At 63.2% G+C, this 114,982-nt stretch carries 95 protein-coding genes, 2 tRNA genes, 3 rRNA genes and 4 pseudogenes (2 of these 104 only partly in view); 53 read left to right on the forward strand and 51 right to left on the reverse strand.

The genetic code is table 11. From position 1 onward, the window contains the following. Both ABNX08_RS35410 and ABNX08_RS35415 read right to left on the reverse strand, forming a co-directional pair. A protein-coding gene (locus ABNX08_RS35410) for a tripartite tricarboxylate transporter substrate binding protein (protein WP_349608247.1) crosses the window boundary here: on the reverse strand, positions 1–71 show its 5' end (the start). Its footprint begins 940 nt before the window's first position; 71 of the gene's 1,011 nt are visible here — the first part of the coding sequence; it begins with the start codon at positions 69–71; its stop codon lies beyond the left edge, outside the window. A 22-nt stretch (positions 72–93) separates the two neighbouring features. Further along, positions 94–1,275 carry a M20 aminoacylase family protein gene (locus tag ABNX08_RS35415; protein WP_349608245.1) on the reverse strand — a complete coding sequence of 394 codons (1,182 nt, stop codon included), beginning with the start codon at positions 1,273–1,275 and terminating at the stop codon, positions 94–96. Between the two features lie 155 nt (positions 1,276–1,430). On the opposite strand from ABNX08_RS35415, the gene ABNX08_RS35420 reads away from it, so the two are divergent. After that, entirely contained in the window at positions 1,431–2,339 is a 909-nt protein-coding gene (locus ABNX08_RS35420; RefSeq protein ID WP_022540054.1) for a LysR family transcriptional regulator, read from the forward strand. Between the two features lie 422 nt (positions 2,340–2,761). On the opposite strand, the gene ABNX08_RS35425 is transcribed toward ABNX08_RS35420, so the two are convergent. Continuing rightward, positions 2,762–3,595: an AraC family transcriptional regulator gene (locus ABNX08_RS35425; RefSeq protein ID WP_349608243.1), complete on the reverse strand. Its 834-nt coding sequence runs from the start codon at positions 3,593–3,595 to the stop codon at positions 2,762–2,764. A 92-nt stretch (positions 3,596–3,687) separates the two neighbouring features. Here ABNX08_RS35425 and ABNX08_RS35430 point away from each other — a divergent pair, with 92 nt between their 5' ends. From ABNX08_RS35430 to ABNX08_RS35440, 3 genes are all read left to right on the forward strand, one after another. After that, entirely contained in the window at positions 3,688–4,059 is a 372-nt protein-coding gene (locus tag ABNX08_RS35430) for a DUF3703 domain-containing protein (RefSeq protein ID WP_349608241.1), read from the forward strand. Between the two features lie 113 nt (positions 4,060–4,172). After that, positions 4,173–4,616 (forward strand): FixH family protein, encoded by a 444-nt coding sequence (locus tag ABNX08_RS35435; protein WP_349608239.1) that lies wholly within the window; start codon positions 4,173–4,175, stop codon positions 4,614–4,616. A gap of 26 nt (positions 4,617–4,642) precedes the next feature. Continuing rightward, complete coding sequence (locus ABNX08_RS35440; RefSeq protein ID WP_349608237.1) at positions 4,643–5,962, forward strand: cytochrome c peroxidase; 1,320 nt, start codon at positions 4,643–4,645, stop codon at positions 5,960–5,962. 121 nt (positions 5,963–6,083) lie between these two features. Here ABNX08_RS35440 and ABNX08_RS35445 read toward each other — a convergent pair whose 3' ends face one another. Then, positions 6,084–7,175, reverse strand: a complete 1,092-nt coding sequence (locus ABNX08_RS35445) for a hypothetical protein (protein WP_349608235.1) — start codon at positions 7,173–7,175, stop codon at positions 6,084–6,086. Positions 7,176–8,284: 1,109 nt separating this feature from the next. On the opposite strand from ABNX08_RS35445, the gene ABNX08_RS35450 reads away from it, so the two are divergent. Next, the gene (locus ABNX08_RS35450; protein ID WP_374063784.1) at positions 8,285–8,470 is read left to right on the forward strand and encodes a nucleotidyl transferase AbiEii/AbiGii toxin family protein; all 186 of its coding nucleotides are present in this window, start codon (positions 8,285–8,287) and stop codon (positions 8,468–8,470) included. 54 nt (positions 8,471–8,524) lie between these two features. On the opposite strand, the gene ABNX08_RS35455 is transcribed toward ABNX08_RS35450, so the two are convergent. Then, positions 8,525–9,748: a GGDEF domain-containing protein gene (locus ABNX08_RS35455; protein WP_349608233.1), complete on the reverse strand. Its 1,224-nt coding sequence runs from the start codon at positions 9,746–9,748 to the stop codon at positions 8,525–8,527. Positions 9,749–10,247: 499 nt separating this feature from the next. On the opposite strand from ABNX08_RS35455, the gene ABNX08_RS35460 reads away from it, so the two are divergent. From ABNX08_RS35460 to ABNX08_RS35475, 4 genes are all read left to right on the forward strand, one after another. Beyond that, positions 10,248–12,572, forward strand: a complete 2,325-nt coding sequence (locus tag ABNX08_RS35460) for a molybdopterin cofactor-binding domain-containing protein (RefSeq protein WP_349608231.1) — start codon at positions 10,248–10,250, stop codon at positions 12,570–12,572. After that, positions 12,541–13,005 (forward strand): (2Fe-2S)-binding protein, encoded by a 465-nt coding sequence (locus ABNX08_RS35465; RefSeq protein WP_349608229.1) that lies wholly within the window; start codon positions 12,541–12,543, stop codon positions 13,003–13,005. Before ABNX08_RS35460 ends, ABNX08_RS35465 begins: the two co-directional genes overlap by 32 nt. A gap of 222 nt (positions 13,006–13,227) precedes the next feature. After that, on the forward strand, positions 13,228–15,075 hold the full coding sequence (locus tag ABNX08_RS35470) for a preprotein translocase subunit YajC (protein WP_349608227.1): 1,848 nt from the start codon (positions 13,228–13,230) through the stop codon (positions 15,073–15,075). An 8-nt stretch (positions 15,076–15,083) separates the two neighbouring features. After that, the gene (locus ABNX08_RS35475) at positions 15,084–16,688 is read left to right on the forward strand and encodes a GMC family oxidoreductase (protein WP_349608225.1); all 1,605 of its coding nucleotides are present in this window, start codon (positions 15,084–15,086) and stop codon (positions 16,686–16,688) included. A 468-nt stretch (positions 16,689–17,156) separates the two neighbouring features. On the opposite strand, the gene ABNX08_RS35480 is transcribed toward ABNX08_RS35475, so the two are convergent. From ABNX08_RS35480 to ABNX08_RS35490, 3 genes are all read right to left on the reverse strand, one after another. After that, on the reverse strand, positions 17,157–19,037 hold the full coding sequence (locus ABNX08_RS35480) for an FAD-binding protein (RefSeq protein ID WP_349608223.1): 1,881 nt from the start codon (positions 19,035–19,037) through the stop codon (positions 17,157–17,159). A gap of 137 nt (positions 19,038–19,174) precedes the next feature. Beyond that, positions 19,175–19,501: a hypothetical protein gene (locus ABNX08_RS35485; RefSeq protein WP_022540070.1), complete on the reverse strand. Its 327-nt coding sequence runs from the start codon at positions 19,499–19,501 to the stop codon at positions 19,175–19,177. Positions 19,502–20,416: 915 nt separating this feature from the next. After that, a complete protein-coding gene (locus ABNX08_RS35490; RefSeq protein WP_374063785.1) occupies positions 20,417–21,301 on the reverse strand; it encodes a LysR substrate-binding domain-containing protein in 885 nt (294 codons plus the stop codon). Positions 21,302–21,407: 106 nt separating this feature from the next. On the opposite strand from ABNX08_RS35490, the gene ABNX08_RS35495 reads away from it, so the two are divergent. Then, entirely contained in the window at positions 21,408–22,205 is a 798-nt protein-coding gene (locus ABNX08_RS35495) for a hypothetical protein (protein WP_349605806.1), read from the forward strand. 102 nt (positions 22,206–22,307) lie between these two features. Here ABNX08_RS35495 and ABNX08_RS35500 read toward each other — a convergent pair whose 3' ends face one another. The 18 genes from ABNX08_RS35500 to ABNX08_RS35585 all read right to left on the reverse strand — a co-directional run bounded on the left by ABNX08_RS35500 (position 22,308) and on the right by ABNX08_RS35585 (position 45,454). Then, a complete protein-coding gene (locus tag ABNX08_RS35500; RefSeq protein ID WP_349605808.1) occupies positions 22,308–22,631 on the reverse strand; it encodes a hypothetical protein in 324 nt (107 codons plus the stop codon). A gap of 73 nt (positions 22,632–22,704) precedes the next feature. After that, entirely contained in the window at positions 22,705–23,823 is a 1,119-nt protein-coding gene (locus tag ABNX08_RS35505) for an IS630 family transposase (protein WP_374063786.1), read from the reverse strand. Between the two features lie 47 nt (positions 23,824–23,870). Beyond that, positions 23,871–25,100 carry a CoA transferase gene (locus ABNX08_RS35510; RefSeq protein WP_349605841.1) on the reverse strand — a complete coding sequence of 410 codons (1,230 nt, stop codon included), beginning with the start codon at positions 25,098–25,100 and terminating at the stop codon, positions 23,871–23,873. A gap of 41 nt (positions 25,101–25,141) precedes the next feature. Next, the gene (locus tag ABNX08_RS35515; RefSeq protein ID WP_349605842.1) at positions 25,142–26,311 is read right to left on the reverse strand and encodes an acyl-CoA dehydrogenase family protein; all 1,170 of its coding nucleotides are present in this window, start codon (positions 26,309–26,311) and stop codon (positions 25,142–25,144) included. 74 nt (positions 26,312–26,385) lie between these two features. Continuing rightward, positions 26,386–27,378, reverse strand: a complete 993-nt coding sequence (locus ABNX08_RS35520; protein ID WP_349605844.1) for a tripartite tricarboxylate transporter substrate binding protein — start codon at positions 27,376–27,378, stop codon at positions 26,386–26,388. Positions 27,379–27,434: 56 nt separating this feature from the next. After that, complete coding sequence (locus tag ABNX08_RS35525) at positions 27,435–29,585, reverse strand: acetate--CoA ligase family protein (RefSeq protein WP_349605846.1); 2,151 nt, start codon at positions 29,583–29,585, stop codon at positions 27,435–27,437. A 111-nt stretch (positions 29,586–29,696) separates the two neighbouring features. Continuing rightward, positions 29,697–30,272 carry a DUF2889 domain-containing protein gene (locus ABNX08_RS35530; RefSeq protein ID WP_349605847.1) on the reverse strand — a complete coding sequence of 192 codons (576 nt, stop codon included), beginning with the start codon at positions 30,270–30,272 and terminating at the stop codon, positions 29,697–29,699. 103 nt (positions 30,273–30,375) lie between these two features. Further along, the gene (locus ABNX08_RS35535) at positions 30,376–30,831 is read right to left on the reverse strand and encodes a MaoC family dehydratase (RefSeq protein WP_349605848.1); all 456 of its coding nucleotides are present in this window, start codon (positions 30,829–30,831) and stop codon (positions 30,376–30,378) included. Next, the gene (locus ABNX08_RS35540; RefSeq protein WP_349605850.1) at positions 30,828–31,991 is read right to left on the reverse strand and encodes an acyl-CoA dehydrogenase family protein; all 1,164 of its coding nucleotides are present in this window, start codon (positions 31,989–31,991) and stop codon (positions 30,828–30,830) included. The genes ABNX08_RS35535 and ABNX08_RS35540 overlap by 4 nt, the downstream gene beginning before the upstream one ends. Positions 31,992–32,004: 13 nt before the next feature. Next, positions 32,005–33,204, reverse strand: a complete 1,200-nt coding sequence (locus ABNX08_RS35545; protein WP_349605851.1) for an acyl-CoA dehydrogenase — start codon at positions 33,202–33,204, stop codon at positions 32,005–32,007. 89 nt (positions 33,205–33,293) lie between these two features. Continuing rightward, positions 33,294–34,472 carry a thiolase family protein gene (locus tag ABNX08_RS35550; protein ID WP_349605853.1) on the reverse strand — a complete coding sequence of 393 codons (1,179 nt, stop codon included), beginning with the start codon at positions 34,470–34,472 and terminating at the stop codon, positions 33,294–33,296. 30 nt (positions 34,473–34,502) lie between these two features. Further along, positions 34,503–35,651 (reverse strand): porin, encoded by a 1,149-nt coding sequence (locus ABNX08_RS35555; RefSeq protein WP_349605855.1) that lies wholly within the window; start codon positions 35,649–35,651, stop codon positions 34,503–34,505. A 127-nt stretch (positions 35,652–35,778) separates the two neighbouring features. Next, complete coding sequence (locus tag ABNX08_RS35560; RefSeq protein WP_349605856.1) at positions 35,779–36,690, reverse strand: SDR family NAD(P)-dependent oxidoreductase; 912 nt, start codon at positions 36,688–36,690, stop codon at positions 35,779–35,781. A gap of 52 nt (positions 36,691–36,742) precedes the next feature. Next, a complete protein-coding gene (locus tag ABNX08_RS35565; protein ID WP_349605858.1) occupies positions 36,743–37,945 on the reverse strand; it encodes an acetyl-CoA acetyltransferase in 1,203 nt (400 codons plus the stop codon). A gap of 14 nt (positions 37,946–37,959) precedes the next feature. Next, positions 37,960–39,420 carry a 3-oxoacyl-[acyl-carrier-protein] synthase III C-terminal domain-containing protein gene (locus ABNX08_RS35570; RefSeq protein ID WP_349605859.1) on the reverse strand — a complete coding sequence of 487 codons (1,461 nt, stop codon included), beginning with the start codon at positions 39,418–39,420 and terminating at the stop codon, positions 37,960–37,962. 49 nt (positions 39,421–39,469) lie between these two features. Further along, positions 39,470–40,273, reverse strand: a complete 804-nt coding sequence (locus tag ABNX08_RS35575) for an AMP-binding protein (RefSeq protein ID WP_349605861.1) — start codon at positions 40,271–40,273, stop codon at positions 39,470–39,472. Between the two features lie 34 nt (positions 40,274–40,307). Further along, positions 40,308–41,285: a tripartite tricarboxylate transporter substrate binding protein gene (locus ABNX08_RS35580; protein ID WP_349605862.1), complete on the reverse strand. Its 978-nt coding sequence runs from the start codon at positions 41,283–41,285 to the stop codon at positions 40,308–40,310. Between the two features lie 347 nt (positions 41,286–41,632). Next, positions 41,633–45,454: an IS630 family transposase gene (locus ABNX08_RS35585; RefSeq protein ID WP_349605864.1), complete on the reverse strand. Its 3,822-nt coding sequence runs from the start codon at positions 45,452–45,454 to the stop codon at positions 41,633–41,635. Between the two features lie 248 nt (positions 45,455–45,702). Here ABNX08_RS35585 and ABNX08_RS35590 point away from each other — a divergent pair, with 248 nt between their 5' ends. Both ABNX08_RS35590 and ABNX08_RS35595 read left to right on the forward strand, forming a co-directional pair. Beyond that, the gene (locus ABNX08_RS35590; RefSeq protein ID WP_349605865.1) at positions 45,703–46,473 is read left to right on the forward strand and encodes an enoyl-CoA hydratase-related protein; all 771 of its coding nucleotides are present in this window, start codon (positions 45,703–45,705) and stop codon (positions 46,471–46,473) included. Between the two features lie 32 nt (positions 46,474–46,505). Continuing rightward, positions 46,506–47,648 carry an acyl-CoA dehydrogenase family protein gene (locus tag ABNX08_RS35595; RefSeq protein ID WP_349605867.1) on the forward strand — a complete coding sequence of 381 codons (1,143 nt, stop codon included), beginning with the start codon at positions 46,506–46,508 and terminating at the stop codon, positions 47,646–47,648. Positions 47,649–47,732: 84 nt separating this feature from the next. Here the strand turns inward: ABNX08_RS35595 and ABNX08_RS35600 are convergent, their stop codons facing one another. Next, on the reverse strand, positions 47,733–48,260 hold the full coding sequence (locus ABNX08_RS35600; protein WP_349605897.1) for a LysR substrate-binding domain-containing protein: 528 nt from the start codon (positions 48,258–48,260) through the stop codon (positions 47,733–47,735). 19 nt (positions 48,261–48,279) lie between these two features. Here ABNX08_RS35600 and ABNX08_RS35605 point away from each other — a divergent pair, with 19 nt between their 5' ends. Both ABNX08_RS35605 and ABNX08_RS35610 read left to right on the forward strand, forming a co-directional pair. Continuing rightward, on the forward strand, positions 48,280–49,197 hold the full coding sequence (locus ABNX08_RS35605) for a tripartite tricarboxylate transporter substrate binding protein (protein WP_349605869.1): 918 nt from the start codon (positions 48,280–48,282) through the stop codon (positions 49,195–49,197). Continuing rightward, positions 49,155–49,946: a class II aldolase/adducin family protein gene (locus ABNX08_RS35610; protein WP_349605898.1), complete on the forward strand. Its 792-nt coding sequence runs from the start codon at positions 49,155–49,157 to the stop codon at positions 49,944–49,946. The genes ABNX08_RS35605 and ABNX08_RS35610 overlap by 43 nt, the downstream gene beginning before the upstream one ends. Before the next feature lie 76 nt (positions 49,947–50,022). Here the strand turns inward: ABNX08_RS35610 and ABNX08_RS35615 are convergent, their stop codons facing one another. The 9 genes from ABNX08_RS35615 to ABNX08_RS35655 form a co-directional block, all read right to left on the reverse strand. Continuing rightward, the gene (locus tag ABNX08_RS35615) at positions 50,023–51,591 is read right to left on the reverse strand and encodes an AMP-binding protein (RefSeq protein ID WP_349605870.1); all 1,569 of its coding nucleotides are present in this window, start codon (positions 51,589–51,591) and stop codon (positions 50,023–50,025) included. A gap of 109 nt (positions 51,592–51,700) precedes the next feature. Then, entirely contained in the window at positions 51,701–52,813 is a 1,113-nt protein-coding gene (locus tag ABNX08_RS35620; protein ID WP_349605872.1) for a CaiB/BaiF CoA-transferase family protein, read from the reverse strand. A gap of 54 nt (positions 52,814–52,867) precedes the next feature. Further along, positions 52,868–53,221 (reverse strand): hypothetical protein, encoded by a 354-nt coding sequence (locus ABNX08_RS35625; protein WP_349605873.1) that lies wholly within the window; start codon positions 53,219–53,221, stop codon positions 52,868–52,870. Positions 53,222–53,302: 81 nt separating this feature from the next. After that, positions 53,303–54,073 (reverse strand): citryl-CoA lyase, encoded by a 771-nt coding sequence (locus tag ABNX08_RS35630; RefSeq protein WP_349605874.1) that lies wholly within the window; start codon positions 54,071–54,073, stop codon positions 53,303–53,305. Next, positions 54,067–56,220: an acetate--CoA ligase family protein gene (locus ABNX08_RS35635; RefSeq protein WP_349605875.1), complete on the reverse strand. Its 2,154-nt coding sequence runs from the start codon at positions 56,218–56,220 to the stop codon at positions 54,067–54,069. The genes ABNX08_RS35630 and ABNX08_RS35635 overlap by 7 nt, the downstream gene beginning before the upstream one ends. After that, a complete protein-coding gene (locus ABNX08_RS35640) occupies positions 56,217–56,717 on the reverse strand; it encodes a MaoC/PaaZ C-terminal domain-containing protein (RefSeq protein ID WP_349605876.1) in 501 nt (166 codons plus the stop codon). Before ABNX08_RS35640 ends, ABNX08_RS35635 begins: the two co-directional genes overlap by 4 nt. 23 nt (positions 56,718–56,740) lie before the next feature. Beyond that, a complete protein-coding gene (locus ABNX08_RS35645; protein ID WP_349605877.1) occupies positions 56,741–57,904 on the reverse strand; it encodes an acyl-CoA dehydrogenase family protein in 1,164 nt (387 codons plus the stop codon). Further along, positions 57,897–58,646, reverse strand: coding sequence for an SDR family NAD(P)-dependent oxidoreductase (locus ABNX08_RS35650; RefSeq protein WP_349605878.1), 750 nt, complete (start codon positions 58,644–58,646; stop codon positions 57,897–57,899). Before ABNX08_RS35650 ends, ABNX08_RS35645 begins: the two co-directional genes overlap by 8 nt. A 31-nt stretch (positions 58,647–58,677) precedes the next feature. Continuing rightward, the gene (locus tag ABNX08_RS35655; RefSeq protein WP_349605879.1) at positions 58,678–59,418 is read right to left on the reverse strand and encodes an IclR family transcriptional regulator; all 741 of its coding nucleotides are present in this window, start codon (positions 59,416–59,418) and stop codon (positions 58,678–58,680) included. Between the two features lie 229 nt (positions 59,419–59,647). Between ABNX08_RS35655 and ABNX08_RS35660 the strand changes: the two genes are divergently transcribed. Together ABNX08_RS35660 and ABNX08_RS35665 are read left to right on the forward strand one after the other, a co-directional pair. After that, entirely contained in the window at positions 59,648–60,661 is a 1,014-nt protein-coding gene (locus tag ABNX08_RS35660; protein WP_349605880.1) for a tripartite tricarboxylate transporter substrate binding protein, read from the forward strand. Positions 60,662–61,189: 528 nt separating this feature from the next. Then, positions 61,190–62,254, forward strand: coding sequence for a VWA domain-containing protein (locus tag ABNX08_RS35665; protein WP_022540073.1), 1,065 nt, complete (start codon positions 61,190–61,192; stop codon positions 62,252–62,254). Between the two features lie 229 nt (positions 62,255–62,483). Here ABNX08_RS35665 and ABNX08_RS35670 read toward each other — a convergent pair whose 3' ends face one another. Beyond that, positions 62,484–63,179, reverse strand: a complete 696-nt coding sequence (locus ABNX08_RS35670) for a GntR family transcriptional regulator (protein WP_349605881.1) — start codon at positions 63,177–63,179, stop codon at positions 62,484–62,486. A 197-nt stretch (positions 63,180–63,376) separates the two neighbouring features. On the opposite strand from ABNX08_RS35670, the gene ABNX08_RS35675 reads away from it, so the two are divergent. From ABNX08_RS35675 to ABNX08_RS35710, 8 genes and pseudogenes are all read left to right on the forward strand, one after another. After that, positions 63,377–64,342, forward strand: coding sequence for a tripartite tricarboxylate transporter substrate binding protein (locus ABNX08_RS35675; RefSeq protein ID WP_022540075.1), 966 nt, complete (start codon positions 63,377–63,379; stop codon positions 64,340–64,342). A gap of 189 nt (positions 64,343–64,531) precedes the next feature. Beyond that, complete coding sequence (locus tag ABNX08_RS35680; protein ID WP_022540076.1) at positions 64,532–65,716, forward strand: aromatic ring-hydroxylating dioxygenase subunit alpha; 1,185 nt, start codon at positions 64,532–64,534, stop codon at positions 65,714–65,716. Between the two features lie 35 nt (positions 65,717–65,751). Then, on the forward strand, positions 65,752–66,777 hold the full coding sequence (locus ABNX08_RS35685) for an NAD(P)-dependent oxidoreductase (protein WP_349605882.1): 1,026 nt from the start codon (positions 65,752–65,754) through the stop codon (positions 66,775–66,777). Between the two features lie 14 nt (positions 66,778–66,791). After that, positions 66,792–67,757, forward strand: coding sequence for a PDR/VanB family oxidoreductase (locus tag ABNX08_RS35690; RefSeq protein WP_349605883.1), 966 nt, complete (start codon positions 66,792–66,794; stop codon positions 67,755–67,757). 20 nt (positions 67,758–67,777) lie between these two features. Next, positions 67,778–68,935 (forward strand): RidA family protein, encoded by a 1,158-nt coding sequence (locus tag ABNX08_RS35695; RefSeq protein WP_349605884.1) that lies wholly within the window; start codon positions 67,778–67,780, stop codon positions 68,933–68,935. Further along, positions 68,932–70,044 (forward strand): M20 family metallopeptidase, encoded by a 1,113-nt coding sequence (locus tag ABNX08_RS35700; protein ID WP_349605885.1) that lies wholly within the window; start codon positions 68,932–68,934, stop codon positions 70,042–70,044. Before ABNX08_RS35695 ends, ABNX08_RS35700 begins: the two co-directional genes overlap by 4 nt. A gap of 434 nt (positions 70,045–70,478) precedes the next feature. After that, a pseudogene (locus ABNX08_RS35705) lies at positions 70,479–71,079 on the forward strand (MFS transporter); the annotation flags it as partial. A gap of 119 nt (positions 71,080–71,198) precedes the next feature. Beyond that, complete coding sequence (locus tag ABNX08_RS35710) at positions 71,199–71,285, forward strand: hypothetical protein (protein ID WP_374063827.1); 87 nt, start codon at positions 71,199–71,201, stop codon at positions 71,283–71,285. Positions 71,286–71,396: 111 nt separating this feature from the next. Here ABNX08_RS35710 and ABNX08_RS35715 read toward each other — a convergent pair whose 3' ends face one another. Continuing rightward, positions 71,397–72,698 (reverse strand): hypothetical protein, encoded by a 1,302-nt coding sequence (locus tag ABNX08_RS35715; protein ID WP_349605887.1) that lies wholly within the window; start codon positions 72,696–72,698, stop codon positions 71,397–71,399. 334 nt (positions 72,699–73,032) lie between these two features. Between ABNX08_RS35715 and ABNX08_RS35720 the strand changes: the two genes are divergently transcribed. The 8 genes from ABNX08_RS35720 to ABNX08_RS35755 all read left to right on the forward strand — a co-directional run bounded on the left by ABNX08_RS35720 (position 73,033) and on the right by ABNX08_RS35755 (position 78,483). Then, complete coding sequence (locus ABNX08_RS35720) at positions 73,033–73,737, forward strand: RNA polymerase sigma factor (protein WP_349605889.1); 705 nt, start codon at positions 73,033–73,035, stop codon at positions 73,735–73,737. A 62-nt stretch (positions 73,738–73,799) separates the two neighbouring features. Further along, positions 73,800–74,327: a DUF4142 domain-containing protein gene (locus ABNX08_RS35725; protein ID WP_349605890.1), complete on the forward strand. Its 528-nt coding sequence runs from the start codon at positions 73,800–73,802 to the stop codon at positions 74,325–74,327. Between the two features lie 15 nt (positions 74,328–74,342). Continuing rightward, positions 74,343–74,672 (forward strand): cupredoxin family copper-binding protein, encoded by a 330-nt coding sequence (locus ABNX08_RS35730; protein WP_041682286.1) that lies wholly within the window; start codon positions 74,343–74,345, stop codon positions 74,670–74,672. Between the two features lie 459 nt (positions 74,673–75,131). Continuing rightward, positions 75,132–75,596, forward strand: coding sequence for a fumarate hydratase (locus ABNX08_RS35735; RefSeq protein WP_349605892.1), 465 nt, complete (start codon positions 75,132–75,134; stop codon positions 75,594–75,596). Positions 75,597–75,739: 143 nt separating this feature from the next. Next, positions 75,740–75,815, forward strand: a tRNA-OTHER gene (locus tag ABNX08_RS35740). A gap of 407 nt (positions 75,816–76,222) precedes the next feature. Then, positions 76,223–76,537 (forward strand): H-NS family nucleoid-associated regulatory protein, encoded by a 315-nt coding sequence (locus ABNX08_RS35745; protein WP_022540086.1) that lies wholly within the window; start codon positions 76,223–76,225, stop codon positions 76,535–76,537. Between the two features lie 441 nt (positions 76,538–76,978). Then, on the forward strand, positions 76,979–77,953 hold the full coding sequence (locus ABNX08_RS35750) for an AMP-binding protein (RefSeq protein ID WP_349605893.1): 975 nt from the start codon (positions 76,979–76,981) through the stop codon (positions 77,951–77,953). 119 nt (positions 77,954–78,072) lie between these two features. Continuing rightward, positions 78,073–78,483, forward strand: a complete 411-nt coding sequence (locus tag ABNX08_RS35755) for a nitronate monooxygenase (RefSeq protein WP_349605895.1) — start codon at positions 78,073–78,075, stop codon at positions 78,481–78,483. Between the two features lie 132 nt (positions 78,484–78,615). Here ABNX08_RS35755 and ABNX08_RS35760 read toward each other — a convergent pair whose 3' ends face one another. The 3 genes from ABNX08_RS35760 to ABNX08_RS35770 all read right to left on the reverse strand — a co-directional run bounded on the left by ABNX08_RS35760 (position 78,616) and on the right by ABNX08_RS35770 (position 81,195). Beyond that, the gene (locus tag ABNX08_RS35760) at positions 78,616–79,743 is read right to left on the reverse strand and encodes an AI-2E family transporter (protein WP_022540089.1); all 1,128 of its coding nucleotides are present in this window, start codon (positions 79,741–79,743) and stop codon (positions 78,616–78,618) included. An 863-nt stretch (positions 79,744–80,606) separates the two neighbouring features. Then, positions 80,607–80,876, reverse strand: coding sequence for a hypothetical protein (locus tag ABNX08_RS35765; RefSeq protein WP_022540090.1), 270 nt, complete (start codon positions 80,874–80,876; stop codon positions 80,607–80,609). A gap of 127 nt (positions 80,877–81,003) precedes the next feature. After that, entirely contained in the window at positions 81,004–81,195 is a 192-nt protein-coding gene (locus ABNX08_RS35770) for a hypothetical protein (protein WP_349605899.1), read from the reverse strand. Here ABNX08_RS35770 and ABNX08_RS35775 point away from each other — a divergent pair. From ABNX08_RS35775 to rrf, 4 genes are all read left to right on the forward strand, one after another. Continuing rightward, positions 81,182–81,334, forward strand: a complete 153-nt coding sequence (locus ABNX08_RS35775; RefSeq protein WP_349605900.1) for a hypothetical protein — start codon at positions 81,182–81,184, stop codon at positions 81,332–81,334. The genes ABNX08_RS35770 and ABNX08_RS35775 overlap by 14 nt on opposite strands. A gap of 459 nt (positions 81,335–81,793) precedes the next feature. Continuing rightward, positions 81,794–83,325, forward strand: a 16S ribosomal RNA gene (locus tag ABNX08_RS35780). A 331-nt stretch (positions 83,326–83,656) separates the two neighbouring features. Further along, positions 83,657–86,537: ribosomal RNA gene (locus tag ABNX08_RS35785) — 23S ribosomal RNA — on the forward strand. A 128-nt stretch (positions 86,538–86,665) separates the two neighbouring features. Further along, positions 86,666–86,779, forward strand: a 5S ribosomal RNA gene (rrf, locus tag ABNX08_RS35790). Together the 16S, 23S and 5S rRNA genes form the textbook arrangement of a ribosomal RNA operon. A gap of 183 nt (positions 86,780–86,962) precedes the next feature. Here rrf and ABNX08_RS35795 read toward each other — a convergent pair. The 3 genes from ABNX08_RS35795 to ABNX08_RS35805 all read right to left on the reverse strand — a co-directional run bounded on the left by ABNX08_RS35795 (position 86,963) and on the right by ABNX08_RS35805 (position 89,772). Continuing rightward, positions 86,963–88,204, reverse strand: coding sequence for an IS4 family transposase (locus ABNX08_RS35795; protein ID WP_374063787.1), 1,242 nt, complete (start codon positions 88,202–88,204; stop codon positions 86,963–86,965). A gap of 419 nt (positions 88,205–88,623) precedes the next feature. Continuing rightward, positions 88,624–88,932: an EthD family reductase gene (locus ABNX08_RS35800; protein WP_022540092.1), complete on the reverse strand. Its 309-nt coding sequence runs from the start codon at positions 88,930–88,932 to the stop codon at positions 88,624–88,626. A 639-nt stretch (positions 88,933–89,571) separates the two neighbouring features. Beyond that, positions 89,572–89,772 (reverse strand): hypothetical protein, encoded by a 201-nt coding sequence (locus tag ABNX08_RS35805; RefSeq protein WP_022540093.1) that lies wholly within the window; start codon positions 89,770–89,772, stop codon positions 89,572–89,574. Positions 89,773–90,863: 1,091 nt separating this feature from the next. On the opposite strand from ABNX08_RS35805, the gene ABNX08_RS35810 reads away from it, so the two are divergent. Beyond that, the gene (locus ABNX08_RS35810; protein WP_022540094.1) at positions 90,864–91,172 is read left to right on the forward strand and encodes an H-NS family nucleoid-associated regulatory protein; all 309 of its coding nucleotides are present in this window, start codon (positions 90,864–90,866) and stop codon (positions 91,170–91,172) included. Positions 91,173–91,371: 199 nt separating this feature from the next. Here the strand turns inward: ABNX08_RS35810 and ABNX08_RS35815 are convergent, their stop codons facing one another. Continuing rightward, on the reverse strand, positions 91,372–91,605 hold the full coding sequence (locus ABNX08_RS35815; protein ID WP_349604928.1) for a hypothetical protein: 234 nt from the start codon (positions 91,603–91,605) through the stop codon (positions 91,372–91,374). A gap of 155 nt (positions 91,606–91,760) precedes the next feature. On the opposite strand from ABNX08_RS35815, the gene ABNX08_RS35820 reads away from it, so the two are divergent. After that, positions 91,761–92,012, forward strand: coding sequence for a hypothetical protein (locus ABNX08_RS35820; RefSeq protein WP_022540095.1), 252 nt, complete (start codon positions 91,761–91,763; stop codon positions 92,010–92,012). A 223-nt stretch (positions 92,013–92,235) separates the two neighbouring features. On the opposite strand, the gene ABNX08_RS35825 is transcribed toward ABNX08_RS35820, so the two are convergent. Further along, entirely contained in the window at positions 92,236–92,757 is a 522-nt protein-coding gene (locus ABNX08_RS35825) for a DUF1643 domain-containing protein (RefSeq protein ID WP_022540096.1), read from the reverse strand. A gap of 32 nt (positions 92,758–92,789) precedes the next feature. Between ABNX08_RS35825 and ABNX08_RS35830 the strand changes: the two genes are divergently transcribed. Beyond that, the gene (locus ABNX08_RS35830; protein ID WP_022540097.1) at positions 92,790–92,993 is read left to right on the forward strand and encodes a hypothetical protein; all 204 of its coding nucleotides are present in this window, start codon (positions 92,790–92,792) and stop codon (positions 92,991–92,993) included. A gap of 273 nt (positions 92,994–93,266) precedes the next feature. Here the strand turns inward: ABNX08_RS35830 and ABNX08_RS35835 are convergent, their stop codons facing one another. Further along, positions 93,267–93,998: a GntR family transcriptional regulator gene (locus ABNX08_RS35835; RefSeq protein WP_022540098.1), complete on the reverse strand. Its 732-nt coding sequence runs from the start codon at positions 93,996–93,998 to the stop codon at positions 93,267–93,269. Positions 93,999–94,168: 170 nt separating this feature from the next. On the opposite strand from ABNX08_RS35835, the gene ABNX08_RS35840 reads away from it, so the two are divergent. From ABNX08_RS35840 to ABNX08_RS35890, 11 genes and pseudogenes are all read left to right on the forward strand, one after another. After that, positions 94,169–95,389 (forward strand): alanine--glyoxylate aminotransferase family protein, encoded by a 1,221-nt coding sequence (locus ABNX08_RS35840; RefSeq protein ID WP_022540099.1) that lies wholly within the window; start codon positions 94,169–94,171, stop codon positions 95,387–95,389. 86 nt (positions 95,390–95,475) lie between these two features. Beyond that, positions 95,476–95,682, forward strand: a complete 207-nt coding sequence (locus tag ABNX08_RS35845) for a hypothetical protein (protein ID WP_374063788.1) — start codon at positions 95,476–95,478, stop codon at positions 95,680–95,682. An 8-nt stretch (positions 95,683–95,690) separates the two neighbouring features. Beyond that, positions 95,691–95,825 carry a hypothetical protein gene (locus ABNX08_RS35850; RefSeq protein ID WP_022540100.1) on the forward strand — a complete coding sequence of 45 codons (135 nt, stop codon included), beginning with the start codon at positions 95,691–95,693 and terminating at the stop codon, positions 95,823–95,825. A 49-nt stretch (positions 95,826–95,874) separates the two neighbouring features. Then, positions 95,875–98,907, forward strand: coding sequence for an FAD-binding and (Fe-S)-binding domain-containing protein (locus tag ABNX08_RS35855; RefSeq protein WP_022540101.1), 3,033 nt, complete (start codon positions 95,875–95,877; stop codon positions 98,905–98,907). 4 nt (positions 98,908–98,911) lie between these two features. After that, on the forward strand, positions 98,912–100,054 hold the full coding sequence (locus ABNX08_RS35860) for a DSD1 family PLP-dependent enzyme (protein WP_041682368.1): 1,143 nt from the start codon (positions 98,912–98,914) through the stop codon (positions 100,052–100,054). 103 nt (positions 100,055–100,157) lie between these two features. Then, on the forward strand, positions 100,158–101,159 hold the full coding sequence (locus ABNX08_RS35865; protein WP_022540103.1) for a tripartite tricarboxylate transporter substrate binding protein: 1,002 nt from the start codon (positions 100,158–100,160) through the stop codon (positions 101,157–101,159). A 61-nt stretch (positions 101,160–101,220) separates the two neighbouring features. Then, positions 101,221–101,727, forward strand: coding sequence for a tripartite tricarboxylate transporter TctB family protein (locus ABNX08_RS35870; protein WP_022540104.1), 507 nt, complete (start codon positions 101,221–101,223; stop codon positions 101,725–101,727). A 10-nt stretch (positions 101,728–101,737) separates the two neighbouring features. Beyond that, positions 101,738–103,240: a tripartite tricarboxylate transporter permease gene (locus ABNX08_RS35875; RefSeq protein ID WP_022540105.1), complete on the forward strand. Its 1,503-nt coding sequence runs from the start codon at positions 101,738–101,740 to the stop codon at positions 103,238–103,240. 769 nt (positions 103,241–104,009) lie between these two features. After that, positions 104,010–107,711: a DEAD/DEAH box helicase gene (locus ABNX08_RS35880; RefSeq protein ID WP_349604922.1), complete on the forward strand. Its 3,702-nt coding sequence runs from the start codon at positions 104,010–104,012 to the stop codon at positions 107,709–107,711. A 36-nt stretch (positions 107,712–107,747) separates the two neighbouring features. Next, positions 107,748–108,040: pseudogene (locus ABNX08_RS35885) on the forward strand (universal stress protein); the annotation flags it as partial. Positions 108,041–108,338: 298 nt separating this feature from the next. Further along, the gene (locus tag ABNX08_RS35890; RefSeq protein ID WP_349604921.1) at positions 108,339–109,022 is read left to right on the forward strand and encodes a hypothetical protein; all 684 of its coding nucleotides are present in this window, start codon (positions 108,339–108,341) and stop codon (positions 109,020–109,022) included. Positions 109,023–109,117: 95 nt separating this feature from the next. Here ABNX08_RS35890 and ABNX08_RS35895 read toward each other — a convergent pair. Next, positions 109,118–109,597: pseudogene (locus ABNX08_RS35895) on the reverse strand (insecticidal toxin protein); the annotation flags it as partial. Between ABNX08_RS35895 and ABNX08_RS35900 the strand changes: the two are divergent. Beyond that, the gene (locus tag ABNX08_RS35900; protein WP_349604919.1) at positions 109,567–109,914 is read left to right on the forward strand and encodes a hypothetical protein; all 348 of its coding nucleotides are present in this window, start codon (positions 109,567–109,569) and stop codon (positions 109,912–109,914) included. The pseudogene ABNX08_RS35895 and the gene ABNX08_RS35900 overlap by 31 nt on opposite strands. Positions 109,915–109,997: 83 nt before the next feature. Here the strand turns inward: ABNX08_RS35900 and ABNX08_RS35905 are convergent, their stop codons facing one another. Beyond that, on the reverse strand, positions 109,998–110,168 hold the full coding sequence (locus tag ABNX08_RS35905) for a hypothetical protein (protein ID WP_349604917.1): 171 nt from the start codon (positions 110,166–110,168) through the stop codon (positions 109,998–110,000). A 194-nt stretch (positions 110,169–110,362) separates the two neighbouring features. Between ABNX08_RS35905 and ABNX08_RS35910 the strand changes: the two genes are divergently transcribed. Together ABNX08_RS35910 and ABNX08_RS35915 are read left to right on the forward strand one after the other, a co-directional pair. Continuing rightward, a tRNA-OTHER gene (locus ABNX08_RS35910) sits at positions 110,363–110,435 on the forward strand. Between the two features lie 499 nt (positions 110,436–110,934). Continuing rightward, positions 110,935–111,954, forward strand: a pseudogene (locus ABNX08_RS35915) (IS630 family transposase); the annotation flags it as partial. A 907-nt stretch (positions 111,955–112,861) separates the two neighbouring features. On the opposite strand, the gene ABNX08_RS35920 reads toward ABNX08_RS35915, so the two are convergent. Then, positions 112,862–113,659, reverse strand: a complete 798-nt coding sequence (locus ABNX08_RS35920) for an SDR family oxidoreductase (RefSeq protein WP_349605394.1) — start codon at positions 113,657–113,659, stop codon at positions 112,862–112,864. A gap of 853 nt (positions 113,660–114,512) precedes the next feature. Next, positions 114,513–114,982, reverse strand: the 3' portion of a protein-coding gene (locus ABNX08_RS35925) for a hemerythrin domain-containing protein (RefSeq protein ID WP_349605393.1). Its footprint extends 115 nt past the window's final position; the window shows 470 of its 585 coding nt (coding positions 116–585); the start codon falls outside the window, past its right edge — the gene reads right to left on this strand; the stop codon is at positions 114,513–114,515.

The raw sequence follows: 114,982 nt of genomic DNA on the forward strand, positions 1-114,982 counted from the left end.
CTGGCGAGCGCGGAGCTGCCGGCGGCAAGGCCGGCGTATTGCAGGAAGCGGCGGCGGTTCAGTGAAGGCATGGATGTCCCCTCTAATCGTTGTTCAAACCAGGTAGCTTTGCGCCAGGTGGGCCCAGAAGGCGGCGCCCACAGGCAGTGCCTTGTCGTTAAAGTCGTACAAGGGGTTGTGCACCATGCAGCCGCCATCCTCGCCCAGGCCGTTGCCGAGCCGGATGTAGGCGCCGGGCCGGTGCTCCAGCATGTAAGCGAAATCCTCGCTGCCCATCACCGGTGGGCGCTCCACGACGTTTTCGACGCCGAGTAGACGGATGGCGGCTTGGCGCGCGTACTCGGTCTGCTCGGCATGGTTGACCAGCACCGGGTACTTGCGTTCGTAGACGACCTCGGCCTCCAGCCGGAAGCTCTGCGCCTGCGCGGCCACGAACTCCCCGATGCGCTCTTCGACCAGCGTGCGCACCTTTGGGTCGAGCGTGCGCACGCCGATCTTGATCAGCGCGCTTTCGGGCACGACGTTGTAGGTGGCGCCGGCCTGGATCGAGCCTACCGTAATGACAGCCGACCTGAGCGCGTCGATCTCGCGGCTGACGATGGATTGCAGGCCCATCACGATGCTGGCCGCGCATTGCATGGGATCGATGCCGTGATGCGGCATCGCGCCATGGGCGCCGCGGCCGCGCAGCGTGACCGTGGCGCGGTCGAACGAGGCCATGGCCGGCCCGGAGATGACCCCAATCTGGCCAACGGGCAGGCCGGGGGAATTGTGCAGCGCGTAGACCTCGTCGCAGGGGAATCGCTCGAACAAGCCGTCCTCCAGCATGCGCAGCGCGCCGCCTTCGTTCTCCTCGGCCGGCTGGAAAATCAAATTCAGCGTGCCGTTGAAATCCACCGACTCGGCCAGATACCTGGCTGCGCACAGCAGGATGGCCGTGTGGCCGTCATGGCCGCACGCGTGCATCTTTCCCGCGATGGTGCTGGCATAGTGCAGACCGGTCTTCTCATGGATGGGCAGCGCGTCCATGTCGGCTCGGATGCCTAGTGCCTTGCTCCCTTGCCCCTTCCGGAGCGAGCCCACCACGCCGGTCGTGCCCAGGCCGCGATGCACCCGGTAGCCCCATGCCGCCAACTGCTCGGCGACCAGGTCGCTGGTTTGACGTTCCTCGAACGCCAGCTCTGGATGCGCATGGATTCTCCTGCGGATTTCGACGAACTCTGGCGAGATGGCGTGGACGGAATGCCGGAGGTCGGCGAGTAGGGACTGGGTCATGGTTATCTCGGGGCGTATTCCTTCCCTCATTTTCCACGCGGGCGCTTGCTGCATCCATGACAATGATTGGCGTGAAACGTTGTATAAATGACAACATTACGGAAACTGCGCGGCGCTTCACTCATGGACGCCGGTGCAAGAAATAGGAGGAAGACATGGACGATGTGCTGGACCGGCGACGGGCGCTTTGCCTGTTGCAGATCATTGAAACCGGTACGGTGCGCGGTGCGGCTGAGGTGCTGGAATTGGACCCTTCGGTGGTGAGCCGCGCCGTGGCCAAGCTGGAGCAGGATACCGGCCTGACCTTGCTGGAGCGGCGGGGCCGGGGCGTGGTGGCTACCGATGCGGGGCGTCTGTTGGCCCTGTTTGCCCGGCGCCAGCAGGACCTGAACGAAACCTTCCTGGCCGAGGTCAATAACCTGAAGAACGCGCAGCGTGGCCATGTGGAACTGGTCTTTGGCGAGGGCTTTGTCGACCTGGTGCTCGAGCCTGTGCTGCAAGGCTTCTTGCATAAGCACCCCGACGTGACCTACAGCATCCAGGTGGCAGGCACCGACGAGACGGTCCGGCAGATCCTGGAAGATCAGGCGCATATCGGTTTCGTCTTCCAGCCGCCCAATGACGTGCGCCTGCGTTCGCACTACTCTCGGCTGTCGCCCATCCGCGTGCATGTACGCAAGGACCATCCGCTGGCGCGCCGGCGACGCGCGCTGACGCTGGCCGACCTGGCGCCGCATCAGGGTGCGGCCCTGGCGGAATCTTTCGGCGTGCGCAAGCATATCCAGGCGGCGGAGCTGGAAGAGCACATCACGCTGAAGCAGATGCTCGTCACCAACTCGTTCAAGGTGCTATGGGAATTTGCGGCGATGGGGCTGGGCTACATCATGACGCCGCGCTCGGTGCCGCTGAAGGGGCCCCAGTTCAAACAGCTGGTTTCGCTGCCGCTGGCCAATCCCATTCTCAACAACAGCCGCAGTCACGTCATCACCCGCGCCGGGCGGCCCCTGTCACCGGTGGCGGACAGCATGCTGCGTCATGTGATCAAGGCCTTTCCGCTGGTGTGAGGTCAGCAACAGCCGGCAATGTCGAATGTTGCTCGAGATGCAACATTCCGGCCTCTAGCCGTCATGGTTGCGCAGGAGCGGCTTCAAGCTTGCGTGGCGCCCCTCGGGGGGCAGCATCGCACTGCGCCACAGGTCTGGAGAAAATGCAATTAATCGCCAGGAGGCAAGATCGTCGAGCTGTTCTGGACCTTCGGGGGCGGGACGGTCCTGACTACTCCGGCACCGCCATCGCTTTTCACAGGATATCGACCGTTTTGTACCGGATTCGCAATACCTGGGGTTTGTGACGCCGGGTTTGAGCGAGGCCGCGCAGAGGATCACGGGCGACTATGTCGAGCAAGGGAGTTATGTGAAGCTGTCGCTAGCACACCAATAGACTCGGCCATCGTCGGCGCAACTTGAAGCGTCGGCATTCCATCACCTTATCCTGGCGGTTGAGGGCGCAGCGCTGTCGGTTCAATGCCGAACATGCGCTTATGCGTCCGAGTAAGATGAGCCGAATCCGCAAATCCTGCCTCATGCGCGGCGTCCGTCCAGGATGCGCCGGACATGGCCGCCTCGATTGCCAGATTGATGCGCAGCCATAGAAGGTACGCTCTGAAGGAGCTACCTGTCTCGGCCACGAACATATGCCGAAAACGACTTTCCGACAGGGCGACCGCTGAGGCTACGTCACTCAGTGTGAGGGGTTTCCGTATGTTTGCGCGGATATATTCCAGGGCCCGGCTAAGACGCGGGTCCAAGTCTTTGCCCTTGTCAGGTCTAGTCGCGGTCCCACACAACTCTGCGATGGCCAACGATGCAGCCTCGACCATGTCCTCGGCCAGCCGTCTCGACTGTAAGGCTTCGACCAGCAATTTGGCAGCCGCGCGGGCACTTTCGGCCGGAAGTTCAAGGACGGCATTGGAACCGAAGCGTGCTGTGAGCGCGCGCCCGGCCCTGCTTTCGGGTTCCACGAACAGGTGTGCCATGGTGGCGGCGCCATCAACTTCGAACTGGTGCGTGCATTCACTGGGGACGATGGCACCTTCGTAGTCAGTCCAGGCACCGTCGGCTTCGGTGCGGAAGCGGAACCTACCTTTCAACGCTACGACCAGTTGATGGGCATGGTGCTCATGCCACTGCGTTCTGCCCTGACCTTCACCTATCCAGAGGCTGCCGCCTTGCCAGAAGTAGACGCGGCCCGTGGACGTGACGGCCGAGAAACGACCGCGCCCGATAGACGGTTGTACCGAATCCCCATGTATTGCAGCCACGACGCTACCTCCTCAACTCAGCCGTTTCGTTCAAGTTCCTTCCGTCCGCGGCCCCGACAATCGCTCTCATACTAGCAATCTTGAGACGCACGATGAACCGCTCTGCCTTCGCCATTCGAATTCGCCCCTATGTCCAGGCAGAACTCGACGCCGCCGCGGCGCACGAAGCGCGGGACGAGCCAGGCGCGGCGTTCACTCACCTCGAGCGCGCCCACATCCTTGGGCAGGAATCCACTGGGGAACACGTCCGCACACACTGGGCGATGTTCCGCTGGGCGCTTCGCCAGAACATTGCGGGCGAAGCCTTCGGCCAAGCCTGGCGAACCCTCGCCGCTGTGCTGACTACCTGGCTGGGTTGGCTGCCCATCGGAAATACCGGCGGCGCCAACGTCAGCGGCTTCAAGGCCATGCCGGTTCCGGCAGACCTGCAGCGCCTCATCGACGCCGCCCGCGCAGTGCCCTAGCGACACACGGCTCAGCCGTCAAAGACGCCACCCAACTCACAACAGCCTCGTCAGGTGCCTCATCGCGGCACCCGGGCTTTACCTGCACCATCGTTGCTACAAAGGATTCAACCATGTTCAGACTGTCCGCCCCCACTGCGCTCGTCACAATCGCGTTCACCTTTCTCACCGCCGCCTGCGGCACCCCACCAGCGAACCTTGACCTTTCGCTGCAGCATCCTAGCTCGGGAGGCAAGTTCATGGTGCGCATGGTCCCCCCGGTTTCGGGCCCCGCTGTAAATCAGATGCACGCTTGGCAGGTGCACTTGGGGACACTCGATGGGAGACCCGTGTCGCGAGCCACCATTGGCTTCGACGGGGGCATGCCGCAGCACGGCCACGGCTTTCCTACCAAGCCCCGCATCACTCGCGAGGTAGCGCCTGGCGTCTACGCGCTCGAGGGCATGAAGTTCAGCATGACCGGCTGGTGGGATATGCGTCTGGCAATTCAGGCCGATGATGTGACCGACGGAGCCGCGTTTAACGTCATCGTCGACGACTCCGGAATTCAGCGCTAAGTGTCTTGGTTCAAGGCGACAGTTTCATGAGCCAGCTTCACAAATCCAGGCTACCTGGGTCCTGGCGGGCGAGCGAGTGCAGAAGGCTGGCGGGCGCGCTGGCTGCTGTGTTCGTGGCCTTGGCGGTGCTTCCCTTGCTCATCGGCTTCGGACGAGCTGCCGGCGCCCCGGACCTTGACTCGTGGTCGAAGGAGGAACGGGCGGTCTTAGCCTCGATGAGCCTGAAGAAGCTTCCGGCTCCGCCGCCCGACCCGTCGAACGCCGTGGCAGATAAGCCAGAAGCGATCGCGCTCGGCAAGCGGTTGTTCGCGGATGCACGCCTGTCTCGCAACGGCGCGGTGTCGTGCGCCAGCTGCCATGCGCCTGACCGCCAGTTCCAGGACGACCTGCCCGTTGGAAAGGGCATCGGAGTCGGAAAGCGCCGCACCATGCCAGTCGCGGCGACGGCGTACAGCCCGTTCCTGTTCTGGGACGGCCGCAAGGACAGCCAGTGGTCTCAAGCGTTGGGCCCGTTGGAGGATGGCGTCGAGCACGGCGGCAACCGCGTCCAGTTCGCCCGGGTCGTGCTAACGCACTACCAGCGGGAGTATGAGTCGCTGTTCGGCGCCCTCCCGAACCTGCAGGACCTGCCTGCCGACGCGAGTCCGCTTGGCAGCGCAACCGAGAAGCAGGCCTGGTTTCGGCTGACAAGCGAGCAACGCGATGCTGTCAACCGCGTCTTCGCCAACCTCGGGAAGGCCATCGCGGCATACGAGCGGACAGTGACCTACGGCGAGTCCCGCTTCGACCGATATGTTGAAGCGGTTCTCATAGGTGACCGCACGGGCCAGCAAACGTTATCGAGCCAGGAGGTCAACGGCCTTCGTCTGTTTATCGGCAAGGCTCAATGCGCGACGTGCCACAACGGCCCGCTCCTGACCGACCAGGCCTTCCACAACACGGGCGTCCCGACCAGAGAGCCAGCACGCCCAGACCGCGGCCGCGCTCCTGCCACAGCCAAGGTTCTGGCGGACGAGTTCAATTGCCTGAGCCGCTACAGCGACGCGCTGCCGCAAGTCTGCCAGGAGCTGAGCTTCATGGCGACCGACGAACCGGACTTGGAAGGCGCCTTCAAGACTCCTGGCTTGCGCAACGTAGCGCTACGGGCTCCGTACATGCACGCGGGCCAACTCGCGACCCTGGACGAGGTAGTGACGCACTACGTACGTTCGCCAGCAGCGGCTGTTGGCCACTCCGAGTTGGCCAAGGGCGGCAAGAGGGTCCGCTTGACGGAGCAGGAGATGCGAGACGTTGTCGCGTTCCTGCGAACCCTATCGGGTCCCATCATGGAGCGTCCTTCTCGATAAGAAGCGAGAGCTCAGTCATTTCAACCGCGTTGCACTGGAGAACATCGACTGCTCGCGGTTCGGTGTTGCCGGAGCAATCGAGGGGGCGCTGCGGCCGTTGTTGGGTCAAGTTTGGAAAATATCAGAACCCATAGGGAACCGTCGCCCACTCCTTCAGCACCTGGTAGTCCCACTCTGGCATCACAATTCGACCGTCCTCCGCGGCCTTTAGGATTGGATCGCCGATCCAGGCGCTAAGTCGGTTCCCTTGGAGCATGAAAAAAAACCACGCGAACGGATGGCCAGCCTTCACGTCGAAGCGAAGCAGCTCATCCCAGAGACCAAACACAGTTCTGCTGCCTTTGTGCTCAATCCTGGGCAGCCGCTTGGTCGTCGTCCAGGCCGGAATCACGCTTAGATTCCGCTCACCGGTTTCCGGGTTCATGTAGTCGGAGATCTCGAACACCCAGTGGCTGGATAATTCGGCACCGCTACGTCCGGCACTTGATCGGTCCCAGTCGGCGAAGAACCGGGCCAGCCGTGACTTGTTGCGCCGCAACTCCGGAAACTTTTCAAACATGCCGGAAAGGCGAACTTCACCGGATTCCATATCCTTGATGCGCAGCACCTTCTGCTCCACCGCGCGCTTCCTTGCATCATGGAGTCTTGCCTCTAGCCTCAGCACGTCTGCCAAGTTTGCCACGCTGTCCAACGCATATAGCGGGTCACCGTACGGGGCAGGATCGCTGAAGGGATAGCCCGCGCAGCGATCGAGCCGGCGCAGATCACCTTCGCTGGCAGGCACATTCCAATTGGAATCAGAAAATAATGGCCGTTCGACCTTCATCCGGATTTGTCTGATCACCAATTGCAGGAATGCGGCGGATCCCTCACCGTAGGGCGCTATGAGGCGGATCATGACGATGTCGGCGCCCGTCAGACGCAGAGTCGACCCTTTGTGCTTGTTCCAGACGGCGCGCCAATCGCCGTTGGCTGTAGTCAGTTCTCCATCGATCCAGTCGCTGTACCGGCCGAGTGACCTACCATCGGGCGCGAGCACCAGGGTGTGCTCGGCCATGCGGGAAGATCCATTTCGTTCGTTTCCTAGCCGAACCGTATCCAGGCCAGCGGACCTACGCAGCGCTGTAATCAGGTGTTTGTGGCCATGAGATACCTCAGCCACGGCCACAACGGTCTCCAGGAGATCTCTGGAAAGGTCGGGTACGGTCTTCATGGTTCACCTCGTATGCAGTCGCGTCGCACTGAACATTGGCGCTTGCTAGTGCTATCTCCCGCGCCCCAGTTGCGGCGCCGCAGGCAGGAGAGAGGCTTGACACAGACCTGATATGTGTTGTTGGCCGCCGCACCGTCCCCGAGCGTCAGCTGATGACACGACAATCCCCTTCGTCTGGAAGTGAGCTAAAGCGGAAAGGGTACCAAGGCATCATTCAGGTGGCTGTCCCGTATCAAATAACAAAAAAGGAACCCTCGGCGCCAGGGGGTTCCCAAGGGTAGTAAATGCGAGGCGAAAACACCTGCCCCGCGCATTCAATGCTGGCCGACAATGATTGAATCGGCATCCGCCGGAGTGTCTACACCGCTGTCCCAATAAGTGTGTTTCAACGGCGAAACGGCAACTCCCGGGCCGACAGAGATGGTGTCGCCTTGGTTGTGAATGTGGCACTGACCCGGCCGCTGGAGTTCGTCCAGCGTTGGCGTACGCGACAGGGTGGGCGGTTGCCTCCGCGACGGCGCGCTCCCGATCCAGCCGATTAATCAAGCGTTGCCGTTTGGACCTCGTCGCCGCGCAGGGGCCGGTACCCATCGAAGCCGCTGCGCGGTACCTTGGTAAAGCGCGCGTTGAAGTCGGCGATAAAGGTCGGTGGGTGAGACGCCCGCCTCTCCGGCGAGTGGGAGAGAGAAGGGCCGACTGTAGGACACTCAGCCTGGCCTCACTCGGTTGGAGCGCGAAAATCCGCCCATTTGAGTAAACGCGTGCCGCAGATCCTGTGCATTTGCGATTTCTCCTGGTGCTGGAAAGGAGATGCGGTGCCCACTGCCGTCGCTTCCGCATCAAGAGAAATGGCAAAAAGCTTGTCTGAAAATCGTCCCGTCCGGGTTCGCCTAGGTGGGCAGCCGGCTTCGACCGAGTCGTGTGTCGAATATGTCACTGGAAAACAGCCGGAACATGGGTGGCGGCGAAGCGGCAACGGAATCCGGCCGACATCAGGAAGCAGCGGCGCCTCATCCCTTCGGGGGAGGGACGGTCCTCGAGCGCGCCCTGGCCACTGGCGAGGTGCCGTCGGAGTATCGCCCGCAAATTGCACAAGTTCTGGTGCCAACGTGAGCTACACGGGAGAACTCACAGCAGGGGAACTCCTGATGCTCCGGTACCGCCATCGCTTTTCACGTGATATCGACCTCTTTGTACCGGATCCGCAATACTTGGGGTTCGTGACGCCGCGTTTGAGCGAGGCCGCGGAAAGCATCACGAGCGACTATGTCGAGCAAGGGCCGGTATGGCGCTGAGCAAGTTCGGCTTCTGACTGCTATCTGGTCGTGTGCCGATTACCAGGGGGGGCGCTAAGCGACGACAAGAGGCTCCGCTACCTCATGCGAAACATCGTGCAATACGACGCGACCACGCCCCGCCTGCTTGGCCGCATAGAGTGCCCCGTCGGCAAAGCGATACGCAGTTTCGAAATCCCGTGCCGGCGGCAATCCGCAAAGGCCGATACTCACGGACACACCACTGCCGTCAGGCATGCGGATCGATTCAGCCTGAATGCGGATTCGCTCGGCCAGTTCAATGGCGTCGCTGCCGTCCACATTGCGCAGCACGATCGCAAACTCATCTCCGCCAAGGCGCCCGACCAGATCGCTCCCGCGTGTGTTGTGCCGCAGGACCTGGCCGATGCTTGCCAGCACGTTGTCGCCCTGGAGGTGACCGAACGTGTCGTTGATAGCCTTGAAGTCGTCCACGTCCAATAGCAGGAAAGTCATTGCCCTGTTCGCGCTGGCGGCCTCTGCGACGGCTTTCGGGGCCTGAATCTCGAAATACGATCGGGACATGACGCCCGTTTGCAGGTCGAAATTCGCCCGCCGTTCAATATCCTGATTGGCCGCGCGCAGGCGCTGCTCGTTGCGACTCTGGATTAAATAGAGCACGCCGCAGGTACGTAGGAAGGCGGCGAACACCGCGGTGAACGTTTGTAGGGGTAGCCACGTGTCCTGCTGCCAGGAGATCACCGTATCCATATGGCGCAGCACATAGGCCATGCGGCCGAAGAGCGCGGCGCCGACCAGGAAGATTGCGAAAAGCAGCAGTCCCTGAACCATGCGAAGTCCGGGACCTCGCAGGCTCAGCACATATGCCAGGAAGAGTGTGATCTGTATAAGAAATGCAGCGGAAAACCCGATGACGCGCTGGGCGTAGGTCCATCCGTCAGTCCAGGTGACGATCCAGGCCAGGAAGATCAGCCCGGAGATGACCCAACGCAAGGCCAGCCCGGGCCAGATCGATTCGCGTCGAAACACCCGCAAGCCGGTTTCTATCGTGGGGACATTGCAGAAAATCAGCAAATTGGATCCCGCCAGGATGAGCCACGGTGGCAGCGTGCCCCATGAGAGCAGCAGCAGCGATGCGATTGAAAGCTGCAAACCATCGAAGATCCACCAGCCAAGCCCCTTGTCGGCTCGACCGGCCCGCCAGCAGCTTGCCAGGATGCCCGCCAGCAGCCCATGGGAAGCGAAGGCAAAGAAATAGCTGGTGCTGATATCCAGGGAGATCATTAAATCGGCATTCATGCGGGTGCCTGTGTCGCACTTGGGTGTGCTGCAGTCGAATCGGTATGCCTTCGCAAGCGACTCATGCCCCTTGCCGCAAGCCAGCGGCAGCGATTCTACGTCTGAACGCGTTCTATTTGTAACGGAGGAACCGGGACTTCCTAAGTCGCAGAGCAGTTCAGCAGTTCGAGGCAGATTGCCTGCAATGGTCAAACGGGGCTCGCCAGGATTCGCGAAAGAATCCGGCGCAGCTCCGCTAAGCGGCTGATTTGACTAGAAAAATCGATCGATGGATCGAGTGGCGTGCCAACTCAAGGATTTGCCGGAACGCGGGCACCCGTCACGGACCAGCTCGGCCTGCGCCTGCAGGGCGGCATCAGGACAGCATGGCCATATCGGCTGTTGCAAGATAGCGCCAACCACGTGTTCGCATTCGCGCTGCGGCACTTCCCGACCTAATATAGGCCATGCCATCGGCGGCACGGGGGCTTCCTATGATGATCGATCCGCCAGTCTTGCCATGTTGACGCGCAGAGCTTTCCTGCTCGGCGGTGCGGGCGCCGCCGGTGTGCTGGTGATTGGATGGGCTTGGCTGCCGCCGCGCCAGCGCCTGGTGGGCGGCGAGCCGCTGGCAGTGCGCGACGGGCAATTCGCGCTGAACGGCTGGGTCAAGGTGGCGTCCGACAACACCGTCACGGTGGTGATGAACAAGGCCGAGATGGGGCAGGGCGTGCATACCGGCGCGGCGATGCTGCTGGCCGAGGAGATGGAGGCCGACTGGTCGCAGATCCGCGTCGAGCCGTCTCCCGTCGACAACCTGTACAACAACATCGAGGGCGTGGTCGCCAACTTGCCGTTCCGGCCGGACGATAAAGGGTGGCCCAGACACGCCGCGGAATGGTTTACGCGCAAGGGTGTGCGCGAGGTTGGTATGATGTTCACCGGCGGCTCTACAAGCATCAGGGACCTGTGGAATCCGATGCGCGAGGCCGGCGCCGCAGCCCGCATGATGCTGTGCGCGGCAGCGGCGAAGCAGTGGGACGTCAAGGCCGAGGAATGCCGCGCGCAGGGCGGCAAGGTGGTGCACCCGTCGGGACGCAGTGCCACCTTCGGCGAACTGGCCGCGGCAGCCGCGCGCGAGGGTTTGCCACGCAAGGTCGAACTGAAGGACCCGGCCAGCTTCAGGCTCATCGGCACCCGCACGGCGCGCCTTGATTCCCCTGCCAAGCTCCACGGCACGGCCAGCTTCGGTATCGACGTGGTAGCGGACGCGATGGTTTACGCCAGCGTGCAGATGTGTCCGGCGCTGGGCGGCAAGCTGCAGGGATTCCCCCCCGACGACGTGAAGAAGTTGCCCGGCGTGCTCGACCTCGTCGCGCTGCCTCCGTTCCCGGGCGGCAGCGGCGGGGTGGCGGTGATCGCCAGCGATGCGTGGATTGCCATGCAGGCGGTGGAAAAGGTCCAGTGCAAGTGGGACGCCGGGGAGGCGCAGAACCTGTCGAGTGCCGGTATCCGCGACACGCTGGTGAAGGCGCTCGACGCCTCCAACCCGCGCGTCTGGTACGAGCATGGTGACGGGCGAGCCATGAAGCAGGGCAAGCCCGCCATCCAGGTCTTGTACTCGGCGCCATATCTCGCTCACGCCGCGCTGGAGCCGGTCAACTGCACGGTACTGGTCCAGGAGGACCGCGCCATCGTGTGGGCCGCCACGCAGATGCCCGGGCTGGCTCGTCGCTGTGTAGCGAAGACGCTCAACCTGGACGCCGGTAAGGTCGAACTACGCCAGCAATCCATCGGCGGTGCATTCGGGCGCCGGCTCGAAGTCGACTTCATTTGCCAGGCGGCCGCCATCGCCGCGAAGCGCAAGGGCGCGCCGGTGCAGACAATCTGGTCGCGCCCCGAGGACATGCGGCATGACTTCTACCGTCCGGCCAGCGTGTCGCGCTTTGAGGCGTGGCTTGACGGGAACCGCAAGGTCATTGCCGTGCGCAATATCTCGGCCAGCCAGTCAGTGCTGGAGAGCACCGCGAAACGCAATTTCGGCCTGCCCGACATCTTTGTGTCGCGGCTGGACAAGTCCACGGTGGAAGGCGCCTTCGACCAGGCTTATGACTGGCCAGACATGTGGGTTGGCCACCAGACCGTGGACCTCGCCATCCCCGTGGGCTACTGGCGCTCGGTGGGGCACTCGCACCACGCCTTCTTCATGGAGAGCTTCGTCGACGAGCTGGCGGTGACGGTCGGGGTGGACCCGCTCGACTACCGCATGAGCCTGCTCAAGGATGATCGCCAGCGCGCGGTGCTGGAGCAGGTAAGAAGTATGTCGGCCTGGGGCCAGCCTTTGCGCAAGAAGCCTGGCATGGTGAAGGTGGGGCGCGGCGTGGCCCTGCACGAGTCGTTCGGCAGTGTGGTGGCGCAGGTGGCCGAGGTGTCGGTGGACAACGCGGGGCAGGTCCGCGTGGATCGCGTCTTCTGCGCCATCGATTGCGGCATGCCGGTCAACCCGACCCTGATCGAGCAGCAGGTAGAGGGCGGTATCGTGTTCGGGCTGTCGGCGGCGCTGTGGCAGAAGATCACGCTGGAGCGAGGCAAGGTGCAGGAGGACTACTACACCGCCTTTCCGGCCATCCGCCTGCGAGACTGCCCGGACATCCAGGTGCAGGTGATGCCTTCGATGCGCCCGCCACAGGGCGTGGGCGAGTCCACCACGCCGCCCATCGCGCCGGCGGTGGCGAACGCCTTGTTCAATGCCACCGGCGAGCGCTTGCGCGACCTGCCGCTGCTGAAAACCCTGCCGCCTTCCGGAGCCTGCGATGTCAAACAATCAGATCAGTGTCAACGGTAAGAGCATCGAAATCCGCTCTGACGGCTGCACGCCGCTGTTGTGGGTGCTGCGCTGCGAGCTGAAGCTGACGGGCACCAAGTTCGGGTGCGGCGTGGGGGTGTGTGGTGCCTGCGCGGTGCATGTCAACGGCAAGATGCTGCTGTCGTGCCAGCACCAGGCGAGCGAGATGGATGGAAAGAAGATCGTCACCATCGAAGGACTCGACGGCCCCGAGGCAAGCGCCCTGCGGACGGCCTGGCTGAAGCACGAGGTCGTGCAGTGTGGCTACTGCCAGAGCGCGCAACTGATGGCGGCGAGCGCGCTGCTCAAGCGCACACGGAATCCGAAGGAGACGGAGATCGTCGACCAGATGAGCTGCGTGATCTGCCGGTGCGGCACGTATACGCGGATCAGGCGGGCGATTGCGGAAGCGGTGGGGATGTTGAGGGGGTGAGGGGCATTGGAAATGGCCGGCATCGCGCCGACATGCGCACGTGCCCCAGTCATATGTTGACGAGCTGGAAGTCTTAGGGGGAAGGCGATGAAGCATTCCGGGTCTGCGCCAGAATCGCCATATCCAGGCGGGTCGCAACCCGCGGCCCATGCTGCCGGCTCCGCGACGATCCCTGCCGCGTCTGCTGCAATCGGGCGCGTGGAGCTCTACACCCAAAGATCCATGGTGAACTGGCTGAGCCCGCTACAGCTTCCGTTCACCGCCATGCGCGTTGCCGTGGCGATGGCAGTCGGCGCCTTTGCAGACCAGCGCATGGTGCAAGCTGCACTCACCACACTGAATCCAAATCCACCGCTCCCGGTACCGGCTGACGAGCACGGCGGTGTCTGGGTCGACTATCTGGCCGACACAGGCGACGGTTGGGACTCGACATACTCCATGGCGTTGTGCGTCAGTCACGAGGTGACGCTACGCGAGCAAGGCGTGACGTTGCCGCGGTCAAAAGTGCTGTTGCTGGGCGGCGACCAGGTGTATCCGACGCCTGCCCATGATGGCTATCGGACTCGCTTCGTCGATCCTTTTCGTGCGGCGCTCCCTGCGCCAGTCGAGGCCGCGCGCCCCGAATACAGCGGCCAACCGATCAAGTTGCCGGATGCGCCGTGGATGGTCGCCACGCCCGGAAATCACGACTGGTACGATGGCTTGCGCGGCTTCGCCCGGCTGTTCTGCAGTGGCAAGCCCGTGGGCGGCTGGGAGACGCACCAGCGCACGGGCTACTATGCCTTGCAGTTGCCCGGCGGCTGGTGGATCTGGGGCCTGGATTTGCAACTGGAGTCGGAAATTGACCGGCCGCAGCGCGAGTACTTCCAGAAGATGTGCACGGCGTTGCAGCGCGGTGACCGCGTGGTATTGTGCGCGCCCGAGGCGAGTTGGGTTGACGAGATGGAGCGCGTGCGCCGTGGGGAACGGCGGACCGCGCCTTCGATCGAGACCAAGACGCCGCGCTTTCGAAGCCTGAGCGAGATCGAGGGGATGCTGGGCGATCGGCTCGCACTTGTGCTGGCCGGCAACTCGCACCATTACGCGCACTACGTGCCACGAGCGGGTACGGCGGGGCCGCATCGCATCACCTGCGGAGGTGGCGGCGCATTTCTTCACGGCACGCATCTGCTGCCAGATCCACCGAGGCCTATCGTCGTGGGCCCGGCTAAACAGTCCTACGAGTTGAAGTCCGCGTATCCGGAAAAGGCGATCTCCCGGAAATTGCGCAATCGCGCGTGGCAACTGCCTGCGCGCAACCTCTCGTTCTGTGCGCTGCTGGCGATCCTGTACTTGCTGTTCGTTTGGATCATTCAAAGCGCGAGCCTGGTATCCGTGCCAGGGCGCGATTACCGCAGCTTCGTGCAAAAACTGGCCGGCCTCGAAGTGACATTCGGGAATATCGGCGAGGTTTATCACGAACTGTTCCGGGTCATGGCGCACAGTCCGGCGTCAGTGGTGTTCGCAGCGACCATTGTCTTTTGTAGTGCTGCGCTGTCGACCAGAGATGTCAGGCGCGGCGTCCGGCTGGCGTGCGTTGTCGGCGCATTGCACGGGCTGCTGCACCTGGCACTGGCTGTCGCGCTGCTATGGCTCATCACGCGCCTCAACATCCAAGGCTTTGGCGCGGAAAATCCGCCAAACATCCTGGTGTTCCTCGTTGAGGCCATGCTGCTGGGTGGGGCCCTCGGCGGCCTGCTGTTTGGCGTGTGGATGGTATTGGGCAACGCCTTGTGGCGTCTGCACCCCGAGGAGGTGTTCTCCTCCCAGCGCATCGCCGATCACAAGTGCTTCCTGCGGATGCGGTTCGACGGAGCGCAATTGACGATCTACCCGCTCAAGCTGGAGAAGGTTTGCCGACATTGGAAGCTAGGTGAGGGCGTCAGGCGACTGGCGAAGATCAACAACACCTGGCGCGTACGGGCCCTGCCCGGCGCAGCCGGCCCGCGGTTCGTCCCGGCAGACGGTCAGGTATCGCCGCCGGAGGCGGTGCAGATGATTGAGGAGCAGGCAATCATCATCCAACGATAGGGAGCGTCATGATGAGTGATGCGCTTGCCTACGATGTCGTCGTCATTGGCAGCGGCTTCGGTGGTGCGGTCTCGGCCTGCAGGCTCGCGAAGGCCGGCCGCAAAGTGCTGGTGCTGGAGCGCGGCCGGCGCTGGAGCCCGGCGACCTATCCGCGCGACGAGAGTGACGCGTGGTTGTGGAACCAGGAGCGCGCACATCGCTTCAATGGGTGGGCCGATATCCGGACATTCTCTGATGTATGGGTCATCGCCGGGGCCGGTGTCGGTGGCGGCTCGCTGATCTACGCCAACGTTTCCGTGGAAGCCAAGCCGGAAGCCTTCGAGCACGGCTGGCCGAAAGAGGTTACCTATGCCGACCTGCAGCCCCACTACGAGCAGGTCGGGCGCATGCTCGCAGTGAGCGAAGTTCCGGATAACCAGTTGAGCGAGCGGGCCCGGCTATTGCGCGAGGGGGCGGAAGCATGCGGATGGGGCGGGCGCTTCCGCAAACTGCCGCTTGCAGTGTCATTTTCCGAGCATTGGGACCCCACACGGCAAGACGCCCGCGATGACCGTCATTCCGAGAAATTCCTGAATCAGCATGGCAGGTGGCAGGGCACTTGTGTCCATTGCGGCAACTGCGACGTTGGGTGCCAGGTATCGGCCAGGAATACGCTGGACCTGAATTACCTGGCGGTGGCTGAAGACAATGGCGCCGAGATTCGTCCATTGCACCTGGTGGACAGGCTCGAGCCGCTGCAGCAGGGCTGGCGGGTATGCTTCAGGAAAATCGACCCGGAAGACCGAACGACGAGCCCCGGCGAAGTCACGGCCGCCAGGGTGATCCTGGCCGCCGGCTCTATCGGCAGCACCGAGCTTCTGCTGCGCTGTCGGGATGAGCATCGCACTCTGCCCCGGCTTTCACCTCGGTTGGGATTTGGCTGGGCCCACAATGGCGACTTCGTGACGCCAGCCTTCTATGACGACAGGACGGTCTCCCCTTCTCATGGCGTGACCATCTCCGCCGCGATCGACCTGCTAGACCACAGCGGCCCGAACGGACAGGCGCTCTTCGTGGAGGACGGTGGAATCCCGAACCTCGCAGGCAACTTCATTCGACGCCACTTGAAGAAAGCGCGTTCCCGCAAGCTGCGCGCTGTTTGGAAGGAGGTCGGAGGACTGTTTGACGACGGCGATCCGATTGAGCGAATGATGCCCTGGTTCGGGCAAGGCGTGGACCCGGGCGATGGCCAGTTGAGGCTGGGCCGCACGTGGTACGCACCGTGGCGTCGTGTGCTGCGGCTCGACTGGTCCTATCAGGCATCGGTGGCCGTCATCGAGGCCATGATTGCAGCGCATACGCAGCTCTCGGAAGCAACTGGCGGGGATCCGTGGGTGCCGCTCACCTGGCGACGATGGCACAACCTGATCACACCGCACCCGCTGGGAGGCTGCAACATGGGCACCTCCGCCGCGGACGGAGTCGTCGATGCATGGGGCAGGGCATTTGGCTACAAAGGACTGTATGTCATGGACGGTGCGATCGTCCCGCGTCCGCTCGGCCTGAACCCTTCGCGTACCATCGCCGCGCTCGCGGAGCGTAACGTGGCCATGCTCTTGCGCGAGCAAGATTAACTCTCGGCCCCGTCACCGCCCGGCCGCTCTATGCTTGAGTGGGAGTGAAGGCCAACCATGCACCATCGACACCTTCAGCCCGGCACGCTGTGGCCGGCTATCTTGCAACGGACGGCGCACGCCCTGCAGAGCGGGAGACCGCGCCTGGCATGCAAGGGGCACCATTGGCTGGTCTTTCGCTCGCTATTTGGGGTCATGGTATTTTTGTTGCGAAATCTGGCGGTAGCCGACTGGCGAGCCGTTTGCAGCAAAGGCTACGTGGTCACCGCCATTGTCTGCGTCGAGCATCTTGCAAGTCATTGATCGGCATGGATTGTTAGAGCCAAACCGCCAGTTTTCGCATCAAGCCGGACTGATGCGCGACCACCGGCAAGCGGTCCGCACGAGCCTTGGGTTTGGCTGGCTTCGGGCCCTGGTGCCGCACAGGCTGGCCCGAAGCCATCTCCCCTTTCTGGCAGGAGCGGGAGGTCAGCGTGATAGCGTCGTGCCTCCCAGCAGCGCCGCCACGAAGCTGTTGTGGAAAATACCCGCCGGATCGCAGCTTCGGCGGTAGGCGTCAAAGGCCTTGGTTCGCGCGCTGCGGCGCTGGGCGAGATCCTTCAGGAAGGCCGGGTTGAATGGTGGGGAGAACGTTCCGGCAGCTTGGCCCGGGTCGTAGAAGCCGAACATCTTGCCGGTGTGGGGCATTCCTCCCAGGGCAACCCAGGCACGCTCGATGTCGGCGAAAAAATGGAGCAAGCGGTCGGGGTACTCGGACGCCGCGACGGCCGGCACGTACCCGATCAGGTCCAGATTGACGAAGGTCGCATCGGGGGCTTCGGTGTAGGTTCCAGCCAATGCGGTGTCGCCGCCGCGGACGAAGCGGAATTCCATCGGTGCGACCACCAGGAAGTCGGTGGATCGCTGGAGACGATCCATCACCGCATTCAGGCCCTGCCAGGCCTTGCCCAGTCCCGCGTCGTCGAGCGCCGGCAGTTCGACAAAATAGGACATGAAGATGACGCGGGACGCCTTAGTCAGCCATAGGTCGGAGTAGACCGCCGCTGCCTGATCGAAGAGCGTTTCCACCGTCAGGTATCCCGTATCGATGATCGTGCTTGCAGCAGTGGTGATGCCGGCATACTGCGCCGCGATCAGGGGAGGCTCGATGATGGGCTCCATCGGTATCAGATAGGGAGCGCCGAAGATATCCTCTCCCGCCAGGGTGCACGCATCTGGCACGCTTGGGGTCAGGTTCGGCGTCTTGGTCGGTGGGGACGCGTCCACGTCCCACCACAGGACGAGGAAGTTGTTGCTGTACGGGTTGAAGAAGGATTCTACGCGGTCATGGCTCGTGAGCAGTGGCTTGAACTGGGCGATGAAGGTCGTCTCGTCGGCACAGGTAATCTGGTTGTTCTTGCCCGAACGCAGCGTCGTGGCCCATGGGCGTGGCATCACATCCACGGTGACCGAGGTGACGACGCCCAGCGCACCGAGCGAGACGCGGGCGAACTGCAAGGGCGACCAACCATCCACTGCCGGAGTCCGTGCGTCGATGGTCTTCAGCTCGCCATCCGGACCCATGATGTCGAACGCCGAGACCGTTTCCGCGAAGATCGGCGCGTTGATTGTCGCGCCGTGCACGTCGACCGCCGTCATGCCGCCAAGGCTGAAGAAACCGCCGGCGGTAACCGTCTTGAGCATCATATTGTTGGCGGTGAGGGACGCATCCAGTTCGTCCTCGCGGACGCCGGCATTCACCGTGACCGTACCGGCCGATGGCTGCAGCACGATGGACTGACTGCCGCCGGCACCCAGGTCCTTGTAGCAGGAAAGGTCGATCAGCCACTGCTGGGGCGTGGGGGCGAGGCGATTGTCATCGGCGACCAGCGGCGGCTGTGCGTGCCGCTGGCCGGAAACGCGCACCGTCGCGCCGGCCTGCATGGCCTCGCGTACGATGTCTTGCAGTTCAGCTCGGCTCGTCGGGGAGAAGTAGTATTCGCCATCGATCGTCATCGCATGGACGATGTTCTGCGCCCAGTTCTTCCACGGCAGGGGCTGAACACTGAAGTCCAAGGTCGTGCCCGTGACTTCGTAAGTGGCTAGCCTATCGTTATTCGCCGCTTGCACCAAGGGGGTTCCCCGGATACTTTTTCCCAGAACCGCGGAAACGTAAGGCGCCACCCCTATCGCATCCGCCGGGACGCCGATCGACGCAAGCGGAGGACTGACCTTGTACAGGCCGTTGTCGAAGTTCCCACTATTCCAGTCGGAAGTATGCCAACTCCCTTTCGAATCAAACCATTGAATCGAAAAGTTCATCTTAAAAATGCCATTGTTAAGGCAACCGATTCTATTGACTTGTCTCATGGCAGTTTCTCCGGCGATTCAGGTACGCTGTGGTTTGGGAACTTGACCATCGGGCCAGGGGAGGCCCGGCGCCGACCTCCTGCTGGCGATGGATCGTAGGACGGTTGACGCCGGGCCTCGCGGGGCGGGTCTGCCGCCTACTCAATCAAATTGATGGCAAATCCGATGAAAGTCGTCCCGACCGCGTCATAGGTTGCGATCTGATCGTTCGCCGCGAACGCAAGGAACGGCGTGCCCTGACCGGACGTCCCGGCCACCGCATGCCCGTAGGGAGTCACCGCCAGCGCATCGGCCGGGACGCCGATGGTATCAAGCGGGGGCGTTGTCCTGGATTGCGCCACAGGGTAATTGCCGCTGTTCCACTCGGTGGTATTCCACTTGCCGTCGCTACTAAGCCATTGGACTGAGAAATTGAATACGTACGCGCCCTTGTTGTTGACGGTAATCTTCTGGACCGGTCTCATGGTGCCTCCCGCTACGAAAAATGTATTAAACAAAAAACGCTATATGCCACTGCCTGGTGGTGCGGGTATCTATGTCTTTTCTTGCATGATTCTCTCCTTTGGATTTCCGGCGCTGAAACGTTGTTGAGCAAGATCAAGGATGGAGGGGCATTTTTTCCGGGATCTGCCCTGGGGCGCCGGCGAGCGGTCAGTGCATCCGTGACACTGCCGCCAATCACGATCACGCCGCGGGCGCGGTGCGTGACGTCCGGTGCGGGCAAAGCGCGCATGTTGCCTCCGACAGAAGCCTGGGAGAGAGTCTGGAAAGCGCCTTTCGGCAGATGAAGCGACGGCTATCGTACGTGCAAGTCGGCGCGATCGTTGCACTCGATGACCCCTTGCCGCGTCTTGAAATGCTAGTGTCTATGGCGCGGTAGGGAAGTAGAAGATGCTTAAGTCTTACTTGCGTGGGGCGCAAGTCTGCTGCTGCCGATCAGTGAATCGCGATCTACGCGCGGGAAGGCGTTTGCGAAATCCGGGGGCATTCCGACCTGAGCGTCGCGTATGAATATGCGATTGGAACAGCAATAGCGACTGGTCCAAGAGCGCTGGGACAGAATGGCTTGCGGCTGGCGCGAGCTTGCTATTAAAAGTCCCCACCGTTCTTTTGCCATATGCATCCAACTACATCCTGAATCCAGCGCATTCGGATGCGAGTGGGGTTAGGGTCGTTGAAGCCAAGCGAGTCGACCACGCCAAACCGGCGGACTCAGGCCGCGCAGCGCAATTCGGAGCTGAAGGAAGGCGATTGCCGGCTGGGGATCGGATGCCATGCGCACATTCTAGGTGGCTCATCGACCTCTCAGAAGCGATACGGCCGTTTGCCCCCGCTTTGGCGCGGTCTCGCATTCGTCGGCTGGTGAAGGAGTGGGTTGGCTAGCGGACGTTGCCCGCACTTGCCCCCGACTGTACCCAGGAGAAAAAGCGCGCGACAGCGGGATCGTGACGTCGCCGCTCCGGACAGACGAGGAAGTGCTTTCTTCCCGTCGAAACGATCTCTGGGAACGGTGCGATGAGTCGGCCCGACGCGAGATCTTCTCCCACGAATTCCGGCTGCGCAATGCAGACACCCAGACCCTCGAGTGCGGCTTGGTACATCAACAGCGAGAAACTGAATTCGATCTGGTTTGCTGGCTGCAAGTCCGGCACCTCCATGAGCTTGAGCCAGAGCGGCCAGTCCTCAGGACGGTTGGCGCTGTGAAGCAGGGTCATCGACTCCAGTTCGGCCAGCCGCGGTTTGCGCTTGCCCCATAGCCTTGGCGAGCAAACCAGGATTCCGGTTTCATCCATGACGGAGATGGCATGCAGCCCGGGATCCGGCTGCGCCGAACGCTGCATCCCGATGTCGACATCCTCGGACTCGAAGTCCACGGGCTGCACGCTGGTGTTGATACGCAATTCAAGCTGCGGGTGGAGTACCTGAAACCCTGGCAGCCGAGGCATCAGCCACTTCATCGCGAACGTGGGTGGCACCTTGAACTGCAATGCCTGACTGCCGCCGCGCGAAATCTGCTGCAGCACCCGTTCCAGCGCAGTGAAACTGCGCTGGCAAGCGGCAGCCAGCAACTCCCCATGTGGCGTGAGCCGCAAGGTACGGCCGCTGCGTTCCACCAGGCGTTTGCCTACGCGCTCTTCGAGCTGGGACACCTGCTGGCTGACGGCGCTCTGCGAGACATGCAGGGCCTCGGCGGCGCGGGTGAAGCTGAGGTGTTCGGCGACTTTCTCGAACGCGCGCAAGGCTGTGAGAGGAAGGGATGACATTAGGTGAACTTATGACGCGTCAGGAGCGCTAACTTGTAGAAGAGGGGCGCGGCAACAAGAATACCAGGCGAGTCACAGTACTTTAACTTATGAAAGGAGAGTGCAGTTGTCCACTGTTCCCAATCGCCTGCGCTTCAACGGCCGCATTCTCTTCCTGTCACAGGATGCCCAGGTTGTGAAGCGGCAACTCGCCGGCCAGGACGTTTCGCTTGAAGAGGCGCTGCCGCTACGCACGGACGCCTCCACCGACGAGATCACCCCGGCCTGGATCTGTTATCACTACGATGAAACGCTGGGCGAGTTTCCCTATCTTGGCCTGAAGTGCGGCGAAGCCCTTCCGGTTGCCGCTGGCAGCGTCAGGGCAGGCGGCTTCGCCGTAACGGTCGCAGGGCGGCGCTATGGCAAAGGGTCCTCGCGCGAAGCCAGTCCCTATGCCGAGTGGTGCGCAGGAATCCGCCTCGTCATCGCAGAGAGCTTCGAGCGGATCTACCGCCAGAATTGCCGCAATCTCGGCATCCTGACCTCAACCGATTTCGGCCTGATCGACCGCATACGCCGCGGCGAGTCCATTCCGATCGAGGAGTTCACCCGTGGAGAGGATGAACTGACTGCCGAGCTGATCCGCCGAGGCGGGTTATTCAAACTGATGCGGGCACGCAAGCAGGGCTGGGCGCCCGCGGCGCGGTCCAGCGGGCCGAGACCGATGACGTATGCGGAGAAGATCATCGCGCGCGCCAGTGGGGGTCAGCCAGTGCGCCCCGCCGAGCAGTGTTCGCGAGGGTCGACTGGCGCTAAGCGCATGAATACAGCTCACCGCTCGCCATCGTCGCCCTGGAGCGTGAAATGGCTGGCCGCGTGGTCCTGCACGACCCAAACTGGATCGTCTTCTTCTCGGACCATCTGACCTTCATCCATCGCAGCATGCCGCCCGAGCGCCGCAAGCTGGACTTGCTCGAGTGGCTGATGCTCTCGGAGCCCTCACGGTCTTGCAGGAAGCCATGCAGCTTCAGGCCATGCTGCTCGCAAAAGCGCTGCTGAACTCTCGCCATGGCTTGCGCCAGATCGTATTTGCGGGCCGGATACGCTCGGCCAGTTGAAAGATCTCCGCGCGCTGGACATTCGCAGCGAGGAACTGGATCTGTCCCGGCGTATCGGCATCATGTATCGGACGAGCGCCTATCTGAAGCCACTCGTCCGGAGGCTTGTCGAGATCATCGAGGAACAGTGCCAGCCTCGCTAGTGGCCTGGTGCCTATCCAAGCCCTGAGTTCCGGCGTCGAGGCGTAGACGTCCGGAAAAAGGGGCGCCCCCCGCTTGCCAGGCGAATCCATGCTTGCATGGAACCGCGACCTTGTCGGCGCGGGCGATAGCCGGGGTCATAGCAGGGGTGCTACGGGACGGGCGCTAGTGCAATGTTCCATTCTGTTTGGAACTTAAGCGGCGGTTGGCGCGAATGACCTTCTGTAGGATGTCGCGAGCGCTCTTGGTCCAGATGAACGGCTTGGGGTTGGTGTTGTGGTGAGCGATGTACTCGTTGATGGCGTCGACCAGTTCCGGCACGCTGGTGAATACGCCGCGGCGAAGTCGCTCGGTCGTGATGTCGCGAAAGAACCGCTCGACCATGTTCAGCCATGACGCCGAGGTGGGCGTGAAGTGCATGTTGAAGCGCGGATGCTTGGCCAGCCAGTCTTGCACCGCAGGATGCTTGTGGGTGGCGTAGTTGTCGGCGATCAGATGCAGCGTTTTGTCCTTGGGCGTCTCGCGGTCGATCTTGCGCAGGAACTTCAGCCACTCGGTATGGCGGTGGCGCTGCTGGCACTGGGCGATGACCTGGCCATCGAGCACGTTGAGCGCGGCAAACAGCGTGGTCGTGCCGTTGCGCTTGTAGTCGTGCGTCATGGTGGCCGCACGTCCCTTCTTCAACGGCAAGCCGGGCTGCGTGCGATCCAGCGCCTGCACCTGGCTCTTCTCATCGCAGCACAGCACCAGCGCGTGCTCGGGTGGCGACATGTAGAGGCCAACGATGTCTTCAAGCTTCTCGACGAACCGCGGATCGCGCGAGACCTTGAAGCCGCGCACGACATGGGGCTTCAGGCCGTGGGCGTGCCAATGGCGCATGACGGTGCTGGCGCTCACGCCCAACTCGGCGGCCATCTTGCGCGTGCTCCAGTGCGTGGCCGCCACGGGCTTCGTTTGAGTGGTCAGCTCCACCAGCCGCGCCGTGTCCACCTTCACCGGCGGCGCACCGCGCGGCAAGTCGCGTTCGATACCGGCCAGCCCCGATTGCGCATACCGCTCACGCCAACGCGAGACCTGCACGCGTCCGACTCCCAACTGCTCGGCGATGTCCTTGTTCTGCAATCCGTTGGCGGCCAGCAGCACAATGCGCGCGCGCTGCGCCAGCCTCACGCTCGTGAGCTTGGACCGAACCAGCCTCGTCAACTTGGTTCGCTCCTCGTCGGTCAACATGATCTCGGGGGCAACTCGCACTCGCTCTCTCCACGCTGTATCGCAGTAGGGCATTGGAGACGCCGAATTCATATAAGTTCCATCAAGAACAGAACGCTACACTAGCGAATGGCGCCCGCGCCGCGCATCGATTCAATCTCGTTCTTCCCATAGCCGGTCGCCAGCAGGATCTCTTCGGTGTGCTCGCCCAGCATCGGGGCGCGCTGGCGGATGCTGCCGGGCGTGCTGCTGAGCTTGATCGGCACCCCGGCGATCTTGACCGGCACGGCCGAGCCGGGCTGCTCCACGTCGACCAGCATGTCGCGCACACGGTAGTGCTCATCCTCGAAGATTTCGGCCGAGGTGTAGACCGGGCCGAACGGCACCTTCCCGCCCAGGCACTGCGCAAGCTCTTCCTTGGTGCGTTGTGCGGTGAAGGCTTCAATGGCGTCAATCACGCGCTGGGCGTTCTGCACGCGGGCGGCGTTGGTGGCGAACGCTTCGTCGGTGCCCATTTCCGGGTGGCCGATGGCGATTGCCAGCTTTTCCCAGAAGGCGTCGGTCGCACAGGCGATGGAGACGTAGCCATCGCGCGCGCGGAACACCCCGAACGGGCAAAGCAGCGGGTGGCGGTTGCCCTCCGGCGCGGGGACCGTGCCGGTGTAGGAGGTCTGGTAGACGATGCGCTCGCACATGGCCAGCACCGCGTCGGTCATGGCCACGTCGACAAACTGGCCTTCGCCGGTGTCGCGGGCACGGTGCACGGCGGCCAGGATGCCGATGCAGAGCATCAGCGCCGGGACGGTGTCGCCCACGCCGGGGCCGATCTTGGTGGGGGTGTCGCGATCCGGACCGGTGATCCCCATCATGCCGCCCATGGCCTGCGAGACCACGTCGTAGGCAGGCCAGTGCGCATAGGGGCTTGCGCCGCTGCGCGGATCGCCGAAGCCGCGCACGGTGCCGTAGACCAGACGCGGATTGGTCTGGCGCAGCGTTTCGAACGACAGGCCAAGCCGCTCCATCACGCCGGCGCGGAAGTTCTCGACGACGATGTCGGCGTGGTCGATCAGCTTGCGCACGATCTCGCGGCCCGCTTCCGTCTTTAGGTCCACGGCGATCGAGCGCTTGTTGCGGTTTACGCTCTGGAAATAGCCGCCGAATTCACGCAGGGTGTCGTCTTCGCGGAATGGCCCGGTGATGCGGGTGCCGTCGCCGGTCATGGCCTCGACCTTGATGACGTCGGCGCCGTGGTCGGCCAGGATCTGCGTGCAGAACGGGCCCGCCAGCATCTGCGTGAGGTCGACCACCCGGAGGCCGGCGAGGGCGCCGGTGGCTTTGTGCGGGGGCTGCATGCGTGGGTCCAAGGGGGCCTTCATTGCTGTCGCAGGGGTTTTCATTGCGCGACCGCCTTGCCGAGGAGCGCATCGGAGATGATCCGCATTTGGATTTCCGAAGTGCCTTCGAAGATCTTGGTGAGGCGCGCATCGCGCCAGTAGCGCTCGGCCGCGAAATGCGTGGTGTAGCCGGCGCCGCCATGGATCTGGAGGCCTTCGCTGGTGACGCGCTCGGACATCTCGCTGGCGAAGAGCTTCACCATCGAGGCTTCCGTGTCGGTGCGCACGCCTTCGTCGATCTTCTCGCACACGGCGTAGAGCAGGGCACGCGACGCCTCGATCTGCGTGGCCATGTCCGCCAGCTTGAAGCGGATCGCCTGGAAGTTGCCGATGGGCGTGCCGAACTGGGCGCGATCCCTTGCAAATTGCAGTGAATCCTCCAGGCTGCCCTGCGCCAGCCCGATCGAGCGCGCGGCCGTGTGCGCGCGGGCGGTCTCCAGCCCGGCGGTGGCGAGGTAGAACGCCTTGCCTTCCTCGCCCACCATGCACGATGCCGGCACGCGGCAGCCATCGAACGCCAGTTCCCAGGTGGTCCAGCCGTGATAGCCGATCTTGGGGATGACACTGCCCTGCACGCCTTCGGGCAGGGCGCCGCGAGGCTTTTCGAGCATGAAGGCGCTGAGGCCGCGGTGGCGCGCCTTGGGGTAAACGACCGGATCCGTGCGGCAGATCACCAGGATGAAGTCGGCCTGGTCGGCAAAGGTGCACCAGTACTTGCTGCCGGTGATGACCCACTCGTCGCCATCACGCACCGCGCGACAGGAGATATTGGCCACGTCGGAACCCGCGTTCGGTTCAGACAGCGAAAACGCGCCAAGGAACTCGCCGCGCGCCATGCGCGGCAGGTACTCCGCCTTCTTTTCAGGTGACAGGGCCTTGAGCGCGCCAATGAGGCCGTTGCCGCGCGCGATCAGACTGCCGACGCTCATCCAGCCGCGCGAGAGCTGCTCGGCTACCAGGCAGTACTCGTAGGCGCCCAGCCCGAGGCCGCCGTATTCCTCGGGAATCAGGATACCGAAGTAACCCAGTTCCGCCATCTCGTCGATCAGCTCACGCGGGATCTGGCCCTTTTCCGGATCCAGCTTGTTGGCGAGCGGCAGCACGCGTTCGATCGTGAACTGGCGCGCCGCCTCCTGAATCATGCGCCGCTCTTCGGTCAGTCTTTGCACCTTGCACTCCTTCTTTGTGGTCCTGCGGTACCCATCGCTATGTGCGTACATGGCAGCAGGGGAATTGAGGGGGACTACTCCGGCTGGATGCCTGCGATGGCGATCAGGCGCTTCCAGACCTGCTGGTCTTCCACGATGGCGTTGCTGACCTCCGGGCCGGTGGCCGGATACGCTGCGCTGCCGCGGCTGGCGTAGTGCGCGGCCGCTTCCGGTGAATTCACGAACTCAAGGCTGAGGCGGGAGAGCCGCTCCACGATCGCGGGCGGCGTGCCGGCCGGTGCAAACAGACCCGTCCAGTTGATCATGGTGAGTTCGGGCATGCCGGCCTCCGCCAGGGTCGGCACGTCGCCCAGCACCGGAATGCGGGTGGGGCCCATGACCGCGAGCGCCCGCATCTTGCCGGAGCGCACATGCGGCGCCACCGCGGAAGCATCGACCCCGGCGTAGTCGACCACGCCCCCCATCACATCGGTGAGCAGGTTGCCCTGCGTCTTGTATGGAACGTTGACCGTGCGCATCTTTCCCGCTTCCCGGAATGCGGCCATGAGGATCTGGAAGCCCGTGCTGCTGGTGCCATAGTTCAGCGAGTCCGGTCGCGCGCGCGCTGCCGCGGTCAGGTCGGCGATGGTGCGGTAGGGCGACGAGGCGGGTACGACGATGGCGACAGGCAAGGCATGCAGCCGTGCGACCGGCACGAAGTCCTTCGCGGGGTTGTAAGGCAGTTGCTTGAACAGGTACGGATTCGCCGCCATGGTGCTGGAGCCCGCGTAGAGCAGGGTGTAGCCGTCCGGCGCGGCCTTGGCCACGTAGTCGGTGCCGATGATCATGCTGGCGCCGGGCCGGTTCTCGATCACCACGCTCTGGCCCAGCTTCTGGCCAAGGTATTTCGCCAGCAGGCGCGAATAGTCGTCGAGGCCGGTGCCGGGGCTGGTGACCGATACGATCTTGATCACGCGTTCGGGATAGTTCTGCGTCTGGCCGCCTGCCGGTAAGGCCACGCTGAGCAGCGTGCCGATGGTTGCCAGGCTGATCAGGCGGCGCCTGGCGGGTGCAAAGATATTGGTCATCTTGTCTCCGGTGTTCTTGTATTGATGGTTTGACGATGCCGGTCGCAGCCGGCAGTTCAGGCGCTGGCCGCCTGGATCCTGGCGATCAGCGCATCCACCGCGACCACGCCGTCGGCGCCGCAGATCAGGGGATTGACATCGAACTCGGCGACGGCCGTGCGCTGGTCCGAGGCAAACTCCGAAAGCCTGGCGATGGCGTCGGCCAGCCCGTCGATATCGGCCCGGGCGGCGCCACGGAAGCCTTGCAGCAGCGGATAGCCGCGCAGCCGTTCGAGCAGGCGATACGCCTCTTCCTTCGAACAAGGTACGCTGCTGGTCACGGTGTCCTGCATCAGCTCCACCAGCACGCCGCCCGTGCCGACCACCAGCAGCGGGCCGAGGTGCGGGTCCATCTGCGCGCCGACCAGGATCTCCACGCCGGCCGGCACCTGCCTTTGCACCAGCACGCCATGGATGGCCGCTTCGCCGGCTACGTTGCGGGCGTTGGCCATGATCTCGCGGTAGGCCGTGGCCACGGCGCCGGCATCGCGCAGGCCGATGCGGATCACGCCGGCCTCGGACTTGTGCGGGATCTCGGGGCTTTCGACCTTGAGGACCACGGGGTAGCCGCATGCCGCAGCTGCCTGCACGGCCGCGTCTTCACTCGCTGCGAGCTGCTCGCCGACCACCGGCACGCCATAGAGGGCGAGCACATCCTTGGATTGCCGCTCGGTCAGTACCCGCGACGGCGCGGCCTCGATCATGCGGCGCGCATCGCGGATCACGGATTCGTCGGTCAGGCGGGGCGGGTGCGGTACGCTGAGCGCCGCCAGCCACTGTTCGCGCGCATGCCAGGCGGCCAGCGCGGCAAAGCAGTCCGATGCCGAGCGGAACAGGGCCAGGTGGGGCAGGTTCTCGGCCATGGCGGCGTTCGGGCCTTCCAGCCATTCGGACAGCCACAGGCCGCAGGCCAGCTTGCCGTGCTTCTGCGCCAGATCGTTGAACAGCTGCAGGCGCCGGATGTTGGGCTCGCCCGTGACGGGCAGCGGCAACACCACGGCAGCGTAGGCCGGGTCGCTGAACATGGCTTCGCCGCACTCGACGAAGGAATTGAAGTTGTTGGCGGCCTCCGCGGTGACATCGCACGGGTTGCGCGCGGCGCCGAAGTCCGGGATGCAGCGCTCCAGCACGGCGCGGGTCACCTCCGCGGGCTGGGGCAAGGCGACCTGGAAGCGCTCGGCCTCGTCGGCGGCGATGATGCCGGCCCCGCCCGAGATCGACACGATGGCGGTGCCGGCGGCGCTGGGGCGCGGCGCCTTGGCAAAGAAGGCGGTGGTGGGGATCAGCTGCTCGAGCGTTTCGACCTGGACCACGCCGGCCTGCCGGAACGCCGCGGCATAGGCGCGGTCCGAACCGGCCAGCGAACCGGTGTGCGACATGGCCGCCTCGGCGCCCAGCTTGCCGCGCGCGGTCTTGAATACCACCAGCGTCTTGCCCGCCTCGGCACAGGCTTGCGCCGCGGCAACGATGCGGCTGGCGTCGGACAGGCCCTCGAAGATGCAGGCGACCGCGGCACAGTTGGGGTCGCCGGCCAGATAGGAGATCTGGTCCGCGACGTCGATATCCCCAGCGTTGCCGCAGGAAAACACATGGCTGAAGGCCGTGCCGTGATGGACCGCCTCCTGCATGGCAAAGGCGAGGGCCCCGGACTGGCTCACCACGCCGATGGCATGCGCCGGCAAGGGGGTGGTGCGCGGCGCCAGTTCGGCAAAGGAGACGATCGCGTTGTCGACATAGTTGGCGTAGCCGATGCAGTTCGGTCCGAGCAGGCGCACGCCGCGCTCGCGCGCAATCCGGATCAGGCTGCGCTGCTCCTCGACGTGCCCGGGCTTGCCGGTCTCGGCATAGCCGGAGGCGAACACCACCACGCCACCGATGCCAAGCTCGCCGCACTGGCGCACGATCGGCTCCACGGTGTCGCGTGCCGTGGCGATCAGGACGCAGTCGGGGGTCTCGGGCAGGCTGGCGAGCGAGGGGTGGCAAGCCTGCTCGCCGATGCCCTCGTACTTCGGATTGACCAGCAGCGTGCGTCCGCCAAAGCCGCGCAGGTTGGCCATGGCGCGGCCGGCGAAGGCGCGCTCGTTCGGCGTCGCGCCGACGACCGCGATGCTGCGAGGATGGAAGATGCGCCGCAGGTCGGCATGGGTGTACAGCGTGCGTGAAGCCATCGGATTCTCCAACGTTCAGAAGGACTGCGAAAGGCAATCGCACCAGGCGTTCGCGGCAAGGCGCCCGGCGCGGCGGGCAGGCCGTGCCGTGTCGGGGCGGCCCGCAGGCGGCTATCGCGCGGCGGCGCGCCGGTGTTCCGGCCAGAGCACCTTGACGGCTTCGCCGTCGATGCGGTGGGTATGGCAGCTGTTGACCAGCGTCGGCTTTGGCATCGGGCCTTGCTCGTCGGCTGGCCGGCGGTTGCCGCGCTCGGTGCGCAGCAGGGCAAAGATGGTCTGCATGGCGGTGGTGGCCAGCACGCTGACCAGTTCCGTCAGGTGCGTGCAGCCCTGCACGCCGCCCAGCCGTGCCTTGACCTCGCGCTTGAAGCCGGGGCCGATGCGCATGCCGCTCAGCGCCGCATAGGCCGGCTCGATTTCGGGGCAGTAGATGGTCGGGCCGCTCTCGATGCGGGCGCGCGCGCCCCGGATGACCAGTTCGCGATCCACCGTCAGCACGATGCGCAGGTCATGGATCGAGGTGCCCGCAGGCACTGTCCTGAAGAGCAGGTCGGTGCCGTCGGGGCTGATGTCCTGCAACTGTCCTTCGATATCGAACAGGCCATCGCTGCGCGCAAAGCCGGAGGTCGCGATATGGCGGTGATGCAGCGGCTTTCTCCAGGCTGGAGCCGGAATGAATTGACTCATGGGTATGCCTTGCCCGAAAGGAGGAGGTTCGCGCCGCCGCCTTGCCCGTGGCAGAGCCGCAGGGCAGGGGCGACGCGCAGGTTGACGGCGGAAGCGCGGGGAATCAGGGCAGCCGGCGCATGATCGATTCCGCCACGCAGACCGGCTTGTCCAGGCCCTGGCATTCGACCGTCATCTCGACCTTCATCTGTGCGCCGCCATGGTCCAGTGCCTCCCACGACAGCAGCCGGAAATGCGCGCGAACCAGGCTGCCGACCCGCACGGGCGCGGGGAAGCGGACCTTGTCGAGCCCGTAGTTGACGCCGGTGCGGGCGTCAAGGATCTTGTAGGCGGTCGCGGTCAGCGCAGGCAACAGGCTTAACGTCAGGAACCCATGAGCGATCGGGCCGCCGAACGGGCCGCTCCTGGCGCGTTCCGGATCGACGTGAATCCATTGGTGATCGCCGGTGGCGTCCGCGAACAGGTTGACACGCGCCTGGTCGATGGCGAACCAGTCGCTGATCCCGATGCACTCGCCGACATGCCCGGCGAGGTCGGCAATCTTTTCGTAGGTTTTCATGGCAATGCTTCCCCCGGCGTCAGCGACGCCTGTAGTGTTGCCGCGCATGCGGCTTCGTGGCGGTCGCTGCTGCCGAACAGGACGTCGGCGACGACAGCGCGCTTCAGGTAGTGGCCCACGGCGTATTCCTCGGTCATGCCGATGCCGCCATGCAACTGGATCGCCTGGCCGCATACCTCCTTCGCGGCGCGCCCGATCAATGCCTTGGCCTGCGACAGCGTGTGCCGGCGTGCAGCCTCGCCGTCGTTCGCGAGGGAGGCGAGCAAGGCGTACAGCATCGAGCGCGACAGTTCCAGGTCCGCAGCCATGTCGGCGATGCGATGCTGCAAGGCCTGGAAGCTGCCGATCGGCACGCCGAACTGCTTGCGGAGCTTCAGGTACTCCGCGGTGAGCTCGATGGCCCGCTCCATCACGCCCACCAGCTCGGCGCACAGGGCCGTGGTGGCGTGCTCCAGGCCATGCCGCAGTGCCGCCGCGCCACGGCCCGGTTCGCCGAGCACGGCGGCAGGTCCGACCTGGACGCCATCGAAGACCAGTTCGGCGGCGGCGCTGCCGTCATGCAGGCGCAATGGGTGTACGGTCAGGCCCGGGGTGCCGGCATCCACCAGGAACAAGGTGGTGGAAGACTGCCCGTCGGGTTGCGGCACCAGCGTGGCCGACACGATAAAGGTATCGGCCACGGTCCCGCCCAGCACCAGCGTCTTCATGCCGTGCAGGGCATAGCCGTCGACCAAGGCCTCGGCACGCAGCGCCACGGGCTCGGGGAAGCCGCGCGACTGCGCTTCGCTGTAGGCCAGCGCGAAGCGGCGCGAGCCATCGGCCAGGTGCGGCACCAGCCGGGCCAGCTGAGCGGGCCTGGCGGCCGCCACCAGCGTCTGGGCGGCCAGCACGGCGCAGCCGAGATAGGGCTCGACCACCAGCCCGCGCCCCAGTTCGTGGCAGATCAGCGCGGTGTCGAGGAGGGTGCCGCCGAGGCCGTCGTGGTCCTCCGGCAGGGCCGCCGCGAGCCAGCCGTTGCTGGCGAAGGTGCGCCAGTGCTCGTTACCGCCGGTGCCGCTCTTGAGCTGGGTGGTACGGCTGTCAAAGCTGTAGCTCCGTTCGACGAAGCGCCGTACGCTGTCCTGCAGGAGTTGCTGCCCGGATTCCAAATTGAGGTTCATGATCGCTCGGCTCTTAGAGTTGGAACAGCGTCTTGGCGATGATTCCGCGCTGGACCTCGCTGGTGCCGCCATAGATGGTCGAGGCACGGCGGAAGAACATCTCGGCGGCGAACCCTCGTCCGGACCACTCCGTCGGCAACGCCGCGCCCGCTGCTTCCTCTTGCAGGCTGGGGTAGGCCACCGCGCCGTAGTCGCCCAGCGACTCCACGACGAAGGCGCTCATCCGCTGTTGCAGCTCGGTGCCCCGTACCTTGAGGATGGAGCCCATGGCATGCGCGGACGGGCTGTGGTCCTGCTCCAGCGTGGCGACGCGCTGGACCATCATGGCGATGGCCGCCACTTCCGCTTCATAGCGCGCCAGCCGCAGCGCGAACTCATGGTGCTCGGCCAGCGTACGCGCGCCGCTGCGCTGGCTGACCGCCAGTTGCCGCAGCTGCGCCAGGTAGCGCCGCAGCGTCGGCAGGTCGGCCGCCGAGGCGTGCTCGTTATTGAGCAGGAACTTGGTGATCTTCCAGCCTTCGCCTTCCTCGCCAATGCGGTTGGCGACCGGCACGCGCACGTTGTCGAAGAAAGTCTCGTTGAGGTGGTGGCGGTCGTCGATGCTGCGGATCGGACGCACCGTGATGCCGGGCGCCTTCATGTCCACCAGCAGGAAGGTGATGCCCGCCTGCTTCTTCACCTCGGTATTGGTCCGCACCAGCAGGAAGATCCAGTCGGCGCGGTGCGCGTAGCTGGTCCAGATCTTCTGGCCGTTGACGATGTAGTCGTCGCCGTCGCGCTGGGCGCTGGTGCGCAGCGAGGCCAGGTCCGAGCCGGAGCCCGGCTCGGAGAAGCCCTGGCACCAGGTACGGTCGGCATTGAAGATCGGCGGCAGGTGCTCGGCCTTTTGTGCCGGCGTGGCAAATTCGTTCAGCACCGGCCCGATCAGCTTCTGTGCCGCGCCGTCCTGCGACGGGGCCCCGGCCGCCATGCATTCTTCGTCGAACGCCAGCCGCTGCAGCACCGACCAGCCGGTGCCGCCGTGCTCCCTGGCCCAGTAGGGCGCGCCCCAGCCACGCTGGTTCAGGATGCGTTGCCAGCGGACCAGGTCCGCGTTGGGTGAGCGGGTGCCGCTGCGCACGGGGGTTACCAGGTCGGCGGGCAGGTGATCGCGCAGGAATTCACGCACCTCCTGCCGGAACGACTCGAGCCCCGGATCGGGTTGAAAGTCCATTTCGCTTCCTTCTCAACTGAAATCCATCGCGACGGCGCATCTCTGCCTGTGCCGTCGCGCGCCGCGCGCCGCGCGGCTCGTTGCCTGACTCAAACGTGCAGGATGGTGGCGACGGCGGCTGCGCCGTCCACGCCAACCTGGCCGCCGCCGTTCTCGGCGAGCGCGAGCGTGGCGTTCTCGCGCTGGCGCGGACCGGCCTCGCCACGCAGTTGCTGGGCCAGCTCGACCAGTTGTGCGACCCCGGTGGCGCCGATCGGATGGCCCTTGCTCAGCAGGCCGCCGCTGGGGTTGACGGAGATCTTGCCGTTCAGGCCGGTGGCGCCGCTGCGCAGCATGCCGAGACCTTCGCCAGGCCGGCACAGGCCCAGGCTTTCGTAGTACATCAGCTCCGACGGCGCGGAAGCGTCGTGCACTTCGGCGACATGGATGTCGAGCGGATCGACGCCAGCCTGTTCGTACACGCCATACGAGGCCCGGATGGCACAATGCGCGAGGCTGCCGTCGGGCGTGCCCGAAACCAGCACCGAGCCGCCCACCCAGACCGGGCGCGCGGCGGTCATGCGCTTGAGGAATTCCGGCGAGCACAGCACCACGGCGCAGGCGCCGTCACCGATCGACGAGCACATCTGCAGCGTCAGCGGGTCGCTGATCATGCGGCTGGCCAGCACCTCTTCGACCGTGGTTTCGGTCCGGAACTGGGCGTACGGGTTCAGCGAGGCCGCCTTGCGGCTCTTGACCACGATCTGCGCGATGTCCGCCGCCGTTGCGCCGGTCTCGGCCATGTACTTGCGCGTCTTGGCGGCGTAGATGTCCATGAAGATCGAGCCGCTGCCCGAGCCCACGTGGGCCTGCTGCGCTTCCTCGAGATCGACCGCCCTGGCCAGCGCGCCGAAGGAAACGCGCTTGTCCTCATGCGTCATCCGTTCGGCGCCCACCACCAGCGCCACCTGCGCCTGGCCGCTGCGCACCGCATTCCAGGCTAGGTGGAAGGCGGTGCTGCCGGTCGCACAGGCGTTTTCCACGTTGAATACCGGCTTGCCCATCAGGCCGGTGAAGCGCAGCGCCGCCTGCCCGCGGATCATTTCCTGGCCGGTGATGAGGCCAGCCACGGCGTTGCCGAAATACACCTGGTCGACGTCCTGCGGCTGCAGGCCGGCATCGTCCAGCGCGGCCTTGACCGCGGTCTCCGCCAGCATCCGCACGGTCTGGTCAGGGAACTTGCCGAAGTGGGTCATGCCGACGCCGACGATTGCACAAGTCTTGTTCAATTTACTTCTCCGCTAATGGATTCGGGTTCGTCAGAAGATGTGCCGCATGCCCAGGGTCACCGCGAACTGGCTGTTCTTGCCGGCGCCGAGGTAGTAGCCGGTGCCCAGGCCGCCCACCGAGGTGTCGAAATTCAGGCCGGCGTTCTTCGAGTAAGCGGTGGCGAGATACAGGCTGGTGCGCTTGGTGAAGAAGTACTTGGTCGTGAACATCACCTGCCAGGGGTTCTTGATGTTGCCGAGCAAGGTGCCGTTGACCGGGTTGGCCACCTGCCGCACGTCGTCGTAGTAGTAGGCCAGCGTGGATTCGAGCTGCGGCGTGAAGGAGTAGGTGCCGCCGACCCAGTAGTAGTTGTCGCGCAGGATCTCGACATCCGCCGGGTTCTGGCTGCGGCCCCAGCGGTAGCCTGCCACCAGGCGTACGTTGCCGGCGGCATACTTGCCAGCCACTGCGGCACGCTTTGCCTTGCCCGGCGGCCCGCCAGCCGTGGTCGGGGCGTCTACCTCGTCATAGGCCAGGCCGATGCCGAACGGGCCCGAGGTGTAGCTTGCCGCGCCGCCATATGCGGCGCCGGAGCGGAAGCTGCCCGGCACCTCGCCGGCGGTGGCCGGCGAAGCGGTATCGACCCCGAACGACCAGTGTGCGGCGACCTCGACCGGGCCGAACTTTGCGCCGTACTTGACCACGTTGTCTTCGCGGTAGTAACGCCCCAGGTACGCCACCACCGGCTCGTACTGCGGCTGGTAGAAGCCAGCCTGGAAGTTGGCCAGCACATCGAAGATCGAGGTGTACTGGCGTCCGAAGGTCAGCTTGCCGTAGGGGCTGTCAAAGCCGACGAACGCCTGGCGCCCGAACAGCCGGCCGCTGTTGGCCATCTTGCCGTCATCCGAACTGAAGCCGCTTTCCAGCACGAACAGGCCCTTGAGTCCGTTGCCCAGGTCCTCGACGCCGCGCAGGCCCCACCGCGAGCCGCCAATGCCGCCGGTCAGCATGGCGAAGCGATTCTCCGCCGGCCCCGGCGGCACGGTGGGACCGGTGCGCGACTGGTTGTTCACGTACTCGAGGTTAGTATCGATCAGGCCATACAGCGTCACGGACTGGGCGTTGGCGGTACCTGCCAGCGCTGCGCTGGCAGCGACCAGCGCAAGGCGGGCAGACCGGAATCGTTTGACCAGCTTCATGGATGTCTCCGTTTCTATTTTTTGATGGATCGTGGCGGGCGGACGCTTGCGTGCGGCCCCGGATCGCGGCAAGACTGGAAATCGCCGCAGCGCGGGTTTCCCGTGCCGCGGCGGGTGGCTTAATAGATCAGACCGGATCCCACGGGAACACGTCGCGCGACAGCTCGAGCGGGTAGAACGAGCCCTTCAGCATGGGGATGGCGCGCTCGATGCACGACTGCACGGTCCAGCCTTCGCTGGCATGCGCGGTGCGGATCGGGCGCGGCTGCGAGAACAGGTAGATCTCGTTGTTGCGCACGCCGAACACCTGGCCGGTGACCTGGCGGCCCTGGTCGCTCAGCAGCGCCAGCGTGAACGGCGCGATCTTGCCGGCTTCCAGCGTCATGTTGATCTTCATGCGCTCGGCGGCTTCCGGGGTGTTGGTCGGGATGCTGCCGACCATGCGCGTGAAGGCGAACGGCGCGATGCAGTTCGAGCGGACGTTGAACTTCTGCATGTCCACCGCGATGGACTTGGACAGGCCGACGATGCCCAGCTTGGCGGCGGCGTAGTTGGCCTGGCCGAAGTTGCCGATCAGCCCGGAGGTCGAGGTCATGTGCACGAAGGCGCCGCCTTCCTGCGCCTTGAATTGCGGCGCCACGGCGCGCGACACGTTCCAGCTGCCCTTCAGGTGCACGCGCACCACCGTGTCGAACTCTTCCTCGCTCATCTTGTGGAAGATGACGTCGCGCAGGTTGCCGGCATTGTTGACTACGCCGTCGATGCGCCCGTACAGGTCCAGGGCCTGCTGGGCGATCTTCTGCGCCGAACCCCACTCGGCCACGCTGTCGGTATTGGCGCTGGCGTCGCCGCCGGCAGCCTTGATCAGGTCGACGGTTTCCTGGGCGGGGCCGGCGCTGCCGCCGCTTCCGTCCATATTGACGCCGAGGTCGTTGACGATCACGCGCGCGCCCTGGCGTGCCGCTTCCAGTGCAATGCCGCGGCCCACGCCGGCACCGGCGCCGGTGACGATGATGACTTTCCCTTCAAGCAGACTCATGGTTGAAACTCTCCTTCGCAACGAATGAAATTGGACTGGCCGGCGTCAGTGGTCAGTGGGCCAGGCCCAGGATGCTCACGGCCGCAATGCCCTGGTAGGGCACGCCGCCAAGGTTGTGCGTGAGGCCGATGGTGGGACTGGCAAGCTGGCGCTCGCCGGCACGGCCCTGCAGCTGGTTGTAGATCTCGTAGGCCATGCGCAGGCCGGAAGCCGCGATCGGATGGCCGAAGCACTTCAGGCCGCCATCGACCTGGCACGGCACGCCATTGCCGTCGCGGTCGTAGAAGCCGTCGAGCACGTCGTGCACGGCGCGGCCGGGCTCCGAGATAAACAGGTCTTCCATGGTCACCAGCTCGGTGATCGAGAAGCAGTCGTGCACCTCGATCAGCGACAGCTGTTGGCGCGGGTCGGTGATGCCGGCCTCGGCGTAGGCGCGCTGGGTGGCCATGCGGGTATTGCGCACGTGGCTGCCGTCCCAGGCGTTGGTGGTCGATTCAATGCCCGAGCTGACGCTGAGCTGGATCGCCTTGATCGTGACCATGTCCTTGCGGCCGAGTGCGCGGGCGATCTCCGGGGTGGTGACGATGGCCGCCGCGGCGCCATCGCTGACGCCGCAGCAGTCGTACAGGCCAAGCGGGTCGGCGATCATCGGCGCGGCCAGGATCTGCTCCATCGACACCGGCTTGCGCAGGTGCGCCTTGGGGCTGAGCGCGCCGTTCTGGTGGCTCTTCCAGGACACTCGCGCCAGCGCGCGCTTGAGGTCTTCCTTCGAGATGCCGTGGCGCGTGCGATAGCCGTCGGCCAGCTGCGCGAAGCCCGCGGGCGCCGATCCCAGCGGCAGCCACAGGTCGTTCATGGTGCCCTTGTACGAAAACGGCAGCCCGCCGTAGCCGGTGTCCTTGAGCTTCTCGGCGCCGATCGCCAGCGCGATATCGACCGCGCCCGATGCCACCGCATAGGCCGCGCCGCGCAGCGCCTCGGTGCCGGTGGCGCACATGTTCTCGGTGCGGCTGACCGGGATGCCGTCGAGCCGCAGCGCCAGAGAAGCGGGGATCGCGGAATTGCCGATGTTGACCGCGTCCAGGCACGAGCCGAACCACGCCGCGCTGATCTCCTTGCGCCCGATGCCGGCATCGACCAGTGCTTCGTCGAATGCTTCGGCCAGCAATTCATGGGTGCCTACGTCCCAGCGCTCGCCAAAGCGCGAGCAGCCCATGCCGATGATGGCGACCTTGTCCTTGATACCGTTTGCCATGACTGTGAGTTCCCTTATGCCGCCACAGGCGTGGCTTTCCAGAAGTAGCGCGGATAGTTGCGCGCGCGGTCGACGTCCTTGATGCGGAACACCATCTGCAGCGGCGTGCCGACCTCCAGGCCCTGCTGGCCGACGTCGACGATCTCCATCAGCACGCGTGCGTCGTTGTCGAACTGCACGAAGCCAACGTAGAGCGGCGGCGACGGGTGGTAGGACAGCCAGTCCGCCGTGCTGGTCAGTACCCTGGCGGGCACGTCGTACAGGTGGGTGCGCTGGAATCCCGACGCCGGCGCGTTGCAGCCCGCCTTCACGCAGTAGGAAAGCTGGGGGAACTGCACGGTGCCGCACTGGCAGCACGTGCCCGCGACGAAGCTGGCCAGCTGGTGCGAAGAGCGGTACTGGTCGGTGAAGGCGGTCTTGAGCGGCTTCTCGGCGCGCATGCCCCATTCGAGCTCGATAGCATTGCCGTACGACAGCATGCGCAGGTAGGCATCGTGGACCTGGCCTTCGCCAATGGCCCTGGCCACGCCGCGGCGCGGCCGGAAGCCGGTGATGGCTTCGGTCGTGCGCAGCACTAGCACGTCGCAGCCCTGGCCGAAGCCGGCGACCACGATCAGCTGGCCGGGCTGCGCGCGCTCCAGCACGTCGGCCAGCATCAGGCAGGCATGCGCCGTGCCGGCATAGCCGCAGCGCTCGTCCAGGTGGGCGGCGACCGCTTCGGGCGAGAAGCCGCAGCCCCTCGCCACCATCGCGGCGGCGCCCTTCAGCGGCGATGCCAGGATGAAATGGCTGACGTCGCTGGGCTCCACATTCGCCTGTGCCAGCGCCTGCCTGACGGTTTCGGGCACGATCTTGCCGTAGCCCTCGTCGCGGATCCAGCGCTCTTCCCAGAAGTAGTCGTACTTGCCGTCCGCGGCGCGGAAGTGGTCCACGAACAGGTTGGCGCAGCTGGCACTGCCGACCAGGCTGGCGACGATGTCCTCGCTGCCCAGCGTGAACGCAGCCGCGCCGGCTCCATAGCTCAGTTCCTGCGTGCTGGCGGGCTTGCCGGCAGGGTGGTCGCTGGCGATGAACAGCGCCTTGCCGTCCGCGGCGCGCAATTGCGCCAGCAGTCCGGCCACGCCGGCGCGCTGCGACTGGCCGACGTCCAGCGTGCGCACGTTCGCCGGCAGGTCAAGCGCGCCTGCCACGACGCTGGCGCTCTGCAGGTCGCTGAAAGCCGGCCGCGTGGTGGCCATCGCGAGCGCGGTGATGTCCTGGCGCGGGCGGATGTCCAGCGCATCGCGCGCCGCTTCCACGGCCATGGTCACGCTGTCCTCGTCCCAGCTGCAGAAGGCGCGATGGCCTTTTGCCATGGCCATATTGGCCGGCGCCATCCAGCGGTGCGCGGCGGCAATGGCGGCACGCTGCATACGCAGGCGCGGGACATAGCCCCCGTATCCGGTGATTCCGTACGGTGTCATCGTCTTGGTCATTTTGTCGGTGCCGTTATGACGGCAGGTGATGGTTCGTGGTTGCCTGGGATCAGGGGCGACTTGCGGCTGGCAGTTCGAGCGTGTCGCCGCGCATGACCGCCTGGTTCAGCAGGGCCATCGCGCCCGCATCAGCCGGCCAGGGAGCGGCCGGAGCCTCGCTCCCGCGCGCCTGCGGCGCATGACTGGTCATGACGGCGAAGGCACGATGGCTCAGGGTTGCGACGCGGGGTCGGCCGGGGCCGTCCGGCATGCAGGCCATGACGGCGGGGTGCGGTCCGGACGCCAGCATCGGAACCGGCCCAATGCCCGCTGCCAGCGCATCAAGGAAGCCGTGCATGCCGGCGGGGCGCATGGCGGCCAATGCTGGCGCGGTGGTACCCGTGGCATCGGCGGCATCCGGGCAGGCAGCAACCAGGCACCCTTGCAGGCTTGCGTCGGCGAGCAGGGGGGTAATAACGTCCTGCAAGCCGGCCGCGACAATGGCGACCCGTGCGCCGGTGCTGGCCGCACAGCGGGCGAGCGCCGCGCTCGACGTGTCCGGGTGCACCATCACCACGACGGCGTCGCAACGCAGCACCCCGTACCAGGCCATGGCGAACTGCGGGCATGCGGGCATGGCCAGCAGGACTTGGTCGCCGCGCCGCACTCCTAGATGCTGCTGGAGATAGCCCGCGAGGCACAGGGCGGCACGGTGCAGTTCACCGTAGCTGACGCGCTGGCCGCGATACACGATCGCGCATTTGTCGTGATCGCGCAGCGCGCGCGCCTCGAGGTGGCTGAACAGGTGTCTGTCCGGCGACCCGGGTGCGGCAGCAGTGCCGGAGGCGTCGTAGGGGCGGCAGAGGGTGGCCATATCGATTGCTAGGTGGAAGGGTTCGGGCCTGCGCTCACTCCGGCTGGATGCCGGCGATGCTGATGAGCCGCTTCCACATCTTCTGGTCCTCGACGATGATCTTGCTGAGCTCGGGACCGGTGGCGGGGAAGGCCAGGCTGCCGCGCTCGGCGTAGTGGGCCCGGGCCTCCGGCGAATTGACGAATTCAAGGCTCAGCCGCGCGAGCTTGTCGATGATTGGCTGCGGCGTGCCAGCTGGGGCGAACAGGCCGGTCCAGCTGGCGACCTGGACCCCGGGCACGCCGGCTTCGGCCAGGGTGGGCACATCGGGCAGCAGGGCCATGCGGCTTGGGCTCATGACCGCGAGGGCACGCAGCTTGCGGCCCTGGATCTGCGGCACCGCTGACGCGACGTCGGTGAGGCCGTAGTCCATGGTGCCGCCGATCAGGTCGGTGATCATGTTGGCCATGCCCTTGTACGGCACGCTGACGGCCTTGATGCCGGCAGCCTCGTTGAAGGCTGCCACGGCCACCTGGGAGGGCGCGCTGGCGGTGCCGTAGTTCAGCTTGCCGGGCCGGGCGCGCGCGCCTGCCACCAGCTCGGACACGCTGTGGTACGGGGAGGTGGCCGGCACTACGATGGCGACCGGCAGCATCGACAAGCGTGCGATCGGCGTGAAGTCCTTGCGCGGATCGTAGGGCAGGTGCTTGAACAGGTTGGGGTTGGCGGCCATCGTGCCGGAGGTCGCCAGCAGCAGCGTGTAGCCATCCGGCGCCGCCTTGGCCACGTACTCGCCGGCCATCATCATGTTGGCGCCGGGCCGGTTGTCCACCACGAAGCTCTGTCCCAGCTTCTCGCCCAGGTACTTCGCCAGCAGGCGCGTGTAGCTGTCGGCGCCGGTGCCGGCGCTCGACACTGAAACCACCCGCACCATCCGCTCGGGGTAGTTCTGTGCGGCGGCCGGCCAGGCCAAGGCCAGCAGCGTGCCGAATACCGCCATGCGGCGCCTGGCGGGAGCGGTGAAAGTGGTCATGCAGGTCTCCTGTCGTTCGTTGCTTGATGGTTATGCGTGCGGCAGCGGCTCGCGCCGCGCCGCACGATGCCGGCTGCGGTTCCTTGCAGGAACGGCGCGTACACCGGTATCGCCTTGCTTTCGTCTTGCTGAATGATTGGCTTGCGAGGGGAGGAGGGCACTCCCCGGCCTGGGGGGGCGGTGGCAGAGGAGCGGCTGGCGGGGTGTTCAGGTGTTTCGCATGAAATGGCATGCAGTGCCGCTTGTGCGCGGCCAGGCGCATGCCACGTGCCATGGCCCGCTGCTGTGTGCAGCCGGCGCCCGGGCGAGCTGGCGTGAGCTGGGGGGAGGAAGCCGCCCGTTGGCGGTCAGGGCCGCCGGGCGGCCGGCTGTCCGGCGGCGAACTCGCGCAGGCGCGCGGCGGCGCCACCGCGGCCGCTCACGCCGAGTTTGGCGTAGATGTTCTTCAGGTGCCACTTCACCGTTTCAGGCGACAGGTTCAGCACCAAGGCGATTTTCTTGTTCGGCATCGCCTGCGCGACCAGGTTCAGGACCTCGCGCTCGCGCTCGCTGAGCGCGTCGGCGGAAGCGGCTGGCATACCCTGGCGGGCCCCGCCCTGGTACTGCGTGGCGGTGGCCGCGGCGGCGGACAGCAAGCGCTGCACGTAGAACGTCAGCACGGGGTCGAGCGTGTGGGTCTCGAGCAGCGACCCGAGCACGCGCGGCAGGTCCGCGGACACGTCGAGCAGGGTGCGCACCAGACCCAGCCGGTGCCCGATCTGCAGCCCCTGACGGAAGTGCTGCAACGCCGCCTGAGCATTCCCGAGCTGCTGCTGCGCGAGCCCCAGCTGCAGCCACAGCGCGGCCAGCCGGACCTGCTGGCCCCGTTGCTGGCACGCTTCGATATAGCCCCCGATACGCGGCACGGCGCCGGCGAAATCATGGACGTAGAGACACATCGCAATGCGGGCGCGCTCCGCGCCATAGGCGATCCTCAGCGCCTTGCCGGCCCCGGAGGCGACATGGGCGCTGGCCAGTGCATCGATACGCTGCAGCATGTTGCCTGCTTGCTCCATCTCGCCCGCGTCGAGGTGGCGCCGCATGCGCAGTTCCAGTGCAATGACCCGAAGCCGGTCCAGCCCCAATCGGTCGGCATAGCTGGCGAGCCGGGCGAGGCAGGCGTCTGCCTCGGCGCGCCGGCCAGTGAGCCGCTGTGACTCCGACAGCACCAGCAGTGCCCGCAGCACGGTGTCGGGTAGCGAGACACGTTCCAGGACATCAATGCGTGGCTCAAGCAGCCGGAGCGCACCCTCCAAATCGTTCTGCTCGTACAGCGTATCCGCCAGCAGCCCGGTGGCCATGCACGACACGCCGGCATAGGCCGGGCCGCGCTGGTCGGCTTCGTGCAGTACCTCGCGCACGGTCCTCTCCGCTTGCGCGATGTGGCCCTCCAGGGCCAGGCTCATGGCGCTGATGCAGCGGCCAAGCAGGCGGCTGCGCGGTGCGGCGGGGCGTTCGCCGGTATCGTCCAGGACCGCTCGCGCGCGGTCGTACTGGCCCCGATAGACGTAGGCCCACGACAACACGTTGCTGCGACCAGTCCAGGCAAAATCGGTCGCGTCCGGGGGGATGGCGCTGACGTCGTCGAGCAATGCATAGACCGTATCGGTATCGTCCTGTTGCAACGCCAGGCCGCATCGCAGCAGGGAGATGGCGTAGCGCTGCCCGGCGTCGAGCCGGTCCTGCTGGGAGACCATCCGGCCCAGGCTTTCCCTGAGCGCGTCGAACTTCCTGGTGTAGAGCTGCAGGTAGGCGGACGCAACCAGCAGGCCGAAGCGCGACTGGACCTGTTCAGCCGGCAGCCGGCGCAGCAAGCTGGCCAGCTGGCCGAGTTCCCCGCCCGACAACAGCTCGTAGGCACAGTGTTCCACCATGCTGGCCGCCGCCCCGGCGTCGCCGGCCAGCACCGCGTGGTGCACGGCATCGTCGATATGGCCGCGCTCGCGGAACCAGTGCCAGGCATCGGCGTGGAGCGCGCGCTGCACGGCCTCCGGCCAGCCTGCCACACGGGTCAGCAATACCTCGCGCAGCAGCGGGTGCAGGCGATACCAGGTCTCGCGGTCATGGCTGCCGATCTGCGTGAGGAAGAGGTTGTCGAGCTCCAGTCGCGCCAGGCGGGTGGCCATCTGCGGCGCGTCTAGCGGCCTGCCGAGCACGCTCGCGCACAGCGAGGCGCAGATGCGGTTGCAGACGGCCATGCGGGTCAGCATGTCCAGCTCGTCAGGTACCAGCCGCACCAGCACTTCCTGTTCGAAATAGCTGGCGAAGGTGCGCGCATCGCGCACCTGCACCAGCGGGTAGGTGCCGCCCTCCCGCGTGCGCATGTCGACCGCGAACAATTGCAGCCCGGCTACCCAGCCGTCGGTCAGTGCATGCAGGGCGGCGGCGTCGCGCTTGTCGATGACGCCCAGGCGGTCGCACAGGAACCGCTCCGATTCGTCGGCGGTAAAGCGCAGGTCGCGCATGTCGATCTCAGTCAGCCTCCCTTGCGAGCGCAGCCGTTCCAGCGACAGCGGCAGCGCGCTGCGCGAGCTGAGCGCCAGGTGCACGTGCCCGGGAGCGTAGTCCAGCAGCCACTGCAGCGCCTGGTAGATGCGGGGGTCGTCAATGTGATGCAGGTCGTCGAGCATCACCACGATCTCGCGCCGGCGTGCGGCCAGCCCCTGCACCAGGCTGATCACCCAGTGCTCGATGGCGGCATCGTCGCTGTCGTGGCCGATCAGCAGGGCAGCTTCGCGCACGATGGCGGGATCCACCTCGCCGATGCTTGCCAACAGGCATTCAAAGAAGCGGGTGGGCTCGTTGTCTTCCGGCGCGAGCGTGAGCCAGGTGACGTCATAGTCGAGCGACAGCAGCGACCTGCGCCAGGCCAGCAGCGTGCTGGTCTTGCCGCTGCCGGCCTGCCCCTGCACCACCATGCAGCGCTGGCGCCGCGCATCCTGCAGGCGTGCCATCAGCGCTTCGCGCGGAATCAGGTTGCGCGCGGTGCGCGGCGGCATGACCTTGGTGCTGGCCACCGACTCCACGGCGCTGCCCGCCGGCAAGCCGGCGGCGGCCAGCGGCGGCGGCGCGACGGTGCTTCCCTCCGCCCCGGAGTCTGGCACTTGTGTTGCATCGTCGATGGAACTTAACACCGTGGTCCCTTGTGCGGGCTTGTGTTCGATGGCGGCTACCCAGGTGAAAGGCTTGCCGTCGGCGCGGGGCGGGTGGGCGTCGATCGCAGCGAGCACGACCGGGATGCCGGCTCGCTGCGGCCCCGCTGCGGTGGCGCGGAAAAAGCGCTGCAGCATGCGCAGCCATGCGGCCGGATTCGGCGCGAAGTGCGCACGGATGCGCGGATGCCGTGCCAGCCATTTCTGCACCGCGGCCTGGTGATGGGTCGGATAGTTGTCCGCGAGCAGGTGGAGGGTCCGGCCCGGCGGTACGCTGCGCTCGATCCTGCGCAGGAAGGCCAGCCACTCGGTGCCGCGCTGCTGCGCGTCCGGCAGGGCCTGCACGTTCTCCTGCATTTCCCGGAGTGTAGCCAGCAGCCGCGTGACGCCGGGCTGCCTGCTGTCTTGCGCCGCCACGCCATGGTCTGCCGCGCCGGCAACGGGCGCGGCCCCGGCATCGACAGCCAGCACCAGCGCATGTTCTGCCGGGGACATATACAGGCCCATGATCTCCGGCTGCTGCCCGCCCAGCCCGAGATCGGCCTCACGTTGCCTGTCGCGCGCTTGCGCGACAGGCAACGTGAGGCCGGCCGCGCGCAGGTGCCGGGAGATGCTGGCCGCGCTCACGCCAAGCTGCTCGGCCAGTTTGCGCGTGCTCCAGGGGGCGGGCGAATCCGGCCGGCTTTGCGCGGTCAATGCCGCCAGCCGTTCGATATCCACTTTCACCGGGGGCGCGCCGCGCGGCAGGGTGGCCTCGATGCCGGCAAGCCGCAGTTGCGCATACCGCTCACGCCAGCGCGACACCTGCACACGGCCTACGCCGAGTTGCTCGGCGATGTCCTTGCTTTGCATGCCGTCGGCGGCGAGCAGCACCATGCGCGCACGCTGCGCAAGCCGCTCGCCGTGGCCGGCGTGCAGCAACTGCTCCAGCTCGGCCCGCTCCGCCGCCGTGAGCACAATGTCAGGGGCAACTCGCATTTGTGCACTCCACTTGGCTTGCCGAAGGTCCCGGATTTCGTGGGGCAGTAGAACATAAATTCCGTTTTGCGTGCAACTCTCCGTGACCAGCATGCTTGTGGAAATGCCGGGAAAACAGGGGTTTCGCGCCGCGTGGCCGCTTCGCCCACCCCGAAATGAGTAGTGCCGGGAGCGTGACGGGCGAATAGATTGATCCTGCCAAGACATCAGGACGGATGTCCGTTCCAATCTATTACCTGGAGAGACAGATGAGTGTTTCGCAAGCCCTGGTCGGCTCGGTCGGCTGGCTGACCCTGAATCGCCCCGACAAGCTCAATAGCCTGACCCGCGCCATGGTCGAGGGCATGACCATCCAGCTGAAGGCGTGGCGCGACGATGCCGCCGTGCGCGTGGTGGTGGTGACCGGCACCGGGCGCGCCTTCTGCGCCGGCGCGGACCTGAAGCAGGGCGCCGCAGCGCCGATCCCCGGTGAAAAGGACTCGCTCGACATCATCGTCGAGTTCTTCGACACGCTGCGTTCGTTCCCCAAGCCCGTGATCGCTGCGGTCAATGGCCTGGCACTGGCTGGCGGCCTGGAAGTCGTGCTGGCCTGCGACATCGTGCTGGCCGCCGAAAGCGCCCGCCTGGGCGACGCGCACTCGAACTACGGCGTCTTCCCTGGCGGTGGCGGCGCCGCCATCCTGCCGCGCAAGGTGCCCGACAACGTGGCCCGCTACCTGCTGTTCACCGGCGACTCGCTGAGCGCAGCGGAGATGAAGGGCTATGGGCTCGTCAATGAAGTCATCGCCGATGCCGAACTGAGCGATCGCGCACAGGCCTTGGGGGACAAGCTCGCCGGAAAGAGCCCGCTGGTGCTGGCGCGCATGAAGCGCGTGGTGTCTCAGGCGACCGACAAGACCACCGCCGACGCGCTGCGCCATGAGGTGCTGGAGTTGCGCGACCACAAGCGCTCGTATGACATCCAGGAAGGCCTGCGTGCCTTCGCCGAGAAGCGCGAGCCCCAGTTCAAGGGCTATTGAGCCCGTCCCCGACATCCGCAACGAGCACCGACATGACCTACCAACTTCCCACCGAAGACCAGACCCTGGCGGTCGAGAGCTTCCGCAAGTTCCTGCAGGCCGAGATCCGGCCCGTGGTCAAGGAGTACCGCGACCGCTTCATCCCCAAGGAGATCATGCGCGAACTGACGCAGAAGATCGCGCAGTTCGGCCTGCCCGGCTGCACGCTTCCCGTCGAGCATGGCGGCATGGGCTTGTCGTTCACCACCCACTGCATGCTGTTCGAGGAGCTGGTGGCCTGCTCCTGCGATATCGCACTGACGGTGATGATCAACAACGGCATCGCGCGCCGCCTGCTGTCGGCGAAGCCCGAGATCCGCGACCGCTACCTGCCGGGCATCCTGGCCGGCACGCTGTTCGGCTGCGCGGGTATCAGCGAGCCGGACGTCGGCTCCAACGTGGCCGAGATCAAGACCCGCGCGGTGCGCGACGGCGACCATTTCATCGTCAACGGCGAGAAGACCTGGATCACCAACGGCTTTTACTCAGACTTCCTGATCTGCACCGTTCGCGGCGAGAACGGCCTGTCGCACATCCTGATCGATCGCGAAGCGCACGGCTACGAGGCGCGCAATATCCAGAAGATCGGGCTGAACTCGCAATCGACCGCGCAGATTTTCATCACCGATGCGCGCGTGCCGGCCAGCAACCTGATCGATGACGAAGGCGCGGGCCTGAAGAACACCATGAAGATGTTCGAGCACGCCCGCGGCCACGTCGGCATGCTCTCGGTCGGCATCATGCGGGCATCGTTGGAAGAGTCGATTGCCTATGCCAAGGAGCGCAAGCAGTTCGGCAAGGTCATCGCCAGCCACCAGCTGATCGCGGCCAAGATCGCCGACATGGCGATGATGCTCGACGCGGCCCGCCTGATGTGCATGCGGGTCTTCGGCATGATGGACGCCGGCGTGCGCTGCGACCTGGAAGCCTCCATGGCCAAGGCCTTCGCCACCGAAGCCGCGGTCCAGGTGTGCCGGGATGCGGTCCAGTTGCATGGCGGCAACGGCATCACCAAGGAGTTCAACGTGGAGCGCTATCTGCGTGAAGCCATCATCATCCCGATTCCCGACGGCACCACGGAAATCCAGCGGCTGTTCATCTCGCGCAAGCTGACGGGGATATCGGCGTTTGTCTGAAGGTAGTGCGTGAAGACGGCCGGCGTCGGGGGGGCGCCGGCCTTTTCTCTTTGGTACTACGCGATCCCGCTACACCACCAGCCCTCACCACACCGACGCACGCTCGGGCGCACCGCCTGCCGTGTCATCTTCCTTGCAGAAGGCGAGCAGTGCCTCGCGGAACTCCAGGCACAGCGGGGAGAGATAGCCATCGGCCCGCCAGAACACGGCCACTTCGAGCTGGCGCAAGACATCCTCGCCGCCGATCACGCACAGCTCGCGGCCTTCCGGCTGCGTCAGGGTGCGCTGCGGCACGAGGCTGAGCAGATCGGTATTTCGCAGCAGTTCGGCGATGGCAATCCCGGACCCGGGCCATTCCACGGCGATGCGCGGCGGCGGCAGACCGCGCTCGGCAAACTGGTCGGCCAGCACCTGGTACAGGCTGGACGAGGCTTGCGGCAGGGCCCAGCGCTCCAGCGCCAGGTCTGCCGGTGTCTTGAGCGTGCCGAGCCGAGGGTGGTCAGCCCGGGCGACGATCTTGAGACTGAGTGGCCGTAGCCCGGTATGGGCGATATCACGCGGCACATCGGCGGTCATTCCGCCGCATGCCAGGTCTGCTTCCCCTGACTGCAGCGCCGTGTGCGGCGTCCATGTGGCTCACGCCGCGGAGCCGGCCTATCCGGCACGGCCGGTCAAGGTGGTGGTACCTTCCGTACCGGGCGGGCCGATCGACGCCGTGTCGCGGCTGATCAGCGCCAGGCTGGCCAGCCGGCTTGGCGCGAGTTTCTACATCGAGAACAAGCCCGGCAGCAACGTGCAGATCGGCACCAGCTACGTCGCCAGGTCCGAGCCGGACGGTTACACGCTGCTCACCACGGTGCCGGCGCACATCGCCAATCCGCTGCTCTACAGCAAGCTGCCCTATGACCCCCTCAAGGACCTGACCGGGGTGGCGATGATGGCCCAGGTGCCGCTGCTGCTGGTGGTGAACGCCGATCTGCCGATCCACTCGGTTGCCGACCTCATCGCCTGGGGCAAGGCCCATCCGGACCGCCTGCGCTATGGCAGTTCGCGCGTGGGCTCGGGCGCGAGCCTGGTGGGGGAACTGTTCTCCATGCATGCCGGCATCCAGCTGGACCACGTCCCGTACAAGGGCGCCGCAGCCGTCATGCCCGACCTGCTGGGCGGCCGGCTTGAAGTCATGATCGACACGCTCCAGCTGTTTGCTCCCTATATCAAGGCAGGCAAGCTGCGCGCCATCGCGTTCACGGGCGCCAGGCGCATGCCCGCCATGCCGAACGTGCCCACGCTTGCCGAGTCGGGCTACCCGGACGTGGTCGCCAATTCCTGGCTCGCCATCGTCACGCCCGCCAGGACGCCACAGGGCGTGATCGACAAACTGGCGCATGCGGTCGGCGAAGTGTTGATGGAGCCGCAGGTGCGCAAGCAGATTACCGACTACGGCATGGAACCGGAAATCATGACCCCGGCGCAGCTCAACCGGTATTTCGACACAGAAACCGCGCGCTGGAGCAAGGTCGTCAAGGCGCGCAATATCCGCGTGGAGTAAGACGTGCACAGGACCAACGAGAATTCCGTGCCGCGCGCGTGCGGCTGGCTGCCTGCTACCGGCTCGTGGACCGGTACGGCATGACCGACCTGATCTACAACCACATTACGCTGCGCATCCCCGGCACGGAACATCTGCTGATCAATGCGTATGGCTACCTGTACTCGGAGATCTGCGCGTCGAACCTGATCAAGATCGACCTCGACGGCAACGTGCTGCTGGATCCGCACAATGAGCACGGCTACGAGGTGAACCGCGCCGGCATGGTGATCCACACGGCGATCCACAGGGCCAGGCCCGACGTGGGCTGCGTGATCCACACGCATACCCGCGCCGGGATGGCGCTGTTGGCCACGCGGGCGGGACTGTTGCCGATCACCCAGACCGCGCTGCGGTTCTACGGGAAAACCGGCTACCACGACTTCGACAGTCCGGTGGTGGAGCTGGACCAGCAGTCCGGGCTGGTCCGCTCGCTGGGCAACCACGAGGTGGTGATATTGCGCAACCATGGGCTGCTGGCGGTAGGGCCGGGCGTGGCGGAGGCGTTCAACCGCATCTACTGGCTGGAGATGGCCTGCCGCGCGCAGATGGATGCGATGGCTTCCGGCACGGAGCTGGTCTTGCCGCCGCAGCACGTCATCGACGACACGCGGGCCGTGATGGACGTTCGCGCCGACACCTTCGGCAATCGCGAATGGCCCGCCTTGGTGCGGCTGGTGGAGCGGATCGATCCCGGCTACAAGGACTGACCGGCGCGAGTCCCCGCAAACGAAGAGGCGGATCCTGGCGAGCACCGGGATCCGCCTCTGCTGGTTACTGCGCGTATCAGGCCACCCGGCGCGCGTGCCCCTTCCAGTACTTCTCCCGCACCTGCCGGCGCTGCACCTTGCCCACCACGCTGACCGGTAACTCCGCGACGAAGGTGATCGCCTTGGGCGCCTTGAACCGGCCGATGCTGCGCTTGACGTACTCGATCAGGTCTTCCTGGCTGACTTGGCCGCCTGGCTTGAGCACGACTTCGGCGTGCACGGCTTCGCCCCATTGCTCGTGTGGCACACCGACCACGGCCGAGATGGCAACGTCGGGATGCGAGTTCAGCGCGGCCTCGACCTCGATGGCGTAGACGTTGAAGCCGCCGGTGATGATCATGTCCTTCTTGCGGTCCACGATGAACAGGAAGCCGTCTTCATCCAGGTAGCCCAGGTCGCCCGACTTCCAGAAGCCGTTCTCGAACTCGGCGGCGGTGCCTTCCGGGTTGTTGAAGTAGCCCGGAATGATGCCGCGGCCACGCAGCCAGATTTCTCCGGTCTGGCCCGGCGGGAGCTCCTTGCCAGCCTCGTCGACGACCAGTAGTTCGGTCCCGGCAATCACCCGGCCGGCCGAGCCCAGCCGTTCGTCGGTGGCAGTGGCGTGATCGGCCTTGGTCAGCGCGCTCACACGCTGGATGCACTCGGTCGACCCATACACCTGCACGAAGATATTGCCGAAGCGCTGTTGCAGCTGCCGCAGCTTGACCGGGCTCATCGGCGCCGCGCCGTAGAAGAGGGTGGTCAGGCTGGAGAGGTCGTATGCCGTGGCCTCGGTCATGTCCAGCAGGCGGTAGAGCAGGGTGGGCACCATCATGCCGATGGTGATCTTCTCGGTCTGCACGTTGCGGCACCAGTCGGCCAGGTCCGGCACGTTCTGCGTGACGGTGCAGCCGCCGCGGAATAGCGTGGGCAGCATGCCCATGCCCGAGCCGTGGCTGATCGGCGCCATGTGCATGTAGCGCGTGTCGGTGTCGAGCCAGTGCTCGTCGACGGCGTAGAACGAATCGCGGTTGGACAGCCAGTTGTCCATGGTGTACTGGGCACACTTGCTCTTGCCGGTGGTGCCGCCGGTGAAGCGGTACACCAGGATATCGCTGGTGGTGGCGCTCTCAATGCCTGGGTCGGTGTCGGCCACGCCTTCGATCAGGTCGGTGAAGCAGGACAGGCCGGCGCGGGGCGTGGCCGGCGGGTCCATGCAGACCACGTGGATGCCGCGCTCGTGCAGCATGTCGAAGTAGCGGTCGAGCAGGGCGTTTTCAAGGAACACCACCTTGGGCCGGATGAACTCCACCTGCCAGCGGTGCTCGTCGATGGCATCGCGGTAGTTGGTCCAGGCCACGGCGGCCTCGCCCTTGAGGGCGGTCCAGGCGTGCAGCAACGACAGGTTGTCGTTTTCGAGGATGCACAGGTAGACGTCGCCACGGCGCAGCGACAGCCGTTCGCGCATCATGTTGACGACCCGGTTGGTGAAGCGATGCAGCTCGGCATAGGTGAAACGCCGCTTGCGCTCGATGTTGACCAGCGCCTCCCGGTCGCGATGGAGCATCGCCAGTTGCCCGGTCAAGCGGGCGAAGTTCATCTTCATTGTTGTCTCCGTCATGCAAAGTGGCGCATGCCTGGCGGAACATGCGCCGGTTCTATCGGCGCCGCACATGTGCCGCCGCAGGTGCCGCGTATGCGCCGCGCCAGTGTTGTCAGCGTGCCAGCCAGTCGGCCAGCACCGCCTCGGTGTGTTCGCCCCTGCGCGGGATCGGCCCCGGCCTGCCGGCCGGCGTGTGTGAGAAGCGCGGCGCGGGATTGGCCTCCAGCACGCCGCGCGCGCGCGCGTAGGTGCCGCGCGCCTGCATATGCGGATGCTCCGCCGCTTCTTCCGGGCTGAGCACCGGCGCGAAGCAGGTGTCGCTGCCTTCCAGCAGGGCGCACCAGGCGGCACGGTCGCGGCTGGCAAAGAGGTCGGCAAGGCGCTCGCGCAGTTGCGGCCAGGCCGCCCGCTCGTACTGGTTATCGTAGGCCGGATCGGCGTCGAGGCCGAGCTTCTGCCTCAATTCCCGATAAAACTGGGGTTCCACCGGGCCGATCGAGATATGGTCGCCATCGGCGCACCGGTAGGTGTTGTACCAGTGCGAGCCATCCAGGTCGCCGGTGCCACGCGCGGCTTCCATCCTGCCCGAGGCCAGCAAGCCGTGCAGCAGCGTCATCATATGGGCGCTGCCATCGACGATGGCCGCATCGACCACCTGCCCCTTGCCGGTCGCGCGCGCATGCATGATGCCCGCCAGCAGCCCGACGGCGAGATACATGGCGCCGCCGCCGACATCGCCAACCAGGCTGGGCGGGGCCACGGGCGCCGTGCCGGGCTGGCCTGCATACCAGAGCGCGCCGGACAGCGCGATGTAGTTGATATCGTGCCCGGCGGCACGGGCAAGCGGGCCGTCCTGGCCCCAACCCGTCATGCGCCCGAAGACCAGGCGCGGATTGCGTTGCAGGCAGACCTGCGGGCCCAGCCCCAGGCGCTCCATCACGCCAGGCCGCATGCCTTCGATCAGTGCATCGCAGTGGGCGGCCAGGTCGAGCACGGTCGCCACGCCGGCCTGCGTCTTCAGGTCGATGGCCACGGCGCGCTTGCCGCGCCGGGACAGCGCATGCCTGCTGAGTTCGGCTTCCGGCGCGTCGGGCTGTACGCGGTCGATCACGACCACGTCGGCGCCCAGGTCGGCCAGCAGCATGCCGCAAAAGGGCCCGGGGCCGATCCCCGACATCTCCAGGACCCGGATGCCTGCCAGCGGGCCTTGCTTGTTTGTTTCCATATCTTGACTCCACATATCGGACCCCGGGACCCCGGACGCGGGGCGCGCCAGCGCTCACCAGGGATAAGAGGGCGCCGGCATCTGGCCCGGCATGCGCACCCGCCGGGCGCCGAGCATGCGGCGGTGCGCCGCCCAGAACAGCACGCGCAGCGCAAAGCCCCTGCCGCCGGACATGGCCTGCCTGCACTCGTCGGCTTGCAGTTCGACCGGAATGCCGAGTTCCGCCGCCGCGGCATAGCAGAGGATCTTCAGGCGCGGATCGGCGCTGCGCATGCAACGGTCGATCAGCTGCCGCAACCTCGTGTCGTAGGCGTGGCGGTCGCTGTCAGGCGTCGAACTTGCCGCACGCTGCAGCAGGTCCCGGCTGAACTGCCGGACCTCCTGCCGCAGGTCGATCAGCCCTTCCATACGGGTCTGGGATAGCCGCGGCATCGCGTCAGCCCGGTATGGAATGCATGCCGCCGGCGGCCGGGTGGAAGGGCAGGGCGGTCATGGCAGTTCGTTGCGCGGGTCGTCCTTGAGGACGAGCTGCCAGGCTTCACGGGCCATGGGCGCGCTCTTCTCCTCCATCACGTGCGCCAGCAGCCCGGCGGAACGGCCGACCAGCGACAGTCCGCGCGCGATCAGCGGGTCCAGGCCCATGGCCGCCACCACCGCCGCGATGGCGCCCACCGCATTGAGCGGGAGGTTCTTGCCCTGTTCCTTGGTCAGCACGTGGCCGATGGCGTCCATCAGGCGCCAGTGCACGCCGTAGTAGCCGTTGGTGCGCGACAGCTCGCGCAGTGTCGGCACGCGCGGGTCGCCGTCGACGTGGATCGGGTGGCCGACCCCATAGATGGCGCGGCGCTGCTCCTTGTGCAGGCGGATCACGGCCCGCGCGGCGTCCAGGACCTGCTCGTCGGTAGAATCGTTGCTCAGCTCGCGCGCGCCTTCGTTCAGCATCTCGGCAGCGTTCTGCATGGTGCCGAGGAAGACGCTGCCGGCGCCCAGCAGGCCCGCCGCGACCGCGCCCTGTAGCGCTTCGGGCGCGCCAATGTAGGTCAGGCGGGCGGCCAGCGAGCTGGGCGTGATGCCGTGGTCAGCCGTGGTCACCAGCAGGGCATTGACCATGGTCTTCTCCTGCGGGCTGGGCAGGCGTGCCAGGGTGGTGTGGAAGATCATGTCGACAAAGTCGAACTTGCCGATGATCTCGGTGGCGAGGTTCAGGCCACGAACCATGATGGTGTCGGTGGTCGTGTAGCCGATTTCAGTCTTTACCATGTCAAAGGCTCCGTGCCTTGATACGAGAGGACGGCGTCAAGCGCAGTCACTCTCTGTCCTTGCGGCCTGACCGCAAGCGGGTTGATTTCCAGCTCGTCGATGCGGTCGGCGTGACTGACGACGAAGTCAGACAGCCGCACCAGCGTAGCGGCGAGCGCGTCGATGTCATAGGCTGCCTGGCCGCGATGGCCCTTGAGCAGCTCATAGCAGCGGGTCTCGGTGATCATCTGCCGGGCCGACTCGGGCGTGAGCGGCAACAAACGCCGGCTCACGTCCTTGAACAGCTCGATGCTGACGCCGCCCAGCCCGAAGGTGCAGACGTGGCCGAACACCGGGTCGCGGTGAATGCCCACCACGGCCTCGACAAACGGGCCGGGCAGCATCGGCTCGACCAGCACGCCTTCGATCTGCGCCGCATCGCAGGCCCTGGTGCCGTTGGCATGGATCTGCGCGAAGGCGGCCTTCGCCTCGGCTTCGGAGACAATTCCCAGGCACACACCACCAATGTCGGTTTTGTGGGTGATGCTGGCGCTGACGATCTTCATGACCGCGCGGCCATTCGCCACGTCGCTGAAGGCGCGCGCGGCTTCGTCGGCCGAGCGGGCCACCACGCCACGCGGCACCGGTATGCCGGCCAGCTCCAGCAGCGCCTTGGTGCGGGCCTCGGACAGGTTGGTGGTGCCGTCCGAGGCGGCTACGTTGCCCAGCGGCCGCCATGCGCCGTCGAATCCGGCACGCCAGCGGCCGTACTCGATAAAGCGCCTGACGGCCAGCACGGCGTTGCCGACTGCGCGCATCGGCATCAGGCCCCCATCGATCATGCGGCGCTGGCCCTCGCCGGTGCGATCGCTCATCCAGACCGGCACGATCGGCGTGTCGACTTCGTCCTGCACCCGGACCATGCTGTCGGCCAGCAGCACCGTGGTCTGGCCGTATTCGACCGGGATCGGCACCAGCACCAGGTCGGTGTTCGCGTCGCTGGCGGTGGCCTTCAGCGTGGTGTAGCTGACCTCGGCGTTGACCAGCACTTCGGCGGTGACGTCGACGGGGTTGTTGATGGCGGCAAAACCCGGCAGCGCCTTGGCCAGTGCGTCGATCGTCGCCGGCTCGAACTCGGCCAGCTTCAGGCCGGCGGTGCCGACCATGTCGGAGGCCAGCGCGGCGGTGCCGCCGGAGAAGCTGTACACCGCAAGCTGTTCGCGGCCGGTGGGCTTGCGGCGCGCCAGCAGCGAGGCCACATCGATCAGTTCGTCGATGTCGTCGACCTCGATGATGCCCAGTTGGCGGAACACCGCACTGTTGATGTCGGCCGAGCCCGCAATGGCCGCGGTGTGCGATTGCGCGGCCCTGGCCCCATATTCCGACTTGCCGACCTTGATGGCCACGATGGGCTTGCCGCGCTGCGCGGCGTGCAGGGCGGCCGCCATGAAGCGCGGGCCGTTGCGCACGCCTTCCAGCGTGGTCACGATGACCTCGATGTCAGGAGCATCCGCCATGTAGTGGATGTAGTCGCTGACCTCGAGATCCGCTTCGTTGCCGCCGGAGCACCATAGCCCGATGCCAACGCCGCGGTCCATCGCCTGGATGAACGAACGCCCGAGCCCGCCACCCTGCGTGGCGACGCCGATCGGGCCGGGGCGCCGGTCGATGCGCCACGCCGGCGAAAAGGTCAGGCCCAGCGGCGCATTCATATTGTTCAGCCCGGGGCAGTTCGGGCCGTAGATACGCATGCCGGTGCGGGCCACGATCTCGCGCATCTGGGCTTCGACCGCGCGTCCGGCCTCGCCGGTCTCGCCGAAACCGGAGGTGAAGACGATGGCGAACTTGACGCCGAGCTCGCCGCAGTCGCGCAGGGTCTCGAGCACGGCATCGGCACGCACGGCGAGGATCGCCAGGTCAGGCGCTTCTTTCAGGTCCTTGACCGAGGCCACGCAGGGCCTGCCGTGGATTTCGGCGCGTCCCGGGTTGACCAAATAGAGGTCGCCGCGAAAGTCCGAGTACTTGGTCAGGTTTTCCAGCGTGCGGCCGCCGATGCTGTCGGGCTTCTCGGAGGCGCCGACCAGCACGATCGAGTGCGGCAGGACCAGCCGGGAGAGGTCGCTGAACCACAGCGACGGCTTCGCGTCTGCTGCGTTCACAGTGCTCATTGCGCTTCCCCGGGATGGCGGCGCTTGAACAGGCAGGTGGCGGCCATTTCAGCCACGACTTCGCCGCGCTGGTTGACGCCGCGGCGCATGAAGCCGACGATGCCGCGCTCCGGGCGGCTGGTGGGGCGCTGCTCCGTTACTTCGATCTCCACGCGCAGGGTGTCGCCGATGAAGGTGGGCTTGGGGAACTTGAGGCGGTTCTCCAGCACGCTGAAGAGGGCGCCTTCCATCAGCTGGTTGGGAATCGAGCGCGAGGTCAGGCCGGCCATGAATGAGGCCACCAGCATGCCGTGCGCAATGCGCTGGCCGAAGATGGTGCCCCTGGCATACTCGGCATCGACGTGGACCTTGTTGAAGTCGCCGGTCAGCGCGGCAAAGGCGGCCACGTCCGCTTCCGTGATGGTGCGCGACGAGGTGGTGTAGCGGGTGCCGACGGTCAGGTCTTCCCAGAAAATGGCGGTCTGGGCGATTTCGTCGATGATAGCGGATTGGGTCATGTTCTTGTGTCTCCTCAATGTCTTCAGGTCAGCGCCGAGATGCCAAGGATCTCGCGGCCGATGATAAGTGTCTGGATTTCCGTCGTCCCCTCGGGGATCATGCCGCCGCGGGTATCGCGGAAGATGCGCTCGATGGGGTATTCAGTGGCGTAGCCCATGCCGCCGTGCACCTGCAGCGCCAGGTTGGCAACCTCGAAGGCGGCCTCGGTGGCATACAGCTTGGCGATCGAGCATTCCGTGCGCGAGGTGCCGTTCTGCATGGAGCGCGCGGCGCGGTAGCCGAGCGAGCGCGCTGCCTGCGTCTTCATGGTCATGTCGACGATATGCTTCTGCACCAGCTGGAATGCGCCGATGGGGCGGCCGAACTGCTTGCGCTGCAGCGCATAGTCGATCGACAGGTCCAACGCGGACTGGGCGGCTCCGACGGCGCCCATCGCCACGTTCAGCCGGCCGAAGTTCAGGCCGATCAGGATCTGCTTCAGGCCCTGGCCTTCCTTGCCGAGCAGGTTGGCGGCCGGCACTTCGGCGTTCTCGAAGGTGAAGGCGGCGGTGCCGGTACTGCGCGCGAACATGGTCTCGACGCGGTTGATCTCGTATTTCGTCTCATTGCGCTCGACCAGGAACAGCGACAGTTCGCCGTTGCAGGTGTCGCTGAAGGTGCGCGCCACCACGATGCCAAAATCCGCGAACATGCCGTTGGTGATCCACAGCTTGCTGCCGTTGAGCACGTAGCGGTCGCCGCGCTTGTCGGCGCGGGTCTTGATCTCGGCCACGTTGGAGCCCACGTCCGGCTCCGAGATCGACACGAAGGTCTTGCGCTCGTTGCGCAGCAGCGGGCGCATGAAGCGCTCCTTCTGGTCTTCGGTGCCGTACGCGTTGATGATCCCGGAAACGATGTTCAGGCCATTGAGCAGGATGCGCAGCGACAGCCAGCAATAGCCTGCCTCTTCCATCATCACCGCCCAGGTCAAGTAGTCCAGGCCCAGCCCGCCGTCGGCTTCAGGCAGGTAGCCGCCGAAATACCCGAAATCACCCAGGCCGGTCAGCAACTCGTGTGGAAAGCGCTTGTCCGCTTCGGCCTGCTGGATGCGCGGCGCGAAATGCTCCTTGAGGTAGCGGCGGATGTTGTCGCGTAGCAATTGCTGGCCGGCATCCAGGCCGTCCACGTCCACCATTGGCTCAGCCATAGCGGCCTCCGGTCACGAAGAGGGTGGTGCCGGTGATGTAGCGCGCGTGCTCCGACGCCATGAAGGCCACCGCGCCGGCGATGTCGCTGGTCTGGCCGGGGAAGGTCACCGCGTTCTTCGCCATCACGTTCTCGAGGATGGTGTCGTAGTTCGGCAGGCTCTTGATGTATTCGGTCTCGATATAGCCCGGAGCGATCGCGTTGACGGTGACGCCTTTGCGCGCCTGCTCCAGCGACAGCGCGCGGGTGAAACCGACCAGCCCTGCCTTGGCGGTGGAATAGTTGGCCTGGCCCGGGTTGCCGAACAGCGCGCGCGAGCTGATGTTGATGATGCGGCCCCAGCCCTTCTCATGCATGTGCGGCAGCGCGGCACGGCAGCAATGGAACGCGCCCTTGAGCGTCACGCCCAGCACCAGGTCCCAGTCGGCTTCGTCCATCTTGAGGATGGTGCGGTCCTTGACCAGGCCGGCGTTGTTGACCAGTACGTCGATGCCACCGAATGCTTCGTTGCCCGCCGCCATCATCTTGCGTACCTGGTCTTCGTCGCGCACATCGCACTGCACCGCGATGGCCTTGCCGCCGGCGGCCTCGATGCCGCGCGCGGTCGCGACGGCCGCATCGAGGTCAAGGTCGCTGATGACAACCGCCATGCCTTCCTGTGCCAGCATGCGTGCGGTCTCGGCGCCAATGCCTCGCGCCGAGCCGGTGATGACCGCGACGCGATCTTTCAGTCCTAAGTCCATCTCTTTGTCTCCACTCTGTATATGGGTTAGCTCAGCTGTCGGCCAGCAGCGAATTCCGGACTTCGCGCAGTGCCGCCAGGTAGTTCTCTCGGTTCTTGGCGATACGTTCGGCCGGGCCCGCCAGCGAGATCCCGACCGGCTGGTCTCCCAGCCATCCCGCGACTGCCAGCGCGGTCACGCCTTCGGTGCCTTCGTCGCGCGCCTCGTACCAGCCGAGTTCGCGCCCTTGCGCCAGTTGTGCCATCAGCGGCTCGAGCTCGACCACGGTGTACTGGGTGACGGCGCGTCGGTCGATGTTTTCCAGCCTGGCGCGCGCGGCCTCGGGCGGGAGCAGGCCGAGCATGGCTTTGCCTAGCGCGGAGGCGTGCAGGGCGACGCGTTCGCCCACGTCCAGGATGTAGCGCAGCGGCAGCCGGCTGGGCTGTGCCGCGGCCACCTTGACGGCCGTGGGTTCGAGCACGCCAAAGAAGGCGCTCTCATTGGTTTTTTCCGTCAGTTGCTCCACGGTTTCCTGGGCCAGCGTAGTCAGCGGGTCGTTCTCCCGGATTTCGCGCGCGGTCTCGAACAGGCGGCCGGTGGGGTAGAAGCGGCGCGTGCGCGACGTCCGCATCAGGTAGCCAAGCGAATGCAGGGTGTGCAGCAGGTCGGAGGAACTGCTCTCGGCGACCGACAGCAGGCGCGCCATGTCGGAGTTGGAAAGTTCGCGCTTTTCGCGGGCAAACACCTCAAAAACGGCCATGGTTCGGCTGGCGGCTGGGATCAGGGTGGGCATGCTCGGGGTTCCTGGAATTTGCGGCTGTCTACGAGATATGGGATAACTATACGGTATTTCGTAATGTGGTCAAGAAATTTTGCTGTTGCCGGGCAACCGTCAAATGACTTGCTAATACGATATATCGAAGTACTATACGAGTTATCGTCGTACGAAAGCGATGAATTCGTATAGAAAGCGGCGTTACGCGCACTAAAGCGGCGTATGTTGCACACCTTGGAGACCGAAGATGTTTCGCCATTTCCACCAGAGTTCGCTACGCGCGGGCCGCGGATGGGCCATCGCCTTGGCCCTGATCACAACGAGCGTGTGTGGAGTCGCCCCGCCGGCGTCAGCGCAGGCGGCTTATCCGTTCAAGCCGGTGACGCTAGTGGTACCTGGGCCGCCCGGCGGCATCACTGACCAACTGGGCCGGCTGGTGGCCGCCAGGCTGACGAGCAATTTTGGCGTCAAGGTCATCGTGGATAACCGCCCGGGGGCCGGCGGCAACGTGGCAAGCGAGATCGTTGCGCGGGCCGAGCCCGACGGCTACACGATCCTGCTGGGCACCCAGGGCACCATGGCGACCAACCAATATCTGTACAAATCGCTGCGCTTCGACCCGGCGAAGGATTTCGTCGCGGTACATGGACTGATGTCGGTGCCGAACATCCTGGTGGTCAACGGCCGTTTGCCTTATCAATCCGTCAAAGAGCTGGTGACGTTTGCCAAAGCGCATCCCGGCAAGCTGACCGTGTCATCCGCGGGCAACGGCACGGGCACACACCTGGCAGCCGAACTGTTCCAGGCCCAGGCCGGCGTGAAGTTCGTGCACATCCCGTACAAGGGCAGTGCACCCTCGATCAACGACCTGATCGGCGGACAGGTTGATATGACGTTCGACTACCCGGTGTCGACGCTGGCGCAAGTCCAGGCCGGCAAGCTCCGCGCGCTCGCCGTGACAGGGCCCACGCGTCTGCCGCTGCTGCCGCAGGTGCCAACCATCGCCGAGGCCGGCTATCCCGATGCGCAGTCCACCTCCTGGATCGGGCTGTTTTTCCCAGCCCGCACGTCGACGCCGATCGTCAAGACATGGCAGGATCAGGTGGGGCGTGTGCTGCAAGACGGCTCGGCGATTGAGGCGATCAGCAAGATGGGGGGCATGCCGCTGCCACTAAGCGGCGAGCGGTTTGCCAGCTTTGTGCAGGCGGAGCGCATCAAATGGAAATCCACGATTGAGCGTTCTGGGGCAACTATGGATTGAAGGCGAGGGGTCAGCTTGAATTTGAGATCCGCAGTCTGATGACATCCTGCGCTGAAGCGCGCCTTTACATAAAGAACTGCCTGCTGTGAAACTCGACGGTGATGGCGACGGCATTCCGTGAGACACCACCTCTGCAGTGCAGTTACTTGCCTGGCGCTTCTTGTGGCTAGACCCGTCATGGAACATCACCTCCGCGCGCAGCGCGTCGGCAATGACGTGGTAGCTGGCGTGGATGATGCTGCTTTCGGTCACGACCACGCCGGAGCCGACGTGGCGGGCTTCGCGATTGCCGCCTGGCCCGTTCTTGCCGCCAGGCGGTTCGTTCTTGCCGAGTTCGTCGCGCGGGGTGGGGCGGGATGGTGGGGAAGATTTCGGGCGTGTGGCACGGGGATCACGGCTGGCCTGCGGCGCGGACGCCGCTCGAGACCCATCCGTAGATCGTTACCCGTTTCATTGCTGGCCCCGAGGTCCCGTCCCGCCGTGGAAAATGCAGTACCATCGTCTTACCCACGCGCCAAGGAGCAGGGCATGCAGTTTCTCTGGCCGCAAATGCTCTGGCTGCTGCTCTCGCTCCCCCTGCTGGCAGCCGCTTACCTGTACCTGATTGCGCGGCGCAAGAAAATCGCCCTGTTGTATGCCAGTCTTGCGCTGCCGCGCGCCGCGCTGGGTCGCAACCAACGACTGCGGCGTCACATCCCGCCGTTGCTCTTCCTGCTCGCGCTGGGCGCGGCCCTGCTGGCTTGCGCCCGTCCTACCGCGACCATCACGCTGCCGTCCGACACCATCACCCTGGTACTGGCCATGGATACCTCCCGCAGCATGGAGGGGACCGACGTCGCGCCCACCCGGATCAGCGCCGCCCAGCAGGCTGCGCGGGATCTCATCGTCGGGCTGCCGGCCAGCGTGCGCCTGGGCATTGTCTCTTTTGCCGCCACGGCGACCGTGGTGCTGCCCCCCACCGACAACCGGCAGGACATGCTCGACGCGATCGATCGCTTCCAGCTCCAGCGCGGCACGGCGACCGGCAGCGGACTGATCCAGGCGCTGGCGGTGTTGTTCCCCGACGATGGCATCGACCTGGAAGCGATCCTCTTCAGCGGCGAGTCGCTCGCACCCGGGCCCGGCGGCAGATCGCTGACAGAGGCCGCCGCGGCGGACGCCGTCCGCAAGCGCGAGCAGGAGCGGCCGGCGGCGCAGCCCGGCTCTTACCGGCACGGTGCGGTGATCCTGCTCAGCGATGGTCGCCGCACCACCGGCCCCGACCCTCTGGACGCCGCGCGTATGGCCGCCCAGCGCGGCGTGCGCGTCTATACCGTGGGCTTCGGTACGCCGCAGGACGCGGGTGCGGCAGTGTCGAGCCTGTCTTACTACATGCAGCTGGATGAAACCGCCTTGCGCGCGGTCGCGACGCTCACTGACGGCGAGTACTTCCAGGCTGGCTCGGCCGCGGACCTGACGCAGGTGTATCGCAAGCTGAGTGCCCGTTTCGCGCTCGAGCGCAGGGAAATCGAGATCAGTGCCTTGCTGGCGGCGGCCTCGGTCCTGCTGCTGGTGGCGGCGTGCGGGCTGTCGCTGCTGTGGTTCCGGAGGTGAACTGAAGCGCAGGCGACCGGTTCGGCACCCGCTTCGCGAACCGTCCTGTTGCCTCCGACATGGGTGCAGGGACACGCCTGCACACATCCATACGTTGAGCCCGCTTCCTCAGCGCACATGCCAGCGCGCATGGTCCGACCTGCCGGCAGGCAGGGGATGGGCACATGGCTCGATGGGCGCACGCGGCACGGTCGCCGCCATTTGCGCAAAGCGCACGATCTTGCTTGACTTACGCCACGGCAGCCATGCGGCTCCGAAACGCGGCAGCAAAGTCTGCGGCATTGCCGATGTGTTCACGCATGCGTTGTTCAGCGAGGTCCGGATCGCGCGCTTCGAGTGCATCAATAATTCCCTCAAGCTCGGCGACTGCGTCCTTCATACGCAACGGTGGCGACGGGGTCATCTTCTTGAGCCAACGAAGCTTGTCTAGCAAGTTAAGCAGGCTCTCGGTCATCAGGCTATTGCCAGCGGTACGGTAAATGGTCGAGTGAAACATTGCATCCAGCTCGTTGAACTCGTCGAACACATCTTCCTCGAAATCCGAATCGCCCTGGGGCATGAACCGCCGGAAGGCTACCCTGAGTTTGCGCAGTGTCTCATCAGTGATGCGCGTTGCGGCGTGGCGGGTGACGTAGGTTTCGAGTAACAGGCGGTACTCGAAGATCTCGTGAATCTCCTGTTCGGTCAGGGACCGCACGTAAGTTCCACTCTGAGGACTCACTGCGATCCAGCCATCATTCTTAAGCTGCGCAAAAGCCGTGCGTATCGGCGAGCGGCCGCAACCTAGCTCGTCGGCGAGTCGGGCCTCAGACAGCTTCTCGCCTGGCGGATAGTGCAGGCTAATGATGCGCTGCTTGATTTCGTTGTAGACGAGAGTCGCGACCGCGGAGCTTTCTGGGATCTTCAACTCGTTGCCGATTTTCACTTGCATCTCCTGGTTGGCAAGCGTTTCGCTGCAGTGTGAAATTGTATCAAGGTAGTTGTCCAGTTTAGCGCACGCACGATTCCCCGGTGCCGGCCTTTGTGCATATTGCACCGCTTTAGTGCCTGGGAAACATTCTAGTTGACTAGTTTGGTAATTGATCTAGGATAGGTAACGCCCCCACGTAGAGGAGAAACCTCATGTCCTTCAGTCGTGTCGTCCGCGGTCTGGCGTTGGCCGCCGGGCTGCTGTCCTCGGTTGCTCAAGCCCAATATCCAGACAAGCCGATACGCTTTATCGTGCCGTTCCCACCGGGAGGTGCGGTCGATGTCCTCGGTCGTGTGTCCGCCAAGTTGATCAGTGACGCGACCCATCAGTCCGTGGTGGTGGATAACGTTGCCGGCGCGGGCGGCGCCATTGGTTCCAAGATCGCCGCACAAGCAAATCCGGACGGATACACCTTGCTGATGGGCTCCACAAGTTCGTTGTCCATCAATCCGCTCTATCAGAAGGTGGGCTACGACCCGGTGAAGGACTTCACGCCGATTGCGTTGGTCGCCTCGGTGCCGCATGTGCTGGTCGTCGATCCGGCACTGCCAGTGAACACCCTTCAGGAGTTCATCGCATATGCCAAGGCGAGGCCCGGCAAGCTGAACTTCGCTTCGTCAGGCCCTGGCACGCCTCATCATGTAGCAGGCGAGATGCTCAACCAGCTCGCAGGGGTCAATCTGGTACACGTTCCTTACAAGGGTACGGCGCCAGCATTGGTGGACGTGATGAGCGGTCAAGTGTCGGTGATGTCCGTCGAGATCCTGGCCGCAGCTCCCCAAGTGCTGGCGGGGAAGGTGCGAGCTATTGGCATCGCCGCCGACCAACGCAGTCCACTACTACCTAACGTACCAACGACGGGCGAAGCGGGCCTGAAGGGATTCGAGGTGACTTCGTGGTACGGCGTTGTGGCGCCGGCTGGCATTCCGGCGACTGTGGCTAAAAGGCTGTCGGCAGCAGTGTCGCAAGGCCTGACGTCCCCGGAGGCAGTCGAAAAGCTGAAGACGCTTGGGGCCAGGCCAGTGGGTGGTACGCCAGACCAGTTCCATACATTCCTGCAAAGTGAAAATCAGAAGTGGGGCAAGGTCATGACCGCTTCCAACATTTCGAACAAGTAGACCTTTTGCTGCAGGCGCCCGCGTACCTGCTGCGCGGGCTGCAGCGAGTCCGCCAACATCCCGTGTTGCCGCTTGACTCCTAAACCCCAGTACCTATTCTCATAATTATACTGGTCGACTAGTTCTCCAGATGGTGCAAAAAGCTCAAACAAGCTACTCAGAGCGCAGCTCAAAAACCGAGGATGACAGATGACTCTCGACATTTTTTCGCCCGAACATTACGCCGCCACCCGCCTGCCGCTGCATGAAGGTTCGCCCCTGCCGGGCTGGTGCTATACGTCGCCCGAGTGGTATCAGCGGGAAGTTGACACGATGTTCCGCAAGGATTGGCTTTGCGTAGGTCGTGTGGAGCAGGTGGCCGAGCCGGGCAGCTACTTCTCCATTGAAGTCCTGGATCATCCGCTGATCGTCGTGCGCGACGAAAACAACGAAGTCCGTGTCCATTCGGCACTGTGCCGGCACCGGGGCGCCATCATCACCGAGAGCGCAGGCAAGTGTCGCGCCTTCACGTGTCCGTACCACAGCTGGACCTACGCTCCGAGCGGCAAACTGCTTGGCACGCCAGGTACTCCGCCGCCGATGGCTGGCGTCGCCGGCTTCAAGGCATCGGAGCACGGTCTGCGGTCGATCCGCAGCGGCATCTGGGCCGGCTTCATCTTCATTACGTTCAATGCGGACGCCGAGCCGCTGATGACCTGGCTGGGTGATTTGCCGGCATACATGGCCAGCCACAAGCTCGATGAAATGCAATGGACGCACCGCGACGAGTATGTCGTCGACTGCAACTGGAAGGTGTGGCTCGAAAACGCCTTCGAGAACTACCACGTCCCGACCATTCACCGGAAGCACGTCGATCCCAAGAATCCGCAGAACTGGCAGTTCGAGAAGACCCAAGGTCCGTGGGAAGCGATGTACAGCAGGCGAAGCATCGTTGCTTACTCCGGGCTGCCTGAGGTCCCGGGGATTGATGCGGACAAGGCGAACTGCCTCTTTCACATCTGGGTGCAGCCGACTCTGCAGATCATCGTGACTTCGTCCTACATGAAGTTCCGACAGTACTTCCCCGAGGGTCCGGAGAAACTCCGGCTGTACGAAAACTGGACATTCCCCCGCAGTACCGTGGAGCGCGCCGATTTCGACGAGATCGTCGGGCCGGCGTACTACGAGAAATACTCACAGGTCGTCATCGAGGACCTGAGCATCAATCCTAACGTGCAGAAGGCAATGCGTACCGGCGCCTACGAACCTGGCCGCTTCTCGCTCGAAGAATACATCGTGCACCGCATTGCCAACCACGTTCTCGATCGCGTCGTTGGGCCCGACTCCGAATCCTCGCGCCAGAACCGTGAAGGTCCTGCATTGAAGGCTGCTTGAGCAACGCATCTCGCCCAACTCTCGGAGAAATATCTATGTCGTCCACCGCAATGAGCCGCCAATATTCGGAGGCGGATCCGCTTCACGTCCACATCGAGAACTCGCGCACGATGATGCCGGTGTTCACCGTGCGACCCGACCAATACGAGGCGGCACTGTCGCGTCATCCGGACGTCGCGAAGCGCATCCGCACGACGTGGGGCAGTGATCAGGACATCTATCAGGATGCGATGCAGACCGCCGATGCGATGATCACTTATCGGTTTCCGTACAAATCGCTGGGCAGCGACGCCAGGCGATTGAAACTGCTGCAGATCCTGGGCGCTGGCGTGGACTACCTGCTGCCACTGGACTGGGTGCCGATGGGCATTCAAGTGCTGACTAACAGTGGTGCTCACCTTCCCAAAGCCGCGCAGTCCGGCCTGATGGCGCTCCTGATGGTCAATGCGCGGATGCCGGCGCTCATGTGGAACCACCGTCGGCATGCCTGGGACCGTCAGTTCACGTCCGCCCTGAATGGCAAGACGGTGCTGATCGTGGGCGTGGGTTCAATTGGTGGGGGCATCGCAGAGCTCGCCAGGCAGTTCGGTATGCATGTCATCGGCATCCGCCGCAGCGGTGCGGCCCACCCTCATGTCGACAGCATGCATAAGCCGGAGGAGCTCCATACACTTCTGCCGCAGGCCGACTTCGTGCTCCTGAACACGGCTCTTACGGATGAAACGCGTTTCCTGATCGGTGCCGACGAAATCGAACGCATGCGTACCGGCGCTGGCCTGATCAACATGTCTCGCGGGGGCCTGATTGACCCGGCTGCGCTGGATGTGGCGCTACGGGCCGGAAAGCTTAGTGGCGCCATGATTGACGTAACCTATCCAGAGCCGCCGCCCGCCAATTGGCGTTACTGGGAAACGCCCAACCTGGTGATCACTCCCCATGTGCTGTCCGATGACATCGAGCACTACATTCCCCATACGCTGGATCTGTTCTTCAGCAATATTCGGCGCCACTTCAATGGCGAGCCGCTGACCAACCTGGTCGATGTGTCGCGCAGCTACTGATAGGAGTCAATATCATGAGTCAGGCTACCGACGAGCTTCGCCTGGTCAAGGTCGCGGCGAAGCACGAGGTCGCGACCGACATTGTGCAGTTCGACCTGTGTGCTGCGGACGGTCGGCCCCTGCCGCCGTTTGCCGCCGGCGCGCACATCGATGTGCATACGCCGTCTGGCCTCGTGAGACAGTATTCCCTGTGCGGATTGCCAGGCAATACCGAGCGGTACAAGATCGCAGTCAAGCATGAGCGGGGCGGTCGTGGCGGTTCCGCTAGCTTGCACGGCAATGTCGAGGTGGGCAGTGCGTTGGGCATTTCTGCACCACGCAATCATTTCCCGCTTGCCGACGATGCGGCGCACACGATATTCGTGGCGGGCGGCATCGGCATCACGCCCATCCTCGCGATGATCTCGAGCTTGGAGCTGGCCGGAAAGTCCTGGGAACTGCACTACTGTGCGCGATCGGAAAGGCATGCTGCGTACCATGCAGAACTGATGGAGCGCCATCCGGACAGCGTCACCGAGTACTTCAGCGAGACACCCACCTTTCCGGTACAGGAGGTCGTCAGCAAGATGGCGGCATCGCAGGCGAACGTACATATGTATTGCTGTGGTCCGGCCGGACTGATGCATGCCGTAGAAGCCGCGACGCCTGAGACCATCGCGTCGCGTGTGCATTTCGAATGGTTCGCCGCGCCGCAAGGCGCGGGCACGCCCAATGAACCATTTGAGATCCAACTCGCGTCGAACGGGAAGGTGTTTCCCGTATCCGCGGAGGAGACGGCGCTGGAGGTGCTACGCGCCCATGGCATCGACATCCCGAGCAGTTGTGAGGAGGGGGTATGTGGCACCTGCGAAGTTCGCGTGCTGTCAGGATGCATTGAGCATCGCGACGTGCTCCTCAGTGAGGCAGAACGCCAAAGCAACAAATGCATGATGACTTGCGTGTCCCGCGGCCAGCGCGAGCGCATTGTCCTCGACCTTTAGACCGGCCGACTGGAGAAATGATGGAATCCACCACACCAAACGAGTACATTCCCTCGCTGCGCCGCGTCGGTCATACGGTCTATGTAGGTATGCAACTGCCCGTCTCCGCAAGCGGCGAGATCGACATTGCCGAACAGACCGACCAGGTCTTCCGCAGTCTTGTTGCGCGCCTCGAAGAGGCGGGCGGCAGCATGGCGGACCTTACCAAGCTCCATACGTACTACTTGTTTGAGGGAGATGGGGCAGCCATTACTGAGTATTGGGAGCGTATGACGGCAGTGCGCCTGCGGCATCTCGTCAATCCCGGGCCGGCGGCTACTGCGCTGCGTGTCCAAGGGGTAGGGCGAGAACAAGCACTGATCGCAGTCGACGGCATTGCAGAACTCAGCCGCGACAAGGAGCGCATCATGCCTGAGCATGCGTGGGACTGGAGTATTCCGACGCCGTTCTCACAGGGCTGGCGCGTGGGCGAAAAGGTGTACGTCGGCGGTCAGATATCGGCGGACCGGCAGGGCCGTACGATCGCCCCGGGCAGTGTGGTCGAGCAAACGAAGAACACGCTCGAATACATCGAGCATGTTTTGCGCGACGCGCAGACGACCTGGTCCAATGTGTGCGCATTGAAAATTGCGTACAAGCATGGGGCTGACCCCGAGGCATCCCGGCAGCTCGGCGAGCAGATACTTGCGGAAGTCGTGCGTCGCCTCCCGGCACATAAGCCCGCTATCACGATCATCGGTGTCGACCTGCTATACGAAGGTCTGCTGCTTGAGATTGACGCGGTTGCGTCCAAGGACATCGGTCTGCCGATCTGGCCAGAGATCGAATCTTCGCCGCAGACGACTACCCGGACCTCCTCACCCGGATGGCTCAGCGGTGGCGAGTTGCACGTTGGCGCTCAGGCAAATCCGGATGCCATTGATCTGGAGACGCAGCTCGAGGGGGCGCTGTCACAGGTCGCGGCAGTGCTGCGAGCGGCAGGTGGTTCCGTTACGGATCTTGTCAAGCTCAACGTGTTCCTGTTGCCGGGCGAATCTGCCGACGCGGTCCAGCAGATGCTCAAGCAATTCCTTGCGCCGGGCCGTACCGTAGTCAGCATCGTCCAGGTCGGCGGCTTCCTGCTTGACGGCCAGCGTGTGCAGGTTGATGGTGTGGCCTTACTGGAGGAGGGGGCATGATCGATGCTGTCAGCCTTACCCAGGAACTGGTTAGGATTCCGTCAGTCAATCCGCCTGGCGACGAAGAGCGCTGCGCACGCTATCTTGCAGGGTTGCTGGCCGACGCCGGCTTTAGTGTGGAACTGGATGTCTTCGGTCCGCAACGATTCAACCTGGTAGCAGCGCTGCACGGCAAAGGCGACGGCAAGCCGCTCGGGTTCACCGGGCACCTCGACACCGTGCCCCTCGGTGCGGCGCGGTGGGCGCGCGACCCCTTTAGCGCCGAGATCATTGATGGCAAGCTGTTCGGCCTCGGCAGCAGCGACATGAAGGCTGGCATTGCCGCGTTCGTCGTTGCGTGCTGGCAGGCGCGCGAAGCGCTTCGCGAAGGTAACGGTGTGCGCCTGCTACTGACCGGCGGGGAAGAAACTGGATGTGATGGTGCGCGTGCGCTCGCCGCCAATGGAAAGGCTGGGCAGCCGCTCTCTCTCCTCATCGTTGGCGAGCCTACGGCCAACTACCCGTGCATCGGACACAAAGGCGCCCTTTGGCTTGAGGGCGTTGCGCTCGGAAAGACCGCACACGGTTCGATGCCAGAAAAGGGCGAAAATGCGATCTACAAGGCCACGCGAGCCATCGAGACATTGCGCGAGATGCGGTTGGAAGACCATCATCCGCTCATGGGCCGGGCAACGCTGAACGTTGGCACGTTCCACGCCGGCCTTAACATCAACTCCGTTCCGGACCGGGCGACGTTCACCGTCGACCTGCGGACTGTACCCGGTATGGAGCACGATTGCCTGTGCAGAAAACTCAGAAGCCTGTTGGGTAACGGCATAGCGGTTGATCCGCTTGTCGACGTGCCACCCCTGCATTCTGAAGCCGGGGATCCGGCCATTGCTGCAGTGTTCGGCATCTGCGCGCAGTATCACGATGCACCGCTATTGCCGCGTACCGTTCCTTTCTTCACAGATGGCAGCACGCTACGTCCACTTACAGGTGACCCTCCGACCGTAATTCTTGGGCCAGGCGAGCCGGCAATGGCGCATCAAACCGACGAGTACTGTCATACCGCTCGCATCTACCAAGCGGTCGGCATCTACCAATCAATCATCGAGGCCCGGTGCTGAACACTGGATAGCAGTATGGCCAGCGGACCGCTCACGCCCTGGTCGTGCCGGCTTCTGGCCGAGTCCCGCAATGACAACCAATTTCTGGAGAGTGAGATATGAGCAGGCGGAACCTTGGATTTATGGGCCTCGGTAGCGGACGCGAGCCGGCGCGCTGGCGACAGAGCCCTTGCAGATTGAGCAGATGAATCAGAGATTTGGCCTCGTGCGTCGGTGGCTTCATATGAACCTTGGTCCGCGTCGCAGGGTTGACAGCAGCGATTCGCGCGCCGGTGCGCTCAATGCGCACTTCCTTGGTCGGCGCGCAGAACCGGTCCACGAGTGTCCCTGCTCAAGCGACGGACAGCCTGAGGGGGCTGCCCAATGGTACGCACGAATGCGCGCCTCATTCGCTCCCGGTCAGAAAAACCCACTTCGTGCGCAATCACGTCCAGCGAGACATGCGGATCGCGCTTACCTTGCTAACTTCGTTATTCGCGTTCGGCGGGTTCCTGATGGTCTACACGTATGCGGGCGTGGTGCTGGAGCCCGTGACGCGCGGCGACGAACGCATTCTCGCGGGGATGTTCCTGTTGTGGGGCGTCGCCGCGACGGTCGGGAACCTGCTGTCCGGCCGCCTCGTGGACCGGTTCGAGAGCCGCAACATTATCAATGCGATGCAATGGGTCGCCATCATCAATTTCTGTGCGCTGCCGTGGACCGATGCGCATGCGTCCAGCGCTGTCATCGCGCTGGCCATCTGGGGGATATGCGGATGGGGGCTCATCGTTCCGCAACAGCACCGACTCGTGCAACTGTCGCCGCATGTGGCGCCGCTGCTGCTCGCCCTGAACAATACGGCCCTACATCGGACTTGCCTGCTCGGGCGTGCTTGGCGGTGTAGTGCTCCTGTCGACAGGCGGGCAGTATCTGAGTCTCATCGCGGCCGCGTTGATCGCGATGGCTTTCGTTCTCGTCGCGGCCGCACATCGTTGCATGGAGCGGCCGCGTATGCAGCATCGCGCGACGGCCAGCCGCGAGACCGCGCCTGTCTGATTCGTCGACGCCGCCTCGCTCTCAAGCGCCGTTACAACCAACGCTTATGGCGCGCGTTGGCGGTTCGCGCTCACGCCCAGCGGGCCCTGCTGTTCGACGTGGACAATGCCATTTAGAACCTGAACCAAACAGGTGCGGACGACCGGGCGCGGCTGACGTTGATTCGCTGCCACCACAACCTGCTGAGGCAGTGGGGCGAAACCTGAACGCAAGCCTCGGTCGGTCAGCGAGTCGAGTTTGCGCCCCCCCGAGATGTGAACGAGGCCTCACCGGTGCCTGACCCGGCCGCGCCGTGCGACCCCGGCCCGTAGCAACGCTCACAGCGACTTCAGATACTCGGCCAGGTCGGCAATATCCTGGCTGCTCAGCCCCAGTCCCTGCTTCGTGTTGTAGGTCTTCACGACATCCGACAAAGTCGCCGCAGACCCATCATGAAAATAGGGGGCGTGTTGCCACACGCCCTTTAGTGGCGTGGTCCGGTATTGCTTGGTCGCGGAGCGTGAGGCGTAGCTTGGGGTTTCCGGCTCGGCCATAGAGTCGGCAGGCGGATGCAGGACCGAGTTGGCATCTGTAAATGCCGGGCCACTATGGCACGTGGCGCATCGGCCCGCCCCTTCGAAAACAATCTTACCTCGCAATGCCGCCGCGGAGTCGAAACTGCCAGCCGGCGCCGGTGGAGCGCCCAGGGATAGCTGGTACGCTTGCAGGGCCGGAAGCTTACTGGTAACGAGATCTTCCGATCCATGCGTGATGGAAAGATTCAGCCGTGGCTCGGATACGGAGCCAAGGCCGCCCATTTCGGCCACGGCGACATAACGGTTCCAGTACATGAGGTCTTCGCCATCGCCGGTATAGGTAATGCGATGAATGCCGTCCAGCCCGAAGGCGGGAGGTATCACGACCGGCTTGCTGAGGCCGTCGACATTGTTCCGGGGGTCGAACTTGCCTGCGCCCCAGGCATTGAGGACCGTCTTCATGGCGTCGTCAACGGCGGGCGACAGCGCGATGATGGCGCCGGGATTCAGATCGCGATTGGGCCATCCGTCCAGTCGCTTGCCGATGCCCGGTGCGAACGAGTTGTCCACCGTCGAATGGCATAGCGCGCAGGTAATGCCGACCCGAGTGAGCTTGTCCACCCCATTGACCGTCTCGACGGTCCCCTTGATGCCGACGACCGCGTTCAGTTTCAGCAGCGCCACCGTCGTGGCCGGACTATTGAGGTCGATCGTGCCATTGCGGATTCCATTCACGACCGCCTCGGGCAAGGCCTCGGCGTCCACCTTAAGCCCGACTGACATTGCGGTCACGGGATCCACCGCGCTGGCGATAACCTCGTGCATCTTCAGGTTATCGGTCCACTGCACTTCGTCCCCGAAGGTATCGAAGCGGAAGATCTGCTTGCCCTGCTCGACGAGGGCATTCTGGGCCGCTGCCGTGCCGGCTGCGTCAGCTCCTCCCCCTCCAGAGCCGCCGCCGCATGCCGTGACTGCCGCCACCACGATCGCCGTTGTTATTGCATTCACCAGACCGCGTCGAGGCATCCCCTCCATCGCCGGATGCCGCAGCGGCACAGGCTGCATTTGCGTTTCAGGCATCAGCGCGGAGGGTTGCTTCTTCATGATCGACGTCCTTGTCAGGATGAGATGGGGCAATTGACATGGAGGCAACCGACATGTCTCCGACGGCAGTCGCTCGAAAGTATCCGTTGCATATGTCTTTAGACGCTGGCGGACGCGCAAAGGTGACACGAGGCCCGAGCCACATTGCGATTGGATGTGACGGGTGCGTTCGCCTATGATTGCTGACGTGTGGTTCGACCCGAGGCCCGGGATCGCAGCCGGCTACCGTCCGTGCCCCAGTCCTCTGTCACCTTTTCGCAGATGCGCGCGTCTAATGATCAGGAACGGGAGCGACATCTCCAATATGGACACAAACCGGAATGCCAGACCGCCCATGCCGTCTGCCGTCGATACCCACACGGATGCTGACTTGGTCGCCAGCGCCCGTGCCGGCGCCGCGTCCGCTTTCGAGGTCATCATGCGGCGTAACAACCGCCTGTTGTTCCGGACTGCGCGGGGCTTGGTCCCGGACGATGCCGAAGCCCAGGATGTGGTGCAGGAAACCTACTTGCGCGCCTTTACCAACCTGGATTCGTTTCGCTGCGAGGCGGCGCTGAGCACCTGGCTGGCGCGCATTGCCATCAATGTCGCCCTGACAGCGCAGCGCAAGCGAGGCCGGCTCGTCCAGTTGCAAGTCCGGGCTGAGGAAGAAGACCTTCCCGGCGAACCTTCGCAGGAGAACGTGATGTCCTTCCGCACTTCTGAAGACGAATCACCTGAAGCCATGGCCGAACGCGGTCAGGTGCGGGAGTTCTTGCAGGCTGCGGTCGAAAAGTTGCCGGCTATCTACCGGTGCGTTTTCATTCTTCGGGCCGTCGAAGACATGAGCGTAGAGGAAACGGCTTATTGCCTTGGCGTAAGCGGTGACGTGGTCAAGACGCGCTTCCTCCGGGCCCGCACAATGCTGCGCGAATCCTTGGCTGAAGAGGTAAAGCCTTATCTGAAAAGCACATTCAGCTTTGCGGGTCCACGCTGCGACGCGGTGGTCAATCACGTGCTCGCCGCCCTTCGCGTGCGCGGGCTGCTCCGTCCGCATTGACGACCATTCACCGCGAGAAGTTTCACGGTGGTCTGTCCACATATTTGACGAAAAGGAAAATCATGAAAATCGCGAACCTCCTACTATCCAGCGCTTTCCTCTTCGCGGGGCAGGTAGCAGTGGCCCAAGACGCCGCCCCCAACGACGCCCAGATTGCCTCCATTGTGGTAACTGCGAATCAGGTCGATATCGATGCAGGCAAGCTCGCCCAATCCAAGGGCTCCAACAAGGACGTCAAGGCATTCGGCAAACAGATGGTTACAGACCATACCGGTGTCAACAAATCGGCCAGCGCCCTTGTCAAGAAACTGAAAGTGACGCCCGAGGACAACCCGACCAGTCAAAGCCTCAAATCGGGCGGTGAGAAAAATGTCCAGAAACTGAAAGGCCTCAAGGGAGCGGAGTTCGATAGCGCCTACATCGACAACGAGGTCAAGTATCATCAGGCCGTACTCGATGCCATGGATAAAACGTTGATTCCCAGCGCCAAGAACGAAGAGCTGAAGGCACTGCTGGTCAAGGTGCGGCCGGCCTTTTCCGCACACCTGGAGCATGCCAAGCAGATCCAGACAGCCCTTGCCCAGCAGTAACTGTGCCTACCGACCATGCGTAATCGATCGGCTACGTTGCTTTTGACGATGGGATTGCTGTTCGCCGGCCAGGTGGGGAGCGCAAACGCCGGGCCGGCGTCCCATACGGTAACGATGGACAGCATACGGTTTGATCCGCAGGAACTGACCGTCAAGGCGGGCGATACGGTCGTGTGGATCAACAAGGACCCCTTCCCACACACTGTGACGGCACAAGCCGGTGACTTCGACTCAAAGACAATCGCGACCGGGAAGTCATGGAAATATCGGGCCACCAAGGCCGGGGTCTTTCCCTATGTGTGTACCCTGCATCCAACGATGAAGGGGACGCTGCGGGTTGAGTAGACCGGGGTGCCGCGAGCCGCCGTGGGCCTGCTGATTTCGTAGCAAGCAGGCAGCGCGTCGCCAATCGGCGCGGAGGCCTCCGCTGCGGACGCACGGAGCGCGATAACGGGTCTTACCGCGATTCGTCAGAACGCAGTTGTCCCGCGCGCCACCCACGTTTCGCCCCTCCGGATCTCTGCTCGGCCTGACGGAATATTGTCGAGAGACCGCTCCTGCCGCAACGGCTTAAATCCTCCCCGGTTAGCATCTGTTTCTGTATTGCAGGTCGCGGACGTTGCGATGTTGCTGCTTCAAGTTGTCAAGTCATTGCGGGCTGTTCGGTTGTCGCATGGCAGATTCGAGTGATCGCGCTTGGCTCGCCAGCGATGCGTCGCAAGACGATGGAGAGAGAGACTGACCTCTATTAGGTAGGCACTGGTGCGGTTATACTCCGCGCTTTACAACTAACGGGTAATCGACATGGTCGCAGCAACTAAAACAACGACTCAGGTAAGTGCAGTTACCAAGAGGAAGCCTGCCGCAAAGAAGGTGGCCGTGCCAACAAAGAAGGCGAGCGTACTCGCACGTGAGGCTCAGGCAGCGAAGAAGCGCTTGCTGAAGCTGCGCGCCGACACGAAGAAGGCCATCGAGGCGGCAAAGCGCGAGGTTGCGCAGGCGGTGGAAGCCGCAAAGTTCGCGGTCCGCTTTGAAAAGCAAGCCGCGAAGGACAAGCTCGCAGCGAAGAAGGCCAAGGCTGCAGGTACCAGGAAGGCAACGGGCAACAAAGCGGCTACCACGAAAGCGGCGACGAAGAAGACCGCGCCCATTAGTAAGGCGGCGGCGAAAGCTGCCCCGAAGACGGCCGCAGTGAAATCCGTGCCGAAGAAACGTGTTTCGGCAAAGAAAGCAGCGCCGACTGTAGCGACAGCTGAAGCGTCGGCGTAATCCTTGCCTCGGCTGGCGTGGATTGTCTTCGCCAGCCGGCCGAATGATGGCAATAGTGCACCGCTGGTGCCCAAAACGGATAGACCGGGAAGGCCAGGGTCCCAGAGGCTTGGCGCTGACGGCTTTTCCCCTTCCAGCTTATCGGGCCTCTAGCTCATGCCTGGTTAGAGCAGCGGACTACTCCGTTGGTGCCGTGTTCGACTCACGGGAGGCCCACCATTCCCGCCAGGCTTACAAAACTCTGTCCTTCATGTCGCGTTCGTCGCCGGACGGCAACGTTAGCCTCTCTTGATTTTACGTTTGTCTACTGCCTGCCGCTGACTGGTTCTGGCACCCACGTGTCATGCCGCTCGTCGCGCGCCATGGCATCTTACAGCGGAGCTTCATGCTGCCAAGCGTACCCGTTTCTGCGTGCCAGGATTTAGGGGCGGACGATGGTCATTCATGGGTGAGGATCTCTTTTCTTGGCGCCCCACTTGCCGCCTATAGCCAGTCATTCGTTAATTCAGGCATTCGTTGACCTGAAAGAATTATTAGCTTCTCTCTGAGGAGTGGAGAACGAATACCTTGCGGGCCGACTTTAGAATGCGTATAAGTCAAAGGTGACTGGAAAATTGGAGGCAACGATGGCGACGTATCAAGAACTGATGGCGCGGAAGCAAGCGTTGGAAGTACAGATCGAAGAGGCCCGCGCGAACGAAGTCGCGAGCGTCATCGAGCAGATTCGCGGCCTGATGACTCAGTATGGTCTGTCTCCGGAAGACATCGCGCCGCGCCGCCGTCGGGGCCGCCCCGCCGGTGCCGCATCCGCCCCCGTGGAAAAGGAGCCGCTGCCACCAAAGTATCTGGATCCCAAGACCGGAAAAACGTGGTCGGGACGCGGCCGCGCGCCGGCTTGGCTGGGCAAGCGGCCCGAGCGCTTCCTCATTCCGCAGGAATAACCGGTCGCCCAGCGTCTTTCGAGGATGCCGGCGACCCGATCGAGGTGCAGGCGCGGTAATTTTCACGAGCCCACATGAGGCATGCGTGGCGTCGACTGAAATTGCTGATCGCGGGGCGACCGCCACGCGGACGGTCAACGTTGTCTCGATACGGTGGCGCAAAAAAAGGCTCTCAACCGGTGGAAGAGAGCCTTTGAACGTCCAAGAAGAAATCGGGTAACCACGATGAGTTGCCCATGTTCAGTATCCGCCAAGGCACCTGGGCGCGCAATCAGCCCGCCACCTACGACGGGGCGCGGCGGATCCCAAAAAAATGAGCCCGCTCTTGCTGCCGGCCGCCTCAACCGTCCCGGTAAGGTCTGCCAATGCAGGGTATGGTGAAGTAAGCACCACTTAATACAGACATCGGCGCGGATATCCAACGGCCATGTCGCGCTGCAGATGCTCAGTCATTTCGACATGCCGCTGACGCCGCGCTTTCTCGCGGTAGCGCCGATCAGCCACGTCACCGGCACCAATTTCGTGCCGACACTGCTGCGCGGCGGCACAGTCCACCTGATGGCGCGCTTCGATCCGGAGGAGATGGCCGCCACCATCGCACGCGAACGCATCAACGCGACGATGATGGTGCCGACCATGGTCTCTGGGCTGCTGGACCATCCTCGCTTGGATGCCTTTGACCTGTCTTCGCTGGAAACGCTGCTGTACGCTGGCGCGCCAATGTCGCGCCAGCGCCTGATCGAAGGTATCGAGCACGTGGGACCGGTGTTCTGCCAGCTATATGGCCAGTCCGAATGCTCGCCGATCACCGCGCTGCGCAAGGTAGACCATGACCTTTCGCAGCCTGCGCTGATGGATGCCTGCGGCTTCCCGCTGGCCGGCTGCGAGGTCCGCCTGCTCGACGAGAACAACCGCGAAGTGGCGCCCGGCCAGCCCGGCGAGATCTGCGTGCGCAGCCCCGCCGCGATGCGCGGCTACTGGCGCCAGCCGGAACTGACTGAGCAGGCCTTTGCCGGCGGCTGGCTCCATACCGGCAACATTGCCGTCGCCGATGCGTGCGGGCGGCTGTATATCGTCGACCGCAAGAAGGACATGATCGTCAGCGGCGGCTTCAACGTGTATCCGCGTGAAGTCGAGGATGCGCTGGCCACGCATCCGGCCGTCAGCATGGGCGCCGTGATCGGCATGCCCGATCCCAAGTGGGGCGAGGCGGTGACCGCCTTCGTGGTGTTGCGCGCGGGCAAGTCAGCCACGCCGGAGGAACTGATCCACCACGTCAAAGCGCTCAAGGGCAGCGTCAACACGCCCAAGCGCGTGGAGATCGTCAATGCCCTGCCGCTGACCGCGCTGGGCAAGCTCGACAAGAAAGCCCTGCGCGCCCGCCACTGGAGCGACCAGGGCCGCAATGTCGCCTGATCCAGCATTCCCTTTTTCGCTTCCGTCCGCATCGATATGAACGCTACTACTGCCTACGGCCAACGCCTGCCGCAGTCGATCGCCCGGCGCCTGGCGGCGTCGGCCTGTTATCAGCGCAGGTGCTGGGCTGCGACCTGGCGTACATGGGCACCAAGTTCATCGCCACGCGCGAAAGCATGGTCGTCGACGGCTACAAGGACATGCTGATCGGCAGCGAACTGGACGATGTGCTGCTGTCGCGCGCTTTTACAGGACTGGAGACCAACACGTTGCGCCCCTCGATTGTGGCCAGCGGGCTCGACCCGGCCAACCTGCCGACTGACATGACCGAGGAGCGCGTCAATGCGCTGTACGGCAGCCGGGGCGCGGCGGACATCAAGCGCTGGCGCGATATCTGGAGCGCGGGGCACTCGGTGTCCGGCGTCGGCCAGATCGAATCGGTGGGTGAGTTGGTGGCGCGCACGCAGCAGGAATTCCACGCGGCACGTGAGGCGGCGTACCAGGCGTTGGTGCCGGCGGCTTGCGGCTGACGCGATTTGCGAGGCGGGCGCGGCGATGTGTCGCGCCGCGCCTTCAACCCTTTTGATGGTAGCGCACGGCGTCAACAACAGCCGAATTTCAACGGAAGGACTGACGGCGGCGTGCGCGAGGTAAAAGCACACTCACAGATCCGATCGATGTTGGCCGGGGACGCGGCTTACTTCGTCGGTTATCGGCGCTGGACGTTCTGTAGTCGTTGTGTCGTCCCGGTCCTCAAGCACTGCAATATCCCAGCAGGATATGAATAGGGCAGCGATGAGGGGGCCAATCACAAAGCCATTGATGCCAAAGACGGACATTCCGCCCACCGTCGAAATCAGCACGACCCAGTCTGGTAACTTCGTGTCCTTGCCAACGAGGATCGGGCGCACTACGTTATCCACTACGCCGATTACCAAGGTGCCGAAGATAAGCAGCACAATCCCCTTCCAGAAGGGGCCTGCCAGCAGAAAATAGACGGCGACTGGCCCCCACACGAGCGCAGCACCGATGGCGGGCAAAAGCGAGAGGAACGCCATCAGCGTGCCCCAAAGCAAAACCCCATTGATTCCTAGCATCATGAACGCCACGCCCCCGAGGAACCCTTGGGCGGCGGCCACCGCGACGTTACCTTTGACCGTGGCGCGGATCACGGTGGTGAACCGGCTGAGCAACCTGCGAGCGTGCGCATCATCAAGTGGTACCGCCACGCGAATGCGGCGAGAGAGTATGGTGCCGTCGCGCAGCAGAAAAAAGACCAGATACAGCATGATGCCGAAGCCGATGGCAAACTGAAGCGTGTTCTGGCCAATCGTAACCGCCTGTGTCGCCATGAACTGGCTGATTCGGGCTGCGCCTTCGGTTAGTTTCGCCTGCAATCCCGCCACGTCTGCTAACCCGACCTGGTCGAGCCAGTTCTGCACCGAGTGTGGGAGAGCCCGCACAGCCGTCCGGAAATACAGAGCGAAATCCCATTGGCCGGTCTTGATCTGGTTGTAGGCGAACGCAGCTTCCTGTGCGAGCGCGGCAGCCATCAAACCGACCGGAAGAATGACCATCAGAACGCAGAACAAGAGGGTCGTCAGCGCCGCAAGATTCGGCCGGTTGCCGAACCTGACCGTCAACTTGCGCTGCAGCGGCTGGAAGATGACCGCAAGAATCGTACCCCAAAAAATCGCACTGAAGAAAGGAAGCAGGATCCAGACGAACGCAACCGAGACCGTGAACAGCAGAATGTAGAAGCCTTTCAAGTTACGCATATTGTTGTCCATTGTGTCGGGGGCAAGCCGGTGTTTGCTCTGTCAGGAGTACGATGTGCGGGCAGCGCCGAGGCTCGGCGTGCTCACTCCTAGCGGTTGTGTAAATGGACCCAGCAGCACGGCGTTGGCCGGGAAATATGCAACACAGAAGGGGCCGCCAGGATCTCTACCTGATCAATCTGCTACTTTATATATGGTCTACCGGTTGGGCCGGGCACTCTGCAAGTTCTTGTATTAGTCGCGGGAGCCGCAAGGAGAAAAACACCCCGTCGGCCTTCTTGTGCCGGCGGGGTGAAACGCGCGGCGTTCCGGGGAGGAAGATCAATTGCGCCGCGCGTTTTCAGCCTAAGTGCTTCGCATCACGCACTCTCTGGTGTTATGTGCGGGACCGCACAGAGTCTTTTCTGCTGGCGTGAAATGGAGCAGCGCAAAGTCGTTAGCCGCATGTTGCCGAAGCGCACGGGTGCGGCTCGCGCTGCGACTTGCCAGTCCTCGACCCGCGGACGGCGGCGAGACCACCATCCAGGTGCTTGAAGGGGATTTGGCGTAAAGGGCAATCCAAGAGCTATATGCGGGCCCATGAACGGCTCGGGCCGCCAGGCTCGGCCGAGTACCCATGCCGCTAAACGCTGCGAAATTCACGCCGACAAGCTTTACAGCTTGTGCCCGGCATCAGGAGGGCGCGAGGCCATGTGCCGCGGCGAGGTCGTTGTAGAACTCGTGGCCCTCGCTCATCAACGCCGCAACCACCGGATGCCGGCAGTAGGCCGGTCGTCAGGCTTGCAGCGGCTCTCAGCGTCCATCGCTTACAGTTAACCGATCTGGCGCAGCGCCTCGGTGTTGACCTCGTTTTTTGAGCTTGGCTTTCGTGCAGACTATTTGTGCCTGACGGACGTGGACAAGCTGTCGATAACTGCCCTGGCCGACGATAGTGCAAGGTCGATGGCAGCGTGGGGTGTGGGCGCATGATGCGGCAGAAGCGCCGGCACCAGCCTTAGTGAGCCACTGCCCGCGCTGACCTGAGTAACGGTCGCTGTTGCGAGGAAGGTTGGCTGTGCCGCGCCGGGGTCGAGGGCATCTTCGGATGAGCGGCGTACAATTGCCGACACCTTGAAGCCCTTATAGATCGAGTTATTCTGAGACATGTTGGTCTCCTTTCAGCAATCAGCATACGCTGTTCGCTGCACGGCGTCCGATTTTCAATAGCGTTGGGACGCGACACGCAGGTGCCATCGTCTGCGAGCGCAGCCAGCAAGGCATTGGGCGAGTACCTCAGCAAGAGCCTTGCTGCACGAGTGTTGTACTGACAGCATTGCCCGCGCACGCCCCACCAGCGCGATTACGGCCGAGACGGTCGGCTTCGTCAAACTTTACTTTCCGGTCTTCCTGCTGGATGGGGTATTCGGCAAGACGATCGAGCTCTCCGGCATTTCCAAGTCCATCCTTCTTCTTGATGTTCGTCACCTACCGCAGCTTCAGCGTGATCTTGCTCGCGCCGGTCGCCGCGTTCGGCGCCGTGCTGCTGACCGACCCGGCCTTGAAGGAACCCGCGGGCGGCGACCAGCTCGGTGCTCATCCAGGTCGTGGGTCGATGCAAAAGTGACAAAAGAGTCTCTTTCAAATTATTTTCAAAAACGCTTGCAAGGCAGGCATGGAGGCATTAACATTCGCCCCCCGTTCGCAAAGCACCGCGCAACGGAGGTGGGAAAAGACTTGCAACGGAGTTGCAAGGATTAACTCGAGAGAGCGTGCTTTCCAGAATAAAGAATTTCTCGAAAATGGTTGATTAATCGCAGAAAACTCTTTAAGATCTCTCTTCTTCGCTGCTGACAAAGCAGCGACGCGACAAGCAAAGCGAATCGCGACAGGCTCTTTAACAAACAAACACCGATAAGTGTGGGCGCTTGATAACGGATGCGGAAGACTTCGGTCTTTTAGCTTGCAAGTTATAAAGTGCTCGCACAGCAAAACGTGACTGGATCTTCGGATCTGGTCAGTCAGTTTTCTGAGAGTGAGCGACCGCTCGAAAGAGCGAGGGCCCGCGAGGGTCCACACAGAGATTGAACTGAAGAGTTTGATCCTGGCTCAGATTGAACGCTGGCGGCATGCCTTACACATGCAAGTCGAACGGCAGCACGGGCTTCGGCCTGGTGGCGAGTGGCGAACGGGTGAGTAATACATCGGAACGTGCCCTGTAGTGGGGGATAACTAGTCGAAAGATTAGCTAATACCGCATACGACCTGAGGGTGAAAGCGGGGGACCGCAAGGCCTCGCGCTACAGGAGCGGCCGATGTCTGATTAGCTAGTTGGTGGGGTAAGAGCCTACCAAGGCGACGATCAGTAGCTGGTCTGAGAGGACGATCAGCCACACTGGGACTGAGACACGGCCCAGACTCCTACGGGAGGCAGCAGTGGGGAATTTTGGACAATGGGGGCAACCCTGATCCAGCAATGCCGCGTGTGTGAAGAAGGCCTTCGGGTTGTAAAGCACTTTTGTCCGGAAAGAAATGGCCTGGGATAATACCCCGGGTCGATGACGGTACCGGAAGAATAAGCACCGGCTAACTACGTGCCAGCAGCCGCGGTAATACGTAGGGTGCGAGCGTTAATCGGAATTACTGGGCGTAAAGCGTGCGCAGGCGGTTTTGTAAGACAGGCGTGAAATCCCCGAGCTTAACTTGGGAATGGCGCTTGTGACTGCAAGGCTAGAGTATGTCAGAGGGGGGTAGAATTCCACGTGTAGCAGTGAAATGCGTAGAGATGTGGAGGAATACCGATGGCGAAGGCAGCCCCCTGGGACGTCACTGACGCTCATGCACGAAAGCGTGGGGAGCAAACAGGATTAGATACCCTGGTAGTCCACGCCCTAAACGATGTCAACTAGTTGTTGGGGATTCATTTCTTCAGTAACGTAGCTAACGCGTGAAGTTGACCGCCTGGGGAGTACGGTCGCAAGATTAAAACTCAAAGGAATTGACGGGGACCCGCACAAGCGGTGGATGATGTGGATTAATTCGATGCAACGCGAAAAACCTTACCTACCCTTGACATGCCACTAACGAAGCAGAGATGCATTAGGTGCCCGAAAGGGAAAGTGGACACAGGTGCTGCATGGCTGTCGTCAGCTCGTGTCGTGAGATGTTGGGTTAAGTCCCGCAACGAGCGCAACCCTTGTCTTTAGTTGCTACGCAAGAGCACTCTAGAGAGACTGCCGGTGACAAACCGGAGGAAGGTGGGGATGACGTCAAGTCCTCATGGCCCTTATGGGTAGGGCTTCACACGTCATACAATGGTGCGTACAGAGGGTTGCCAACCCGCGAGGGGGAGCCAATCCCAGAAAACGCATCGTAGTCCGGATCGTAGTCTGCAACTCGACTACGTGAAGCTGGAATCGCTAGTAATCGCGGATCAGCATGCCGCGGTGAATACGTTCCCGGGTCTTGTACACACCGCCCGTCACACCATGGGAGTGGGTTTTGCCAGAAGTAGTTAGCCTAACCGCAAGGAGGGCGATTACCACGGCAGGGTTCATGACTGGGGTGAAGTCGTAACAAGGTAGCCGTATCGGAAGGTGCGGCTGGATCACCTCCTTTCAGAGCGTGCATCCGAAGTTGAGCGTTCACACTTATCGGTAGTTTGTGGTTAAGGCCAGGCTGGTTGGCCAAATGGAAGCACTCGGCGAACGAGTGCTTCCATTTGGCATTGCCAAGCGATCTAACGATCGGCTGTTCTTTAACAATATGGGATGTAGTAAAGGTGTCGCGCGAGCGTTGATGAGACGCTGCAGTACCAACGCGATACCGGGTTGTGATTGTATCAACCAAAATGTATTTAAGTGATCGAAAGATGACTTGGAATACGGCACAAATGCGAGAACTCATCCTGTAGCGAGGTCTTCGAGCGATCGAGACACACTCGTTATAGGGTCAAGCGAACAAGTGCATGTGGTGGATGCCTTGGCGATCACAGGCGATGAAGGACGCGGTAGCCTGCGAAAAGCTTCGGGGAGCTGGCAAACAAGCTTTGATCCGGAGATGTCCGAATGGGGAAACCCGGCCCGAATGGGTCATCCCACACTGAATTCATAGGTGTGGGAAGCGAACGCGGCGAACTGAAACATCTAAGTAGCTGCAGGAACAGAAATCAACCGAGATTCCCAGAGTAGTGGCGAACGAAATGGGAACAGCCTTGTACTCTTTAGCAGCATTGTTAGCAGAACGGGATGGAAAGCCCGGCCCTAGCAGGTGATAGCCCTGTATGCGAAAACAGCGTTGTGGAACTAGGTGTACGACAAGTAGGGCGGGACACGTGAAATCCTGTCTGAAGATGGGGGGACCATCCTCCAAGGCTAAATACTCGTGATCGACCGATAGTGAACCAGTACCGTGAGGGAAAGGCGAAAAGAACCCCGGGAGGGGAGTGAAATAGATCCTGAAACCGCATGCATACAAACAGTCGGAGCCTGGCAACGGGTGACGGCGTACCTTTTGTATAATGGGTCAGCGACTTACATTCAGTGGCAAGCTTAACCGATTAGGGAAGGCGTAGCGAAAGCGAGTCCGAACAGGGCGTTGAGTCGCTGGGTGTAGACCCGAAACCAGATGATCTATCCATGGCCAGGTTGAAGGTGCGGTAACACGTACTGGAGGACCGAACCCACTAACGTTGAAAAGTTAGGGGATGAGCTGTGGATAGGGGTGAAAGGCTAAACAAATCTGGAAATAGCTGGTTCTCTCCGAAAACTATTTAGGTAGTGCCTCGTGTCTCACCTTCGGGGGTAGAGCACTGTCATGGTTGGGGGGTCTATTGCTGATTACCCCGCCATAGCAAACTCCGAATACCGAAGAGTGCAATCACGGGAGACAGACATCGGGTGCTAACGTCCGGTGTCAAGAGGGAAACAACCCAGACCGCCAGCTAAGGTCCCCAAGATTGGCTAAGTGGGAAACGAAGTGGGAAGGCTAAAACAGTCAGGAGGTTGGCTTAGAAGCAGCCACCCTTTAAAGAAAGCGTAATAGCTCACTGATCGAGTCGTCCTGCGCGGAAGATGTAACGGGGCTAAGCCAGTCACCGAAGCTGCGGACGCACAGTAATGTGCGTGGTAGGAGAGCGTTCTGTAAGCCTGTGAAGGTGTCTTGTAAAGGATGCTGGAGGTATCAGAAGTGCGAATGCTGACATGAGTAGCGATAAAGGGGGTGAAAGGCCCCCTCGCCGTAAGCCCAAGGTTTCCTACGCAACGTTCATCGGCGTAGGGTGAGTCGGCCCCTAAGGCGAGGCAGAGATGCGTAGCTGATGGGAAGCAGGTTAATATTCCTGCACCGTCGTATGATGCGATGGGGGGACGGATCGCGGAAGGTTGTCCGGGTGTTGGAAGTCCCGGTCCCTGCATTGGAGAAGGCGCTCAGGCAAATCCGGGCGCGGAATTCAAGGATGTGGGGCGAGCGGCCTAGTGCTGCGAAGCAATTGGAAGTGGTTCCAAGAAAAGCCTCTAAGCTTCAGTCATACGAGACCGTACCGCAAACCGACACAGGTGGGCGAGATGAGTATTCTAAGGCGCTTGAGAGAACTCGGGAGAAGGAACTCGGCAAATTGGTACCGTAACTTCGGGATAAGGTACGCCCTGGTAGCTTGACTGGCCTGCGCCAGAAGGGTGACGGGGTTGCAATAAAATGGTGGCTGCGACTGTTTAATAAAAACACAGCACTCTGCAAACACGAAAGTGGACGTATAGGGTGTGACGCCTGCCCGGTGCCGGAAGATTAAATGATGGGGTGCAAGCTCTTGATTGAAGTCCCGGTAAACGGCGGCCGTAACTATAACGGTCCTAAGGTAGCGAAATTCCTTGTCGGGTAAGTTCCGACCTGCACGAATGGCGTAACGATGGCCACACTGTCTCCTCCCGAGACTCAGCGAAGTTGAAGTGTTTGTGATGATGCAATCTCCCCGCGGCTAGACGGAAAGACCCCATGAACCTTTACTGTAGCTTTGCATTGGACTTTGAACCGATCTGTGTAGGATAGGTGGGAGGCTTTGAAGCGTGGACGCTAGTTCACGTGGAGCCGTCCTTGAAATACCACCCTGGTTTGTTTGAGGTTCTAACCTTGGCCCGTGAATCCGGGTCGGGGACAGTGCATGGTAGGCAGTTTGACTGGGGCGGTCTCCTCCCAAAGTGTAACGGAGGAGTTCGAAGGTACGCTTGGTACGGTCGGACATCGTACCTAAAGTGCAATGGCAAAAGCGTGCTTAACTGCGAGACCGACAAGTCGAGCAGGTGCGAAAGCAGGACATAGTGATCCGGTGGTTCTGAATGGAAGGGCCATCGCTCAACGGATAAAAGGTACTCTGGGGATAACAGGCTGATACCGCCCAAGAGTTCATATCGACGGCGGTGTTTGGCACCTCGATGTCGGCTCATCTCATCCTGGGGCTGTAGCCGGTCCCAAGGGTATGGCTGTTCGCCATTTAAAGAGGTACGTGAGCTGGGTTTAAAACGTCGTGAGACAGTTTGGTCCCTATCTGCCGTGGGCGTTGGAATCTTGACGGGGGCTGCTCCTAGTACGAGAGGACCGGAGTGGACGTACCGCTGGTGTACCTGTTGTCTCGCCAGAGGCATCGCAGGGTAGCTATGTACGGAAGAGATAACCGCTGAAAGCATCTAAGCGGGAAACTCGCCTGAAGATGAGGATTCCCTGGAGGCTTGACCTCCTTGAAGGGTCGTTCGAGACCAGGACGTTGATAGGCTGGGTGTGGAAGCGCAGTAATGCGTTAAGCTAACCAGTACTAATTGCCCGTAAGGCTTGATCCTATAACCAGTGTGTTTTACCTGGTATGTGTGATCGCGACTGTGCCGAAACAGTTGACACAAGACGCACAACCCCAACTACATCCCTATTCGCAGCGTTGGCCTCAACCCCAGCGTTGCAACCCCTTATGCCTGGTGACCATAGCGAGTTGGAACCACCCCTTCCCATCCCGAACAGGTCCGTGAAACGACTCCGCGCCGATGATAGTGCGGATTACCCGTGTGAAAGTAGGTCATCGCCAGGCTCTTATACCGCAGAACCCCTCGACAGCTGATGCTGCGAGGGGTTTTGTCTTTGGCGGTTCGGAAGCGTTTGCCGACTTGGAGAATGGCGCAGCACCGCCGCACCCTGCTATTGGCCGGTGCGCAGCGCCAGCTCCATGGCAATCTACAGCGTAAGCGTCCCAATCCACCCAAGATAAGCAGCATCAACAAGCCTTATAAGCGGCATGTCGATGAGGCTTGTGGCGTGGTGGACGGGGCTTGGCGCGATCTGGTCGCACGCGCTGGAGACGTGTTGCGATCAAGGTCAAGGTCTCGTTCAGGGCAGCCTTGGCCCAGCGCAGGCCGAGCAGCAGTGCAGGCAGGACACGTTTAAGGGCGGTGATGGCGTAGGCACGGTTGATCCGATGATCCGAGTCAATGTCATGTTCCTGCGCGGCCGCAAGACAGCACAGGGCGTGCAGGTTATCGCACAGGACTTTGGCTCCGAAGTCCTGCCTGGCGGCCAACTGTGAGAGGCCGGACAGGTGTTCGAGTGCCATGCGGTGTTTGAGGCGTTTGAAGGCCTCCTCGAGACGCCAGCGCTGGTGATAGAGATCGCGGAAGGTGGCAGCCGGATGGCGGTGCCTGTCGAGCAGATTGGTGATGAGCACGCGAACCTTGGCGGCTGGCGAGATCTGCCGGATGAGCCGGACGGTCTGCGGGACGGACGCACATTCATAGTCGCGCGCGTCATTGCGGGCTGGAGCCGGGAGCGTGACGACGGTCTCGGCGCGGCCGGAGCGGACGAAGTCCCGCAGGGCAGCAAAGCCGCTACCGTCGGCGCGCATGCAGAAAGGGATGTTTCGTTGGTTGAGTACGGCTACCAGCCAGCGGGCCGGGTAGCCGCGGTCGAGCAACAGCAAGTCGTCGGATTGCAGGCGGTCCAGATGCTCGAACAGGATCTGGCGTTCGTTCTCGAGCACGCTGTGCAGTGAGGCGGCGAGCATCATCTCGGCCCCGGGGAGGTACAGGCCGAAAGCGAGTTGATCACGGGTGGCGGCTCGCGGCAGATAGCTGTGGCGGATGGCAAAACGCAGGTGCGAGGCGTCGGCTGCGACCAGCCGAAAGCCATGCCAGCGCGGCAAATGGTTGGACACCTGCTGAAGCAGCCAGTCATTGAGGTGAGCAAAGACATCGCCGCTGAGTTTGCTGCGAGCCTGGGCGAAGGCTTGTTCACTGACTCGCCGGCACAAGGTGTTTTGGCGGGCGAGCGCGGCGAAGAATTGATCGAGTTCGGCTTGAACGCCCATGCGCAAGTTGCCAAGCATGAACGCGATCAGTGTGGGCAGGGTGAGCTTGCGCTGACGGGTGAATGCGGCTGGATATTCGGGATGACGGGCAAGATCGTGAAAGACCTTGGTGTGCAGATATTGGGTAAGCGTAGCGAACAGATCGGACAGGGGCATGAGAGCCAAGCGAAGATCGAGAAACGATCCTCTATTGGCCGCCGCCCTGCTTGCGCTAAACAGCCAGCGCAAGCAGGGCGGCGGCCGCTCGAACCTCGTCATCTGTCAAGCGTGCGCGTGGCAAATTGCGATTCTATTTGGGCTTATCTTGGGTGGATTGGTAAGCGTCCGCCCACCCGTCGTGCAAGAGGAAGAGGGCGTGCCAAACCAGTGTTTGCGCCACCTGCGGTGCGCCACTAGCCTGCAAGGGTCACCATCGGCTGGTCTTTCGACACAGCGTTCGGGAGCTGTCGATTGACAGTCCCGGGCTGTATCCCTGTTGGGTAATCGGTGTGGCGACAACTCCCGGGCGCCTGCCATGGCCCTTGTGATAGCGGGCATATCCCCTTCTCAAAGAAAATGGGCAGTGATCCGCCGGCCTAAACTTCCTTCGTGTCGAATATGAGCATGTCAACGCCGGCTTGGGCAAAATTGGCCACGTCAGCTGCTGCTGCGGCACCCTCGGGCGAAGCCATTGCCTGCTGGAGCGCCACCGGCGAATCGAAGCTCAGCACCGCAACCAGGTGAAACGGCGAATCGCCGCCCGGGCTTGCAACCGGACCGCTGCTGACCTCGTAGCGTCGCAGGCCGGGGATCTTCTTGGCGATCGGAACATGGGTCGAGAAGTAATATGAATCGAAGGCTGCCGTGTCCGCAGGCTTCTTGTATAGCACCACTAGCTTTGCCATCGCGATTTCTCCAAACGTGAGTGAGTAGAGCCTGAGCTTGCTAGAGCATCTACCCTACAGCGTGTGAACCCCATTTCTGTCAGGACACGCATCGTCCAGTGCGCTCGATGCATAACGGTACAAAACCGTGGTTCGCAGCGGGTTCCGGCGTCGCTTGACAGGGGCATGGCTTGGGGCACGCGCTGTGGAACGCAACGGCGTCACGTCCATTCGCCTGACCGCCGCTTCCGCGACAACTACCAGATCCCGATCATGCAGTATTGCTCAGCTTAACGTTGGCACACGCGCAGGACCGAACGAGGAATACCTTATCAGCAACGTCGGGACGACTGAGGCCTTTTGAGCAGGCCTGGCAAGCCCTGCAGGTTGCCGTCCCGCGCGGTGTGTAAGGTGTGGCCCAACGACGCCGGGAGAGACGCCCTACAAGCGATTGATCAGTACAGCCATCGATGCAACCGGCTAGCAGCCCGCCCGTTGCCCTGCACACCGGCCAGTATTTGGTATTTTGCTTACGAGGGCGCGAGCTGGGTTCGTGCAAGCTCGCTCACCCTGGTATGGGATTGTCGTGCTAGCCACAGATATTACGGCCGCTGTGGCGAGCGACGCTCCGTTTGGTCTTCGGCACAAGCTGGCTGACTCTTACCGAATGCGGCGCACGGCTTCGAGCATGGAATGCCCCTGACTTGTCAGGCGGGGGTAGGCATCGCCGCTATCATGACCATGCTCCAGCGTGACCAGCTTGTGAACCAACAAGGTGTCCAATTGCTCGGGCTCGAGGTCGTCGATATCCTGCGCGTCGCCAAGCAGCAATAGCGCGGCGATTTCATGGGGGCTTAGCATGTCGGTCTCCTTTGTCGTGGTTGGAAAAAGCGAACTACGACTGCTGCCCCGAGCCCGATTCCACAGTGGACCGTGACGACGGCAATGGGTGCATCGGTGCGAGGAGCGCTGGGAGCGTACACCGAACGGCCACAATAGACTCCTTTGTCGCCGGCATCAAGCCCGATATATGCGGCAATGCAGCAGAGTGAAGCAACGCCTGAGTACCGGAAGGTTGGTTGACGCGAGGCTACTGGCAGAATTGCGTGGCGCCGCGGGAGCGGAACAGGCATACCAGGCCAAACATTCTCGTGACGACTGATCTGCTGTTTTGGCCGAGGGCGGCCACGGGCGGGACAGCCGCTGAAGCGACGCAAGGCTGCACTGAATTGCGCCGCGCCAGTTCCGTCGCGGCAATGAGCGCCCTGGCCTGATTTCGCCATAGGCTGCCGGGCTGCAGCTGTGCGAGCCCAACCCACGGCTTGCTCGCCATAGATCTCCCAGCCGAGAGTGAGGTTGCATTTACGATGGGCACCGGTAATCCCTAGTTCTGACCATCCGAGATGACGGGGGTGCACTTGATCTTATGCGGCCCCGCCTCTAATTTCTCTCCCTGTTCTCCGTCTCTTCGGAAAGATGACTAGAACATGCTCACGGCTATTGGCCCCGAAGCGCGGCCGATGTCCCTCGTGGGGGATGCAAGTCTTAACCACTGAAATCCGCGTGGCATGCCTCACCCCCAGCCCTGACGCCTTACTTATATTGGTGCCTCATCAGACCAATGCGCGGATAGGTCCGGAGTTACGTCTCAAGATACGACTGCCGAACCCGATTGGGGCGAAGCTGGTTGACGACCTGTGCTAATTTGACGGCGTTATGCGCTTCGTTTGCGATCCCGCGTAGCGCTTGAAACCGGCCAATGCTCTTGCCTTATCCACTGCACTAAGCAACTAAAGGGTTCACGGCACACCAAGTTTCTACTGAAGCGCTAGAGTGGCGGACTGGATGCGCCTGATACCTAAACGTAGCGCACACTCAAGCTCCGTTGTGCATTCGAGTAGTGTATACACTATTATGAATCTCAATGTTCGTTACCCAAAGGAAGACACAGCATGCCTTCATACAAGGAACTCATTGCACAAAAAGAAGCACTCGAGGCGCAACTGCACGAGGCGCGTGCCAACGAAGTCGCCGGCGTTATCGAGCAGATTCAAACCTGGATGGCTGAGTATGACCTGACGGTTGACGACATCACTAAACGCCGTCGCGGCCGTCCGACCGGCAGCGGTGCCGCAATGCCAAAATCCGAACTGCCTCCGAAGTATCGGGACCCCAAAACGGGTAAGACCTGGTCAGGTCGCGGTCGGGCACCGGCGTGGCTTGGAAAGAATCCGAACAGGTTCTTGATTGCTGAGGAGTGAGCTTCGGCGGGCGTTACTGAGGCCCAACCAGAATGCTATATCCGAACCCCGGCACGCATAGCGGCGGGGTTTTTTTGCAAGCGAAGCGAAGTAAGAGAGGTCCCGACGAAACTCCGCACATGCAAACGCCAAGGGTAGGGCGGAGAGTATATCGTCCCAAAAAGTCTCTGGGCCTGCCAGACAGCATCATCCTCAGCCGTCAGTAGACGAACATCGGAATGGGTTCAAAGTCGAAATGTGCTGCTGCGTACATGGCATTGCACGCCCATACTTCTTCCCCGTCCTTATAAAAGGTTACCCATTTGCCATCGCTGATGCATTTGGCTCCGGGGAAGACCTCATCATGGCCGTTTGGACCGTCCAGCGGAAAGGGCGCGTGTGGCGTGGCCCAGTAGTGGCCGTTCGGTAAAGCCGTGATCGATTTTCGGGACATTCTCTTCAGCACCGCAAGGCGGTATAACTCAACGCACCATCCAACCCGCCGCGGCGGAACGGATTGTGTCAACCCTGCAACGGCGTGACTCCGTCACGAGACATCCTCGCGTAGTCTCACTGCAAATCGCCTCATGCTTTAGATGCAATTTCGCCATGGCGCAATACCTCCAGATTGCAGTTCGAACCTTCAGCGTCAGCGCCATCATTGTGATCGTCGCCATTGTCTCCCGGCAAGTCTATCTGTGGGTCTCGGCTGAAGCTGGCATTGCCGACGCTGAGAAGGATCGCACGCCAACGTTGTTGATCCGGTGCGAGGCCATGCACAGCCGCCCGCAGAATCGGCATATTTCCGAAGACGCTGGGAGTGCTGACGAGGCGCCGCGTGCCCGGTGTATGGAGTCCTGAACTCGCAGCAATCCTAACCAGTGTGCAGTTCCCCCCTGCGACGCCGCAGAGCAAAATAATCGAAGAAGCACATTTCGCAGCTGGATGCTGCTTAGAGCATTTTTTTTGCGTCCTGATGGTGCCGCAGGCGCAGGCATGGTAGTCACGATGGCTTCCGAAGCAACTGTACGAGATGCAAGCCAATGTCACCGGGTCAATTCGATGATGCGTGCTGCTGCTTCGGTCATGCGGTGAAACGTTGTGGCCGCGTGCTGGCCGCGATGTAGAGCGGGTGCTTTGGACTGCCGTCCTTGTTCAGGCCGAGGTGATAGAGCAGCTTTCCTCGCCCGCGCATGCGGATCATCCGCAGCACCTCTGCTGCACGCGCCGGCGCCGCCTTGTGGGCGCCCCAGGCGCAGATCACGAGTGAGCAACGGTCCAGCGTATCCATGACGGCGCAGTTGGCGGTGTCCTCGTGCCCGATCGGCTCCGGATGTGTCAGCAGGCCGTCCGGATCGGTAGAGCGCAACGGGAACAGGTTGACCACCTCCAGCCGGCCGTACTTGCCAGCCAGCGCGCGCTGCAGGCACCGGGTGATCGTCGGGTCGTTGACCTGATGGTCAGCGGTCGACGGGTTCAGCATGATGAAGCCCAGGGCCGGGCGGCTGCAGTCCCACTCGCGCCAGAGCCGGTACCGGTACTGCTCGCAGTCCGAGACGATGCAGCCGGCCTCGCCATCGAGTGTCTGGGTGGTCAGATGCTTCATGCTACGATTTCCCTTCCAGATCGGAGGTCGTCATGACAATTGAAAGCTACCAGGGATACACCGTCCGCGGCTTTGCAAAGCAGCTTGGCGATGGATCCTTCGAGGCAGCCGGTGCAGTTGAAAAGGCTGGTCGCGTCGTGGAAGGCTCTGATCCCTTGGGGTATTACCCCTCGTTTGAGCGTGCTACCGCAGCCGGGATCGCTTGGGCGAAGGCCTGGGTTGACGATCACGGCTGAACCCTCCGAAATTCCACCACCCACACCCGCGGATTGGCCTTTCACGTGCCCGCGGGCACAGTGGATTACTTCCGCGTTGGATCCGGCGGCGGAGAAATGGTATCGGTCTCCAGCCAGGGTGGACGGGCATCGCGTTTGTTTGCCCGGATCGACGAGGTGGTAGCACCCGGGCAGGCCGACGTGGAGAGGCTCGTTGCCTGGCACAGGAGTGTGGCGTGACGATTGCGGGCTGAGGCCCGTGCCGCCACGGCCATCCCAGATGACCCGAATAACTCACGCGGGCTTGGTCCGCGTGCCATCCCCGGACACCAGCAGCGGCAGCAACGCATCCCGCTTCTCCAGCAGGTGCCGCTTCAAGATCGACGCCAACCGTTTCCCGTCCCGCGCCTCCAGCGCCTTGATCATGTCTTCATGATCGTCGATCGCCTGGTCCCACTTGCCGCTTTGCTGGTTGGAACGCAGGCGCATGGCGTGCAGGCGTCGATTGATCGACTGATAGGTCTGCCGCAACGCTGAATTGCGCGCCGCTTCGTTGATGCGGTCGTGGATCTGCTGGTTGCGGCTGTAGTACCCAGGCAGGTCGTTCTGTGCGCGGCAGACCAGCATCGCGTAGTGCAAGGCCTTGATCTCCGCCAGCTCGGTGGGCGAGATGCGCTCGCAGGCTAGTTCGCCCGAGAAGGCTTCCAGGCCGCTCATCAGCTCGAAGTTCTCCCACACTTCTGACTCGCTCATGCGTGAAATGCTCGCGCCGCGGTTGGGGGACAGGTCGACCAGGCCCTCTGCCGCAAGCACCTTGAACGCCTCTCGCAAGGGTGTGCGGGAAATACCCAGCCGTTCACATAACTCACGTTCATTCAGCTTGGTGCCGGGGGCAAGGATGCCTTCCACCACGAACTTGCGCAGGTGCTCGACCACTGCGTCATGCAGTCTTGGGCGGGCCAGTCTCGGCAGCGCGGGGGCGGGCTCGGGCGTGTCGATCTCGCCCATGTAGCATGAATTTTGCATTCAATATCCTCTTTGCGGTTTGTAGCGATTCTATTGCACCTTCCTTTCTTCGCTAAATATCGGGGTAAATACCAAGAATTGGAGCAAAATTTCGGCTTTTACCTGCTAAGTCCGGCTGCTATAGTAGATTGAATTCAAAATTCATTATTCAACAAGGAGGCGCTACTTCCATGATCCATCTCGACTTCCACCCCGCTGGCCGCCACTTCCTGCAGATCCCCGGACCGAGCCCGGTGCCGGACCGGATCCTGCGTGCGATGAGCTATCCGACCATCGACCACCGCGGCCCGGAGTTCGGCGCGCTGGGCCGCAGGGTGCTGGCCGACATCAAGAAGATCTTCAAGACCCAGCACCCGGTGATCATCTATCCGGCCTCGGGCACGGGTGCCTGGGAAGCCGCGTTGACCAATACGCTCAGCCCCGGCGATCACGTCCTGATGTTTGAAACGGGTCACTTCGCGACCCTGTGGAAGAAGATGGCCGAAGCGCTGGGCCTGAAGCCGGAGTTCCTGGGCCTGCCGGGTATCGAAGGGTGGCGCCGGGGTGTGCAGGCAGACATCATCGAAGCCCGTCTGCGCCAGGACACCGGCCATGCCATCAAGGCGGTGTGCGTGGTGCACAACGAGACCTCGACGGGTGTGACCTCGGATATCGCTTCGGTGCGCAGGGCCATCGACGCCGCCGGCCACCCGGCGCTGCTGCTGGTGGACACGATCTCCGGGCTGGCTTCGGCCGATTACCGGCACGATGAGTGGGGCGTGGATGTCACCGTTTCGGGCTCGCAGAAGGGCCTGATGCTGCCGCCGGGGATCAGCTTCAACGCGCTCTCGCCCAAGGCGATTGCCGCCAGCCAGACGGCCAGGCTGCCGCGCGCGTTCTGGGGCTGGGCGGAGATCCTCGAGGCCAACAAGAACGGTTACTGGCCGTACACCCCGAACACGAACCTGCTCTACGGACTGTCCGAGGCGCTCGACATGATCCTGGGCGAGGGCCTGGAGAACGTCTTCGCCCGCCACCAGCGCCTGGCTGAAGCCACACGCCGCGCGGTGCGCGCATGGGGACTGGAGATCCAGTGCGCGGATCCGTCCGTGTACAGCCCGGTGCTGACCGGCGTGATGATGCCGGACGGCGTCGATGCCGATGCGGTCCGCAAGGTCATCTACGAGCGCTTCGACATGTCGCTCGGCCAGGCACTTGGCAAGATGCGCGGCCGCATGTTCCGCATCGGCCATCTCGGCGATTGCAACGACCTGACCCTGATGGCAACCCTCGCCGGTTGCGAGATGGGGCTCAAGCTGGCCGGCGTCCCTGTCGCCGGCAATGGCGTCGCGGCGGCAATGGAATACCTGGCATCGCACGCCGACACGCCGATCCTCAAGGCCGCGGCCTGAGCGGCGAACAGAAAGGCCTGGCGCCGACCGCCTCGCCGCCGGCCTTTCACCCAGACAGCACGTCAAATCGAATTGCCAGCCCGACCATGAACACGACCGTCCGGCACAACCCTGCCCGCCAGCCCGACCTGGCCCAATCCCTTGTTTCCGCGTGGACGGCCGGCCTCAGCTTTGCCGGGCTGCCAGCCGGAGCCGCGCCTGCCAGCGTGGCGCAGGCCTATGACGTGCAGGCGCGCGTCGTGTCCTTGCGCGGCGGGCCATCGGCGGCTGGAAGGTCGGCGCCAAGTCCCTGACTGCGCCGATGCAACGCGCGCCGTTGCCGGAGGACTGCGTCTATTTCACGCCGACGTGGCTGCCGCTTGACGGGTATCGGCATCTGGGCCGCGCCGATCGGCGCATCGCCGGACTGCCGCCGGTCGAGTTGAACCTTGAGTAAAGCCGCTGCCGCGTCGCGGGCATGCAGAAAAAACGCTTGTTTGAACCCCATGAACACATCTTCCTCCTCCCTGCTGGTCAAGCCGATCCACTTGGTGCCTTCGCAGAGCCGCGCCACCTCGCCGCTGTCCGCGCTGCTGCGCAAGGAGCTGCGCGGCGATGTGCTGTTCGACAGGGCTGGCCGGGGGCGCTATGCCACCGACGCGTCGATCTACCAGATCATGCCGATCGGCGTGGTGGTCCCGCGCGACCAGGCTGACCTGCTGCGCGCGCTCGATATCGCCCGCGACCAGCGGGTACCAGTGCTGGCGCGCGGCGCCGGCACCAGCCAGTGCGGCCAGACCGTGGGTGAAGCGCTGGTGATCGACAACAGCAAGTGGCTCAACAACGTCATCGCGTTCGACGCCTCGGCCCGCACAGTCACCGTGGAGCCGGGCATCGTGCTCGACCACCTCAATGCGTGGCTCAAGCCGCATGGCCTGTGGTTCCCGGTCGACGTGTCCACCGGTGCCCAATGCACCATCGGCGGCATGACCGGCAACAACTCGTGCGGTTCGCGCTCGATCGCCTACGGCAACATGGTGCACAACGTGCTGGCCATCGATGCGGTGCTGGCCGATGGCAGCGAATGCCACTTTGGCTCGCTGGCCAGGCCGGTGGCGGCCGGGCGCGCGGAAGGCATCCTGCGCGGGCTCAAACGCATCGCCAGGCGCGAGCGCGACGAGATTGCCGAGCGCATGCCCAAGGTGCTGCGCCGCGTGGCCGGCTACAACATCGACCTGTTCGACTGCCAGAACCCGCTGGCCTATACCGACGACGGTCATGCCAACCTGTCGCATATCCTGGTGGGTTCGGAAGGCACGCTGGCCTACAGCCGCCAGATCACGCTGAAGCTCTCGCCGCTGCCGGCGCACAAGGTGCTGGGCGTGGTGAACTTCCCGACCTTCTACCAGGCGATGGACATGACGCAGCACATCGTCAAGCTGCGTCCGGTCGCAGTGGAACTGGTCGACCGCACCATGATCGACCTGTCGATGGAGAACCCGGCGTTCCGGCCCGTGGTCGAGCAGGCGCTGGCCGGCGATCCCCAGGCCATCCTGCTGGTGGAGTTCGCCGGCGAAGACCTGCAGGCGCTGCGCAAGCAGCTCGAGCAGCTTGCCGAACTGATGAGCGACCTGGGCCTGCCGGATTCGGTGGTCAAGATGCCGGATGCCAAGGCGCAGAAAGCGCTGTGGGACGTGCGCAAGGCCGGGCTCAACATCATGATGAGCATGAAGGGCGACGGCAAGCCGGTGTCGTTCATCGAGGACTGCGCCGTGCCGCTGGAGCACCTGGCCGAGTACACCCGGCGGCTGACGGAAGTTTTCCACAAGCACGAAACCGAGGGCACCTGGTACGCCCACGCCAGCGTTGGCACGCTGCACGTGCGCCCGATCCTGGACATGCGGCGCGACGGTGCGGTGCGCATGCGCGAGATCGCCGAAGAGGCGGCCGAACTGGTGCGCGAGTACAAGGGTGCCTACTCTGGCGAGCACGGCGATGGCCTGTGCCGCGGCGAATGGGTGGCATGGCAGTATGGCCCGCGCATCAACGCCGCCTTCAGCGAGATCAAGGCGCTCTTCGATCCCGACAACCGGTTCAATCCGGACAAGATCGTCCGGCCGCCCAGGATGGATGCGCGCGAGAACTTCCGCTTTGCTCCGGGCTATGCCGCGCTGTCGCTCGCGCCCGCGCTTGACTGGTCCACGTGGAACGTCCGGCGCGATCCGATGACGGGCGAGGAGACGGCGCCCGGGACCGGCACCGACAGGGCCACGCACGGCCTGGCATCGGCGGTGGAGATGTGCAACAACAACGGCCACTGCCGCAAGTTCGATGCCGGCACCATGTGCCCGAGCTATCGCGTGACCAAGGACGAGCAGCACGTGACGCGGGGTCGCGCCAACACGCTGCGGCTGGCGGTGTCCGGCCAGCTCGGGCCGGAAGGGCTCGCCAGTCCGGAAGTAAAGGAAGTGCTGGACCTGTGCGTCTCGTGCAAGGGCTGCAAGCGCGACTGCCCGACCGGCGTCGATATGGCGAAGTTCAAGATCGAGGCGCGCCATGCCTGGGCGAAGCAGCACGGCATCAGCCTGCGCGAGCGCATGGTGGCGTTCATGCCGCGCTACGCGCCCATCGCCAGCCGCGTGTCGGGCCTGCTGGCGCTGGCCGACGGCATTCCCGGGGTCTCTGGCTGGATGAAGCGCGCGATGGGCTTTGCCGCGGAGCGGTCGCTGCCGCGTTTCAGCAAGCCCTTCCTGTCAGCCGGCCTCAGCGCTGGCAAGAAGGCGGGCGGCCGGGAAGTGCTGCTCTTTGTCGATACCTTCAGCAACTACCTGGAGCCTGACAACGCGCGCGCCGCGCAGGCGGTGCTGGAAGCCGCCGGCTATACCGTGCACTTCAACACCCGTGAAGGCGAACGGCCGCTTTGCTGTGGCCGTACCTTCCTGGCGGCGGGCCTGATCGACCAGGCCAAGGAAGAGGCGCGGCGCATGCTCGACGCGTTCCGCCCGTTCGTGGCGCGTGGCGTTCCGGTGGTCGGGCTGGAGCCATCCTGCCTGCTGTCGTTGCGCGATGAATTCCTCAGCTATGGCTATGGTGAAGAGGCCAGGCAGCTAGCCAGCCTGGCCCTTCTGTTCGAGGAGTTCCTGGTGCGGGAGCGCGATGCGGGCCGCCTGGAGCTGCCCTTGCAGCCGCTGCAGGCCACCGAAGCGGTGGTGCACGGGCACTGCCACCAGAAGGCCTTCGATGCCTTCACGCCGGTGCAGACCGTGCTGGGATGGATTCCGGGCCTGAAGGTGTCGCCCGTCGAATCCTCCTGTTGCGGCATGGCCGGCAGCTTCGGCTACGAAGCCGAGCATTTCGAGGCATCGAAGGCCATGGCTGAGTTGTCGCTGCTGCCCGCGGTGCGCAAACGCGCGGCCGATGCGATCGTGGTTGCGGACGGCACCAGTTGCCGGCACCAGATCCTGGATGGCGCCGACACCGAGGCCATGCACGTGGCGCGCGTGCTGGAGATGGCCCTTGCCGGAAGCCGCCGTGCCTGAGGCCATGCGCGATCGTGCGCGGTTGCGGCCGCCCGCGGCGGCAAGCATCGGCGACCGCCTGGAGGACGTGGGCTCGCCGGCACTGCTTGTCGACCTCGATGCCTTCGACCATAACCTGGCGCAAATGCAGGCCCTTGCCGACGCCGGCGGCGTCGCTTTGCGTCCCCATGCCAAGGCACACAAGTCCGTCGCCATCGCGAAGCGGCAGCTCGCGGCAGGTGCCGTGGGCATCTGCTGCCAGAAGCTGAGCGAGGCCTATCCGTTCGCGGCCGCCGGCATACCGGGCATCCACATCAGCAATGAGTTGGTGGGCGCGGACAAGCTCGCCATGGCCGTGGAGCTGGCCCGGCACGTGGACTTGAGCCTCTGCGTGGATGACGTGCGGCAGGTGCGCGCGATGGCCGCTGCTGCGCAGGCAGGCGGTGTGCGCATCACCGTGCTGCCGGAGGTCGACGTGGGCCACCGCCGCTGCGGCGTGAACAGCACCGACGCGCTCACCCGGCTGGCTGATGCCATCGGCGAAGCGCCCTCGCTGCGTTTCGGCGGCCTGCAGGCGTACCACGGCGGCGCGCAGCATGTGCCGGTCTGGGCGCAGCGCAGGCAGGGCGCGCAGCGCGCGGCGGAAGTGGTTGGCGGCTACGTGCGGCATCTTGGGGCGCGGGGCATCCCGTGCCCGGTGGTCACCGGCGGCGGCACGGGCACGGCGGAGTTCGATAGCCAGAGCGGTGTCTATACCGAGATCCAGCCGGGGACATACCTGTTCCTGGACGGGCACTACGGCGCCAGCGAGTGGCTCGGGCGCTTCCAGCCAAGGCACAGCCTCTTCCTGTCAGCCACCGTCATGAGCACCGCGCGGCCCGGCGTGGTGGTCTGCGACGCTGGGCTGAAGTCGGTCGCCGTGGACTCCGGCCTGCCACGCCTGTGGTCCCGGGACAGCAGCGGTTGGCTGCGCTATGTGGCGGCCAACGATGAACACGGCGTCTTCGAAGTGCTGAACGGAGACAGCCAGGAATGGCTTGGCAACAAACTGATGCTCGTTCCCGGCCACTGCGACCCGACCGCGAACCTGCATGCGCAGTACGTGTGCTTTCGTGCCGGGCATGTCGTTGACTTGTGGGAGATCGAAGCGCGTGGCCTGAGCCGCTGACGCAGGATTTGCAGTCGCTGACCCGTGGCGCGAGGCCTGCGCCAGATCCATAGAAAAGCCGCAATCAAGCGGAACCGAGTAGTTAAGCCAAAGGAGACAAAGAATGCAACGCAAGATCGTCAGGAAGACCCTCGCGGCGGTGGTTGGCGCCACGGCCTGCCTCAGTGCCAGCGCCTGGGCCTGGGAACCGGCCAAGCCGGTCGAGATCGTGGTGCCATTCAGCGCAGGCGGCGCGTCGGACCAGATGGCCCGGTCGATCCAGGGCATCATCGCCAAGCACAAGCTGATGAGCCAGCCGGTGATCGTGCTGAACAAGGCCGGCGCGAGCGGGGCCGAAGGGCTGATGGATACCAAGGCTTCGCAGGGCAATCCGCACAAGCTGCTGGTGACCTCGTCGGCGCTCTATACGGTGCCGATGGTCAGCCACCTGCCGTTCAGCTGGCGCGACCTCACGCCGGTGGCGATGGTCGCCCAGGACGAGTTCGTGCTATGGACCAATGCCGCGGCACCGTACAAGTCCGTGGCCCAGTTCATCGACGCCTCCAAGGCGAACGCCGGCAAGATCAAGGTCGGCGGTACCAGCTCCAAGCGTGAAGACCAGATCATCAGCTCGCTGATCCAGAAGAAGACCGGCACCAGGTTTATCTACGTGCCGTACAAGGGCGGCGGCGAAGCGGCGACGCAGCTCTCCGGCCAGCACATCGACGCGAACGTGAACAACCCCTCGGAATCGATCGGCCAGTGGCGCGCCGGCGAGCACCGGGCGCTGTGCGTGTTTGCCCCGGAGCGCATGGCCTACAGCGTCAAGGTCACGCAGACCGAGAGCTGGCACGACGTGCCGACTTGCAAGGAGCAGGGCCTCGACGTGCAATACCAGATGCTGCGCGTCTTCATGCTGCCGGGCGGCGTCACCCCCGAGCAGCAGAAGTACTACGTCGACCTGATGCAGAAAATCGTCGCAACGCCTGAATGGAAGGAATACCTGGAGAAGAATGCGTTGAAGAACGAATTCCTGACAGGCAAGGCACTCACCGACTTCCTGGCGAAGGACGAGAACGTGCACCGGGACATCATCAAAGAGGCTGGCTTCGTCGCATCGCGCTGACATTCGCGAGGCTCCGCCGCATGCGGCGGAGCCGGTGGCCTAAAGTACGTGGGGGAAAAACATGGATTCACACCAGGTGGAGGTGCACGCGGGCGGCGGCATCTCGGTGAAAGCAGTGGAATTGGTGGTTGCGCTATGCCTGCTGGCGAGCGCGCTCGTGGTGATCTGGAGCAACTACAGTATCGGGGCGGGGTGGGCACCGGACGGTCCGGAGGCCGGCTATTTCCCGATGCGCGTCGGGATCATCGTGCTGATCTGCAGCGTGCTGGTTGCCGTGCAAGCCTTGCGCACGGATGGCGAGGCGGTCTTCGCCACGTGGCAGCAGCTGCGCCAGGTCAGCGTCATCCTGGGGCCGCTGACGGTGTACGTCGGCATGATCGGCCTGCTGGGCATCTACGTGGCGTCGGCGATCTTCATCGTCGGGTTCATGGTCTGGGTCGGTAAGTCGAGCTGGCTTAAGGCCTTGCTGATCGGCGTCGGCATCAACGTCATGCTTTTCTGGATCTTCGAGATCCAGTTCCGTGTGCCGCTACCCAAGGGGCCCCTCGAGGCTGCACTGGGCTACTAAGGAGCAGGCAATGGATGAAATGAATGCATTGATGGGCGGATTCGCTGTCGCCCTGTCCTGGCAGAACGTCGGCCTGATGTTCGTCGGCATCCTGCTGGGTATCGTGGTGGGCGTGCTGCCCGGGCTGGGCGGCCCGAACGGCGTGGCGATCCTGCTACCACTGACGTTCTCGATGGATCCGGTGTCCGCCATCATCATGCTGTCCTGCATCTACTGGGGCGCATTGTTCGGCGGGGCGATCACCTCGATCCTCTTCAATATCCCGGGCGAGGCGTGGTCGGTGGCCACGACCTTCGACGGCTATCCGATGGCGCAGCGTGGCGAAGCCGGCAAGGCCCTGACCTCGGCCTTCACCGGCTCCTGCCTGGGCGCGCTGGCCGGGGTGCTGCTGATTACCTTCCTGGCGCCGATGGTGGCGAAGTTCGCCCTGCGCTTCGGCCCGCCGGAGTTCTTCGCGGTGTACCTGCTGACGTTCTGCAGCTTCGTCGGCATGGGCAAGGAGTCCAAGCCGAAGATCCTGATCGCGATGTGCCTGGGCTTTGTGCTTGCGGCGGTGGGCATGGATACCGTGTCCGGTACGCTGCGCATGACGTTCGGCTCCACCGAGATGCTGCGCGGATTCGACTTCCTGGTGGCCGTGATCGGGCTCTTTGGCATCAGCGAGATCTTGATGACCATGGAAGAAGGCGTTGCCTTCCGCGGCAAGCAGGCGCGTATCGACCTGAAGGTGGTGCTGAAGACCTGGGCCGAGCTGCCGCGATACTGGATGACCGTGATCCGGTCATCGGTGATTGGCTGCTGGCTCGGCATCACCCCGGGCGGCGCCACGGCGGCTTCGTTCATGGGCTATGGCGTGGCCAAGCGCATGGCAAAGGATCCCGATTCGTTCGGCAAGGGCAACGTCGAAGGCGTGGTGGCGCCCGAAACCGCCGCGCACGCCGCCGGCACCAGCGCGCTGCTGCCGATGCTGGCACTGGGCATCCCGGGCTCGGCTACCGCCGCGGTCCTGCTGGGCGGACTGATGATCTGGGGTCTGCAACCGGGCCCGCTGCTGTTCGCCGAGCAAGGGCCATTCGTCTGGGGCCTGATCGCCAGCATGTACCTGGGCAATATCGTCGGGCTGATCGTCGTGCTGTCCACGGTGCCGCTCTTTGCGGCGATCCTGCGCATTCCGTTCTCGATCATCGCGCCGCTGATCCTGGTGATCTGCGCGATCGGCGCCTATACGGTCAACGGTGCACTGTTCGACGTCTGGCTGATGCTGATTTTCGGCGTCGTGGGCTACATCCTGAAGAAGCTCGACTATCCGCTTGCGCCAATGGTGCTGGCCCTGGTCCTTGGCGACCGCGCGGAAGACGCGTTCCGCCAGACCATGCTGGTGTCGTCCGGCGAGATTGGCATCTTCTGGTCGAACGGCCTGGTGGGAACGATCATGAGCCTGGCGCTCTTCGTGCTCGTGTGGCCGCTGGTGAGCGACCTGCGCATGCGTGCGCGGGCCAGGCGGCCGGCTTGAGTCCTGGGGAGAGTCAGGCGACCTGACCGGTGAATGAGCTTGTGTTGCCCGCGCATGGATCGCATGCGCGGGCATTTTTTTCGGGCCATGCCGTCGATGTGGCAGCAAATGTCGCTTGCGCCAGTCGCGAACGCGCACCTACGATGTTTTGTGTCTCCCTGGCGCCAACGTGGGCAGGCCAGCGCTCGGCGCGCCGGGAGCGGCCATATCCGGAGAGGCGTGCATTATCATGAGAGCCCTTGAGTTGCGGCAGCTATGGTAAGCGGTACTGACAAAATGACTTTCTGAGTTGGCGCCAGCAGCTGATGCAGCAGCACGATCGCCGGGGGGGCAGTTGCACTGCTGGGCGACGCTTTGGGCCAAAGGCCATTGGTGACGGTGCCGTTGCTTTTTGCGTTCCACCAGCATGGCGATTTCCCAGGCGGAGATCGCCGAAACGAGCTGGGGATATGAGCTACCGGGTCGGTGCCTATTTTCACACACGCGTTATTGTGGCCTGTCGCGCCGGCGGATCGCCAAGGCGACAGGTGTGAGTGTTGGCGCCGTGTCGCAATACGCGGGGTTGGTGGCCCAGGGCGAGGGCAAGGCCAAGCTGGAAGCCTAGGCTGTCACCGACTGGCTTGTGGCCTCCAGGTGCAGCACCACGCCACCAGCGGGGTGACGGTGGTGGACGGCGGCGCAAGGCCGGCGGTCCGGCGCAGACCGCGAAGGATGAATAGGACAATGAACAGGGGGGCGCCTGCCGCCGCTCTAAACCCGGATGACCGCAGTGACGACGACGGTAGCGATGACAGAAGGAAGTGAGCGGGCGAAGGCGATCCGCTGGATCCAGGCCCAGTTGGCCGAGTACGGGTTGACCATGGAGGAACTGGAGGCGGCGGGGTGCTTTGATCCGCCGCCGGGGAACGGCACCGATTGGGATAGCGGATTTCCCCCAAATCAGAAAATCCACCGAACATTGAAGGGATTCCGACCAGTGGTGCGACAGTCCTTCGGTAGAACGTGGTGGGGCGAGCAATGGCTCAATGCCCTGACACACATCGACTACGACAATCGTCTGCCGCGCGGGCGGACCTACGCGAACAAAGGGGCGGTCAAGGATCTTGTCGTCAGGGCCGGGACGATCCACGCCCAGGTACAGGGCTCCCGGCCACGTCCCTACCAGGTGACGATCACAGTGCCGCCGCTTTCCGCCAAGGATTCCGCACGGCTTCTGGACGCCATCGCCGCCGAGCCCACCGTGATCGCCCGGATGCTCAACCGGGAACTGGATCCGTCGGTGCTGGACCACGCGCGCAATCTTGGGATTTCCGTCTTCCCCGCCCGGTGGAAGGACCTCGATATGCAATGCTCCTGCCCCGATTGGGCCGTGCCTTGCAAGCACCTGGCTGCTGTGATTTACCTCCTGAGCCGGGAAATCGACGGCAATCCGTTCCTGGTGTTCTCGTTGCGAGGGGTTGACCTCGCGAAAGCCTTGAAATCGCGCGACATCCACCTGGAGCCGGCAGCTGGGGCTGTCCTGCCCACATTAACCGAACTGCTGCCGACAAACGCAGAGACACTGGCTGATGCGGGGGATCTTGCTGCGCTTGATCAGCTTGATCTGTCCGGGATTCCGGACCTGTCCGGTCCACTGCTGCACGTGCTGCCGGCCCAACCCACGTTCTTTCCCAACGGAGATTTTCGTGAGACATTGCGGCGTGTGCTGGCACGAGTGGGCAAGGCGGCGCGACAAGCAATGGATGCCGGCGCCGGCGACGCACAGAGTGTCACGTTCTCCGGTGATGATCGGCTGGCGATTGTACTGGACGCAAGATTGCACGCTTCGGTGTTCGGCACGAAGGACGTCACCACCATCGATGCGCTGGAAACGGCATTGGCCCAGGTGAATGTAAGCAATTTGCCAGACTTGCAGCCCGAGGTTGCCGCGCTGTTCCACGTCCGACTGATGGCGCTGCAGTTGATCGCGCGTGGCGCGGTGGTCCCCCAAATCCTCTTGGAGGGTACCGACACTGTCGTGCTGCGCTGGATTCCGGCCACGCTCGATGGAGTCGTAGGTGACCTCATGCAGCGCCTTGCCGCTGCCTTGCCATCTGGCATGGTCAAGACGGGAAAGGGAAGGAAGCGGACTGTCCTCACCCGGGAGGCCCAGGCAACATTCCTCTTTTCCCTGTTTCTGAATCATTTCATTCACGCATGGGCGGATGGCGCCAGCGAAAAGCCCCTCGGGAATAAGACGCTGGCCTTGTTCTTCTGCACCGGCCGAGCCTGCTACGACGGTCCCGGTGAAGGGGAAATCGCCGCCGGCATTCACACCTGGCTATCCCGATACCATCTGGCACACCGAGAACATGCACCGGTGCTGTGCCTCGAAGAGGCGAAAGCGGGCCATTTCGGGCTGACACTCGCAATCGAGCACCGATCGGCTGCACTGGGGGAGCCAGTACCACTGGCTGCGATCCTGACCGATCGGTCCTGGTCGAAGGCCCGTTTTGGCATTCTGCAGACCATCGCGCTATTGGCTGAGTTCCTCCCACCGCTCAATGCCTATATCAGGGCTGGCGCGAAGGCCCCTATCGAGATTGCCGCGAATGAGCTGCCGGCCTTGCTGTTTGACACGCTTCCGGTAATTCGCGTGCTCGGGATTCGCGCGCTGCTACCGAAGGCGCTCGACCGTCTGCTGCGACCCCGCCTGTCGATGCAGATCAAGGGTACGGCGACCGATACGGTGGGTTTTTTTGGCGCCGACGATGTTCTTGCCTTCGACTGGAAAGTAGCCGTTGGTAATCATCTGCTCACGCGCGCCGAGTTTGAAAGGCTGGTGAAGGATGCCGCAGACGTTGTACGTTTCAAAGGGGCGTACGTCTATCTGGATCCAAAAGAGATCGAGCGCCTGCGTGCCCAACTGCTTAATCCATCGGTGCCTTCCGGCGCTGAACTGTTGCGCGTCGCCCTCGCGGGCGAATTCGCCGGCACGACCGTGGGCCTGGATGCCAAGGCCCGCAAGATCATTCAAGATTTGGTGGAAGCGGGCACGGTCCCGTTGCCTCGCGGCATCAATGCCACCCTACGCCCTTATCAGCAGCGGGGTTATGCCTGGCTTTATCGCAACGCGCGCATCGGTTTAGGCAGCGTGATCGCAGATGACATGGGGTTGGGCAAAACACTGCAGGTCATCGCTACGCTGCAAAAGCTCAAGGAGGATGGTGCGCTTGACGACGCCAAGGCCCTGGTAATCGTGCCGACCAGTTTGTTGACCAATTGGCAGAAGGAAATTGAGCGTTTTGCCCCCAACCTGGAGGTTGGCATCTTCCACGGCAGCAAGCGTGAACTCGCGATGATTCGGCCCGATGTCCTGCTGACGACCTACGGCATCGCGCGTACGGCTGCTGCTTCCCTCCATGCCCTGGCATGGCGCATCGTCGTCGTGGATGAGGCCCAGAACATCAAGAACCCGGCTGCTGCCCAGACCAAGGCCGTAAAGGCGATCCCGGCCACCAGCTTTATTGCCATGAGTGGGACGCCGGTGGAGAACCGCTTGTCCGAGTATTGGAGCATCCTGGACTTTGCCAACCGGGGCTATCTGGGAAACCTCAACCAGTTCGCGCGGGAATATGCGATGCCTATTCAGATCCAGCGCGATCAGCATGTCGTGCAGCGCTTCAAGCGGGTCACGGCCCCGTTCCTGCTGCGACGCCTGAAGGCCGACAAGGCTATCATCAGCGATCTGCCCGACAAGATCGAGCAGGATCAATACTGCACGCTGACCAAGGCCCAGACGGCGCTGTATCAATCGGTGGTGCAGGAAGGATTGCGAGTCATCTCGGGTGAATCCGACACCTTCAAGCGCCAAGGCCTGGTGCTGCAGATGATTCTGGCATTGAAGCAGATCTGTAATCATCCGGCGCAGTATTTGAAACAGGGACAGGCCGACGCGGCGGCGTCTGGCAAAGCGGAGCGTTTCTTCGAGCTCATCGACGATATCCACGCCAGCCACGAAAAGGTGCTGGTATTCACCCAGTTCCGCGAGATGGGAAACCTGCTCTGCAGTTGGCTGCGACAGCGATATGGCCGCGATCCGCTATTTCTGCATGGCGGTGTCGCGCGAACCAGTCGAGATGCGATGGTCGAGCGATTTCAAAACGACCGTACCGAGCGTGTTTTTATCTTGTCGCTCAAAGCCGGCGGGACAGGGCTAAATCTGACCGCGGCCTCCAACGTCATCCACTACGATCTATGGTGGAATCCAGCGGTGGAAGCGCAGGCAACGGACCGAGCCTATCGCATTGGCCAACAGCGCAACGTTCAGGTCCACCGATTCATCACTCGCGCTACGTTTGAAGAGCGGATCAATGACATGATTCGCGCCAAGCGGGAACTGGCCGACTTGGCAGTCGGCACGGGCGAACAGTGGATCGGTAATCTTAGCGGGGACGAGCTCAAGACGCTGTTCAGCTTGGCAGAAAGCTGAGTTAGAAATGCTTGGTGAGGTTGGCCGCAGTCGCGTCTGTCGTCGGGCGATGCCGGGCATCCAAGCCGCAAGGCGTTCGAAGGACGTGCGGCAGAAGTGGCCAACGCCAGGCTGGCCGAGGTTGTGGCGGAAGCCAAGGCAGCAGGCGTCACATGCCAGACCGAAATGACGATCTCGATGCCGTACCAGGGGATCATCGATGCGGTGACCAAGCATGGATGTGACGTCATCTTCATGGCGTCGCACGGACGACGCGGGCTGGAAAGCCTGCTGGTCGGCAGTGAAACCAACGGGTGCTGACGCACTGCCCGGTGTTGGTCTATCGCTGACGAACTGGCGTGCGAGTGCGAAGCGCTACACTCGCACGCTATGCCGGCAGGCTTTCGGGGCCGTCGCGAGACCGCAATTCCGGCCATTCCTGGGAGTGGATTGAGGTCGAGCAGCACAAAAAGGTTCGGGCCCGGCCAAAGCAGCATTGACTTTCTCCCGGGCATAAACTGGAAGGAGGGGCCGCAGTGTGTTTTGGCGCCCAGCGTTTCTGTTAGCCGCCGGGCAGACTCCCGAGCGTCCCGGGTGCCGGCTGCGCAGCGATAGCCACGCCACGCGGAAGCTGCCGTCTTAAATGCCATGAGTTACATTCGCGCACCGTTCACCGACGATCAGGTCCAGAGGCTCAACGAGAACCAGGTTGGCCTCGGCGGCCCGGTTCTGCGCGCCTTCATCTGCAGGAACAGCGCCGATCATCGCCACGGAGTCGAAGGTGGCGCCCCTGGCATCCTGATTGCCACCAAATACGGCTGGGTTTGCCCACACTGCAATTACAAAAGGGACTGGGCATTCGCAATCATGGCGACCCGGTTGACTCGCCCGCCGACCGCCATCCAATCCTTTGTCTATACGACGCCCTCAATCGAGAAGGCCAACATCCTCCTCGATCAATATGAACGGCTTGCGGCAACCGAGCGCCCCGGCGCGGCCGTGATGGTCGCCTGCATCAAGAATCGCATCGAGGAAATGTCGCTCCCCGGATTCGGCGCTATCGAGCTCAGCGAGATCCCCACTGACGCGGTGGTGAGACGATCAGAAGGACGTAATTACCGGATCGTCTCGGGACAGTCACATCTCCAAGCCGCCCTGCGCCTGACCGGCCGCGCGCTGGTGACGGATGCTGTCACCCATGAGCAGTTACACGTCCATGACATCGACGGCAAACTGTTTGCCATTTCGTCCGATGCCCAGGCAGTGCTGGACTCAGAAACACTTACGGCGATCGAACACGCCAAAGCCGACCCGCGCACGAGACGCGCGTGACGCGACAGTTCCTGCTTGATCTGGCTAAGACGGTCAAGGAGGTCGGTTTCGGCGAGGCTGCGCAAGCTCGAACCGCCTTCGCTTGCCGTGTAGCTCAGGTGTAGTACGACGTCGGCGATCGTGCCGTAATCGAACTGCGCCAATGCCGGTTTGCTCATTTCGCACCGCCGGGTGCTGATGGCGCCCGTGCCTTCGAACGGCAGATATCGTTCATCGCGGAAATTGAGGTCAAACATGCCGCCGTCCTTCTGGGCGGTCGAGATGGCGATCGATTGAATGCTGCCGAGGTTGTAGACAAAGCGTTCGTCGTTGTTTGGGTCTTCGCTATAACCGGTGAGTGCGAGATTGTCAGGCCTGGGGTTCTTGCGGTATTTGTTGCTCGTCAGCGATAGTTTCGCGGCGATAGATGTCTGCGGCCCCGCAACACAAGGCATGCTGATGCTAACCGTCTTGATGCGACGGAAGTACTGCCCAGGATGGTCGAGATCGAACAGCGCTTCGGGCACGTTAAAGTCGCAGCTGCCCGTGGTTCTGAATTTGACCAGTGCCAGCGGGTCGAGCGAGGCGAGCGAAATTTTTCACGACGACTACCGCGCTGACGCTGAGCACATTTGCTCTGCGCGAGCACGAGGGCTTCGTCTACGTGTACGACCTAAATGCCTGGTGGCGGCACGATATCCGAGTCGAGCGGCGCACGCTGGAGCAGCATCCTGAGGTGCGGCGACGCTGTGTGGCGGGATCTGGCGCTCGTCCGCCAGAGGACGTCGGCGGGCTGGAGAGGTACTTGGAGGTTAGAGAAAAACGGAGCGAATGGGAACTCCTGAATCGGCTCGAATCCCTACGCGAGCGTGCTATCGAATTGGACGAGCTACGCGATGAAGTCGACGAGTGACTGACTTGCCAGATCCAGCAGCAGTTCATTGGCGGCCGCGCAGTCTTCAAAACTTAAAATTTCTCCCTCTGCCGCTGCCGCACTTAAATACCATGGTCTGCCAGGCCATGTAATACCCACCAGGTTTTTTGCACGAGCGCAGCACCCCCAACGGGCGTCCCCTCGTCCTTGATGTCGGCGTTGACCATGGCAATGAGGCGCTCTAGCGCATCGCTCATTTCACTGCTGCCTGCTTGCAGAATGTTGTATTCCATTGACGTGACTCGTGTTTCGCCGCGTCCAGCCGTGTGGGGCGCCTGGGGCTCCAAATTTTCCCTATGGGCGTTCTCGTTTGCTACCGCTACTCGGCACTCTCTGCAAAAGCGCCCCTCGACATGCCGTTACAGTCACTACCAGTGCGAATCCGCACAGAGGCGCCACATGCCGAGACCGGCACAATGGGCCAAATTGCGGCATAGCGCAGTGGCAACGCGCGGGTACGCCCCCCGAGGCCGGTGGTTCGATTCCATCTGCCGCAACCAACTCATTCATCTGCGACGGCGACGAAGCGAGCGAGGCTTCATTTGGATCCTCCCAAAGCTCCGGTAGCCGCGCCCGATAACGCAGTTCACTTTCGACATACCCACTGACAAGACGACGAAAGCCCTTACCTTGTCGGGACTGAGCATCAATCCTTTACGCCGAGCGGATCCTCATCGAGGGCGCTGCGCAAGTGAACAGTCCCGTCTCACGCAGCGGGCGCTTTGAACGTGGTTTAGCGAGATACAGCAAAGGCAGAGGCGGCGACCCACAAAGTGCTCATGCCGTTCCGCGCCGGCGCTTGCTCCAACGTCTGCTTCTGAACGATCCTAGTCCCGCAGTCAAACGGCCGGCCTTGGCCGACAGCGGTCCATTTGGGTTGTGGCCACTCACCGCTTATGGCCGGAGTCGTTGCTTCGCTGGTGTAACACTTACTCATAAGTCAGGAATTTAGCGGACAAATGATCTATGCTTGAGCAATAGACATTGAGGGGAGCGATCATGAAACGGGACGGTCGTAGTCTGGCTCACAATACGCTTGAAGAAATGCGCATCCTAGCGGTGCAACGCATGGCAGAGGGAGAGCATCCGGATGATGTCGCTGCATCGTTCGGGATGAATCGGTCGTGGGCATACAAGGTTCGCGCCCAGGCGCACGGCCGAGGTGTACGGGCGCTGCGCTCGACCAAAGGCACGGGTCGCCCCCGTGCGCTCACGTCTGCGCAGGAGCAGCGGGTGCTGCGATGGATCAACGGCAAGAATCCGATGCAGTATGGGTTCGATTTCGGCCTCTGGACACGCAACCTGGTTCGCGAACTGGTACAGCAAAAATTCGACGTGAAGCTGAGCCTGGCATCGATCGGTGCGATGCTGGCACGCCTAAACCTAACGCCGCAAAAGCCACTGCAGCGCGCCTACCAGCGCGATCCGGAAGCAATTGATCGCTGGCAGCACGACACGTATCCGGCTATTGCCAGGCAGGCTCGTGAGCAGAAGGCGGATATCTTCTTTTGGGATGAATCGGGCTTTCGAGCTGACTCGGTGCATGGCAAGACCTGGGCGCCGCGCGGCGAAACGCCGATTGTCGAGCGACCGGGCCAGCGGCAAAGCATGAGCGCGGCGTCCGCCGTCAATTCAAAGGGGGCCTTCTGGTTTGCTACGTACGAAGGCGGGCTCAGCGGCGAGTTGTTTGTCACGCTGCTCAAGAAGCTGATGCTCAATCGAAAGAAGGCAGTACATCTGATCGTAGACGGATTGCCAGCGCACAAGAAAGCCATCGTCAAAGCCTACGTCGCCAGTACGCAGGGCAAACTGACCTTGCATTTCCTGCCCGGTTACGCACCTGACCTAAATCCAGATGAATTGGTGTGGAGTCACGTGAAGCGCAACGGCGTCGCGCGACGTCCTTTGCAAAAAGGCGAAGAGCTGGGCCCGCGAGTTCACGAGCAGCTTGCAAAAATTCGACGCAACCCGAAGCTCGTGCGCTCGTTTTTCAGGCACCCATCTGTCCGCTATATTTCTGACCTATGGTGCGACACGTGTCGCCGTCAGCCGCGCGTCAAGCGGCATGTAGTTGGCGGTAAAGTTCGTTTTTGTCTTGTCGTATTTGATCGTCGAATCATGGCGATTGAAGCTGCGACCTGTTGTGCGACCAACAGTTGCCTACCCGGGCATGCGCGATTGGTAACGATCGAGTGTGAAGCCCCGGGGACAAAGTACTCTGCAGAAGCAGGTCCTTCTCGGTGACGAGGGAGGTCCGACACTGCCAGCAGCCGTGCGGTGTGGGGGCAAGGCAAATTCCGTATGCACAACGTAAGTGAACTGCTGTTAAACCTCGTAAGAAATGCAGAGCCAAAGCTGCTGAGAGGCTCTAACCAAAAGGTGGGTGGCCGGTTGTGTTCCTCATGGTTGAACGCACGTCGCCAGAGCGCTACCGGGGGATAGGCAGGTGCTAACCGGATAGGCTCAGGTTGCTGCTGGGTCGGCAAAAACGGGAACGTGGTAAGCCCGATCCCTCGCCACTGACTCGGGACATCGGTTCAGCGGCAGGTGACCCGCGAGGGAGGCTGTTGAGGGAGCGGGTAAGAGAACGCGGAGAAAGCGAAAGGCATGCTGTAATGGCGTGCATAGGGGTTCAAACTTTGCCCCGACCTGAAAGGGTGCAGACTTCCGCGAAGTGTGGCTGTCGCAAACCAATATCTGAGGTTCGACGTGGGGGAAGCTTGGAAGAGGCTGCCTCATAGCAGTTCAGCGCCCTCGTCTCAGTGATGAGATGGACCAACGATACGACGAATGCGAAGGGCTTGTGCAAGACGACAAGCCCGGTATCACGAAGTTGATGCTTTAGCTGTGCTTGAGCTGTATGCGGTGAAAGTCGCTCGTACGGTTCTTTGGGGAGGGAGCAGCGGAGACGCTGCTCTCTTACCCGCTAGTAATATGCTCTTGTAGACCCGCCATCGTGCAGCAGATTCACGCCAGTCATGTGGTCGGAGAAGGGAGATAACAAGACCTCGACCGCCATGGCCACCTCTTCCGGGCTTCCATATTTGCGCAAGGGAATGTTCGAGGTTTCCTCGGCTAACCGTTCAGGGAAGGTCATGCCAGCCTTTGTGGCTCGCTGCTCGATCGATGCCACATAGTCCGGGGTCAGCGTGCCTCCGAGGGAGAGGGTATTGACGTGAATCCCTCTCTCGCCCATTGCGAAAGCAAGCGTCTTGGCCTGGGCCAGCCAGGCACAACGCAGGACATTGCTGGTGGCATAGTTTCCAAGGGCTTGCACGGAGGTGATGGCGGAAATGATGACAATTTTTGCCCGGCGTCCTTGGGAGGGTTCCGGCCGCATTGTAGAGATCGCGCTCTTGAGGAGTTCGAGGGGGCCGATAAAGTGGCCCTGGAACAATTGGCGCCACGTGTCCGCCGGAGGCTGGCATTCGCCGGTGGGCCGCATCTGCGGTGGCATCAGTACGACGCCGTCGAGGACGGTTCCGTCCGCCGCAAGCTCATGGGAAAAGGATGCGACAGAGGCATCGCTGGACATGTCGACGGAGAGCCAGCGATATGAATGGCAGCCTTGCCTCTCGAGCCTCGCGCAGGCGGCTTGCAGCTTGCTAATGTCGCGCGCGGCAAGAATCAGCGAATAACCCGCATGCGCCAGCCGTGAGCAGACAGCGCTCCCGATGCTGCCGGTAGCCCCCGTCACCAGGACTACTTTGCTTGTCTCGGACATGCCGATCTCCCTCGATAGGCTGGTGATATCCAGCCACGCCTACAGCAGCACGCCGGACAGGGCGATTGGCAGACATTCGGCGGACATTGCGAACTGGGCGGGAACGCCCGGCGCCACCTGTGTCCGTTAGTTATAGTGCACGCGACGTGTCGCCGGTGGACGGCCTGCCTCGCCTCGCGGCCTTTTCTGACGAACGTCCAGGTAACCGTTACCCAGCGGCCGAGCCGGCGGATCGGGAGTCCGCCGCAAATGACGCCGAGAATGCCAGGTCTTCGGCGCTCAATGAGCGGCCGGAGCCGACAACTGCCGTTGGGCTTTGCACCCTAGGCCAGCCTAGCCCCGGCCGCAAAGCAGTCTTCCTTGTTGCGTTTTTCACTAGTTCTTTACCAGAGCCGCTGCACCCCGTGCGATGCGGGCGGACGCTATGCCGGACAACGGGGCTTCTAACCTTGACCGGCATGTGTCAGCCTTAATGCGACCGCCCTGGAGAATCTGAGGGCAGCCGCGCCGCCCTGGCCGGCGGTCGCTGCAGACGCGCGTCAGGGCACGATAACGGGCGTTATGGCAGCTATCGAGGCCAATTGAGACCTCTAGTGTTCGCGAACTGAGGACAAGAGCTACAGTAGATCGCTTTCGTGGGCAATCATGTGCAGCTTCGAATGAAAGATGGATGCAAGCGTGCTCTGCCTGGCGAACGAGAGTGAAGATGAGTCATTCGCAGATGCTACCCAATTGCGACCGGCATGCTAGGGATCAGCGCGCTCTTGCAGACTTGAACTCTTTATTCTCTTTGGGCGCCGTCGTGCCTACTAATATATCCCTATACCTCCTGGCCCACGGTACGTACACCAAATCAAGCTGACTCGCGATGATCAGTGAGGGGAGTGAATGTACTTGCTTCCCCGTCGATCTGTTTGCGCAAGGCCGCGAAACGCTCGTGTACATTTTCTCCAAAGAGGGGATCGGAGCAAGCCGGAACAGTGGCCGCGACCTCTGCCCAATCCTCTTCGGTCAGTAGGCGCGCGGCACGGGGCATGACCTGTTTCTCCTCAGTGGAGAGATGATTGCGATAGTAAGCAAGGTACATGGCTGCAGCGGCTTCCAAAGCCGTTCGCGACGTTATGACATCTCTTTCTGCTTCACGAAGCCGGCTGAGCAACTCTTCGCCTACCGCTGCAATCACACGATGCTCTTGCAGAAGCCGGCTAACCACAATGCGCATGGCGGGGTCGCGTTCAACGAGCAGGGCGTATGCAACATCCTCCCGAGGATGGTGAACGCAATCGCCATATTTCCGCATGTAATCGATGATCATGCCCATCA

It is taken from the genome of Cupriavidus sp. DF5525 (genome assembly GCF_040149425.2).
In the GTDB taxonomy this organism is placed as follows: domain Bacteria; phylum Pseudomonadota; class Gammaproteobacteria; order Burkholderiales; family Burkholderiaceae; genus Cupriavidus; species Cupriavidus pickettii_A.

What these genes read in the sequence shown, in the direction of transcription:
- ABNX08_RS35415 (WP_349608245.1), bottom strand. Translation starts at nt 1,275, where the DNA reads ATGACCCAGTCCCTACTCGCCGACCTCCGGCATTCCGTCCACGCCATC.
- ABNX08_RS35420 (WP_022540054.1), top strand. Translation starts at nt 1,431, where the DNA reads ATGGACGATGTGCTGGACCGGCGACGGGCGCTTTGCCTGTTGCAGATC.
- ABNX08_RS35430 (WP_349608241.1), top strand. Translation starts at nt 3,688, where the DNA reads ATGAACCGCTCTGCCTTCGCCATTCGAATTCGCCCCTATGTCCAGGCA.
- ABNX08_RS35435 (WP_349608239.1), top strand. Translation starts at nt 4,173, where the DNA reads ATGTTCAGACTGTCCGCCCCCACTGCGCTCGTCACAATCGCGTTCACC.
- ABNX08_RS35440 (WP_349608237.1), top strand. Translation starts at nt 4,643, where the DNA reads ATGAGCCAGCTTCACAAATCCAGGCTACCTGGGTCCTGGCGGGCGAGC.
- ABNX08_RS35445 (WP_349608235.1), bottom strand. Translation starts at nt 7,175, where the DNA reads ATGAAGACCGTACCCGACCTTTCCAGAGATCTCCTGGAGACCGTTGTG.
- ABNX08_RS35455 (WP_349608233.1), bottom strand. Translation starts at nt 9,748, where the DNA reads ATGAATGCCGATTTAATGATCTCCCTGGATATCAGCACCAGCTATTTC.
- ABNX08_RS35460 (WP_349608231.1), top strand. Translation starts at nt 10,248, where the DNA reads ATGTTGACGCGCAGAGCTTTCCTGCTCGGCGGTGCGGGCGCCGCCGGT.
- ABNX08_RS35465 (WP_349608229.1), top strand. Translation starts at nt 12,541, where the DNA reads ATGTCAAACAATCAGATCAGTGTCAACGGTAAGAGCATCGAAATCCGC.
- ABNX08_RS35470 (WP_349608227.1), top strand. Translation starts at nt 13,228, where the DNA reads ATGGTGAACTGGCTGAGCCCGCTACAGCTTCCGTTCACCGCCATGCGC.
- ABNX08_RS35475 (WP_349608225.1), top strand. Translation starts at nt 15,084, where the DNA reads ATGATGAGTGATGCGCTTGCCTACGATGTCGTCGTCATTGGCAGCGGC.
- ABNX08_RS35480 (WP_349608223.1), bottom strand. Translation starts at nt 19,037, where the DNA reads ATGAGACAAGTCAATAGAATCGGTTGCCTTAACAATGGCATTTTTAAG.
- ABNX08_RS35485 (WP_022540070.1), bottom strand. Translation starts at nt 19,501, where the DNA reads ATGAGACCGGTCCAGAAGATTACCGTCAACAACAAGGGCGCGTACGTA.
- ABNX08_RS35490 (WP_374063785.1), bottom strand. Translation starts at nt 21,301, where the DNA reads ATGTCATCCCTTCCTCTCACAGCCTTGCGCGCGTTCGAGAAAGTCGCC.
- ABNX08_RS35500 (WP_349605808.1), bottom strand. Translation starts at nt 22,631, where the DNA reads ATGGATTCGCCTGGCAAGCGGGGGGCGCCCCTTTTTCCGGACGTCTAC.
- ABNX08_RS35505 (WP_374063786.1), bottom strand. Translation starts at nt 23,823, where the DNA reads ATGCCCTACTGCGATACAGCGTGGAGAGAGCGAGTGCGAGTTGCCCCC.
- ABNX08_RS35510 (WP_349605841.1), bottom strand. Translation starts at nt 25,100, where the DNA reads ATGCAGCCCCCGCACAAAGCCACCGGCGCCCTCGCCGGCCTCCGGGTG.
- ABNX08_RS35520 (WP_349605844.1), bottom strand. Translation starts at nt 27,378, where the DNA reads ATGACCAATATCTTTGCACCCGCCAGGCGCCGCCTGATCAGCCTGGCA.
- ABNX08_RS35525 (WP_349605846.1), bottom strand. Translation starts at nt 29,585, where the DNA reads ATGGCTTCACGCACGCTGTACACCCATGCCGACCTGCGGCGCATCTTC.
- ABNX08_RS35530 (WP_349605847.1), bottom strand. Translation starts at nt 30,272, where the DNA reads ATGAGTCAATTCATTCCGGCTCCAGCCTGGAGAAAGCCGCTGCATCAC.
- ABNX08_RS35535 (WP_349605848.1), bottom strand. Translation starts at nt 30,831, where the DNA reads ATGAAAACCTACGAAAAGATTGCCGACCTCGCCGGGCATGTCGGCGAG.
- ABNX08_RS35540 (WP_349605850.1), bottom strand. Translation starts at nt 31,991, where the DNA reads ATGAACCTCAATTTGGAATCCGGGCAGCAACTCCTGCAGGACAGCGTA.
- ABNX08_RS35545 (WP_349605851.1), bottom strand. Translation starts at nt 33,204, where the DNA reads ATGGACTTTCAACCCGATCCGGGGCTCGAGTCGTTCCGGCAGGAGGTG.
- ABNX08_RS35555 (WP_349605855.1), bottom strand. Translation starts at nt 35,651, where the DNA reads ATGAAGCTGGTCAAACGATTCCGGTCTGCCCGCCTTGCGCTGGTCGCT.
- ABNX08_RS35560 (WP_349605856.1), bottom strand. Translation starts at nt 36,690, where the DNA reads ATGAGTCTGCTTGAAGGGAAAGTCATCATCGTCACCGGCGCCGGTGCC.
- ABNX08_RS35565 (WP_349605858.1), bottom strand. Translation starts at nt 37,945, where the DNA reads ATGGCAAACGGTATCAAGGACAAGGTCGCCATCATCGGCATGGGCTGC.
- ABNX08_RS35570 (WP_349605859.1), bottom strand. Translation starts at nt 39,420, where the DNA reads ATGACCAAGACGATGACACCGTACGGAATCACCGGATACGGGGGCTAT.
- ABNX08_RS35575 (WP_349605861.1), bottom strand. Translation starts at nt 40,273, where the DNA reads ATGGCCACCCTCTGCCGCCCCTACGACGCCTCCGGCACTGCTGCCGCA.
- ABNX08_RS35580 (WP_349605862.1), bottom strand. Translation starts at nt 41,285, where the DNA reads ATGACCACTTTCACCGCTCCCGCCAGGCGCCGCATGGCGGTATTCGGC.
- ABNX08_RS35585 (WP_349605864.1), bottom strand. Translation starts at nt 45,454, where the DNA reads ATGCGAGTTGCCCCTGACATTGTGCTCACGGCGGCGGAGCGGGCCGAG.
- ABNX08_RS35590 (WP_349605865.1), top strand. Translation starts at nt 45,703, where the DNA reads ATGAGTGTTTCGCAAGCCCTGGTCGGCTCGGTCGGCTGGCTGACCCTG.
- ABNX08_RS35595 (WP_349605867.1), top strand. Translation starts at nt 46,506, where the DNA reads ATGACCTACCAACTTCCCACCGAAGACCAGACCCTGGCGGTCGAGAGC.
- ABNX08_RS35615 (WP_349605870.1), bottom strand. Translation starts at nt 51,591, where the DNA reads ATGAAGATGAACTTCGCCCGCTTGACCGGGCAACTGGCGATGCTCCAT.
- ABNX08_RS35620 (WP_349605872.1), bottom strand. Translation starts at nt 52,813, where the DNA reads ATGGAAACAAACAAGCAAGGCCCGCTGGCAGGCATCCGGGTCCTGGAG.
- ABNX08_RS35625 (WP_349605873.1), bottom strand. Translation starts at nt 53,221, where the DNA reads ATGGAAGGGCTGATCGACCTGCGGCAGGAGGTCCGGCAGTTCAGCCGG.
- ABNX08_RS35630 (WP_349605874.1), bottom strand. Translation starts at nt 54,073, where the DNA reads ATGGTAAAGACTGAAATCGGCTACACGACCACCGACACCATCATGGTT.
- ABNX08_RS35635 (WP_349605875.1), bottom strand. Translation starts at nt 56,220, where the DNA reads ATGAGCACTGTGAACGCAGCAGACGCGAAGCCGTCGCTGTGGTTCAGC.
- ABNX08_RS35640 (WP_349605876.1), bottom strand. Translation starts at nt 56,717, where the DNA reads ATGACCCAATCCGCTATCATCGACGAAATCGCCCAGACCGCCATTTTC.
- ABNX08_RS35645 (WP_349605877.1), bottom strand. Translation starts at nt 57,904, where the DNA reads ATGGCTGAGCCAATGGTGGACGTGGACGGCCTGGATGCCGGCCAGCAA.
- ABNX08_RS35650 (WP_349605878.1), bottom strand. Translation starts at nt 58,646, where the DNA reads ATGGACTTAGGACTGAAAGATCGCGTCGCGGTCATCACCGGCTCGGCG.
- ABNX08_RS35655 (WP_349605879.1), bottom strand. Translation starts at nt 59,418, where the DNA reads ATGCCCACCCTGATCCCAGCCGCCAGCCGAACCATGGCCGTTTTTGAG.
- ABNX08_RS35660 (WP_349605880.1), top strand. Translation starts at nt 59,648, where the DNA reads ATGTTTCGCCATTTCCACCAGAGTTCGCTACGCGCGGGCCGCGGATGG.
- ABNX08_RS35665 (WP_022540073.1), top strand. Translation starts at nt 61,190, where the DNA reads ATGCAGTTTCTCTGGCCGCAAATGCTCTGGCTGCTGCTCTCGCTCCCC.
- ABNX08_RS35675 (WP_022540075.1), top strand. Translation starts at nt 63,377, where the DNA reads ATGTCCTTCAGTCGTGTCGTCCGCGGTCTGGCGTTGGCCGCCGGGCTG.
- ABNX08_RS35680 (WP_022540076.1), top strand. Translation starts at nt 64,532, where the DNA reads ATGACTCTCGACATTTTTTCGCCCGAACATTACGCCGCCACCCGCCTG.
- ABNX08_RS35685 (WP_349605882.1), top strand. Translation starts at nt 65,752, where the DNA reads ATGTCGTCCACCGCAATGAGCCGCCAATATTCGGAGGCGGATCCGCTT.
- ABNX08_RS35690 (WP_349605883.1), top strand. Translation starts at nt 66,792, where the DNA reads ATGAGTCAGGCTACCGACGAGCTTCGCCTGGTCAAGGTCGCGGCGAAG.
- ABNX08_RS35695 (WP_349605884.1), top strand. Translation starts at nt 67,778, where the DNA reads ATGGAATCCACCACACCAAACGAGTACATTCCCTCGCTGCGCCGCGTC.
- ABNX08_RS35700 (WP_349605885.1), top strand. Translation starts at nt 68,932, where the DNA reads ATGATCGATGCTGTCAGCCTTACCCAGGAACTGGTTAGGATTCCGTCA.
- ABNX08_RS35715 (WP_349605887.1), bottom strand. Translation starts at nt 72,698, where the DNA reads ATGAAGAAGCAACCCTCCGCGCTGATGCCTGAAACGCAAATGCAGCCT.
- ABNX08_RS35720 (WP_349605889.1), top strand. Translation starts at nt 73,033, where the DNA reads ATGCCGTCTGCCGTCGATACCCACACGGATGCTGACTTGGTCGCCAGC.
- ABNX08_RS35725 (WP_349605890.1), top strand. Translation starts at nt 73,800, where the DNA reads ATGAAAATCGCGAACCTCCTACTATCCAGCGCTTTCCTCTTCGCGGGG.
- ABNX08_RS35730 (WP_041682286.1), top strand. Translation starts at nt 74,343, where the DNA reads ATGCGTAATCGATCGGCTACGTTGCTTTTGACGATGGGATTGCTGTTC.
- ABNX08_RS35735 (WP_349605892.1), top strand. Translation starts at nt 75,132, where the DNA reads ATGGTCGCAGCAACTAAAACAACGACTCAGGTAAGTGCAGTTACCAAG.
- ABNX08_RS35745 (WP_022540086.1), top strand. Translation starts at nt 76,223, where the DNA reads ATGGCGACGTATCAAGAACTGATGGCGCGGAAGCAAGCGTTGGAAGTA.
- ABNX08_RS35750 (WP_349605893.1), top strand. Translation starts at nt 76,979, where the DNA reads ATGCTCAGTCATTTCGACATGCCGCTGACGCCGCGCTTTCTCGCGGTA.
- ABNX08_RS35760 (WP_022540089.1), bottom strand. Translation starts at nt 79,743, where the DNA reads ATGGACAACAATATGCGTAACTTGAAAGGCTTCTACATTCTGCTGTTC.
- ABNX08_RS35765 (WP_022540090.1), bottom strand. Translation starts at nt 80,876, where the DNA reads ATGTCTCAGAATAACTCGATCTATAAGGGCTTCAAGGTGTCGGCAATT.
- ABNX08_RS35795 (WP_374063787.1), bottom strand. Translation starts at nt 88,204, where the DNA reads ATGCCCCTGTCCGATCTGTTCGCTACGCTTACCCAATATCTGCACACC.
- ABNX08_RS35800 (WP_022540092.1), bottom strand. Translation starts at nt 88,932, where the DNA reads ATGGCAAAGCTAGTGGTGCTATACAAGAAGCCTGCGGACACGGCAGCC.
- ABNX08_RS35805 (WP_022540093.1), bottom strand. Translation starts at nt 89,772, where the DNA reads ATGCTAAGCCCCCATGAAATCGCCGCGCTATTGCTGCTTGGCGACGCG.
- ABNX08_RS35810 (WP_022540094.1), top strand. Translation starts at nt 90,864, where the DNA reads ATGCCTTCATACAAGGAACTCATTGCACAAAAAGAAGCACTCGAGGCG.
- ABNX08_RS35815 (WP_349604928.1), bottom strand. Translation starts at nt 91,605, where the DNA reads ATGTCCCGAAAATCGATCACGGCTTTACCGAACGGCCACTACTGGGCC.
- ABNX08_RS35820 (WP_022540095.1), top strand. Translation starts at nt 91,761, where the DNA reads ATGGCGCAATACCTCCAGATTGCAGTTCGAACCTTCAGCGTCAGCGCC.
- ABNX08_RS35825 (WP_022540096.1), bottom strand. Translation starts at nt 92,757, where the DNA reads ATGAAGCATCTGACCACCCAGACACTCGATGGCGAGGCCGGCTGCATC.
- ABNX08_RS35830 (WP_022540097.1), top strand. Translation starts at nt 92,790, where the DNA reads ATGACAATTGAAAGCTACCAGGGATACACCGTCCGCGGCTTTGCAAAG.
- ABNX08_RS35835 (WP_022540098.1), bottom strand. Translation starts at nt 93,998, where the DNA reads ATGCAAAATTCATGCTACATGGGCGAGATCGACACGCCCGAGCCCGCC.
- ABNX08_RS35840 (WP_022540099.1), top strand. Translation starts at nt 94,169, where the DNA reads ATGATCCATCTCGACTTCCACCCCGCTGGCCGCCACTTCCTGCAGATC.
- ABNX08_RS35845 (WP_374063788.1), top strand. Translation starts at nt 95,476, where the DNA reads ATGAACACGACCGTCCGGCACAACCCTGCCCGCCAGCCCGACCTGGCC.
- ABNX08_RS35850 (WP_022540100.1), top strand. Translation starts at nt 95,691, where the DNA reads ATGCAACGCGCGCCGTTGCCGGAGGACTGCGTCTATTTCACGCCGACG.
- ABNX08_RS35855 (WP_022540101.1), top strand. Translation starts at nt 95,875, where the DNA reads ATGAACACATCTTCCTCCTCCCTGCTGGTCAAGCCGATCCACTTGGTG.
- ABNX08_RS35860 (WP_041682368.1), top strand. Translation starts at nt 98,912, where the DNA reads ATGCGCGATCGTGCGCGGTTGCGGCCGCCCGCGGCGGCAAGCATCGGC.
- ABNX08_RS35865 (WP_022540103.1), top strand. Translation starts at nt 100,158, where the DNA reads ATGCAACGCAAGATCGTCAGGAAGACCCTCGCGGCGGTGGTTGGCGCC.
- ABNX08_RS35870 (WP_022540104.1), top strand. Translation starts at nt 101,221, where the DNA reads ATGGATTCACACCAGGTGGAGGTGCACGCGGGCGGCGGCATCTCGGTG.
- ABNX08_RS35875 (WP_022540105.1), top strand. Translation starts at nt 101,738, where the DNA reads ATGGATGAAATGAATGCATTGATGGGCGGATTCGCTGTCGCCCTGTCC.
- ABNX08_RS35890 (WP_349604921.1), top strand. Translation starts at nt 108,339, where the DNA reads ATGAGTTACATTCGCGCACCGTTCACCGACGATCAGGTCCAGAGGCTC.
- ABNX08_RS35905 (WP_349604917.1), bottom strand. Translation starts at nt 110,168, where the DNA reads ATGGAATACAACATTCTGCAAGCAGGCAGCAGTGAAATGAGCGATGCG.
- ABNX08_RS35920 (WP_349605394.1), bottom strand. Translation starts at nt 113,659, where the DNA reads ATGTCCGAGACAAGCAAAGTAGTCCTGGTGACGGGGGCTACCGGCAGC.